The organism is Fictibacillus iocasae (genome assembly GCF_042665465.1).
In the GTDB taxonomy this organism is placed as follows: Bacteria; Bacillota; Bacilli; order Bacillales; family Fictibacillaceae; genus Fictibacillus; species Fictibacillus iocasae.
Map to the genome: position 1 here is coordinate 1 of NZ_JBHTCP010000002.1, position 115,343 is coordinate 115,343.

Sequence of the window (115,343 nt, forward strand, 5' to 3'; positions counted from 1 at the left end):
TAAAAAGCCACGTACTGGAACTGTTTGTGTCATCTTCAGTATAGTCACCGCATTCCCATTTTCATGCGGGGGTTGGGAGAGGACCGCTCATGATAGTTTTTATTTACAATAAGTCACCAATTTCCTCAATTTCTTGAACAATAAAGCGGCAAGGTATACTTTTCTTATGAATTCCCTTACAATGTGTATGGATATTGACTTTTGAGCGTTTTTTGCACTTTAAGAATAGATAACTTTTTAACAGGTTAGGGTCTCGGCGCAGTCAAGAAGTTAACGAACAAAGTATAAGTGCAACTAAGGCTGACCTAAAGGCTTGGTGTCAGCCAAGTTTTCTTTAATAGTGTAGAAAGGTGTGTTTTGTTTTGACAATGAATCAAGAGTTTTTGAAGGCGTGCCGTAAAGAGAAGAATGCGTTTGTACCCGTTTGGTACATGAGACAGGCAGGGCGTTCGCAGCCTGAATACCGTAAGATTAAGGAAAAATATTCGCTGTTCGAGATTACTCATCAGCCAGAGCTTTGTGCTCAAGTAACGAAGCTTCCAGTCGATCAGCACGGGGTTGATGCGGCCATTCTATACAAAGACATCATGTCGCCGATTCCGGCAATGGGCCTTGATGTCGAAATAAAAGCCGGAATTGGCCCGGTCATCGATAAGCCGATCCGCACGAGAGAAGATGTAGAGCGACTCGGCCAGATCACTCCTGAACAGGACGTACCGTATGTGCTGGATACGATTAAGCTTCTCCGCACTCAGCTAGATGTGCCATTGATCACGTTTGGAGGCGCTCCTTTCACACTGGCAAGCTATATGATAGAAGGCGGCCCTTCTCGCGATTATCACAACACGAAAGCGATGATGTACTCTGACCCTGAAACATGGTTCTTGTTAATGGACAAGCTAGGTGACATGACGGTCACTTATGCGAAAGCACAGATCGCTGCCGGTGCACAGGCTTTTCAAATATTTGATTCATGGGTCGGCGCATTGAACGCTGCTGACTATCGAACCTATATCAAGCCGGTCATGCACCGCATTTTCTCTGAGCTGAGAGAAGAAGGGGTGCCGCTTATTTTATATGGAACAGGAGCACGCCACTTGATCATGGAGTGGAACGACCTTCCGATCGATGTCATCGGACTTGATTGGAGAATTTCTCCTCGTGAAGCACGCCAGATGGGTGTGACAAAGGCGCTTCAAGGAAACATTGATCCATCCATCCTGCTCGCACCTTGGGACGTGATTGAGAAGCGTGCGAAAGAAATATTGGATGAAGGAATGGAAGAGCCAGGGTTTATCTTTAACGTAGGAAAGGGAATTTTCCCTCAAGTGGATATTGCTGTATTGAAAAAGCTTACGACGTTTATTCACGAGTACTCATCTAAAAAACTGGGGTGACGATGATGACAAAGAAAAAGACAGGGCTGCTTGTTATGGCGTATGGAACGCCGCGCAGCCTAGATGAAGTAGAGTCGTATTATACGCATATCCGCCGCGGCCGCAAGCCAGCACCAGAACAGCTTGCTGAGCTGACTGAACGATATGAAATGATCGGCGGCATCTCGCCGCTCGCCAAGATTACAGAACAGCAGGCGCAAAAGCTGCAGGACAGGTTGAACGAGATGTTCACAGACCGCGAGTTTAAGAGCTATCTCGGCTTGAAGCATATTGACCCGTTCATCGAGGACGCCGTGCAGCAGATGAAAGAAGACGGCATTACAGAAGCAGTGAGTATCGTGCTTGCTCCTCATTACTCGACGTTCAGCGTCAAGTCCTATAATGGACGCGCAGCTGATGAAACAGCAAAGATTGAAGGACCCTCTATCCTTTCCGTTGAAAGCTGGTATGATGAACCGGGCTATATCACCTATTGGGCGAACGGTATTCGAGATATTTTTAGTGACCTGCCGGAACCAGAAAAGAATGAAACGGTCGTTATTTTTTCTGCGCACAGCCTGCCTGAGAAAATCTTACAAAGCGGTGACCCGTATCCTCAGCAGCTGCAGGAGACAGCCGACCAGATCGCCAAGGAAGCAGGAATCACGAACTATACGATCGGCTGGCAAAGTGCCGGCAACACCCCAGAACCATGGATTGGGCCTGACGTGCAGGATCTGACACGAGATCTATATGAAGAACATGAATATAAACATTTTATTTACTGCCCTGTAGGATTTGTGGCGGATCATTTAGAAGTTCTTTACGATAACGATTATGAGTGCAAAGTGGTGACGGATGAGCTTGGAGTGGCATATCATCGTCCTCCGATGCCGAACACTGAACCGGAATTTATTGATACACTTGCGCAGGTCGTCAAGAAAGCACTAAATAAAGAAGGTAAGTGACAGTGATGGAAGACAGCAGAAAGCATGTCATCATTGCAGGCGGCGGCATAACCGGGTTGACTGCTGCCTTTTTTCTTCAAGAAGAAGCACAAAGAACAGGCAAACAGATCACCTTTACACTTATTGAAGGAAGCAGCCGGCTTGGCGGCAAGATCGAGACATACGAGAAAGACGGATTTGTCATCGAGCGAGGTCCAGATTCGTACCTTGCGCGCAAATCCATCATGACCGAGCTCATTGAAAAAGTCGGACTGAAGGATGATATTGTTCCGAACAACACAGGACAAGCCTATATCCTTCATGAGAATAAGCTTCATCCGATTCCGGAAGGGGCCGTGATGGGCATACCGACTAAGCTCATGCCATTTGTGACGACAGAGCTTTTTTCTTGGCCGGGTAAAATCCGTGCCGGAGCTGATCTTGTTATGCCAAAGCGTAAGAACGTCAACGACGATATCTCTGTCGGTCACTTTTTCAAAAGACGGCTAGGTACGGAAGCAGTCGAACGATTGATTGAACCGCTGCTCTCAGGAATTTATGCTGGTGACATTGATAAGATCAGCCTAAAGGCCACGTTTCCTCAGTTTCATGAAACAGAGAAAAAATCGCGCAGCCTGATTTTAGGGATGAAGAAGTTACAGCCATCTTCATCAAAAACGCACAAAAAAGCAGCGCAGTTCAGGACGTTAAAACATGGGTTGTCTTCGTTTATAGAGGCTTTGGCAAAGTCACTTCCACAAGAGCAGGTCTGGCTGGAGAAAAAAGTAGTGAGTCTAGAAAAAGGGGAAAACGGGAAGCTCCACGCCGAGCTCAATGATGGATCTATTGTAAGCGGTGATGCGGTAATCCTGACTACTCCTTATGCGATTACGAAGACACTCCTTCCTGATCGTGTTCTTCCTGACGCGTTCCACGAAACAACACCGACTTCCGTCGCAACGGTTGCGATGGTTTTTCCAAAGAAAAGCATCAACCTTCAGCACGAAGGGACAGGTTTTGTTGTCGCGCGCAATGAAGACTATACCATAACTGCCTGCACTTGGACGGACCGTAAATGGCCGCACACGGCACCTGAGGATAAAGTGCTCATCCGCTGTTATGTAGGCCGTGCGGATGAGCAGGATATTGTTTTTGAAGAAGACGAAGTAATTTTGAACAAGGTGCTGGCTGATTTGAAGAAATCCATGGGCATCAGTGTGAAGCCAGAGTTCTATCTTGTTTCACGGCTCGTGCAGTCCATGCCTCAGTACGATGTGGGGCATAAGGAAAAGGTAGCAGAACTAAGAGAGAGGCTTGAAAAGCAGCTTCCAGGAGTTCATGTTGCTGGTGCTCCTTATGACGGTGTCGGTCTTCCAGATTGCATTGCTTCAGCAAAAATGATGGTAAACTCCATAGTGGACAAAAGCTGACGGCAAATCTTGTGAGATTTGTCGTTTTTTTGCACGTTTTAGCGAACCATTTTGGTATACTATGTTAGATAAAATGAAAAGGAGGATTGCAAATGAGAACGTTTATTGAGCCACTTTTCGTCAACATCGCCATTATCTTTGCGTTCACTCATTTGCTGAACATGATTTCTCCTTTTCAGACGAACCAAGATTTATCGCTGAAAAATAAAGTGATGTATGGCCTGCTGAGCGGTATAGGGGCATTAGCTTGTATGATCTATCCCATTGAAACGCTGAGAGAATCCTTTTTTGATTTGCGCAACGTGCCTATTCTAATCGTTTCGTTGTATGCTGGCTGGGTGCCAGGTATTATTTGTACGGTCATGGTCATTATTGCCCGCCTGTTCATTGGTGGGGGAGTGGCATGGCTTGGGGTTGTTTTGGCACTGGTTGCCATCATTACCGCACTGTGCTATAGAAACTTTTTTACTGAGCGCAAGAGGAAGAGATGGCAGCCCGCGATCTTCATCGCCGTTGTATATTCACTCTTTTATTCCATGTTCATCTATACGTATCTGGATTTTCTTCCGATGCAATTTTATGTGGTGTATTTCTCGTGTTTTTTTATCGCTTTTTTTTCATGCATTTTTCTTATAGAGCGATTGTTCTCAATTAATATGCAGCTGAAAGAAACGGCTTACTTGGACAAGCTTTCTGTCGCAGGACAAATGGCTGCAGCTATTGCACATGAGGTGCGCAATCCGCTCACTACTGTACGGGGATTGATTCAGTTTCTCGGCAAAGAAACGGAAGATACGAAGCTTAAGGAATTCTCTCCCTTGCTGCTTGATGAACTCGACAGGACGAACAAGATCATCACCGATTATTTAACGATGGTGAAGCCAGCCGATGCCAGGCTCGAGGTGCTGGACATCAACGACATCTTGAGCGATGTTAAGTCTCTTATCTCACCGTATGGATCTATGCATGATGTGGATATAAAATTAGAGCCTATCGGCGACTTCCCGCTCATTGCGGATGCTCAGCAGCTGAAGCAGTGCTTGATCAACCTGATCAAAAACGGCATCGAAGCGATCGAAGGGGAAGGCGTTATTCATATTTACCTTTACAATTCTACAAAGCATGATTTTACGTTTGTCATTGAAGACAACGGCAAAGGGATGTCACATGAGGAACTCGACCAGATTGGTCTGCCTTTTTATACGACTAAATCAAAAGGGACAGGCCTTGGCACGATGATCACGTACCGGCTTATTCAAGAAATGTACGGCAAACTCAAGTATGAGAGCCAGCTGGGGGTAGGGACTCGAGTGCTTATTACATTGCCAGTAGCAGAACAAACGGATTGGAAAGGAGGTGCTTAACGAATGGACAGGAGACAAAGTATTTTAACAGCTGCTGAAAAATCGTTCGCTATGTTTGGCTATAAGGCGACGACAGTTGACCAAATCGCGAAGATTGCTAATGTAGGGAAAGGGACAATCTATACATTCTTTTCGAACAAGGAAGAATTGTTCTATGAAATTGTGAACGGATTGGTCGTTGAGATGAGGCATGTAGCCGAAGGAGCGTTTCGTGAAGAACATTCATTTTACGAAAATCTGCATGCAGCACTAATAGGTGTCCTGGAATTGCGAAGAACACACCAGCTGGCCGTCAAGCTTTCTCAGGAGCTTCGCGAGTTGAACACATCTCCCGTTAAAGCAGCGCTGAGAACGCTAGAAACAGCCGTATTGACATTTGTTTCAAAAGAACTTGAAAAAGCGATCGAAAAAGGCGAAGTTACACCGGTTAGAACCGATGTTGCCTCTTTCCTTATGATGAAAATGTATATTGCCCTTATTTTTGACTGGGAAGAGAACAACGAACCATTGAATGAAAAAGAGATGGCAACGATCTTGGAAACATTTGTGATGAACGGAATCGGAAAATAAGTTTGCAATCCTAACAAAATCATGTTAACTTTATTTTTGACCGAATTTGAATTCTGGTCATTAATTTTACCTAAAAATGACTAAATGACTAATATGGTCAAAATGTAAAGGAAGTGTAAATGTTATATGTGGAAAAGCATAAAAGCGCAGTTTGCGGCTGTAGGCGGCAATAAAAAGATACTGGTTCCTGTATTGGCTGTACTATTCATTCCGGTATTGTACAGCGGCATGTTTCTATGGGCATTCTGGGATCCGTACGACAAGATGGAAGATCTCCCTGTTGCCATCGTGAATGAAGATAAAGGCGCGGAGTACAATGATAAGAATCTTGAAATAGGGGATGACCTCGTTGATAAGCTGAAAGATAATCCGCAGTTTGACTGGAAATTTGTCAATGCGCAAGAAGCGGAAAAAGGAATGGAACAGAATAAATATTATATGACGATTCACATTCCTGAGCATTTTTCAGAAAAAGCAACGACGGTACTGAGCGATGATCCAGAAAAGCTGGATATCACGTATACACCGAACGCGAGTTTTAACTTCTTAGCGGCTCAAATCGGGGGAACAGCCGTCGATCGAATCAAAGAAAGTCTGGCGAATGAATTAACGAAGACCTATTCAAAATCGATGTTTGAGAACGTAGACACTCTTGGAAGCGGGCTTGAGAAAGCAGCTGAAGGTGCAGATAAGCTTCATGACGGCATCAAGCAGGCTGAAGATGGAACGGGCAAGCTGCTTAGTGGCATGAAGGAAAAATCACCTTCTCTTCAAAAGCTTGAGGACGGATCTGTTTCTTTAGCAAAAGGAACTAACGATTTAAACAGCGGTCTGAGCCAGCTGCTTGACGGCCATAACAAAATTGTAAACGGCCAGCAGCAGGCTGCAGATGGAGCAGCTCAGTTAACAGCAGGACTCAAAAAATCCGCGGCAGGTGCCGAATCGATTAACACCAACTCACAAAAGCTTGCCGACGGATCAGCGAAGCTGGCAGAAGGTGCAGGGACGTTGTCTGCCAAAACAGCAGAATGGAAAAAAGGGGCAGATACGGTTGCTCAAGGTTCAAAAGGGATCGAAAATGGCCTTAGCCAGCTGATCGCCAACAGCGATAAAATGACAGACGAACAAATGAAGCAGCAGCTTCAAAAACTTTATGGCGCGAGCCAGCAGGTGAACGGAGGGTTCAGCCAGCTTACAGACGGTGCGTCACAAATAAGCGGCGGTGCCGAGCAGATTTCAACTAACAGTCAAACAATCAGTGCTGGTCAGGCGAAGCTCGCTGAAGGTGCTGGAGCACTGTCAGCAGGGCAGCAGCAGCTCGTTCAAGGAGCTGAAAAACTGTCCAAAGCGGAGCAGCAGCTAGCAGCTGGAACACAAACATTCCATGAAAAACTTGGAGAAGCGCAGGCAGGCTCTTCAAAGTTAGCGGAAGGAATGAACGACCTTCAAGGCGGAACCGCGTCGCTAAACTCAGGCTGGACTGAAGTGACGGGCTATGTACAAAAAATTCAAGACGGCCAGGTGAAGCTGGATGAAGGCAGCCAGGAGCTTGCAGGCAAGCTTGGCGAAGCAGCTGAAAAAACGGGAGAAGTAAAAGGAAAAGAAAGCACGTATGATATGTTCGCTTCCCCTGTAGATGTTAAAACAGAAAACGAATCCGACGTTCCGAACTATGGTACTGGATTTGCGCCATATTTCCTTTCGCTCGGTCTCTTTGTTGGAGCGTTGCTTCTTTCTATCGTGTTCCCGCTGCGTGATCCCGCGGGTTCACCGAAGTCAGCGTTCAGCTGGTTCGGAAGCAAAGTGGTTTTCCTTGGGGCGGTTGGTATTGTACAGGCACTGATTGCAGATGCTATTCTGTTGTTCGGACTTGGCATTGAACCGGCGAGTACGGTAAAGTTTGTCCTCTTCAGCATTTTGACAAGCTTTACGTATCTGGCATTGATTCAGTTCTTTGTAACCGTAATGGGAGATCCAGGACGTTTTGTCGCCATCATCATCCTGATCTTGCAGCTCACAACGAGTGCCGGGACGTTCCCGCTTGAGCTGATTCCAAATGCTCTGCAGCCAATTAGTTTTGTGCTGCCAATGACCTTTACGGTTGCCGGTTTTAAAGCAGCCATCTCAAGCGGTGATTACAGCTATCTTTGGGATAACAGCTTGATCTTGATCGGATTTACAGTGATGTTCTTAATCGGAACGTATCTGTATTTCGCATGGCAGTTTAAGAAATCGAAAAACACAGAAGCAGCTGTGTAACATCATCATTTATTTGAGAATCGCCTCCCCAGAAGTTTGCTGGGGAGGCTTTTTAGCGATTTTATTAAAAATTTGTGAAGTGATTAGGACGTTCTTTTCTATGCAGCATAGGCTCGTATACATATTTATTTAAAATGAAGATGAAAATAAGACAGGATATTCCAAGTTTGCAAGCAAGCTAGCAAGGGAATGAGTAAGTATCAATCCTCCAATGTGCAGGCAAACAGCATAGGAAAATACGAATAAGGGAGGAAGAGGATATGATAACATTTAAAAATGTCGGAAAGAAATATCCCGACGGATTTGAAGCGCTCAAAGATATAAACTTTGACATAAAAGAAGGGGAACTTGTTGCCCTGATCGGCCCTTCTGGCTGCGGCAAGACAACCACGATGAGAATGATCAACCGTCTGATTGAACCGACTTCAGGAACGATACTTATAAATGGTGAGGATATTGCCGAGCAGAACCCTGTTGAGCTGCGCCGCAGCATAGGCTATGTAATTCAGCAGATCGGGTTATTGCCTCATCTGACGATCGCTGAGAATATTGCTATTGTTCCCAAACTCAAAGGATGGGAAAAGGAGCGTTATGAAACTAGAGTAGACGAACTGCTTGAACTAGTCGGTCTGGATCCGAAAACGTTTAAAGACCGGTATCCTGCAGAATTGAGCGGCGGACAGCAGCAGCGTGTAGGAGTTGTGCGGGCACTTGCAGCCGAGCCTCCGATTATCTTAATGGATGAGCCTTTCTCCGCGCTCGACCCAATCAGCCGCGAGCAGCTTCAGGACGAACTCGTAAAGCTTCAAGAATCGATTAAAAAGACCATTGTTTTCGTTACACACGATATGGATGAGGCGATAAAAATTGCCGACCGCATTGCCATCATGCAAGGTGGAGAAATCGTTCAGCTTGACACGCCTGAAAGAATTTTAAGGCATCCTGCCAACGAGTTCGTCAAAGGGTTTATTGGCGAAAATCGACTGAACGCTAACGATGCCGTGCTAGACGCAACGGATCTTATGAGGCGCAATCCCGTCACAGCCAAACCTACCAGAGGACTGGCAGAAGCGCTTAAGATGATGAAACGTTATGGCGTAGACAGCCTTCTTGTGACTGACCAGCAGAGCAGGCTTCTAGGCGTAACGACACTTGAACGCTTGGAAAGACATTATTTTGAAGAAGATAAAACGATAGCAGACTTAATGGAGACAGATATTATTACGGTTTCATCCGATACCGCCTATACCGACGTGGCGGAGATTTTCGCAACCAAGAAAGTGAACGCCATACCTGTACTTGAAAACGAAAAACTCGTCGGTTTAATCACAAGGGCGACCATGATGCGGGGTCTTGCCGGCATGAATATTGGCGCGCAAAAACCCTTAGTAGGGGGTGCTGGCATTGAATAACTTCTGGATGACTATGAAGGATACCTTCATCAACCGCTGGCCAGAAATTCTGACAGGGCTACAGCAGCATTTGTTTCTATCGCTTGTATCCATTCTCATCGCTGCATTGATCGCTGTGCCGCTTGGCATTTTTATTTCTCGCAGAAAAAGTGTGGCTGAACCTGTGATAGGTGTGACCGCTGTTTTTCAAACAATACCGAGTCTCGCTCTCTTTGGTTTTCTTCTTCCTGTATTCGGCATAGGAAATACGACTGCGATCATCGCACTGACGGTGTACGCGCTCCTTCCTATTTTAAGAAACACATATACAGGAATAACGGGCGTTGATTCATCTGCAGTAGAAGCAGGGCGAGGGATGGGTATGACCAACTCGCAAATTCTAAGAATTATTGAGCTTCCGCTTGCGTTGCCAATTATTATGGCAGGACTTAGAACGGCAACTGTTTTAACAATCGGAGTCGCGACACTTGCTGCCTTTATTGGAGCAGGAGGTCTTGGAGACTTGATTTACCGCGGGCTCTCGACAACACGCAACGAGCTCGTTCTTGCCGGTGCGATTCCTGCAGCATTGCTTGCGATCGTTTTTGACCTCATTTTGAGACAAATTGAAGTAGCAACTGAGCCAAGGGCGAAAAAAAAATCCGCTTGGAAGCTGCCGTTATTCGTGGGATTGCCTATAGTGGCAGCGGTGCTTTTCTTTACACTTAGAGGAGGCGCAGGCGATGATGCGATCGTTATTTCGGGTAAAAAGTGGACAGAGCAATATATCCTGCCTTACATCATTTCTGAGTATGTAGAAGCAAAAACTGATTACCCCGTTACCGTGAAAGAAGGGATTGGGGAGGTGCCGATCCTGACAGAAGCGATCAAAAAAGGTGATATTGACCTTTATGTCGAGTACACCGGTACGGGTTATTTAACGATATTAAAAGAAACATATGACCCTAGCATGAAGCCGGACGAAATTTACGAAAAAGTAAAAGCTGGTTATAAGAAGGAGTACAATCTAGTGTGGACGAAGCCTCTAGGTTTTGAAAACACCTACGCTCTTGCACTGAACCCAGCCGTCGGCAAGAAAATGAACGCGAAGACGATCTCTGAGCTTGCACCAAAATCAAATCAGCTGACGTTCGGCGGACCGACAGAGTTTTATGAGCGTGAAGATGGATATACGCCATTTGTGGAAAAATACAGCCTGAACTTTAAGGACAAGAAGAGCCTAGATCCTAACTTAATGTATTCGGCTGTTAAGGATGGAAAGGTTGATGCGATTCCAGCCTACACAACAGACGGACGAATTGTCCGCTTTAACCTGCAGACGCTTAAGGATGATAAGAAATTCTTCCCGCCTTATTATGCGGCTCCGATTGTAAGGGGCGATACGCTGAAAAAGTACCCGAAGCTGGAGAAGGTATTGAATGAGCTTGGCGGGAAAATTTCAGAAAAGGAAATGGCGGAAATGAACGCCAGAGTCGATCTAGATAAAGAGGATCCGCGTAAGGTTGCGCAGGATTTCCTAAAAAAGAAGGGACTTATAAAATAAATGAAGGGGTCCGGTACCAACCAAGAGAAAAGCCGCTATAGCGGGCATCTCCTCTTGAGGTACCGGACCCCTGACTTGTTTAAAGGACCTTGCTAAGAAACGATTTTGTGCGTTCGTGCTGCGGGTTGCCAAAAAGCTCCGATGGAACGTTTTCTTCAACGATGTACCCGCCGTCCATAAAGAATACGCGGTCTCCAACCTCACGCGCAAAGCCCATTTCGTGTGTAACAACCACCATAGTCATGCCTTCTTTTGCGAGCTGTTTCATAACCTCGAGCACCTCACCTACCATCTCTGGGTCAAGTGCACTCGTTGGTTCATCGAATAGCATAATTTTAGGATCCATCGCCAAGGCGCGGGCGATGGCTACCCGCTGTTTTTGGCCGCCTGACAGCTGGGAAGGGTAGCTGTCAGCCTTATCCTTCAGACCTACTTTAGCAAGAAGCGATAGCGCTTTTTCGCGTGCCGCACTCTTCTCCATGCCGCGGACTTGAGTGGGTGCGAGCGTCACGTTTTCAAGCACTGTTTTGTGCGGAAACAGGTTGAACTGCTGAAACACCATCCCTACGTCTTCACGTACTTTGTTTATGTTCACTTTAGGATCGGTTAAGTCCACGCCTTCAATAAGTACATGACCTCCGGTAATATCTTCTAATTTGTTCAGACAGCGTAGAAACGTACTTTTTCCAGAACCGGATGGACCGATCACACAGACTACCTCTTTGTGTTTAATTTCGGCATTGATATCCTTTAGAACCTCTAATTCGCCAAACGCTTTTTTTAAGTTTTTCACAGTAATCATTCCGTGGTGCTCCTTTCTTGCTCAATAAACAAGTACCTTTTTAACATAATAGAAGTTAGACGAAATCAAATAGTTTAGAAAAAAAGTATAAGGGCAACTAAGGCTGAATTAAAGCCATGGCGTCAGCCAAGTTTTCTTTTTAACTATACAACAGTTTTCGCTTTATTTTGCTGTAATTCCTTCAGTTATTCAGTTTAAATTTTCAGAAAAAAGATTTGACCAAACAGCGGGCGCTGGATTATACTCGATTTATGAAAACGATTTCATGAATTCGATTCCACAAAAAGTTTCACAGGTGAAACACGGCAGAGGAGACGTAGAATGGCGACCATTCAGGATGTGGCAAAGCTAGCCGGCTTGTCAAGAACGACCGTATCACGGGTCATCAACGATCACCCATACGTAGCAGAGGAAAAGAAAAGGCTCGTCACCAAAGCGATGGAAGAGCTGAACTATGTTCCGAATTCTTCTGCACAAAGGCTGAGGAAACAAGCGACGGAGACAATCGCAGTGTATGTTCCGCGCATCACCAACCCTTTTTTCAGCCAACTTGTCGAATCGATGGAAAATGCCGCCGCTCAAAAAGGATACCAGCTTATTTTATGCCAAACAAGGTACAAGAAAAAGCAGGAGCTCTTTTACCTTGAGCTGCTCCGCACAAAGCAAGTCGATGGCCTTGTACTCACTTCTATTGAAAACAATTGGGATGACATCAAGCCTTACCTAGCCTACGGGCCGATTGTACTCTGCAATGAATACAGTGATGAGGCTGAGGTGCCGGTCATTCATTTGGATCAAGTAGAAGGCGGATACATAGGGACGAAGCACTTAATCAGCCAAGGGTACAAAAGAATCGGCTATTGTTCGGGTAACCATAAAAGCTCTCGTGTGGCTGGCGACAGACGAATCGGATATTTAAAGGCGATGAAAGAAGCAGGTTTGCCGGTGTATCCTGAATGGTATTATGACAGCGCTTACAGCGTAAGTGACGGCATGAGGATTTTCTCAATCATTGAAAGCCAGGACAATAAGCCTGATTCCGTCTTCACTGGGAGTGATGAGGTAGCGGCAGGCATCGCGAAGGCAGCGAAAAAGGCAGGCTGGCGGGTGCCCGACGATCTGGCCATTATCGGGTTTGATAATCAGCCGCTCGCTGAACTGATGGATCTGACCACTGTTGAGCAGCCGATTGATACCATTGGCAGGCTGGCTATGGAAAAGATGATTGAAGAGATTCTAAGCAAGCGGCCGCAGCGCAGGAAGAGAACGGAATTACCGCTAAAGATCATTCAGCGCTCCTCAACGTAAAGGAAACGTATCGATAATTGAAACCGTTTACAAAAATCAGAGTAGCAGGGGGATAACCATGAAACAGTTAAAAAAGATGTCTAAAGTAATCAGTGCATCACTTGCGCTTTCTCTTGTTCTTGCGGCTTGTTCAGATGATAAAAGTGAAACAGGAGGGACAAAGGAAGGCGGAAAAGATGAAAAGGTGAAGATCGTCTACGCACGCGGTAAGGACGATACACAAGGAACAAAAGCGATGGTTGAAGCGTTCGAAAAGAAGTATCCGAACATTGATGTCGAGTTCAAGGAGATGCCTGCTGATACAGGCAAGCAGCATGCCCAGTACTTGACGTCGTTCAACGCAAACTCAACGGAAATGGACGTCATCGACCTTGATGTTATCTGGCCGGCGGAGTTTGCTCAGGCGGGCTATCTTATGCCGCTTGATCGTTTCATTGAGAAAGACGGCGTAAAGCTTGATGAATACAACCAAGGAGCCCTTTCTGCTTCGAAATTTAAAGGCAAGCAGTGGGCACTTCCGAAGTTCATTGATGCAGGGATGCTTTTCTACCGCACCGATCTAGTAGACAGCGCGAAAGTGCCGAAAACATGGGATGAACTGTTAGCGACAGCGAAAGCTTCAAAGGGGCAAGGCGGCACAGAGTTCGGCTACTTGATGCAGGCGAAGCAATATGAAGGGCTTGTGTGTAACGCAGTTGAATTTATCGCCTCTTACGGTGGTAAGATTATCGACGAGAACGGCGAAGTCAAGGTGAACTCTCCTGAATCGGTTAAAGGGATCAAAAAGATGGTGGAGATCGCGAACTCTGACGTGGTACCTGCAAACGTGACAACTTTTGCTGAGCCAGAATCTCACACAGCGTTCATTAACGGACAGTCTGCTCTTATCCGCAACTGGCCATATCAGTTCGCCCTTGCTAACGACAAATCACAGTCCAAAATTGTCGGCAAGGTAGGCGTAGCACCACTTCCTGCTGGTGATGCGGGATCGGCTGCGGCACTAGGCGGCTGGATGGCAGGAATCAACAAGAACACGAAGCACCCGGAAGAAGCTTGGACTTTCTTGAAATTCATGACAGGTGCTGAAGGGCAGAAAATTGATGCGATCAAAGGCGGACATGCGCCGACACTTTTGGCTCTTTATGAGGACGAAGAAATTCTAGAAGCAAACCCGTACTTTAAAGAAGAAGGCTTTGTAAACGCACTTGAAGCAGCGGTTTCCCGTCCGGTCGCACCGAACTATCCGGAAATCTCTGATATCATCCAGCAGCAGATTTCAAAGGCGATCGCTGGTGACATTACTGCAGAAGAAGCAGCAGAAAACATGCAAAAAGAAATTTCTTCTAAGCTTGTAAAGTAATAGAACAAACTTGATTGCTGCATAAGCCTTCATTTTTAACCGAATGAGGGCTTATGACGCTTATGCTATGGTATCGATTCCACACCTATTATGAATGCAATGGATGGATGAACACATGCGCCCATCCATCGATTGCATTCCATTAAGTAAGGAGATGAAGAAGATGGATCCGCAACTTTCAGACAAGAGAGTACAATCTGAGACGGCGAAGAAGAAAAAGAAAAAACATAGTGAAAGCCAAGCGGGTTATTTGCTCGTCACGCCTGCTCTCCTTTTAATTCTAGCGATTGCGATATGGCCGGTTCTGCAGTCATTTTATTACAGCATGTTTGACTTGAAATTAAACAATCCGCAAAAGAATGCGGCACATATCTCCTATCAAGTCGATCTGCATAAATACTTGGATAACTATCCGTTTCTCATCAACTTGCTCGATGAGGAAATAGAGGACGCGCCTGCAGACTCACAAACAAAGCTTGAAACGCTGAAAAAGGAGCTGCAAGAAGCAGATAAAGAATTGAAACAGGACGATGGCGTACGCGAAAAATATGAGCAAGTCGACAAGCTGCTCATGGTCATGAAACCGGTCGACGAGGAGCTCGCTAAAGCGGAAATTGATAAAGAAGCCGCCTTGAAGCTTGAAAAGACAATCAAAGATATAAACGTGCAGGCTAAGGAGATCAAAGGACTTAAAAACGAAGAAGATGTCCTTGGACTTGCGTCATCACTGGATGAAGCCGTCCTCAAGCCAAACTTCATCGGCCTTGATCATTACACAGACAAGCTTTCTGATAAACGGATGTGGCTCGCATTGAAGAACACGACGATTTTCAGTGTGATATCTGTATTCGTAGAGCTCGTCCTCGGTCTTTGCATCGCCCTATTGATTAACAAAGCGTTTTTCGGCAGAGGACTCGTTCGTGCAACGATTTTGATTCCATGGGCGATTCCAACCGCCGTGTCTGCCCTTATGTGGAAATACCTTTATGACGGACAGAATGGGATCGTTGCTAAGCTGTTCGAACAAGTCGGACTGATCGACAACATGACGGACCTGTTAACGAGCGGTAATTGGGCGATGTTTTCGGTCGTTTTCGCAGACGTTTGGAAGACCACACCATATATGGCGCTCCTGCTGCTCGCAGGGCTCCAGACGATCCCTTCATCACTATATGAAGCCGCATCGATTGACGGCGCGACCAAATGGAAGCAGTTTACGACGATCACGCTGCCGCTTCTGAAATCCAGCATTCTCGTTGCGCTGCTGTTCCGTACACTCGATGCGTTCCGAGTGTTTGACCTCGTATTCGTCCTTACGGGGGGCGGCCCGGCAAGCTCGACAGAAACGATCTCTTCACTAGCGTATAAAGTAATGTTCGAACAGTCCAACTTTGGAGATGGGTCCGCACTTTCCGTTATTGTCTTTATCTGTGTGGCCATGATCTCCATGATCTTTATAAAATTTTTAGGCCGTGATCTGCTTAACGACAAATAATGAGAAACGTGCAAAGGAGTGAAGCAAAATGAACAAAAAAGCCGGTCCATTCTTTTATCTATTTCTTGCGGTGTTCGTCTTTCTCGTCATGTTCCCGTTTCTTTGGATGCTCGCGAGCTCCATCAAGCCGATCGGGGAACTGTTCGGGGCACATGCATTCAACCCGTTCACGTCGAATCCGACACTTTCCAACTATGAGTCTGTTTTCACGAACTATCCTTTTGGCAAGTATTTATGGAATAGCTTTGTCGTAGCGAGCATTACGACAATCTATACAGTCTTTGTTGCCTCGTTCGCGGCATACGCGATCGCACGATTAAAGTTTAAAGGGAAAACCATCATTCTCGGTCTGGTACTTTCGGTTTCGATGTTCCCGCAGATCGCGACCATCTCGCCGATTTACATTTTCCTGAAGAATCTTGGGCTGACAAACAGCTACTTGGGGCTCATCATCCCGTATACAACGTTTACATTGCCATTGTCGATCTGGATTCTAGTTACGTTCTTCCGCAAGATTCCAAGTGACCTGGAAGAGGCGGCAAAAATGGACGGAGCGACGCTCATGCAGACATTCTGGCGTGTCATCTTTCCACTAGCCGTGCCCGGTATCTTCACAACCGCGATTCTCGTCTTTATCGCCGCATGGAACGAGTTTCTGTTCGCGCTCACGATAAACACGGATGATGCGTACAAAACCGTCCCTGTCGGAATCGCGATGTTCGAAGGCCAGTTCACGATTCCATGGGGAGAGATTACCGCAGCCACCGTTATCGTGACCGTACCGCTCGTCATCATGGTATTGCTGTTTCAGAGAAGGATTGTATCTGGACTTACAAGCGGGGCAGTGAAAGAATAGTTGATGAAAGGCTTGTCTGGCTGACTGCTAGGCAAGTTTTTTTCAATGCATAAATATTTTTTCTATTTGTCCATTTCGGGTACACTGTAACCAGAACGACTAAGGAGGCGCATTTCCTATGAAACTAACCGTCATCGGCCATTGGGGAGGCTATCCAGCAGCCGGAGAAGCAACAAGTGGCTACTTGCTGCAAAAAGACGGCTTTAACCTGCTTATCGACTGCGGCAGCGGCGTACTGTCACAGCTGCAGAAATACATTAATCCGCAAGAGCTGAATGCGGTAATCCTCTCACACTATCACGCGGATCATGTTGCCGATATCGGCGTGCTGCAGTACTGCCGCTATATTCAAAGCTTCTTAACAGAAAACATGTCAGTCCTGCCGATTTACGGACATGCAGAGGACAAGAGAGGCTTCGACAAGCTCACGTACCAGCAGAGCACGAAAGGCATCGCATATGATCCAGAAGCCGCTTTAATTGTCGGACCTTTCACCATCACGTTCCAGAAAACGAAGCATGCAGCGGTCTGCTATGCCATGCGTATCAGTGATGGGGAAACTTCGATAGTGTACACCGCAGACACCGCATACATACCAGAATTAGCTCATTTCAGCAGTGGTGCAGAACTTTTATTCGCCGAGTGCAACTTCTACAAAGGGATGGATGGAAGCGGTCCGGGACACATGAATTCCATCGATTGCGGAACGTTGGCATCAGAATCCGGTGTGCCTCATCTTCTATTGACACATCTTGCTCATTTTGGAGAAAACAAGAATCTTGTCACAGAGGCGAAAGAGGTGTATAACGGTAAAGTGGAGCTTGCACGGTCCGGCTGGACTTGGGGGCTTTGACTAGGGGAGAAAAAGGAGAAGTAACACATGCTTTTTATAGATAATGAGAACATTACCGATCCGCGGGTTAACCTCGCCATAGAGGAATTCGCGCTCAAGCATCTTGATATCAATGAAACGTACCTGCTTTTTTACATTAACGAACCTTCTATTATTATTGGCAAAAATCAAAACACAATTGAAGAAATTAATTCAGAGTATGTGCGTGAAAACGCGATTCACGTTGTACGCAGGCTTTCCGGCGGAGGCGCGGTGTACCATGATCACGGCAATCTGAACTTCAGCTTTATTACGAAAGACGACGGAAACTCGTTTCATGATTTCAAAAAGTTTACGGATCCTGTCGTAAAGGCACTAGAAAAGCTAGGCGTTAAAGCAGAACTCAGCGGCCGTAACGATATTTTAGCTGAAGGCAAGAAAATCTCCGGCAATGCACAGTTCTCTACAAAGGGGCGCATGTTCAGCCATGGAACACTGCTGTTTGATTCGGAAATTGAGAATGTCGTGAGCGCATTGAAAGTCCGCCAAGACAAGATCGAGTCCAAAGGCATTAAATCCATTCGCAGCCGTGTGACGAACATACGGGAGCATCTTTCAGAAGACTTAGAGATGGAAGAATTCAAGCAGATTCTTCTTCACTATTTGTTTGAAGAGTTTGAAGAGATTCCTCGATATGAACTGACAGAAAGCGATTGGGAGAAAATCCGCGAGATTTCAAGAGACCGCTATGCGAATTGGGACTGGAACTACGGAAAGTCACCGAAATTTAATGTGGAGCTGTCTAACCGTTTTGCAGCAGGATCAGTCGATATCCGTCTTCACATTGAAAAAGGGATTATTCGTGAATGCAAGATTTACGGCGACTTTTTCGGAGTCGGCGATGTGGCTGAAATCGAAGAAAAGCTCGTCAACACACGATACGAACGAAATGATATCGAAAAAGCACTCGAGCAAGTGGACCTGACGCAGTATTTTGGCAACGTATCGCGTGATGAGTTCCTTGATCTTCTATATTAACAGTAACAAGAATCCTTTCGGGGGTTCTTTTTTTATACTTTAGGAAAGTATAACTTTTTAACAGTGAAGTCATTCGACGCAGTCGAAAAGTTTAGGAGAAAAGTGTAAGGGCAACTAAGGCTGACTTAAAGGCATGGTGTCAGACAAGTTTTCTTAATGCTTACCTAATAGTTAAGAGGAGATTTGAACACATTGACTTTTCTATCTATTTTTTATATTCTAAAAACAATATCACAGAAATGAGGACGGTCGATAAAAATCCGTTATATTTTTTACTCCAATATGCAAGCGCTTACATAAAATGATGTCAGGAGGACTGTCATGATTTTTTCTCCAGAGATGGAATGTATGGAAGCTGAGGAAAAGGACCGGCTGCAGTTGATACGACTGCAGCAAACAGCATGGCGAGTGTACGAAAATGTCCCGTTTTATAAGGAAAAGTTCAATCAGGCGAGCATTTCGCCGAACAGCATTACATCGCTTGAATATTTAAAAAAACTGCCTTTTACGACGAAACAGGATTTGCGGAATCATTATCCGTTCGGACTGTTTGCGTCCAAAAAAGAAGAAATCGTGCGGGTTCACGCTTCATCCGGTACGAGCGGCAAGCCGACGGTCGTTGGCTACACCTCGTCAGACATCAAGAACTGGAGTGAGATGGTGGCCCGGTCGATCGCGATTGCAGGCGGAGAGCCCGGCCATATCCTTCATAACGCATACGGTTATGGCCTTTTTACAGGCGGTCTCGGACTACATTATGGCTCGGAAAAGCTTGGCATGATGACGGTGCCGGTCAGCGGCGGCAATACAGAGCGCCAGATACTTCTCATTGAGGATTTCGAGCCGCAAGTGATTTGCGGGACGCCGTCCTATGTACTGACGATTGCTGAAAAGATGGAGCAAATGGGCAAGAACCCGCGTGCGACCTCACTGAAATATGGCATTTTCGGTGCTGAACCATGGTCGGAAGAAATGCGTGCAACGCTTGAAGAAAAGCTTAACATAAAGGCAATGGACATCTACGGGCTCAGTGAGGTGATGGGTCCGGGTGTCGCGATGGAATGTCACGAAGCACAGGATGGTTTGCATATTATGGATGACCATTTCATCGCAGAAATCATCAATCCTGATACGCTGCAGCCCGTGCCTGATGGCGAGTATGGGGAGCTTGTGTTCACAAGTTTGACGAAAGAGGCGTTTCCGATCATTCGCTACCGTACTGGAGATATTGCGTCTTTAAGAAGAGAGCCGTGTCGCTGCGGAAGAACGTCAATCAGAATGTCGCGTGTAAAAGGGCGGATTGATGACATGCTGATCATCCGCGGGGTGAACGTGTTTCCTTCCGAGATTGAGAACGTCCTGCTGCAGACAGAGGGCATTGTTCCGCATTATCAAGTGCATCTTATCACGGATGGGCTGCGTGAGAAAGCAGAGCTTTCAGTAGAAGTATCGGAACCTCTTTTTCTTCAATGCGGCCAAGATATGTCTCATCCGGACATTTCATTTTTAAAAGAGAAAATCGGCCGTACGATCAAGGACAGCTGCTTGATCAGCATGCCGGTTCATATGCACCCGCCACTCTCCATACCAAGGTCGGAGGGTAAAGCGATCAGGGTGGTGAGGCATAAACGTGCAGAGATGGGTGTATAATCGATTGATTAATAGCATGACGTTAAATTATAATAACGGTAAATAAACGTAATATAAATGGAGGGGAATGCAATGGCATCGATGCTGGACTACGACCGGCTGACAGAAGATGAAAAGCATGAGCATTTTATGGAACGGATCAACCGCGGCGAAAAGATCGAGGCAGACGACTGGATGCCGGATGATTACCGCATCTCGCTCATCCGCCTTATTTCCATGCATGGCATTTCGGAAATCATGGGAGCGCTTCCAGAGAAGGAGTGGGTGCCTAAAGCACCGTCCCTTCACCGCAAGCTTGCCATCATGGCAAAGGTGCAGGATGAGATGGGGCATGGCCAGCTGCTGCTTCGTGTGGCAGAGGATCTGATGGCTCCTCTCGGCAAGAACCGTGAAGACATTATGCAGGATTTGTTTTCAGGAAAATTAAAGTTTCATAACGTCTTCCATATGTCTGCACCGACTTGGGGCGACGCGGGCATGATCGCCTGGCTAGTGGACGGGGCGGCCATCATCTCTCAGAGCATGATGCTGGATTCCTCGTACGGACCTTACGCGAGGGCGCTGAAACGAATTTGTGCGGAAGAAGTGTTCCACGCCCAGCATGGTGAGAGCATCATTCTGGCGATGGCAGAAGGGACACCAGAACAGCGTGATATGCTGCAGGAATCATTAAACCGCTGGTGGACCTCGCTTATCATGTTCTTCGGACCAAAATCAGCTAAGGAAACGGGCAACTCGAACGCAGACAAAAACATCATGTATAAAATCCGTGCCAAGACGAACGAAGAACTGCGCCAGGAGTTTTTCACCAAATATATCCCGCGGATCTGGTCACTCGGGCTTACGATTCCAGATGATACGATCCGCTTTGATGAAGAAAGCCAGATGTGGATCTATCAGGATGTCGACTGGGGCGAGTTCAAGCAGATCGTGACAGGGAACGGACCGGAGTCGCAAAACCGCCTAGATCTTCGCCGCCGTTCGTATGACAACAACGCTTGGGTACGTGACGCACTCGCTGCGAAACGTGCGATCTAGGCAGAAGGAGAAACCGTCATGAGCGAAAACAAAAGCGAATTTTACAACGTATATGAAGTGTTTTCAAAGAAAAATGACAAGTCCGCCTTTCAGCACCAGTTCAGTCTGCTCGCACCAAACGCAGACATGGCGCTGATTATGGCGAAGGAAAATTTCTTCAGACGCGAGCCCGTTGCTGATATATGGGTCGTGAAGCGTGAGAATATCCGCGGTCTGTCACAGTCCGAGCGCGAGATGCTGGGGCGCCTCGACAAAGACTACAGAGAAACGAAAGGCTACGGCTACCTGAAGAAAAAATGGCGTGAATACAATCAAGAGCAATTCACCGAGCAGCACATTCTCGGCGGAGGGGGAGATGCCCAGTGACAGCAGAACATGAAAAGGGAGCACTTATCGAGCTGCTCTATCAGCTAGCAGACGATGACTTTATCCTTGCCTACCGCGGTTCAGAATGGCTCGGCCTCGCCCCCCATATTGAAGAGGATGTTGCATTCTCTTCGATCAGCCAGGATATGATGGGGCATGCGACCATGTATTACCGCCTGCTCGAACAGCTTGGAGAGGGGAAAGCAGACGAGATCGCCCATCTCCGTGAGCCATCAAAGTTTAGAAACGCTGTCATTCTTGAAGAAGTGAACGGACCTGGAACGTACCTTGAAAAGCCCGATTATGACTGGGCTTTCGCAGTCGTTCGAAATTATTTTTACAGCGTACACAAACAAATCCGGCTCGATTCGCTGCGGCATTCCGATTTTGAACCACTGGCCGAAGCAGCACGCAAGATCATGACCGAGCAATACTACCATTTAATGCATTGGGAGCTATGGTTCAAGCAGCTTGTAACGAGCACGGATGAAGCGAAGGCCCGCATGACCACTGGCATTGAAAAGGTTTGGCAAGATTTCGGCGGGGTGCTTACGTTAGGTCCTGCCTATGCTGACATGGTAAAAGCCAATTTTATCGACGACGAAAATGTATTAAAACAGCGTTGGATGAAGCGAATGGAAGCGGTCTTTAAGGAAACGGGACTCACGTTTCCCGGCGAGCCGAAAATGGACCGCGGAAATGGCCGCAAGGGTGAACATACAGAGGATTTGACAAAGGCACTCACCACGCTGTCTGAAGTATACGCGTCCAATCCCAAAACAGGCTGGTAAGAAAGGGGAGGAAGCACGGTGTCACAACAGCAAAAGGAAGTAGAGCAGCTCGTATGGTCCGCGCTTTCGCATGTAAAGGATCCTGAAATAGCGTCAGTCAGCATTCTTGACCTTGGAATGGTCGGCAGCGTGTTGGTGGATGGCAGTATTGTAAAAATCACTGTGCTCCCGACATTCTCCGGATGCCCGGCGCTCAGTATGATTGAGCGTGATATAAAAGCCGCCGCTGAGAAAGTAGAAGGAGTCAAAGAGGCAAATGTCGAATTCGTGTTCACACCGCCATGGACGACAGACCGCATCACACCCGAGGGCAGAGAACGTCTAAAAGAGTTCGGGATCGCTCCGCCTCCTGCCAACCATGTGATGGGAGAACCATGGGCAATCGACTGCCCATACTGCGGCTCAGCCTATGTCACCATGGAAAACATATTCGGCCCAACCGCATGCCGAAGCATCCTATACTGCCGTTCTTGCAAGAATCCTTTCGAAGCCATGAAGCCAGTAGCGAATTGGTAGACTCACAGGCACTGCCGTTTGTAAGCACTGAAAGTCATCGTGAGTATCAGTAAATGTTCTTTAGCAACAAGAAAAGCAATACTGAATTTTTTTGCATCTTTGACAAGTTGATTGGAGTGTAAGGTGCCGACTCCTCGAAAAAGAAGTTCACTTTTTCTTGCGTTTGATGTCTTGCTGCATCGCCTTCCTTATCCTGCAGGATAAGTGGGACAGGTGAGACCCTTCAATGGCGCTTGGAGAGCGTTGGGGCTCACCGCCAACTCCTCTGGATAAGCGTGCACCTGAAACGGAAATCAACAGCATCTATGCACCTTCCTGTAAAACTAAAATACTATTAGGAGCTGATTATCTTGGTAAAATTAATCGCATTGTACAAAACGCCTGAGGATGTTGCGGCGTTTGATGAGCATTATTTTGGACACCATACAGACATTACGAAAAAGATTCCGGGGCTCCGTAAGATGGAAGTGACGAAGATTGTTGGTTCGCCGATGGGTAAAAGCGATTATCATGTGCTTTGCGAGATGTATTATGACGACCACGAGTCGCTGAAGGCTGCGATGAAATCAGATGAAGGTAAAGCTTCCGGCAAAGACTTGATGTCGTTTGCAGGTGAGCTTGTTACACTCATGATCGGTGAGGAAATCAATGAGTAAGTATGAGACGATTACCGTTTCTGTCACAGACGGCATCGCCCTCATCTCGTTGAACCGACCAAGAGTGTTAAACGCGATTAACCGTCCGATGGTCACTGAGCTGCTGGACGTTTTTGAAACCTATGACCGTGATGATGAGGTGAAAGCATTCGTTCTCACAGGCACCGGCCGCGCGTTTGCGGCTGGCGCTGATATTGACGAGATGAAAGACGACGATGCGATCTCGCTTGAACTGCTGAACCAGTTTAAAGAGTGGGACAGGCTCGCGACGATTCGCAAGCCAATCATCGGCTCCATCCACGGCTTCTGCTTTGGAGGCGGGTTCGAGCTCGCCCTTTGCTGCGATATCCTGTTTGCAGCTGAGAATACACAGTTTGGATTCCCAGAGATCAAGCTCGGCGTCATGCCAGGTGCTGGCGGCACGGTCAAGCTTACGAAACTGATGGGTCAGAAAAAAGCGCTCGAATGGCTATGGCTCGGTGATCCGATGACGGCTAAAGAAGCACTGGAATATGGTGTCATCAACCGTGTGCTCGCACCGGAAATCGTTTTAGACGAAGCGATTAAGTTTGCCAAAACCGTCGCTGCCAAAGCGCCGCTCTCAGTGAGGCTCATCAAAGAAACAGTCTATAAATCCATCGATTATTCCACATATGATGGCATGCAGTTTGAACGAAAAAACTTTTACCTATTATTCTCGTCACAGGACCAAAAAGAGGGCATGAAAGCTTTCGTAGAAAAACGTCCGGCGCAGTTTAAAGGCCAATAGGAGGACTAGTTATGTTTGAGACGATTAGCTATGAAACAAGAGGAAAGACAGCTTGGATTACTTTGAACCGCCCGGATAAGCTGAACGCATTCACTTCGGTTATGCATAAAGAAATGGTGTCAGCGCTTAAAGAGGCAGGCAAGGACGATAACGTCAGAGCAGTCGTTATCACCGGTGCTGGCCGCGCGTTCTGCTCAGGGCAGGATCTTTCTAGTTCTCCTCAAGGAGCGGATTACGGCGATATTCTCCGCAAAGGCTATAATCCGATGGTGCAAGCACTGGTCGGACTTGAAAAGCCTGTTATCGCAGCGGTTAATGGGGTTGCAGCCGGTGCCGGCATGAGTCTTGCGCTGGCTTGTGATTTCCGCATCGCGAGTGAGAAAGCGAGTTTTATAGAGGCGTTCATTCATGTCGGCCTCGTTCCGGACTCTGGCAACCTGTATTTCCTTCCGCGCCTTGTCGGCCATGCTAAAGCAATGGAGCTTGCGGTTTTGGGTGATAAAGTCAGTGCCGCGCAAGCAGCAGAACTCGGTCTTGTAACCAAAACAGTAAGCGAAGAAGATTTTGTCATGGAAGTAGAGACGTTTGCTGAAAAGCTTGCGAACATGCCAACGAAAGCCATCGGCCTGATCAAGAGATACATGAACAAGAGCTGGGAGAGCGACTTGAACGAGGTGCTGGAATACGAAGCACAGGCGCAGAAAATAGCAGGAGAGTCTGCCGACCATAAAGAAGGGCTGATGTCCTTTTTAGAAAAAAGAAAGCCTTCATTTACTGGAAAATAGAGATCAGCAGAAGCAGAAGGAGTGGAAAAAATGAGTTCAGCTAAAACAGAAGCAAAAGCGGTTAAGCGTGACGTATATGAAATGATAATCGGAGGCCAGCCGGTCGGGGGTTCAGAGCGTGAATACTTTGTGACCTATAATCCCGCTACGGGTGAGCCGCTGGCGAAAGTAGCAAAAGCGACTACAGCAGACGTTGATGCAGCGGTTGCAGCTGCTCGCCAAGCATTTGCAGCAGGTAAATGGAAGCGCTCTCCTGTTAACAAGCGTGCACGCACGATGAATAAGATCGCGAACATCATGCGTTCGCGTTTCAACGAGCTCGTTGAGCTGGAAGTGCTGAACAGTGGAAAATCGCTGAGCGCAGCACAAGGCCAGGTCATGCAGGCGATTGAAGATTTCGAGTTCTATGCAGGAGCGATCGTGAGCCACCGCGGTGCGGTTAATCCGATGCCAGGTCCGTTCATGAACTATACGCTCAAGGAGCCAGTCGGTGTCTGTGCGCAGATTATCCCGTGGAACTACCCGATGATGATGGCCGCATGGAAAATCGCGCCTGCGATCGCAACAGGATGCTCAGTTATCTTAAAACCGGCAAGCCTCACACCGCTTACAGCGATCGTGATGACAGAAATCTGCCACGAAGCAGGTGTTCCGGAAGGTGTCGTGAACATTATCACTGGGGACGGATCTACAGTCGGTGCGTATTTAGCCGAACATGAAGGCGTCGATAAAGTGGCGTTTACTGGAGAAACGGAAACAGGAAAAGACATCATGGCAAAAGCGTCCAAATCACTGAAGCGCGTCACACTTGAACTAGGCGGCAAGTCTCCTAATCTCGTGTTTGACGATGCCGATCTAAACGCGGCAGTAGACGGAGCTTTATTCGGCATCTTCTACAATACCGGCCAGTCTTGTGAAGCACGCTCACGCCTATACATCCAAGAAAGTTTGTACGATGCGTTCATGGAGAAGTTTGTGGAAAAAGCGAAAAAACTCGTGCTCGGCAACCCGCTTGATCAAAACACGCACGTTGGCGCCATCATCTCTGAACGCCAGCTCGAAGTAATCGACGGCTATGTGAAATCAGCGGAAGAAGAAGGAGCGACGATTTTGCTTGGCGGCGGACGCGCGAAAGTGGACGGTCATGAAAGCGGACACTGGTACTTACCGACAATCATCACGAATGTGACAGAAAGCATGAAAGCCGTAAAAGAAGAAATTTTCGGACCGGTCGTTGTTGTTTCCACGTTTAAAGATGAAAAAGATGCGGTGAAGCTCGCCAACAACACAAACTTCGGACTCGCTGCAGCCATCTGGACCAAAGATCATGCCAAAGCAACACGAGTGGCCGGTATGATCGAGGCAGGAACGATCATGATCAACTCGCCGTTCTCCGCCTTCCCAGGAACACCATTCGGGGGCTACAAGCAATCAGGCTTCGGACGCGAGCTCTGCATCGAAACACTCGACCTATACACCGAAACCAAAAGCGTCGTATCCTACACCGGATCACGCCCGCTAAACCCATTCAACCTATAAAAAAACACCAAAGCGAGCCATAGTGCTCGCTTTTTATACAAGACGAATATTAAAACAGTGATGCTGAGTACCACTTGAACTTACATGTATAGCTACTTCGAAGAAAATGGTAAGTATGTTAAAAACATCTTTGAATAGTTGATTGGAGTGGAAGGTGCTCGACTCCTCGAAAAAGAAGTTCACTTTTTCTTGCGTTTGATGTCTTGTTGCAAAGCCTTCCTTATCCTGCAGGATAAGTGGGACAGGTGAGACCCTTCAAAGGCGCTTGGCTAGCGAAGGGGCTCACCTGTCCAGCAGAAAGGGCTAGCCCCTCGAGGTCAAATGAGAAAGTGCCCAATAAGTCAAAGACCGACTTACCGGTCCCTTTCTCATTTGCTTGTCGGGGCTGGACGAGCCCTTTCTGCTTTTCGCCCACCCTGCGGAAAGCGAGAACCTGTAACGGAAATCAACCCCCTCTTCAATCTTGGTTTTTAATTACATTTTAAACACTTGTTTAAGAAAGGCAGGAGAAAACATGCTGCAACATGCCGTCATCATCGGATCTGGTGTAATGGGAAGAGGCATCGCCTACGTCTGTGCTCTTGGAGGATTCGACGTACAGCTCGTCGATGTAAAAGAAGAACAGCTAACAGGAGCTAAAAAAGAGATCGACGCTATTTTTTCAAAAGCCGTAAGCCGAGGGAAACTCACTGCAGAAGCCGCAGCCTCTGCGCAACGCAGGCTATCGTATACCGCCCAGCTGTCAGCCGCGGTAAGCGGTGCGGATATTGTCATTGAAGCCGTTCCAGAAAAGATCGACATCAAGCGTGCCGTTTTTGAAGAAATTGACCGGTCCGCACCACCGCATTGTATCTTAGCCACAAACACGTCAACGATGAGTCCGACCGAAATCGGATCTTTTACAAAACGTCCAGAAAACGTCATTGCGATGCATTTCTTCAATCCAGTGCACCGCATGCCGCTAGTCGAAATCGTACGCGGCCATGAAACGAGCGAAGAAACGGCTGAACTCGCCAAACAAGCCGCAGAGAAGATGGGCAAAGAAACCGTGACGGTGAATGAATTTCCAGGCTTCGTCACAAGCCGCATTTCGGCCATGATTGGAAACGAAGCGTTTTACATGCTGCAGGAAGGTGTTGGAACAGCAGAAGACATTGATAAGGCCATCAAGCTCGGTCTTAACTTTCCGATGGGCCCGTTTGAACTCGGTGACCTTGTCGGGCTTGATACGCGTCTGAATAACTTAAACTACCTTCACCAAACGTTAGGGGAGAAATATCGACCAGCCCCGCTTCTCGTCAAATATGTGAAAGCAGGAAGGCTCGGCCGCAAAACGGGAAAAGGTGTGTATGACTATTCACCAGAAAAAGATGGGGTGAAACAGTGATGAAAGAGGTTGTCATCATTGATGCCGTCAGAACGCCGATCGGACGATATAAAGGCGGATTGAAAACAGTCCGCCCTGATGACTTGGCAGCTGTTGTCATTCGTGCTCTTATGGAGAGAAATCCCGAAGTGCCTGGTGATAAGGTGGAAGAAGTTATTTTAGGAAATGCGAACGGGGCAGGGGAGGATAATCGCAACGTTGCCCGAATGGCGGCATTACTGGCAAATCTTCCTGTTGAAGTGGGCGGAACGACCATCAACCGTTTATGCGGTTCAGGTCTTGATGCGGTCATGTACGCTGCACGCGCCATTATGGCAGGCGAAGGAGAGATTTTCATCGCCGGAGGAACGGAGAGTATGACACGAGCGCCACTTGTAATGGCAAAGCCTGACACGGAGTTTCCGCGTGGCGACATGAAGATGTTTGATACAACGATAGGTTGGCGCTTCGTGAACCCGTTAATGCACGAAAAGCATGGCACGGACTCGATGCCTCAAACCGCAGAGAATGTTGCCTCCCGATTCGGTGTGACGCGTGAGGAGCAGGACGAGTTCGCTTTTAAAAGCCAGCAGAAAGCCCGCCGTGCAATGGATGAGAATAAATTTGATGATGAAATTGTGCCTGTCAGGCTGGTTGACCGCAAAGGAAACGAAACATGGATTCGTGCAGACGAACATCCTAGACCCGATACGACACTCGAGAAATTAGGCAAGCTGAAGCCGTTGTTTGAAGGGGGGACGATCACAGCAGGTAACGCATCAGGCGTTAATGATGGTGCTTCTGCATTACTCCTCATGAGCCGTGAAAAAGCAAATGAACTTGGTTTGAAACCCCTGGCAAAATATGTGGCAGGAGCGGTTGCGGGCCTTGAGCCTTCGGTGATGGGAGTCGGACCTGTTCCGGCTTCGCAAAAAGCGTTAAAGCGTGCAGGCATTACAGCGCAGGACCTGGATTTGATCGAACTAAATGAAGCGTTTGCGTCACAATCGATCGAATGCATGAAGCAGCTTAGCTTCAATCAAGATATAGTGAACGTAAATGGCGGAGCAATTGCATTCGGCCATCCGCTCGGTGCGAGCGGGGCGAGAATTCTAACAACGCTGCTGCATGAAATGAAGCGGCGCGGCTCGAGGTATGGCTTGGCGACAATGTGCATCGGAGTCGGGCAGGGAATCGCCGCAGTGGTGGAAAGAGATGATCGATAAGGGGAGAGAACAAACATGGCATCGATTTTGTATGAAGTGAGAAACCATATTTCTTACGTGACGATCAACCGTCCTGAAGTGTTGAATTGCTTCAATTATGAGACATTAAAAGAACTAGGAGGCATCATCGACGAAATTCACCATAACCGTGATGTCCGGGTCGTCATTTTTACCGGAGCCGGAGAGAAAGCCTTCAGTGCGGGTGCGGACTTAAAAGAACGACGCACACTGACTGAAGCAGAAGTAAAACGCAATGTACGAAAAATCCGGGATGTGTTCTCTGCAGCAGAAGCTCTGCCACAGCCGACAATCTGTGCCATGAACGGCCACGCGTTTGGCGGGGGGTTCGAGCTCGCCCTTGCCTGTGATTTGCGCGTGTCGGTGAAAGAAGCGTTCATGGGCTTGACTGAGCTTAGCTGGGCGATCATTCCTGGCGCAGGCGGAACACAGCGCCTGCCGCGTCTAATCGGCCAGGCAAAAGCGATGGAGCTGATTTTGACAGCGAAAAAACTGACGGCGGAAGAAGCGTATACGTATGGCATTCTTAATGCCGTTTCAGACCGTTCAGAGCTTATGGCTGTATGTGAGAACTACGCGAATTCCATCATGAAAAACGGGCCGATCGCTGTCCAGCAGGCAAAATATGCGATCAAGCACGGCATGGAGACCGATCTGCAGACAGGGCTAGCGATCGAGGCGAAGGCGTATGAAGTGACGATTCCGACGAGCGATCGGATGGAAGCATTGAACGCGTTCAGCGAAAAGAGAGAGCCTGTTTTTAAAGGCGAGTAGTTGTTTGAATTCTGCCAGTTTGGTATCGTAAATAACATCATGCCAAACATGGCGCACAAGAGGTTTTAAAACATGCAGAACAGTTTGAACACACGATCAATGATATTCACCCTTTACGGCGACTATATCCGCCATTATGGCAGCGAGATCTGGATCGGCAGCTTGATCCGGTTTCTCGAAGAGTTCGGGCATAACGAGCAGGCGGTCAGGGCGGCCATCTCGCGCATGAGCAAGCAAGGCTGGATCGAGTCGCGAAAGCAAGGGAACAAAAGCTACTATTTTTTGACACCGCGAGGCCAAAAGCGGATGGACGAGGCAGCGAAGCGTATTTTTAAGCTGCAGCCGGAAAAGTGGAGCGGTGACTGGACGATGTTCACGTATACCATCCCTGAAGAGCAGAGAAGCATCCGTGACGAGCTGCGGAAAGAGCTCGTATGGAGCGGCTTCGGACTTCTCACGAACAGTTTCTGGATCTCTCCTGGCAATCAGGAGAACCAGATTACAGCCGTGATTGAGAAGTATGACATCCGCAATTATGTTCATTATTTTACTGCACAATATAAAGGCCCGGATGAAAGCACACGTCTTGTCCGTGAATGCTGGAACTTAGAAGAAATTAACGAACGCTATGAGGAATTTATCAAAACATACTCACAGAAATATGTGATCGATAAAAATAAAATTGAAAAGGGCGAGATGAGTGACGGCGAATGCTTTGTGGAGCGGACGAAGCTTGTTCATGAATACCGCAAGTTTTTGTTCATCGATCCAGGACTGCCGCAGGAGCTGCTGCCGTCAGACTGGCTCGGCGACCATGCTGCCTCTCTTTTCAGCGATTATTACAAAGCCCTTGCGCTGCCGGCTAACCGCTTTTTTGAAAGCATTTACCGTGAAGGAAACGAGCTGAACAAAGCGATCAGCTATAACGTCCTAGAGCATCCACTCATGGCAAACAGCGAACCAAACAGCTAACGGACGTCCCTGAGGGACGTCCGTTGCATGCGAATCGTATGAATCGGATCGAAATAAGCAATAATCGGGTCGAATTCCAATTTTGCGGGTCAAAATCAAGAAAAACGGGTCTTTCCCGCACCTGCCGTTATTTGACCTGCTCTTTAAACTGCTGCCCTTTTTCATAATACGTATCAATGGTCAGCTGAATGAGCTCAAGATCTTTTTCGGTCAGTTCACGCACGATCTTGCCTGGTGACCCCATCACCATGACGCGCGGAGGGATTTTCTTTCCGGACGGAATGAGCGTGTTTGCACCGATAAACGCCTGCTCACCGATCTCTGCTCCGTCGAGAACCGTCGCGCCCATACCGACAAGCGCACCTTTTTTCACCGTGCAGCCGTGGAGGATTACATTGTGGCCGATAGAAACTTCGTCTTCCAATACGAGCGGATAGCCTTCATACAGATGGAGCGTGCAGTTATCCTGCACGTTCGTTTTTTTGCCAATGGTAATCGGGCCTTCGTCACCGCGAAGAACGCTGTTAAACCAAATTGTCGAGCCCTCGCCAATTGTGACATCACCAATCACATGAGCTCCAGGGGCAATATAAGCGCTTTCATGAACGTTCGGAGATTTTCCGTTAAACGTATGTTTCATCCAAGTATCCTCCTCATAAATATTAGGGGTCCGGTACCTTTCAAATTAACCGGGTGTGCCATAACAGTTTGCTAGCTTCATTATAACAAAGTAGAGAGTGGGGGCGGTAACATGAACAGAGTGTGTGAAATGCTGAAGATTACCTATCCAATTATTCAAGGCGGAATGGGCAATGTCAGCAATGCTGAGCTCGCTTCGGCCATCTCGAATGCCGGCGGTTTAGGGACGATTGGTGTCGGAACGATGAGCGTGGAAGAAATAGAAAAATTGCTGATTTCCACAAAAGGGATGACAGACAGCCGCTTTGCTGTTAATGTACCAATAACTGTTGCTTCAGACGTCAAGAAAATTTTTCAGCTCTTGATACAGCATGAAGTGAAAATCGTGTCGTTATCAGCAGGCAATCCAGCACCATTTATTCCTAAGCTGAAAGAGCATGGCATGACTGTCATATGTGTCGTCGCATCTGTCTATCATGCGAAAAAAGCGGAAGACGCAGGAGCTGATCTAATCGTCGCGGAAGGCTATGAAGCTGCCGGCCTTAACTCACCGTACGAAACGACGACGATGACCCTTATACCGCAGATTGCCTCCGCTGTTCAGATTCCTGTCATAGCAGCCGGAGGTATCGGAGACGGCAGAGGGCTTGCCGCTGCATTCGCTCTCGGTGCTGAAGGGGTTCAGATGGGAACGCGGTTCATTGCTGTGAAAGAAGCGCCTTTTCATGAAGCTTATAAATCTTCTCTTTTGCATGCAAAAGACAATGAGACGGTTATTATTGGCCGGTCTGTTGGGAAGATTAGAAGAGTGTACCGGACCCCATATGCGGAGCGGCTTTTATCATATGAAAAACAAGGCATCGAGCCAGATCGTTTTCATGAGATGACAACCGAAGAGCAGCATATAGCTGGAGCGGTAAAAGGCGACTTGGAGAACGGGTTCATTAACAGCGGACAGATTGCGGGTCTCATTGAAGACGTGCCGACTGCCGCTGAGCTGATGAAAAAAATGATGGATGAAGCAAAGAAAGCAGCCGAAATGTTAAACAAGCGTTTAACATAAAACAGCAGAATACGCGTTAGGAGGAATACGCAGCATGAAGCAGCAAGACCAATGGACGTCAAAACTAGCCTTTATATTAGCCGCAGCCGGATCTGCCATTGGACTCGGAGCCATTTGGAAGTTTCCTTATGTAGTAGGTACGAGTGGGGGCGGAGCCTTCTTTCTTTTGTTCTTATTATTTACCTTTTTAGTAGGCTTTCCGCTATTGATGGCTGAGTTTGTTATTGGCCGCGGTGCGCAAAAAGAAGCGATATCCGCTTACCGCACCATCGCACCTGGCAGCGCATGGCCATGGCTCGGTCGTATGGGAGTGGTAACGGCTTTTATATTATTATCCTTTTACAGCGTGATCGGCGGATGGATCGTCCTTTATCTCGGAAAAAGCTTTTCGCCAAACTTCTTTAATCATGACTTTGGCAAGCTTTTCGGCGAGTCCATCTCAACACCGTGGCCGGTCTTGATCTCGCAGTTTATTTTCATGATCATCACGATTTATGTAGTCAGCCGCGGAATCAAGAACGGTATTGAAAAAGCGAACCAGATCATGATGCCAGCCCTTTTCGTGTTGTTCGTCGTATTGATTGTCCGTTCGCTCACACTTGATAACGCGATGGAAGGCGTTAAGTTCTTCCTCATGCCGGACTTCTCTGAGATCGGGGCAGATGATATTCTGTTCGCGCTCGGGCAGTCGTTCTTTTCACTGAGTGTCGGAATCTCCGTCATGGTCACATACAGCTCTTATTTAAGTAAAAAAGAAAGCTTAACGAAATCAGCCACAACCATTGTATTGCTCAATATATTGATCTCGCTGCTTGCCGGACTAGCCATCTTCCCTGGCGTTTTCTCGCTGGGCCTTGAGCCGGCTGAAGGACCGGGCCTATTGTTTGTCGTCCTTCCTGCTGTGTTTGATCAAATCGTGTTTGGCCAATTCTTTTTTATCGTGTTTTTGGCTTTGTTCCTTTTCGCCACACTCACCTCAGCGTTCTCCATGCTTGAGATCATCGTGGCATCCATCACAAAAGGAAAGCTGGAAAACCGAGCCAAATGGTCATGGATTATCGGTATTCTTATCTTTATTGCCGGCGTACCATCCGCCCTGTCGATGGGGGTATTATCAGACGTCACATTAATCGGCGGAAAAACGATCTTTGATTCACTCGATTATCTCGTAAGCAATATCCTGCTGCCACTAGGAGCTTTATTCATCGCACTCTTTGTCGGCTACCGCTATCCTAAAGACATGCTGCTAGCCGAATTCAGAGCAGGATCAAGCGTCACTACAAAAGGATTCGCCGCATGGCTCATCCTCATCCGCTACATCGTACCGATCATCATCATCATCGTTTTCCTAAACATGATCGGCGTATTCAACTAAACAAACAAAAAAAGTCTACCTACAGCGGGTAGGCTTTTTTTCTTATGTTTTAAAACCTAAAAGTAAGCAGGATGTGTGTTGGGTGGTAAACATCTTTGAATAAGTTGATTGAAGTGTAAGGTGCCGACTCCTGCGGGACAAGCTGGCAGGTGAGACCTTTTAACGGCGCGTAGCGACAAAAGGGCTCACCGCCTGCCCCGCGGAAAGCGTGCACCTGAAACGGAAATCAACACTTTCATTCATCTTGAAAATACTAACAATACATCAGGCTGACACTTCCCACAACTCAGACAAAATGTTATTATTACGTTAAGAAAACGTCATATAAAAATAGTGTAACTTCTACAATAAGGGGTGGGTTTATGAAGCCAGGAATGCAGGTCGGCCAGACCGCAACCATTACAGCAACCGTCACACCAGACATGTTCGCCCAGTTCGAAGGAACCCTCGTTCATCCAGCCTATTCAACCGTATCCATGGTCTACCACATGGAGTGGGCAGCACGCCAGATCATACTTCCGTACCTTGAACACTTTGAAGAAGGAATCGGCGGCGGGATTAAGGCAAAGCACCTCGCACCAACGCCAGAAGGCATGACCCTTGAGATTACCGCGACACTCACACAGCTAAAAGGCAAAGCCGTCATCTGCGACGTCATCGTTAAAAACAATAAAGCAATCGTCGGAGAAGGAGAAGTCACACAATACATCCTCCCGCGTTCAGTCATTACAGAAAAACTTCAAGAGATGAAGATTTAATTTTTTTAATAAAATGAAAGCGCTTACACTTTAAAGCGTAAAAGCGGCAAAGAAACCAGGGGGAAAGAGTATGTTCGAAAAAATTTCGCAGCATGAGCAGGTAGTTTTCTGCAATGATCCTTCAACAGGTTTAAAGGCAATCATCGCCATCCACAACACAACACTCGGACCAGCACTCGGCGGATGCCGAATGAGGCCGTACGCTTCAACTGACGAAGCATTAGAAGATGTTCTTCGCCTGTCTAAAGGCATGACCTACAAATGCATCGGTGCGGATGTTGACTTTGGCGGAGGAAAGTCGGTTATTATTGGTGACCCGACAAAAGAGCGTACACCTGAGCTGTTTCGTGCGTTCGGACAGTTCGTTGATTCGCTGAACGGCCGTTTTTATACAGGCACCGATATGGGAACGACGCCGGACGATTTTGTGCATGCCCTTAAAGAAACGAACTGCATCGTCGGTGTACCGGAAGCATATGGCGGAAGCGGTGATTCATCGGTCCCGACAGCACAGGGGGTATTGTTCGGATTGCAGGCAACGATTCAGACTTTAGAAGGAACAGATGATTTATCAGCCAAAAAATATTCCGTTCAAGGTCTAGGAAAAGTAGGCTATAAGGTGGCCGAACAGCTTCTCGCTGCCGGTTCTCACGTTTACGTCACAGACATTAACGAGCAAGCGCTGAAACAGATTCAGCAGCGAGCGGAAACGCTTCCTGGAACGGTGGAGGTCGTACAAGGGTCCGACATATACGGAGTAGACGCAGACATTTTCATTCCATGTGCGCTTGGCGGTATCCTGCACGATGAAACGATTGAGCAGCTGAAGGTAAAGGCAGTGGTGGGAAGCGCGAATAATCAGCTTCTTGAAGACCGCCATGGCATCTATCTGCAGCAAAAAGGCATCCTTTACGGCCCGGATTATATCGTGAACGCGGGCGGCTTGATTCAAGTGGCCGATGAGCTGTACAGCCCAAATAAGGAACGTGTCTTAAAAAAGACGAAAGCGATCTATAACAGCCTGATGGAAATTTATCAGCAAAGTAAGGAAAGAGAAATATCAACCGTGGAAGCGGCAAACCGGTATTGCGAAGAAAAAATGATGGCACGAGCTCGGCGCAACAGCTTTTTTGCTCACAATAAACGGCCGAAATGGGACGTTCGAAACTAAAGGAGGCAGAAGACAATGGAAGAGAAGTATCCGAAGCTGCAAATTTTGAACGAAAACGGTGAAGTGGTCGACACGGGCTATCGTGCGGAGATGACAGAAGAACTGACAAAAGATCTGTATACCAAAATGCTGCGCGCGAGGCTGTTTGACAGAAAAGGCGTCAACATGCAGCGGCAGGGCCGCATCGGGACGTACGTTCCGTTTGAGGGCCAGGAGGCTGCGCAGATCGGAAGCGCGATGGCGATGGGGCAGGGCGACTGGATGTTTCCTTCCTACCGTGACCACGGGGCGACGATGACATTCGGACACAGCTTGAAGAATCTGTTTTTGTATTGGAAAGGACGTCAGGAAGGCTGTGTTCCGCCAGACGGGGTCCACATCTTTCCGCCAGCCGTGCCGATCGCCTCTCAGCTTCTTCATGCAACAGGGGCGGCCTGGGCAGAAAAGATGAAAGGCACTGACCGGGCTTCCATCGTTTATTTCGGAGACGGGGCGACATCGGAAGGCGACTTTCATGAAGGATTGAATTTTGCGAGCGTCTTTAACGTTCCGGTCATCTTTTTCAACCAAAATAATGGATTCGCCATTTCAGTCCCGATTGAAAAGCAGATGAAAAGCAAAACGATCGCGCAAAAAGCGCAGGCTTATGACATAGAAGGAATGCGTCTTGATGGCAACGATGTATTCTCGGTTTATTTCCATACACGTACAGCGGTTGAACGGGCGCGTGCTGGCCACGGCCCATCCTTGATCGAGGCGGTCACATGGCGTTACGGCGCGCATACGACAGCCGATGATCCAACCAAGTACCGTGACCAGAACGAATCAGCGGCACGCCGTGAAAAAACCGATCCGCTGCTGCGTCTAGAACGGTTCATGAAAAACGAGAACATGTGGAACGATGCGTGGCTAACCCAGCTTGAAGCTTCACTCAGTGAAGAAATCGAGGAAGCGGTCAAAGCGATGGAAGAAGAACCAGCCGCTCAAGTGAACGACATGTTTGACCATGTGTTCGCCGAGAACCCGTGGCCGCTCGAAGAACAAAAGCAAAACTATTCTCTCTTAAGAGGTGAAAAATCATGACGACAGCAATCCAGACGAAAAAGCTGACGATGGTTCAGGCGGTAACAGACGGTATGCGTGTGATGATGAACGAACATAAAGACGTGATCGTGATGGGGGAGGATGTCGGGAGAAATGGGGGCGTGTTCCGTGCGACAGACGGCTTGTTCGACGAGTTTGGCGGAGAGCGCGTCATCGATACGCCGCTTGCTGAGTCAGGCATCATCGGAACAGGAATCGGCCTTGCGATGAATGGATTTCGTCCGATCTGTGAAATGCAGTTCTTCGGCTTTATCTATCCAGCGTTCAATCAAATCATGACACACGCTTCAAGGATACGTGCGAGAACGCTTGGTTCATTTACTGTGCCGATGGTCATTCGTGCGCCGTTCGGAGCAGGCGTGCGCGCTCCAGAGATTCACTCTGACTCGGTCGAAGCACTATTCACGCATATGCCGGGAATAAAGGTTGTGGTACCATCAAACGCCTATGACGCGAAGGGGTTGCTGATCGCGGCGATTGAAGATCCAGATCCTGTCCTTCTCCTAGAACCGATGCGCTGTTACCGCAGCGCAAAGATGGACGTTCCAGAAGGGAAGTATACGGTCGAGCTTGGAAAAGGAACAAAGCTGAAAGAAGGGGAAGACGTAACAATTTTCACGTACGGTGCGATGGTTGATGTTGTGATGAAGGCAGCAGAGCAGGCAGCGTCCAAAGGCATTTCTGCCGAGGTGGTCGACCTTCGCAGCCTGTATCCGCTTGATAAAAAGCTAATATCTGAAAGCGTTCAGAAGACAGGTCGTGCCGTTATCGTGCATGAAGCACCAGGTACAGGCGGAATCGCTGACACGATCACGTCTCTTATTAACGACACGTCCTTCCTCTATATGAGGGCGCCGATTGAACGTGTAACCGGCTTTGACACGCCGGTGCCGATGTTCGCTCTTGAAGATCATTATTTGCCGAACCCCGAGCGGGTGCTGCATGCGATTGAAAAAACAGTCAAGTTTTAGGAGGGGTTTCCTGTGGTAGAAGTGAAGCTGCACGACATCGGAGAAGGCATGCACGAAGGGGAAATCGTTCACTTTTTCGTGAAAGTGGGCGATACGGTAAAGATTGATCAGCCGCTTTTAGAAGTGCAGACGGATAAGGTGACAGCTGAGCTGCCGTCGCCTGTAGCTGGAAAAGTGAGTGATATTAAATACAAAGAAGGCGACGTCGTCACGGTTGGAACGGTCATCCTCACACTCGATGGCGAAGGGAGAGCGTCTGTGCCTTCTCAGCCAGAAGCTGTAAAGAAAGAAGAAGCACAGCCGATGCAAGCGCACGCTGCATCCAGCATCGCTACGCTTACCAAGCGAGTGCTGGCTGCACCTTACACAAGAAAAATCGCGCGAGAGAACAATATTGATATTGAACAGGTTAAAGGAACAGGGCCAGGCAGCCGCGTGACGGATGAAGATGTTCTTTCGTTCATGAAAGATGGAGCAGCACAACAAGAAAAAACATCTACAGAAACAAAAGCGAACGTTCAGCCAGCGTCTTCTGTAAAATCAACAAACGCAAGCCCGACTAGTATTCCATTTAAAGGCCGCCGCAAGCAGATCGCAAAAAAGATGGTCCAATCTTTGAACACAATTCCCCATGTTACACATTTTGAAGAAATTGATGTAACAGCCGTCATGGATTTGAAAAAACAGCTCAAGTCGATGGATCCTGATAACAGCAAGGGCATGAACGTCTCGGTCGCCGCACTTTTTGTAAAAGCGATTCAGATTGCGCTGAAGGACTTTCCGATTTTCAACGCAAAGCTTGATGAAAAAAACGACGTTATCCTGCTTGAACAGCATGTTTCGATCGGCATTGCAACAGATGCGGATGACGGCTTGATCGTGCCTGTCGTGAAAAACGTGGAGCAGCGCAGCATCCGTGATATTGCAGTTGAGATGAAGGAGAAAATCACGAAGGCGAAGACGAACAAGCTGACAAAAGATGATATGACAGGTGGCACGTTCACGATCTCAAACGTCGGTCCGCTCGGATCGATGGGCGCGACACCAATTATCAATCACCCAGAAGTGGCACTCATGGCGTTCCACAAAACGAAAAAGACTCCAGTTGTCATCGGAAACGATATCGTCATCCGGTCGATGATGAACGTGTCCATGTCTTTTGATCACCGTGTTGCAGACGGCGCGACGGCGGTCATGTTCACAAACCGTGTGAAACAGCTGATCGAGAACCCGCATCTTATGACATTGGAGCTGATATAAATGGTTGTTGGCGATTTTGCGACAAAAAAACAGCTGATCATCATCGGCGGCGGTCCTGGCGGATATCATGCTGCCATCCGCGCCGCACAGCTCGGACTTGAAGTATTGATTATCGAAAAAGAAAAGCTTGGCGGAGTTTGCCTTCATAAAGGGTGCATTCCATCTAAATCACTGACACATGCTGCCAACAGCTACAGCCAGCTCAGCCATATGAAAGACATGGGCATACAGACAGGGGAGACCTCTTTTCATTTAGAAACATTTGCAGCCTATCAGACTAGTGTTGTGAGCGGGCTGCAAAAAGGCATAGAGGCACTGATAAAAGCCAACAAAATTGAGCTATTATCAGGTACCGCTTCTATCATGAGCGAGAACCGGATCGGGGTAGACTCGGGACACCATTTTGAGATGTATGAGTTTGAACATTTGTTGATTGCATCTGGTTCGTCACCCGTCATGCCAGCTGGTGCAAAGCTTTCAGAGCGTGTTCATACCCCGCATACACTTTGGACGCAGAGAGAACTGCCGGGGCATTTGATTGTGTATGGTCACGACTATTTCGCACTGGAAGCAGCTTCATCGTTCCGAAACCTAGGTTCAGAGGTAACTCTTATCACGCCAGAGAATGGTTTTGGCTTTGACAGTTCCTTAGAAAAAGAACTTCAAAGAGTATTGAAAAAATCAAGAATCAAGTTGTTTAAGAAGTCGGTGTGGAGCAGTGTACAAGAAGATGATGAAGCGGTCACGCTGTCACTCGATAATGGCAAGGGCGAAACACTTGCCGTGGAAGGGACACACCTTCTTATCTCAGCAGGGTATGAACCGAATCTTGAGGGCCTTGGTCTGGAAGCACTAAACATGGAACGAGACAGCCGCGGCTTCATTATCGTGAACTCTCAGAGCCAGACGAACGTGAGCAACGTGTACGCAGCAGGAGACTGCACGATTGGTCCGAAGCTTGCCAGCAAGGCGATCAAGCAAGGAAAAGTGGCAGCAGAAACGATGGCAGGCATGAAATCGGAATACAGCCTCGCGTTCGTGCCATCTATCGTGCACAGTGTTCCTCCAGTCGCGACTGTCGGACTGAGCGAAGAAGATGCGATCGCACAAGGCATTGAAGTGAATATTGGGCAATTCGCGATGGGCGGTAATGGTTATGCGAGCCTTATCGGTCAGAAGGAAGGCGTCGTAAAGGTTATTACAGACGCGTCGAACGATGTACTGCTTGGTGTTCATATGATGGGGGCAGGAGCGACAGAGATGATACAAAACGCGACGTCATCATTAGAGATGGTCGCACGTGAAGAAGACATCACTTATCCAATCTATGCTCATCCCGCTTTGAACGAAAGCTGGCTCGAAGCGGCGGAAAGTCTGACAGGCAAGGCCATTCACATCCCGCCTGCCAAAAAACGAGACATCTCAAAGGTATAGTTTGTTTAAAAAAGTGCTGATGTGAGCACTTTTTTTGTTGGCAGGAAAGAGCTGGCGCGCATGCTGGAAAAAGCGGCGCGCAACGGTAGAACCGCAATGAAAAGCTGCACGCAAGCTCATCGAAACTGCGCGGAACATATTTTATGCGGATCGCAAATCAAAATCTTGGCGCGAAAACAGCCGGATGGTCACATGTGTCTTGATGAAACCCTAGACCAAGTTACACGAAGCTTAAAAGAATGAAAACCCGCTAGCATTCCGTACAAAATGGCGTGCAATAGCTAAAAAACTTTTAAAACAGCGCGCATGTATACGTTTGAATTTTTTGTTTCACTACCCTATTCTATGACTTCAAAAATACCGCCATTTGTGCAATTGCGTGCCATATACTAAAATGTCGGTAGTATGTTTAATCATGACTGAGATAAAGCGAGGAATATATGTTGAAACGAATCGTACTGACAGGCGGAGGTTCAGCTGGGCACGTGACGCCGCATCTGGCATTGATCCCTAAATTAAAAGAACGAAACTATGACCTGCATTACATCGGCACAAAAGACGGCATTGAGCGCACACTTATCGAACCGACCGGCATGCCGTACCACCCGATCGCGAGCGGTAAGCTGCGTCGTTATTTTGATCTGAAAAATTTTAAAGACCCTTTTAAAGTGCTCGCAGGCATCGGGCAGGCCTACTTCAAGCTCGGCCGCATCAAACCGGATGTCGTTTTCTCAAAAGGCGGTTTCGTCGCTGTTCCAGTGGTGATCGCCGCTAAAATGCGTGGCATTCCAGTGTACATCCACGAATCTGATATCACGCCAGGACTCGCGAACAAAATTTCTTCCAAGTTCGCGACGAAAGTGTTTGTGACGTTTGAGGAGGCCAAAAAACACTTCCCTCCTGGACAGGCGATGGTCACAGGATCACCGATTCGGGGCGATTTGATGACAGGCGATAAAAAGCGCGGCTTAAACTGGCTTGGATTTAGTGATAACCTGCCAGTACTCACCATCATGGGAGGCAGCTTAGGTGCCCGCAAGATCAACGAGAACATTCGTGCCTCCTTAAACGAATTGACGACATCTTTTCAAATCGTCCATTTGTGCGGCAAAGGAAACATCGATCCCGCACTAGAAGGAGTAGCAGGCTATCGTCAGTTTGAATACATTCAGGATGGACTGTCAGATGTCATCGCGGCGACAGACTTTGTTATTTCGCGTGCAGGGTCGAACTCTATCTTTGAATGGCTCACTCTGCGCAAGCCGATGCTGCTCATTCCGCTCCCACTTAGTGCGAGCCGTGGCGACCAGATTCTCAATGCCCAGTCATTTGAAAAGCAAGGATTCTGCCATGTTTTGTATGAAGAGGACATGACAGAAGAAACACTGCTTGCTGCAATCGGTAAGCTGAAAAAAGAAAAACTGACGCTTAAAGACCAGATGATGCGCTATAAAGCAGGCGACAGTGTTGACTTGATTCTAAACACGATCACTGGTCAAAAATAATGAAGGCGCTCCGATGAACGGAGCGCCCTTTATGTTTGGACAACCCAAACTTGAGCAAAACCTTCTGATATCCTAAAATTAGGTACAATCAAACGTTCAGGCAAAAGGGGTGAAGTAAATGGGAGCTGTGCTAGAGGAAGAGTATCATGAGCAGCATTTATCAATGGGTGACGGTGTGAAGGCAGGGCTGGCCATCGCCATCGGCTATACACCAATCGCGTTCACCTACGGCCTGCTTGCAAAAACTGCAGGTTTGACGCTATGGGAGACCGTGGCGATGAGCATTTTTGTGTTCGCGGGCGCTTCGCAATATATCGCGCTGTCGATGCTTGCCGCTTCAACAGGTGCCATTGAAATCTTAATCACCACGTTTATCATGAACATCCGGCACCTGCTCATGAGTGCTTCGCTAAATGAACGAGCAGAGCATGATAAAAAGTGGATAAAAGCGGTCTATGCGTTTATGGTAACGGATGAAACATTTGCGGTAGCGACTACTCGGAAAGAGGACAAGCTTTCTTCCGGATTTTTGATCGGCCTTGGACTCATTGCCTACAGCAGCTGGATTATTTTTTCTGGCATTGGTTATTTGACAGGTGCCGGCCTACCTGAGGTTGTGCAGAACAGCATGGGCATCGCGCTGTATGCGATGTTTATCGGGTTGCTCGTGCCTGCAGCTAAAAAGAGCCGAAAGGTGATCCTTTTGGCAGCAACAGCTGCATTGCTCAATATCGCATTCTCGCAATATGAACCGCTCGCTGGCGGCTGGGGAATCATCCTTAGCACGCTCATTTCAGCGGTGTTTCTCGAACTGCTGATGGGGGAGGAGAAGAAGCATGCCTGATTCACTGATCTGGCTCATTCTCGGAATGGGCATCGCCACTTACTTGCCGCGTATGCTGCCACTTGTCTGGCTGCGGACAGACGGACTGAACCCAAAGCTGCAAGGCATGCTGAAAAATGTGCCGTACGCCATATTAGGTGCTTTGATTTTTCCAGGAGTCTTAACGATTAAAGAAGATAACATCCTGTTCGGTGCCGCTGGAGCGGCAGTTGCGTTCGCCGCAGCATGGCTCGGGCTGAATGTCATATTCGTTGTGGTCGTCTCTATTTTAGCTTTGGTGCTTGGTTCATTTTTCCTTTAGCAGCATATCTTGCTTCCGCTTGCCATATGGTTAGAACAGGCGTATAATCACTCCTAATAAAGGAGGAGGATAATCAATGGCGATTCATATGTTCAGGTTGATCCTCGTTGGCTTGTTTTCATTAACTGCACTATCTTTATTGTCATTTCAGCTTGTTGAAATTGTGCAGGCTGCGGCAGATATGATTTCCGGAATGCTTTCAAATTTTAAAAAGTAAAAAGACAAAAAGGAGCTGCTACATCGGCTCTTTTTTCTTTTGCAAGATGTTTAGTGAATGATATAGTGGGAACAAATAGGGGTACAATGTGAAAAAAGGAACTAAGTGATGAAGGATGATTACATGAAATTGATCGCAATTGATATGGATGGAACACTGGTAAACAAACAGCTGAAAGTGACGAAGGAGAACGCGCAGGCTATAAGAGAAGCCAAGAATAAAGGTCATCTTGTTGTGATTGCGACGGGCAGGTCTTACGACGAGGCACGTTTCGCTCTTTCAGATGCTGAACTTCATCTGCCGTTGATCTGTGTGAACGGAGCCGAAATTCGATCGGATGACTGGGAGATTTTGACGAGTGTGCCTATCCCTCATATTCAGTACGAGCAAATCGCACGAACGCTGAATAATGAAGATATCTATTACGAGCTCTATACGAATAAAGGAACCTATACGGCTAACCGTGAACGTGCGTATGAGGTTATGAAGGATATTGTGCTCACATCCAACCCAGAGGCAACAGATGATGATGTACAGAAGGCGGCATTGCGCCGTATTAAGCTCGGACTTGTGAACGTGGTCAGCAGCTACAGCGAGCTTTTGCAGGAAGAAGGAGTTGAAGTGTACAAGCTTCTTGCATTTGACGGAAATCACGATAAATTAACGCGTGCCGCCAACCATCTAACTGAAATGGACGAGCTGGCCGTCAGTTCATCCTCTAAAAACAACTTAGAAATCACGAATGCTGAAGCACAAAAAGGAGTCGCACTTGAGAAGTTTGCGCAAATGCATGATATTTGCATGAAAGACACGATGGCGATCGGCGACAACTTCAATGATGTGTCCATGTTGGAGCGCGCAGGAACACCTGTCGCGATGGGGAACGCAGAGGAAGAGGTCAAGAAAATCGCGAAGTATGTAACGAAATCAAACGAAGAGAGCGGTGTGGCTCACGCTATCCGCAACTTTTTATAAAAAAATTCTGCGTCTATCCTTTCATAGGATAGGCGCGTATTTTTTGATAATGGCCAATCGTGGTTCAAAAAGGTTTTTTGTACGTACATGGAGAATTACAATTGTAAAGTTCATCTTTACTCGATGTTTAAACGCCTGTCATGTTCTCTTCACATTCTCCTGTTATCTTGGTTAAGTAGTTTCCAAGACATTAAGAGTGAAGGAGAGATAAACGTGAACACTAAATGGAAAGCTGCCTTAGGTGCAGCAGTTATGGGGTTATCAATTATGGGGACAAGCTTAAGTGCAGGAGCTTCATCACATAATAAAGACATTACAAACGTTGCACACCGCGGTGCTTCTGGTCATGCGCCTGAGCACACGATTACTGCCTACAAAATGGGTGAGCAAATGCACGGTGATTATATTGAAATCGATCTTCAAATGACAAAAGACGGCCAGCTGATCGCGATGCACGATGAGACGCTTGACCGTACAACGAACGGAACAGGCGAAGTAAAGGATCACACACTTGCTGAAATCAAGCAGCTGGATGCAGGCTCCTGGTTCAACGAAAAGTACCCAGAGATGGCTAAGCCAGAATATGCTGGCTTGAAGGTACCGACACTTGATGAAGTCTTTCAAACGTTTGGCAAGAATGCGAACTATTACATTGAAACAAAGTCTCCAGAAGTGTACCCAGGAATGGAGCAAGCACTCTTAGATAAGATCAATCAATACGGCATCAACAAAGACACGCTTCTTGTGCAGTCGTTCAGCGCGGAAAGCCTGATTAAAATGCACGATTTGGATCCTTCTGTTAACCTTGTGCAGCTGATGTGGTATACAAGCCCTGCAGCACTCAGTGATGCAGAAATTACTGCGGTCAAACAGTACGCAATGGGCATCGGGCCAAACAGCTCCATGATTGACAAGGAATATGTTCAGAAAGCCGTGAACAGCGGATTGGAAATTCATCCGTACACAGTCAACGAAAAAGAGGAAATGCAAAAGCTCATCGACTGGGGTGTAACAGGGATCTTCACAAACTTCCCTGACCGCCTGAATGAAGTATTAAAAGGTAAATAAGGAAAAAAGGGGCTCGCAGGCTACTGCGAAGCCTCTTTTTTTACGACAAACAGCTCGCCGTCCTCTGTCAGCTGAGCGAAGTAGACGTCTTTCATGCTCGACACATCCGCTTCTTTTAAACGGCTGTTTAACCAATCCTCTGTCAGGGCGTATTCTTTCAGTGAATTTTTCAAAAGCTTTCCTTCAGACACGAGCGCTGTCGGCAAATACATGCCGGACTCTGGCTGCAGATTTAAGTCTTCTTTTGTTACCGAATCCTTCAGCGGCTTTTTCAGCACACTAAGCTGTCCGTTTGGCTCCATCACGGCGTACTCGACTTCCTGTATATCGAATACAGAAGCATTTCTAAGCAGCATGAGCAGATCATCCATCGTCATCTGCATCTTTTTCATATGCTTTTGTTCAATCTGGCCCTTCTTGATTAAAATGGTCGGTTCGCTTTTCGTTAAGAATTTAGAGAACATCGATTTCTTATTCACAAGTTCAACGAGAAACACGGCTGCCGCCCAGGCGGTGAGGGAAGCAAGGCTTTCCATAACCGTGATCTCTTTATGCACGACCATGTCCCCGATGATATTCCCCATCGCGATGCCTGTCGCGTAGTTGAAAAAGGTCAGTTCGCCAAGCTGCTTCTTGCCAAGCAGCCTCATAAGAAAAAGAAGAAACGCAAAGCCAAGTACTGTCCTGTAAACCGTAATTACGATTCCTTCCATATGCCACCCCGCATGTTCTGTCACTTTATAGGGTGCACAAATGGGAGAAAAAATATAAAGAAGGGTCCGGTACCATTTTCAACTTCGCCGCAACTTTGCTGGGAAGTTTTGAAAAGGTACCGGACCCCGTTTTGTGGTTTCTTTGCCGTTAAAAGTTTTCATTTTCTAAGATCGTGACACTGCCGCTGTCAGGATCAAGGATACTGGTCATTGTCCGCAGCCAGGTGCTTTTCCAATCTTTTTATGAATCTGATGAACTTTCAGCAACGTTTGACCTTCCTCCAAGTTCCTTCGTGTATTGCTCAACCCATTGTATAAAGTACTCTTTTTCTATTCCAAGATAAGAGGATTCAATCACAAGTTGTTTAAGTGCCTGTCGCAGCGCTTCAATTTTTTGCTCATCGGCCTTAGGAATGATCGTTTGCGAGACAAATGTCCCTTTTCCTCTAAGTGTTTCGATTATTTCCTGCCTTTCGAGCTCTTGATAGGCCTTGCTGACTGTGTTTGGGTTGATTAAAAGCACGGATGAAAGCTCCCTCACGGATGGAAGCTTTTCGCCAGGCAGAATGACTTCTTTTAAAATAAGCTCTTTCACCTGATTAACAAGCTGTTCCCATATAGGAATGTGGCTTCTGGGATCTAAATTTAACAGCATATTGTCCCACCTTAAACTGCAATGTGTGTATTATTATGTATAGTACACTATATTGTGAAAAACATGTCAACTTATTTTTGCTTCAAAACAGAGTAGTGTCATACAATGTGAAAAGAAAGGGTGATCCACGTGATGAGAGAGATGATGGAGAATGCTAAACTCCTTATTTTTGACTTAGACGGAACGTTATATGAAGACACCGATCACTTTGATTATTATTGCCGACTTATGCAGCAGAGAGTCCTTGAGAGCGAAAGGGAAGCTTTTTGGGCAACATATGAATCCATGAAAAGCGGAGAGCATCCGGTCGGCATCGGAAAAGTATATGACATCAAAAATGATACGGCGGTTACAGTAGAGCCTTTTTCCCTTCAGGTGACAAAGGTAGAGTCGTTCACAGGAGAAGAATGGCCTGCCGAAAAAGTAAGAGAGGAGTATTCAGGTGAGCTTGTGTATGACTTTGAACGGTTTGTTGCGATTGGAGACGGCTGGTGGCTGCCGTATGCGACGGCCATTCATCATGGACTGACAGGACAAGATTCATGGGACTGCTACAACGCCACGAAAGCGTACATGGTGACCAATGAGTTCACCTTAACAAAAACGCCTGGTCTGAAAAATGCATTAGAAAGGCTCAGGCAAGATAAAAAAATCGTCCTGATGACAAACAGCGATCATGATGATGTCGGACGGCTGTTAAACGAACTTGGGCTTACAGGAATGTTCCACGCTGTTCATTCGTCAAGTGAGAAACCTCTTCGGACAAAAGAGAAGTTGCAGGAAATCCTTCAGGAATTTGACGTGAAACCAGAAGAAGCGGTATCAATCGGCGATAACTTTATTAATGAGATTGCCCCAGCTCTGCTGCTAGGAATGCGGGCGGTGTACATACAGCCGAACGAATCTCCTCATAGCCATGAAAACATGGTTGTCGTGAAAACACTCGCTCAAGCATTTGAATAACACACTTTAACAAGCCGTATTCGCGGCTTTTTTGTTCTAAAGAGACAGCCTCCCGCCTACATATAAGAGGAGAGGGGGGACAAACATGAAAAAAGCAGCATGGTTTGCTGTTGGATTTGCCGTCTATTTAGGTGCGATGTGGTTTTACTTGTTTCACGGAGCAGACACGGCACTGCCTGCCCAATTAAGAGGTTCCGCTGCCGATCCGGCGATGTTCATGAATGAGCGGCAGCTTACATTGAGCTACGATTTTTCCCGAATCAAAGATTTTATCTACTTTATTTCCGTCCCGTTAGAATGGCTGATTTATTTATTGGTTCTGGGCTTTGGGCTGTCTCGCAGATTCCGTGACAGCGCAAAAGTACTTACGAAATTCCGTGTAGTGCATACAGCCGCATATGTGCTATTTCTGTCTGCTGCAAGCTGGCTTCTTACGTTTCCGCTGCGCTATTACAGCTATACCGTATCCAAATCGTACAAAGTGTCGGTGCAGCCTTTCGACGGCTGGATGAAGGACAGCCTCGTCGATTTTTGGATCGGATATGCGTTTACGTTTGTGATGGTCGGCGCCATCTACTGGCTTATGAAAAAGAGCGAAAAGAAGTGGTGGCTATATGCCTGGCTGCTGTCTGTTCCGTTCACGCTGTTCATGTACTTCATCCAGCCGGTTCTCATTGATCCGTTATACAACGATTTCTCCCCGTTGAAAGATCAGGCGCTTAAAGAGAAGATTTTACTTTTGGCAGATAAAGCAGATATTCCAGCCGATAACGTATACGAAGTGAATATGTCATCGAAAACCAACTCACTGAATGCCTATGTGAACGGGATCGGTTCGAATTTGCGCATCGTATTGTGGGACACAACTCTCAACAAGCTGTCAGACAATCAAGTGCTGTTCGTCATGGCACATGAGATGGGCCACTATGTGATGAATCATCTTTATTGGAACTTGATCTCTTCCATCGTGCTCTCGTTCCTCGGATTGTATTTCGGTAACATGCTGTACCGCAGGTGGGTGAAAAAGTACGGAGAGGCGTGGGGTGTGAAAGGAATCAGCGATATTGCGGGTTTGCCCGCACTGCTGCTCATTTTCTCGCTGCTCGGATTCGCCGTCTCACCAATCGAGAACGCCATATCGCGCAGTGCAGAGCGCGATGCTGACCAATATGCGATACAAATGACAAAGAACCCCGAAGCAGCAGTAGGAGCTTTTCAAGAGCTGACCGTATCAGGCTTAAGCGAAGTCAACCCGCCGAAGCTTGTAAAGTTCTTTCTATATGGCCATCCGACCATGCTCGAGCGTATCAGCTCCCTCGACGCACAAAGGACGAATAAATAGCAGTAATATTCAGCTTGTATAAAACATACTTTAAAGGATGCTGAAAGACTGCTAGGAAGCTTCAGTGAGGACAGACAACCACAGAATAAACAAGTCGCTTGAGCCGCTGTTAAAAAGACTTTATTGAGAAGTTGATCTTCGTCTCAGGTGCCGACTCCTCGAAAAAGAAGTTCACTTTTTCTTCGTGCAATGTCTAGTTACACCGCATTCCTTATCCTGCGAGTGTGAGTGAGAAGGTAAGACCTCTCAATGGCGCGTAGCGACGAGAGGGCTTAGCGCTCATCTCGCGGAAAGCCTACACCTGTAATGGAGATCAACTCTAACAAAGATTTTTACACTCAAAAAAGCGCCTTGAGCGCTTTTTTTGTTGTTTATTCTGTATCACTTAGGCTGTAGTTCGGCAATATCAGTACTTCTACACGGCGATTTTTGGCGCGTCCTTGAGGTGTTTTGTTGTCCGCTTTTGGCCGGAATTCACCGTATCCGCTCGCACTTAAGTATTCTGGCTTTAAATCAGGATTCAAGATTAAGATTCTCATAAAATTAATAGCACGGATGGCGCTCAGCTCCCAGTTGGATTGAAACTGTGCGGTGGAGATCGGAACGTTGTCCGTATGGCCCGCAATCACGATATTGCGAGGCGGGTTCGTGACGAGCAGCTCGGAAAGCTTTGTCCCGATTCCTTTGGAGCCTTCCTTGATGGTTGCACTTCCTGAATCAAATAAGGCATTATCCATGATCGTAATTAATAGGCCGTTCTCCGTCAGCTTCGTCTGGAGGCTGGCATTTAAGTTGTTTGCTTGAATGAACGAATTGATTCGTTTTTCAAGCTGTTCGAGTGCTTCCAGCTCTTGCTTCGCTTTTTCCATCCGTTCTTTTTCTTTTTTGCTAATCGCGTCCGGTTCGACGACAGAAGGCGGGTTAGTGTCTGGATTAGGAACGGTCATCGGCTCTTCCATGATGCCTGTGCCGCCTTTGAATTCATTTTTAAAGGCACTCGCCATCGCTTTGAACTTTTGAGCATCAATTTCACTCATCGCAAACAAAACAATGAATAGAGCGAGAAGAAGAGTAAGCATGTCGGCATAGGGAATGAGCCAGGATTCATCGACATGCTCTTCATGATGCTTCTTTTTCTTAGCCAACTGAACCACCTTCTTTTACCGACTCGCGTTCGCTTGCCGGCAAGTATGTTAATAACTTTTCCTCTAAAATCTTTGGAGATGTTCCATCCTGTATGGAAAGAAGCCCTTCAATCATCACTTCCTTCATCATGACTTCGAGCTTCGATTTGCGCTTCAGCTTGTTGGCAAACGGATGCCAAAGCACATATCCCGTAAAAATACCAAAAAGTGTAGCGATGAAGGCAGCGGAGATCGCGTTTCCAAGTGCACCGATGTCCTGCATGTTCCCAAGGGCTGCTACTAGTCCGACAACGGCTCCCAGCACTCCGAGTGTAGGCGCATAAGTGCCTGCTTGAGTAAAGATGGAGGAGTTGCTCAAGTGGCGCTCTTCCATCGTTTCAATGTCCTTCATTAAAACGTCGCGAATGAACTCAGGAGACTGTCCGTCTACAATCATTTTGATTCCTTGCTTTAAGAAAGGCTCGTCCACTTCGTCCGCCTTAGGCTCAAGGGACAGAAGGCCTTCTTTTCTGGCAATGCTGGCCCAATCGATGAATGTCGCGATGAGCTCATTCATGCTGAGCAATTTTTGTTCAGTAAACAATATCTTGAATAAGACAGGCAGCTTTTTCAGCTCTGACATTGGAAAAGCAATCAGTATAGCAGCTGCTGTACCGGCGAAAATAATAAGTATAGCCGCTGGGTTCAATAACGCTGCGGGGCTGACACCTTTCATGACCATGCCGACACCTATGGCGACAATGCCGAGAATAACTCCAATTAATGATGAGCGGTCCATATGCTGTATCCTCACTTTGCAGAAAAAATGTATTTGTTGTCATGTATAGTGCTTATATCGGCTGAACCCCTTAATTATTAATGACTTTTTCATGATCCATTATGGAATTTCCAGCGTTATCTAAATAAGTAAAGGCATTGTTAGGACAACGTGTGCCCGTAACGCTATAATAAATGTATTCAAAGTAAAAAAGGAGACCGTCATGGGTACAATATCTGATTTGGAGCTATATGAACGCATCCAGCAGGATGACCGTGAAGCTCTGGAGATCCTTTATGACCGGTATGAAAAACTGCTCTATTCTTTTTCCTACAAGATGCTGCAGCAAAAAGAACTGGCAGAAGATGCGGTGCAAGAGGTGTTTATTAAAATATGGAGAAAAAAAGGGCTTTATAGTCAAGAAAAAGGCAAGTTCTCTTCGTGGATGCTTACCGTTGCTAGAAATGCCTGCATCGATCTTCTGCGAAAGCGGAAGATTCCAGAAATGGAGCTAGATCAAGAAACATTTCAACCAGCATCAGAGGATAATGTCGAGAGGACAGTGGAATGGAAGGAAGAACGGGAACAGCTGCTTTCAGCGGTATCCTCACTTTCTGAAGAACAGAGGCATATAGTCGATCTCTTTTATTTCAAAGGAACGTCGCAGCAGAAGATATCAGATTTATGCGGAGTGCCGCTTGGAACCGTTAAGGGAAGAATACGGCTGGCGCTTCAGCATTTGAGAAAAAAATACAGTGAGGGGAGGGATAAATATGGACAAGAACCGATGTGACCAGCTTCTTGATTATTACAACGGTCATTTGGACGGCAAAGAGAAACATGAATTCGAACAGCACATGCAGGAGTGTCAAGCATGCTTGGCAGAGTGGACAGAATGGCAGATGCTCACATCCGGTCTTCCTTATTTATCTGAAGAAAAGGAACCGCCCGCAGGCATGAAGGATAGAGTGATGGCAGCTGTCTTCGCAAACGAACCTATTGTGGAAGAAAAAGAGCCAGCAATTGTGAGGAATAATTCAAGCACCCCTTCTAAGAACTGGATGACGGGTCTGTTGGCGGCAGCTCTCCTGCTGTCGGTCGCTGGCAACGCCTATCTCTATTTTGAAAAGAACAAGCAGGAAGCGGCTTTCGAAAAGGCCGCACAAACGTATAAAACCATTTCACTTGCCCCACATCAGTCAAAATCAAGCGGTGTGGCATCGATGATCAAAGAAAACGGACAGATGAAGCTTGTCGTTCATACGCATAACCTGAATCCTGTAAAAGGAAGAGAAACGTATCAAGTATGGCTGATAGAAGGCGACAAAAAATTCCGTGCCGGAACGTTCACACCAGATAAAGAAGGGAACGGCGCTGTTGTGTTCACGGTCGATTATGAAGGAGACCATAACTGGGAAGCGGTTGCGGTATCACATGAACCAACTGGAAAAAGCGAAAAGCCTAAAGGAAACGTCGTGCTCCTTTCTGAGCTGTAAGGTGGAATAGTAGCATGATTAGAAATCGAAAACCGCTGTTCATTATTTTAGGCTTTGTGCTGCTGCTCGCTCTCGCAGTCTGGGTCTCTGATAAGGAAGCGGCTTATAACAATCCAGCAAGAAACACTCAAGAGCGCGAATTTAAGCTTTCAGAAAAATCAGGGGAAGTGGGGCTCACTCCGGGTAACACCGCTCCAAATTTCACGCTGAAAAATCTGGAAGGCCAGACGGTCAGCCTGAAGGATTACCGCGGAAAAAAAGTGATCTTGAACTTTTGGGCCACGTGGTGTCCTCCTTGCCGGGAAGAAATGCCAGACATGCAGAAGTTTTACAGTGAGAATCAAGACAAAGACATGGAAATACTCGCAGTAAACTTAACGCACGCTGAAAAGGACAAAAAGGCGATCGGCGAATTTGCGGATCAATACGAAGTGAGCTTCCCCATTTTACTTGACCGTAAAGGCGAGACGGTTAACTTGTTTAAAGCGGTCTCCATCCCGACAACCTACTTCATTGACAGTGAAGGTACGGTTCAGAAGGTGCATATCGGACCTGTGACGAATCACATCCTGCAAGATATCACAGAGCGCATAAAATAGGCCGTTTGCATTAAAGCAGCGGCCTTTTTGAGTACTTAGGCATAAACAGCCAAGCAATCTTTACGGAAATAGGTCTTTTTTCCTGATTGCGAAAATGAAAAAATAGGAAATATTTAGATAGGAAATAAAGGTGGATAGTTAGAATATTTAATATATCTTAGCTTCTATTAAAAGCTTCTATTAAAAAAATTGGCTGCGCCAAGCAATAGAGAGTCAGCCATAGTTGGCACTTCTATTGTGAACGATAACGTTTTGCCAAGTAATGCTTTCCTATAGTATTAAAAAGGAGTCTATTCGCTTATGCCAGTAACAACATTAAGTGGGGAACTATTAGAGCTCAAGCGTGAAAACGAAATGCTGAGAAGAATGCTTATGCAAAACGATAAAGAACGTTTGAATCCATATTTTCACTTTTTAGAGCAAACGCCCATCCATCTTTTCCGGCTTGCTCGGGTGAAGTATGGAGAATACATTTATACATATTCTTGCGCGAAAAGAAAAAATGCTAAGGAAATCCAGCTGGGAGAATCCTTTTTAAAAAGCCTGAAATTCTTATTTCATGAAGAAAAGCTGGAAGAATGCATTACGACGCTAGAAAAGGCATTTAGCGGGAAAAAATGCACAGTTGATTTCAGTTCAAATGGAACTTTGTATACGGTCACCCTTTTGCCTTTGCCAGGCTTGAACGGCACCGTTACGGAGATAACCGGGAGTACTGTAGAATACAGCCGGAAAAATTTTTCCGAAGATCATGACAGCCGCCATTCGGGACAGTTTCAGGAGCTATTCGTTCACGCGATGGATGCGCTCGTTCTTTGCAATGAAAAGATGGAGATTATGGATGTGAACCCGGCCGGCTGCAGCCTGCTCGGACTGCAGAAGGAAGAGCTGATTTATGAGCCGGCAGAACGCTTTTTGCAGCTTCCTGATGAAGTGAGCGAAACCTTTAATTGGAACGCTTTTCTAAGTCTGCAGAAACATCATGGTGAAGTGAAAATCATTTGCGGTCAAGGCGATGTCAAGGATATCTCCTATTTCTGTAAACCGGACTTGCTTCCAGGGCTGCATTTAATTGTTCTTCAGGATGTAACCGAGCTACGTGTGACTGAGCAGAAGCTGATCAAGGCCGAGACGCTGAATGTGGTTGGCGAGCTGGCTGCAGGAATTGCCCATGAAATCCGCAATCCGTTAACTTCGCTGAAAGGATTTATTCAGCTCATCCAGATGGAAAACACAGAGCGGCCTGAATATTTCAAGATAATCTTGAATGAAGTGGATAGAATTGAATACATCATCAAGGAATTTCTTCTTCTCGCAAAGAACGATACGCACAAAATGAAGGTCCAGAACGTTTCCGCGATGCTTTGGGATACGGTGGCGCTTCTGCAGACGCAGGCCCTGCTAAAAGGGGTAGAGCTTAAAGCAAACCTGCAGGAAATGCTTCCAGATCTTTTGTGCGACATTCATCAGCTGAAGCAAGTATTTATCAACTACATTAAAAACGCAATAGAAGCTACACCTCCTGCAGGCACCGTATGTGTTCAAGCGCATAGTGAAAAAGGTATCCTTATCGTTAAAATATCGGATACTGGAGCGGGGATGGATGAGAAAACATTATCCAAGATCGGCAGCCCTTTCTTCACAACAAAGGAAGAAGGAACCGGTCTCGGTTTAATGGTCAGCCACAAGATCATTAAAAATCACCAAGGCACATTTTCAGTCATGAGCGAAAAAGGAAAAGGAACGGAATTTTGCCTTAGTTTTCCTCTGGCGAAATAAATAAGGGTATTTCTTGAAGCAGTCAAAGAGGGGCTGGATTAAAGAATTCTTCATGTCAGTTTAAACAAAGCAAAAAAGCGCAGGCTGCCTGCGCTTTTTTGCTTCCATATTATTATCCTTTGAACATTTGTACGAACATCTTGCCATATTGGCCGCCTTCAACGACTGCGATACCAACGTTCGTGTAATCAGACTTCAGGATGTTCTCACGGTGTCCTTGAGAGTTCATAAGACCTTCGTGTGCCCCTTCAACAGAAGAGTTTCCTGCAAGGTTTTCACCTGCTGTTTGATACTCGATGCCAAATTTCTTCATCATATCAAACGGAGAACCGTAAGTTGGTGAGTTGTGGTCGAAATAGTTGTTGTCAATCATGTCTTGAGCTTTCACGCGGGCTACTTTAGTAAGCTCCATGTCAGCTTTAAGTGCAGGAAGACCTGCTTTCTCGCGCTCTTGGTTTACAAGGTCAAGCATTTGCTGCTCATCCGCAGTCAATTCAGCGTTTGATTCAGACTTTGGTGCTTCTGCTCCTTTTTCAGGTGCAGGTGCAGCTGCTGGTGCAGCGTTTTGTTGTGGTGCTGGAGCTGCTGGTGCTTGTGCTTCAGCTTGCTGCTCTTTATTTAAAAAGTCCGTGATGCACGGCGCTGAATTTGAGTTTTGTGGAGTTGCTGCTTGAGATACTCCTGCAAAAGAACCGAAAAGTGTCGCTCCTAATACTGATGCTACTGCTAGTTTTTTCATGATGAAAAACCTCCTCAATATTTTGTGCTACGTAAACAGGTTTCGGGACTTTTGTAGGAGAGGTGGGGGTATGGTTAAAATTGGAATGTATCACACCCACAAACGGCGGACACACCTTGTGTTCAATTCAATTGAAAAGACATCGGGATTCGTCAGCTTCTTCCATGTATGAAAGCCAGCAGAAGAATCAAACGCTCTTATAATAAGGGCCATAAGGTTTCCGTGAGTGACGAGAACAAACGTATTCTCCTTTCGTTTCTGTAATTCTTCGATAAGCGCAAGAGCCCGTTGAGAAGCTTGAAAGGACGATTCACCTCCAGGCAGAACAGCATGTTCATCCTTAAAGGAATGTTCAAGGTGATCACGCCAGTCAGGCAAGTCTTTTCCTGCGAGAACGCGTTCAGCAAGTCGATTATCCAGTTCTACGGTTAGGTTTTGAGCTTCAGCTAAAGGGGAGATGGTTTGCTGTGCTCGCAAGAATGGGCTGGAAAGAATGGCTTCAATATCGTATTTCTCCATATAAGTAGCTAACATACGTGCTTGTTTCATGCCCTCTTCTGTTAAAGGAGCTTCTGCTTCCTGTCCTTGTGCAGAACAGTGCCGAATGCAATAGATTTTTTTCAAAAAGTGGACTCCTTTCTCTTCTGTTACTTCTTTTGTTATTCGGGTCGTTAAATGGTTTTCCTTCTCGAATGCTATAATGAGGAACAATGAAAGGAGACTACACGTGTACCCAGAATTGCAGCAGTTTAATGCCATGCAAGATATGTATAAAGAAAAGATTAAAGCAGCAGAACAGGCTTGGGGCCAATTACATAGACAAAAAGAGCAGTCTTCAGCACTTTATGAGGAGATGCTTAACCAGTATGGCAGACGAAATTCAAAAGTGACAATGGAGCGGTTAACCGAGGCTAAGGACACTTATCTGCGTGCCATGTCAAAGGAAAGGGATGCCCTTGAAATACTAGATGACCTAAAGGAAAGCCGCCAGGACAGGCTGCAGGAATATATGAAAACACTGTATATGGCTCGGGACCGCGAGATGAACAGGGCCAGTCAGCAGATGGAAACTAAGATTCAGCAGCTGGAGCGGTTGAAGGCTGAATATTTGATGATGATTCAGCAAATCCATCAAATTAATGATTACAAAAACAGCACAGAGCGCGAAACGATGAAAGCCATCCAAGAGTTCGGACAGCAATACCGCACGGCCTCCGGCGAAAATGCGATCTATCCAAAATTAAGTTCTCTTGAAATTTCGTCCCGTGACATTCAGCATGTGTTCCATCAAGGTGAACTGCCGCACCACCTGCAGCACTATATTGATGGTGAACACCCAAAACAATTAAAAAAACCATAATCCACTCAGGGATTATGGTAAAAAAACCGAACGCATGATGAAGAAATGGGGGGTAGGGAATTGCTTGACTGCCGGTGGGCCGGCAGGCGAGATATCTATCTCACACTTCTACTATATGCGTTCTTTTTCTTTGTGTATGGACAAGTGCCATGGGCATTCATGTATTTTTGCGAAAATATGCCTATTTTTCGTTGGAATGAAAAGAGGAATGCCATGTATGAAGCACGCTGATTTCTTTTTCAGGGCTGAGGCCCGCTCTCCAATCATCCGGTGCGAGGCTCCTGGATTGTGACCAACTCAGCGTGTCACGTATGGTTTGAATGATTGGCCTGTATTGTAGTCCGTGTTTTTGTGCTTTGCTGTCATCTGCACAGGCCATCCCTTTATACTGTGGGCTCGCGATCCAAAGCGGGAGCTCAACCCATTCACCGACTTCATTTTCTTTTAAAAAGTGTTCATCAGCCCAGACGAACTCGGCATCGCTCTGTGCGATAGCTTGGCATGCTGTGAACAGTTCACCTAATGTTCGTTCTGTTCCTGCGGCCTGAAACGTTCCGATTGTATTCGTTTCTGTCATGGCGACAATCCATTCTGCTAAGTCGCGAACATCGATAAACTGTGTGCGTTCTTGCGGAGACACTGGAGCAAGCACCTTGCCGCCCCGTAAAATTCTTTCTATCCAATACGTAAACCGGTCAGAATAGTCATGCGGACCGACAATAAGGCCTGGCCGTATGATGAGCGATGCATCAGAACCGTATTCGTCGATGACAGCTTGTTCGCACGCGGCCTTCAGCGGTCCATAGTGGTTCCAGTCCATTACATTCGTATCGATATGCTCCCATGAGGATACCGTACAATTCTCGTTGATCTTTTCCTGAGAAAGGTCAGCATAAACAGAGATTGAAGAGATGAACACATACATAGGGGTGACCGGATGAAGGGTGCGTGCCATCTTGCGGACATCATCAGGAAGATAGCCGCACGTATCGATCACAGCATCAAACGAACGTCCTGTTAGAAGAGCGAAGTCTGTTGTCCGGTCACCAGTTATTTTTTCACATTCAGGAAACAAGTCAGAAGCAAACTGGCCTCGGTTAAAAAGTGTCACACGATGTCCGTTCTTAAGAAGCGACTCGGTAATATGCCTTCCAAGAAACCTCGTACCGCCAATCAATAAAACCTCCATCACAACCCATCCTTTCTCATACGGTATTTTTTATTTTTTGGGGTCCGGTACGCCAATTCACAATGCCTGATACACGAAGAGGTAGGGTATTGGCGTACCGGACCCCGCTTTTCATTCTTTTACATTCGTCTTAAGGCTGGGAGCTTCCATGTGATCATGATGTTGACGATGAAGAGGAAGCAGGCGCCTGCGGCCATAATATGCTGAATTTGAAAACCGTTTGAAATAAGCAGCGAGGTGGCTGCGAATGAAACAGGAGCGAGTCCGAGGCTCGCCATCGTCAGGAGGCTCATCAGACGGCCAATCATTTTCTTGTCTACTTTCTCCTGCACCGCTGAAATGAGGGGAATGTTTGTTGCGGGAAATGTTAATCCCATCAAGAAGGCGAGAGCCATGCTGGTCCCGATGGTGCTGCTTTGGCTGAGCAGGAAAAAGAACACGTTCATCGCAAATAAAGAGCCAGTAACCATAAAGCCCTTATTCTTTTTCACGTTTAGTATAGCGATCACGACCGAACTGATGAGCATGCCAGCAGCCATGGAGCCTTCCACGTAGCTGAAGTCCAATGCGCTTCCCTCCAGAACGTTTTTAACGAAGATCGGAAGTCCCATCGTAAGCGGCCCCATTACGAACAGGTTCAAGAAAACGGTGCTTAAAAACAACGCCGTTAGAAAGGCTGAACTTCTTACTACGTGCAGCCCTTCTTTTATAGACTGCCAGATGCCAAGCTTTTCTTTTTTTCTGTCTGGTGAAGCAGGCAGGTTAAGCAAATAGGCAAGCAATGCCGAGACGAGCAGCAGTATAGCAGGCACACCGAAAGAAAGATAATATCCACCGAGGCTCACGAGTATCCCGCCAATCATCGGCCCAATAATTAAGGAGCTCTGCTGTGTCATTTGCACGACTGAATTTGCCCTTGTCAGCTGTGAAGAATCCACAACATTGGGAAGAAGAGCCCCATTTGCCGGCCATACAAAGGCATCCATGATTCCAAAGAACAGGCCGAAAAGAATGAATGAAGTCATTGATAAATGACCGGACCAGAGCATGACTAGCAGACCTGCCAAGAGGACAGAGCGAAGTATGTTCGCTGTGAACAAAATTTTCGTCCGGCTCACCCGGTCCGCCAAGACACCTCCGAGCGCCATAAATAAAAGGCGAGGTATGTTGGTCGCGATCAGCACTGCACCAAGAGCGGCTTCCTGGTTCAGTGTTTTAACTACAAACCAAGATTGTGAAAAAAGGAAAATCGAGATGGAAAAGGATGAGCATAATGTAATCGCCCATATGAACAAGAACGATCGCTGTTTAAAAAGAGAGACAGGCTGATCTGTCAGTGCAATAGCAGGCTGAGTCATGTTATTCAATCCCTTCGACAGATTCTTTTACTGGAAACGCGACCATGAACAAGTGATGCAGCTCGCCGTCAGGTGAATGATCGGCTTTGAAGCTTTTGATTAGATCGGACAGCTCTTTTGCTTTATTTTGCAGCTGTTCCTGCTGTTCTTTTGAGAGACGCACGTGGTTGTATCCGAACTTGACTTGATCAAGCTCTGTGAAAATGTGAGAATCTAGCTTCTTTAAAATCGTTTTGGTCTTATCCATAGATATCAGAATATTTTCCTTTAATGCATCAGACAATTCTTCTTTTACTTCTTCTTTTTGGTGAGGCAGAATGTTTTCCGTTGAGAAGATACGGGCGATCGGGCGGTAGAATTTCTGCACGATCCCGTTTTTTTCTTCTGTCCGTTCAATTGTCACAAGCCCGACGCGTTCCAGTTCTTTTAGATGGTAGTGGATTTTTGGGGCAGGAGCTTCTAGGAGATCCGCGATCATTTTACCTGTCTTCGCCTCATCGACGATTTCCCAGATCACCTTAAGCCTAAGGGGATCACTGATCACACGCAGCTGTTCCAGTTCTTCTAAATGATAAATATCTTTCATGTTTTACTCTCCTTTAACGTTCAACTATTCCTGAATGTATAATATGAAAAAAATGGAAAGAAGTCAAAGGATTTGATACATGGAAGATTCGATAAGGAGGCTCTATCAAAATGGGCTTTTTAAAAAATGAAACCATAGAAGCGCGAGATTATAAAAAACCATTCTACTTTCTCTAGCAAATGAATAGGTTGTAATAGAGAACGCAAAAGAAAGTGAGGGTACTTACTATGTTTATTCCGTCATTTCTATTAAAAAAACTGCCTCTTTACATCGTTTCAGCACTCATTTTTATCGTGTTGTCCACAAGCTTTATTACGTCTTTCGAAAGCAAGTACAGGCTGTCATCTTCATCGCTTCATCATTGGCTTGCAGAGTTTTCGGGAGAAGCACTCGTTTATGTATTAGGATTCGAAAACCGTTATTTTGCTCAGGTGCTTCCGGAACAAAGTAAGCCGCCATCCATGTCCGCAGTGATGCTCGAGCTTGCCACAAGCATTAAACCAGGTGACATAAGAAGTCTTCTTGGCAACGAACTGCCTGGCTTTGCACAGTTTGATTCCACCATTGTTGTCGCGGGGGAAGGTACGGATTACACGAATATCGCTCACGAATCACCGCCGCCGATCGAATTTTTAATGGACGGAAAAGAGGCCGAAGTGCAGAATGTGGAAAGGCTGGAGGATCCCGATCTAACGGAGAACCCGGGCACCCCTCCAAGTGCGCAAGGAAAGAAAGTGGCCTACATTTACCATTCACACAGCTGGGAGTCCTTCATCCCTCATTTAAAGGGGGTTAAAAACCCAGACAATGCCGTTCATTCAAAAGTGAACATCACAATGGTCGGTAAGAAGCTTGGGGCAGAGCTGGAGAAAAGAGGCATCGGAACGGTTGTCGACACCACTAATATGACGGAGCTTTTGCGTAAAAATAATACAGATTACAAAAAAAGCTATCCGATGGCAAGGACCCTTGTCCAGGAAGCGATGGCCGGAAACAGCGGGATGACGATGCTGTTCGACCTGCACCGAGACTCATTAGGCCGTGAGAAAACCACACGTGAAATAAACGGCAAGAACTATGCGAAAATTTTATTTGTTGTCGGCGCAAGCAATCCAAACTATGAGAAAAACGAACAAATGGCAAAAGAGCTTCATGCACTGCTTCAGAAAAAATATCCTGGCTTAAGCCGCGGTGTTATCAAGAAAAACAAGCAAAAAGGAAACGGCGTCTATAACCAGGACCTCTCCAGCCAAGCCATGCTCATCGAATTTGGCGGAGTCGGCAACAGCTTCGACGAATTAAACCGATCCGCAGAAGCGGTAGCAGAAGCCATCGCCGATTACTACTTCAAAGGCAGCAAACAATAAACAGGACCAGCTGGGTGTTTTCTGCACAAAGAAAGCCTTATAAAATATTTCATGATAAGGCTGACGTGGTGATAGGATTCACCGCTCCCATTTTAGCGAATAGCCCCTGCTCTGAATTCTAAATGCTTGCATGTTAATTTCCCGCCTCGCTCATACTACTATCATGCTGAGTAGTAGGAGGGTTGAAAATGTTGAAAAGAGAAGGCCTGATTCCTGTTCTGTTAGGGACTATCGTTTCACTGAGTGCGCTGCCATTCTTGAACAGTGGAAGCGGGAGGAAAAAAAGCTCTAACTCGCTAACCAGTTTAATCCTTGGCTTCGGACTTGCCCACATCGTCCTAGGTACCATTGATTTATTTGAACACGACAGTGAAGACGATCACGACAACTGGTAAGAGACGGCACAGCCGTCTCTTATTTACATACCATATTCTTTAATTCGAGCTCGTTTAGTTTATCAGCAATAAGGGAAAAAATTCTGGAAAGTAAAGAAAGGGAGCATGTTATGAAACGGGTTTATGAGTTCTTATTGTCTTTATTGTTGATCGGGTCGCTATACGCCGTGTTGTTTGCTCAGTATCCGTTTTATTTGAAGCTTTTATTTGGTTTGCTTTATACGGTGATCATCCTTCATACCATTTTTTCGCTGATCCTTGAGAACCGAACCGCGCAAAACACGCTGCTATGGATTTATGTTCTGGTCTTCCTTCCTGTAATCGGCTATATTTTTTACCTTTATTCTGGACAGCTGTATTTGAAAGGCCATCTTTTCAAATCGAAAAGAAAGAACGACCGTGAAGAATGGGTTAGAGTGACCAAAGAAAATGAAAAGCCGGATTTTACCGGCATGCCGGACCATCAACGCTGTTTCGCCTATTATGCTCATAATGTGGCGCTGACAAAAATGAACAGCTCAACGAAAACCACGATATTAAAGAACGGTTCGGAGAAATTTCCTGAACTGAAAAAAAGGCTGCTTGAAGCTCAAAAGTACATTCATATCCAATACTACATTTTTCGGTCGGACCGCCTCGGTAAAGAAATAATGGAGATCTTGATGAAGAAAGCAAGAGAAGGGGTGGAGGTGCGTTTCCTGTTTGATGGAATCGGAAGCTTGTCCCTTCAGCAAAGTGATATTGATGAAATGAAAAAAGCGGGAGTCAAGGTGCATGCCTTTTTGCCGGTCCGCTACGGTTTCTTTAACCAAAAGCTTAATTTCCGCAATCATAGAAAGATTGTCATCATTGATGGCGTCATCGGATTTACCGGCGGTTTGAACGTAGGAGTGGAGTATGAGGGGCTGGATCCGACCATCGGGTTTTGGCGTGATACGCACATGCTGATTGAAGGAGAGGCGGTTCAGACGCTGCATGCCATTTTTCTTTTAGACTGGGAGTATGTCTGCGGCGAAGATCTGTTTGAGCATGAGAATTACACCAAGCCGACAAGAATAAAAGGAGATGGCGAGGTGCATGTTGTCGCCAGCGGCCCAGATACCCAGCAGGGGATTATGAGTGATTTTTATTATACGATGATTTCTTGTGCTAAGAAGTCCATCTGGATCGCCACTCCTTATTTTGTGCCGAACGAAGCAATCAGAGCAGCACTTAAGATCGCGAACCAAAAAGGAGTAAAGGTTCGAATCATGGTGCCTGAAATCAATGATGGATTTCTGACTCAATATGCGACACGGTCCTATTTTCCTGAACTGCTGCGATGCGGTACAGAAATATACTCGTATAAAAAAGGCTTTCTGCATCAAAAGGTCATTATTGTGGACGGCGACATGGCTTCGATTGGCACGGCAAACATGGACATGAGAAGCTTTCACCTAAATTTCGAAGTGAACGCCTTTTTGTTTAACTGTTCTTCTGTAAAGGAACTGATCTCCCAGTATGAGGAGGATATGGAGGAATCGTCTAAAGTAGGAGCGGTAGAATTTTATAAACGGGGCTTAGCGGAGCGTTCAAAAGAATCGTTTGCCCGTCTGTTCTCAGGAGTATTGTAGCCTTCAGGCTCTTGTAATAAGAGAGGTCCCTTCAGAATAGTCTTTTAACAAGACAGGCTTTCTGGAGGTAATGGCTGCATGGATATACTTGAAGCATTAATTTTAGGCATGGTACAAGGTCTAACGGAATTTCTGCCAATCAGCTCAACCGGACACTTACTGATTGGCAGAAAGTTGTTTGGGCTGGAAGACGCCGGGCTGTTTCTTGACAGTATGCTTCATTTCGGCACCTTAATCGCCGTCTTGACCGTTTATTGGAGAGAAGTGCGTTCGTTAATACGGCATCCACTCAGCCGGATCAGCTTATTGATTATTGCAGGTACAATTCCTACAGCGGCCATCGGCTTGTTGTTCCAAGATTTCTTTGAAGAAATATCTAAGAGCGGTGTGACGGCAGGATGGGAGTTTGTCGCAACAGGCTGCCTTTTATGGTGGGCGGAAACGTATAAAAAGCATGGTCGAAAGTCACTTGAGGATATTACGATCGCCGATGCGGTCATGATTGGAACGTTTCAAGGGGCCGCAATATTGCCAGCGGTCTCACGGTCAGGGTTAACGATTGCAGCTGCACTGTTCCGAAAAATTAATCCTGCGGCCGCCGCCTACTTTTCCTTCTTGCTGTCGATTCCGTCCATTGCTGGAGGCATTGTGCTCCAGTCTAAAGACCTTTGGGCTGCGAGCAGCCAGCATGTATCGTTCGGTGCTCTTGCTGCTGGAACTGCCGCATCGGCCATTTTTGGGTACATGGCTGTAAAATGGATGATATCTCTTTTGCAGAAAGGGTCACTAAAAGGCTTTGCTATTTACGTATGGATCGTGGGGACAGCGGTCATTCTTGCACAGCTTGCCAATAAGTTTTAACACTTCGTAAAAACCTCTGACTAACCATTGACTTTTAGAATAGAGAGGATTACATTAAATGTAATTCAAAATCAGACTTTAATCGCTGAGTCTGCATCAAATTGATGCAGGGCGGGGGAACCACTTTTTTTATGGGGTGAGTCCTGTGCGTTCGCGCGTACGGGAGGGGATACTCCAGTCCCTAATCCGTCAGCTAACCCCGTAAGCGTAAAGTAATCAAGGAGAGGTCGCAAAGCTTTCATTGCGGACCATTTTTTGGTGGTCTTTTTTTGTTTGTCAAAAACAGCTTGTTAGGAGAGAGTAAAGCATGAATAAGCAGTATGCAGTGATTGGATTAGGTCGTTTTGGCGGCAGCATCGTACGAGAATTCTCACAGATGGGTCATGATGTGCTGGCGATCGACCGGGACATGGAAAAAGTAAATGAGTTCGCGAATATTGCTACACAAGCGGTTCAAGCCAATTCGACTGACGAAAAGGTACTGCAGTCACTCGGTATCAGAAACTTTAACCACGTGATCGTGTCGATTGGTGAGGATATTCAATCGAGCATTTTAACGACGCTGCTGTTAAAAGAAGCAGGTGTAAAAAAAGTTTGGGTGAAAGCTCAAAACGATTATCACCATAAGGTATTGGAGAAACTGGGAGCAGATCGGATTATTCATCCAGAACGTGATATGGCTTTGCGCGTGGCTCAATTGATTACCTCTGAAAAAATTATTGACTTCATTGAATTATCGCACGAGCACAGCATCGTTGAAATCGAAGTAAGCGATAAAATAATCGGCCGCACACTGACGGAAATGGACGTTCGCGCCCGATTTGGCTGCAACATTGTCGCGATAAAGCGCGGAGACGACATTCATGTTTCACCGATTGCTGATGTGACCCTGCAGCGTCATGATATACTCGTGGTCATCGGCCGGAATGAGGATCTGAACCGTTTTGAAGAAGAAGGAGTGTAAACATCTGTGCTAAAAACGACGGAAAGAAAGTCCTTTCTGTATAATCCAATAAAACTGACTCCGCCGCAGATTTTGGCAATACTTTTTGGGGTACTGATTATCTTCGGAGGATTTTTGCTAAAGCTCCCGATTGCAACTGAAAAAGGCATTTCATGGGTAGATGCTTTTTTTACCGCCATTTCTGCCGCAACGGTTACAGGTCTAGTGACACTCGATCCAGGATCTACCTATACGCTTTTTGGAGAAATCGTTATTCTTTTCCTCATTCAAGTAGGGGGACTTGGCATCATGTCCTTTGCTGTTCTTGTCGTAATTATGCTTGGAAAGCAGATTGGCATTAAGCAGCGACTAATCATGCAGGAAGCCTTGAACCAGCCTTCTATAGGAGGAGTAATCAGGCTTGTGCGGAATTTGTTTATCTTTTCTATCGTCATCGAGGCAATTGCTGTGTTTCTGCTTTCCCTTCGCTGGGTACCGGATCTCGGATTCTCTAAAGGGGTGTATTACAGCATTTTTCATACAATAGCCGCTTATAATAATGCCGGCTTCGGACTATGGCCGGATAACCTTACCCGCTATGTTGGCGATCCGGTCGTCAATCTCGTAATCACCATGCTTATTATTATGGGAGGACTTGGGTTTACGGTTATCGTGGATTTGTGGATAGCCAAAGAATGGCGCAACCTGTCCTTGCATTCGCGCGTTATGATACTTGGAACCATTATCGTGAATGTTATCGCTATCACTCTTTTCTATTTGTTTGAACAAAATAATCCAGAAACGTTAGGTGCCCTTTCAGAGTCGGACAAGCTGTGGGCCGCTTATTTTCAAGGCATCAGTCCAAGAACAGCGGGCTTTAACACGGTCAATATCGGTGCATTGGAGGATGGATCGGTTCTTCTTACCATTTTGCTCATGTTCATTGGAGCAGGAAGCACGTCGACAGGCGGGGGGATTAAGCTAACGACCTTCCTCGTTATCGTGTTTGCCGTCATCACCTTTCTAAAAGGAAAGAACGAGACGATCATGATGAAGCGGACTATACGAAACGCAATCATTTTTAGAGCGCTCGCCATTTCAACGATCAGCATTTTGTTTGTATTTTTAGGAGCTGTACTGCTGACGCTGACAGAAGACTCGCCATTTCTTCCTGTTTTATTTGAAGTCGTTTCTGCTTTTGGTACCGTTGGACTGACGATGGGACTGACGTTTGAGCTTTCCTTTTTAGGGAAGTTGATTATCATGTTTATCATGTTCTTCGGAAAGCTCGGTCCGCTGACGATGGCATTCAGTCTTGCTCGGCCAGCTAAAGAGAACATCCGATATCCAGACGGAGATGTTTTTACAGGCTGAATAATTGTATAAGAAGTAAAGGAGAGTCTTGCTGAATAATGCAAGGCTCTTTTTGCTTCTTGGATAATGTTCTCATTTTAGGAAAAGATAAAAAGGGTTGATATTGAGATGAGGTGGGAGAGAAGTGACGAAAATTAAAGAAAATTTTCTAGTGTCGCCATACCTTGTCTTTTTTCTCGTGCATTCTATTCAAGTGGGAGTCGGCGTGCTTGGCTATCAGCGGGTCATCGCAAAATACGCAGGGTATGATTCCTGGATTTCCGTGCTGATTGCCGGCATCCTCATTCACTTGCTGATTGGGATGATCTATTATGTCCTCAATACAGGGGGCGGAGATATTACTCAAATTCATCAGAATCTGTTCGGAAAATATATCGGGACATGTTTAAACATCGTGTTATTAACCTATTTCGCCGTCTGGTCAGTGACGGTGCTGCGCACGTATATCGAGGTGGTGCAGGTCTGGATGTTTCCGACTCTGGAAACGTGGAAAATTGCCGCTGTTTTCTTACTGCTAACCTATTATGTGGTGTCAGGCGGTTTCCGAATCGTGGCAGGCGTGTGTTTTCTTGGGGTGGTGCTGCCGTTTGGACTTGTGTTCCTTCTTGTGTTTCCACTTGAATATACACAGTTTACGAACCTGCTTCCTGTGTTCGATGAGTCGATGAGGGATTATTTCACTTCTACAAGAAGCATGATGCTCAGCTACCTTGGCTTTGAATCACTGCTCGTTTTTTATCCTTTTATAAAAAATGCGAAAAGCTCACAGAAATACGCTCACTTTGGAAATATGTTCACGGTATCCATGTATTTAATCGTAACCATTATTACGTTCGCATTTTTTAGCCAAGAACAGCTGGCAAGAAACGTGTGGGCAACGCTCTCCATGGTCAAGATTGTGCAAGTGTCTTTCGTGGAACGGTTTGATTATGTATTCGTCTCCATTTGGTGCCTGGTAATTTTAACGAACATTACATTGTCAATATGGGCTTCCACACGTATAGGCAAGCTTGTCTTTAAAATTAGGCAGCATCAAGTGTTACTTCTCATACTGGGTGTAGTGCTCATCTTGTGCGAACTGCTGAACACTCGATTACTGATCAATTTGCTGAACAACTACACAAACCAAGTGGGCTTTTATATGGCCGTTATCTATTTGCCGCTGCTCTTTTTAGCAGCTCTTCTGAAAAATAAAAAGCAAAATAAAAACAGCCTGGCATCAGCGGAAGCTAAATAAACAAGAGAATTGCCTTATGGACAAGTCTCTTGTTTTTCTTTTATTCGTTCAACAGCAATGTAAGCTGCTCTTTACATTTTTTCTTTTCACTCTCATCTTCTGATTGATGCCATTTTTCGAGAGCCATCTTAATCATCTCGTGCAGCATGGTTTGAGTCCAAGAAACGTAGGACAAATACGCATCGCTTTTTAGGAATGATGTAAGCATGTTCTGATCAGGGCCGAAGAAAAACTCGAGCTGATCATGAAACAGTACAAAATCATCGAGTCGGCGAGGCTGAACGACGCTGCTTAATGTAAAGGAATAGGCATTATCCGGTTTACCTTCAAACGCGATCGTGAACAATGCACCGTCATGCAGCAAGCCTTTTGCAGTCGGCAGCAAAAGATACGGAGTATGTGTGCTGTCATAGGCTGCAAAAAAATCATACGGTGATTTCTCATCTGCCAAAGGAGTACGAAGCATCGACGCCAATATAATTTCCTTCTGAACATCTAGCATTCTATCACTCTTTTCTTCATTTTATTACTAACAGGATGGACAGGCATGTTATATTCTATACACTGGTTTATCCCTTTAATTAGTCACCGCAATAAGTTGTTGAAAGGGAATTGACGGACTGAATGGAAACGCATACACTAAAAGCAGTTGATAAGTCGTTAGCAGAAAGAGAGCAGGGAAACACATGAGTCTTGCGAATGAAAAGCTGCTAGGCAAGGTGGCTATGCTCAGCTGTCTCGATGACAGCTATGTAAAACAGATTGAAAAACTTGGCTGGCGCTATTGTGTTGGAAAAGTCGGCTCGATGGAGTCTAATAAAGTCGTAGCGGCGATTGAAACGGGTGCCAAGAAAGAAGACGTCATAAAAGGCAGCATTTATCGCGAAACACATGCGCTGTATCACGCGATCATGGAAGCAATTTACGGTGTAACGCGAGGTCATGTGCAGTTAGGAACCGTGCTGCGAACGGTAGGTCTGCGTTTTGTGGTCGTACGCGGCAATCCGTATGATCAAGCTGAAGAAGGTGACTGGATCGCGGTCGCATTGTACGGAACAATCGGAGCTCCTGTAAAAGGACTGGAGCATGAGGCGGTTGGTCTGGGTATTAATCATATATAGTAGCCCATAGTCATGAGCTGTGAGGGGGCTGTGTTCAAAAGTGTTTGCTTTTGGATGCGGCCTCTTTTTGTGTTTTTTTGGTAAGAATTTATGCAAACTTCGTAGCATGTTAAGAATTCAAGAAGCGGTTGATTTGCGTTACAGGCGCACGCTTTCCGCGGGGCGGGAGGTGAGCCCTTTTGTCGCTACGCGCCATTAAAAGGTCTCACCTTCCCACTCGTCCCGCTGGAGTCGGCGCCTTTCACTCCAATCAACTTTAGCAAAGAAGAATTCAAGAGGAATGTAAAACAAATTCTCAGCAAATAATCTTTACCCATCTAAAACGAAGGGTCAAGAAGTTATGAAATGGATGGCACTACCTTCAGATTAAAGAAAAGAGGGGGAACATTTATGGTTACGTTAACTGGACAGAGTTTGTGTATGGAGCAGGTTAAGCGAATTTTATGGGAGAATGCTGCGGTTGTGGCGTGTGGTGAGGCGATGGCGCGGGTAGCGGATAGCCGCCGGGCGGTAGAGAAAATCGTGTCGTCACAAGAAATCGTATACGGCATTACGACAGGGTTTGGAAAGTTCAGTGATGTGCTGATCGCACCGGATGATGTGGAAACATTGCAGCTGAATCTGATTCGCAGCCATGCGTGCGGTATTGGAGAGCCGTTTCCTGAGGAAGTAAGCCGTCTTATGCTCATTTTCCGGGCGAACGCACTGCTAAAAGGGCTCTCTGGTGTGCGTCCGGTTGTGGTGGAGCGGCTCATCGATCTAGTGAACCATCGCATTCATCCTGTCGTTCCGCAGCAAGGCTCTCTTGGGGCAAGCGGCGATTTGGCGCCTCTTTCGCATCTTGCGCTCGTTTTATTAGGAGAAGGAGAAGCATTTTATCAAGGCGAAAAGATGAGTGGAAATGATGCACTCATGAAAGCGGGTCTTGAACCGCTCGTTCTTACTGCGAAAGAAGGGCTTGCGCTCATTAACGGAACACAGGCGATGACCGCACAGGGCGTGCTGAACTATTTGCACGCTGAGCAGCTTGGATTTGCGGCAGACGGAATCGCTGCCCTTACGATGGAAGGATTAAAAGGAATCACCGATGCGTTTGAAGAAGAAATTCATATCGCGCGCGGCTATCCTGAGCAGACAGCGGTGGCCAAACGGATTCGTGACTATTTACAGAACAGCCAGCTGACGACTAGGCAAGGAGAACTGCGTGTGCAGGACGCCTATTCTTTACGGTGCATCCCGCAGGTACATGGTGCATCATGGCAGGCGCTAGGGTATGTAAAAGAAAAACTTGAGATCGAGATGAACGCGGCAACTGATAATCCGCTAATTTTTGATGGTGGAAAAAAAGTCATTTCAGGCGGGAACTTTCATGGTCAGCCGATTGCGTTTGCGATGGATTTTCTAAAAATCGCTGTAGCCGAATGGGCGAACATTTCTGAACGGCGCATCGAACGGCTGGTCAATCCTCAGCTGAACGACCTTCCACCATTTTTAAGCAGCAATCCTGGTCTTGAATCAGGGGCGATGATCATGCAGTATGCAGCAGCATCACTCGTATCGGAGAACAAGACACTCGCACACCCGGCAAGTGTGGACTCAATTCCGTCGTCTGCGAACCAGGAAGATCATGTGAGCATGGGGACAATCGGATCGAGACACTGTGCGATGATTATCGCCAACACAACGCGTGTGCTTGCAACAGAATGGATTTGTGCGATGCAGGCTGCCGATTATCGCGGTGTGGAATTATTATCCCCGCGTACGAAAAAGGTTTACGAGCTTGGCAGGACAGCATGTGCTTCTATTTTCTCAGACCGAATTTTTCATTATGACATGGAGAGAACAGCGAGCTTAATCAGAAGCTTAGGATGGAATGATACATTTATTGGACTAGAAAAAAATACGCTGATGGAAGCGTAAGAGGAGGAAAAGAAGATGACAAATGTAAAAAGCGGGATTAAAGCAGCACGAGGCACGCAGCTTCAGGCAAAAGGCTGGGTGCAGGAGGCAGCACTGCGCATGCTGATGAACAACCTGGACAGTGAAGTAGCTGAGAATCCAGATGAATTGGTTGTGTATGGCGGAATTGGAAAAGCGGCGAGAAATTGGGAAAGCTACGAAAAAATCGTTGAAACGTTGAAGAAACTTGAAAACGACGAAACATTACTCGTGCAGTCAGGCAAGCCTGTCGCGGTGTTCAAATCACATACCGATGCGCCTCGTGTTTTACTGGCGAACTCGAACCTCGTGCCAGCATGGGCGAACTGGGAAACATTCCGTGACTTGGAAAAACGCGGGTTGATGATGTACGGCCAGATGACCGCGGGCAGCTGGATCTATATCGGTACCCAAGGTATTCTCCAAGGGACGTATGAGACGTTTGCTGAAGCAGGCCGAAAGCATTTTGGCGGCGATTTAAAAGGGACGCTGACAATTACTGCAGGACTCGGCGGAATGGGAGGTGCTCAGCCTCTGGCGGTGACAATGAACGATGGTGTTGTAATCGCGATCGAGTGTGATGAAACAAGAATTGACCGCCGCATCGAAACACGCTATTTAGATGTGAAGTGCAAAAGCATTGAAGAAGCGCTAACACTTGCTAAGAAAGCGATGAAAGAACGAAAACCGCTGTCTATCGGTCTTCTTGGCAACGCGGCTGAAATTTTACCGAAGCTTGTTGAGATGAAAGAGATTCCTCACATGGTAACAGACCAGACGAGTGCTCACGATCCGCTAAACGGCTACCTGCCGATCGGACTAACAATAGAAGAAGGAGCAGAACTTCGCCAGCGCGACCCTGAAAACTATATCGCAAAAGCGAAGCACTCGATGGCGGTACACGTGCAGGCGATGCTTGATATGCAAAAAGCAGGTGCGGTCGCGTTCGATTATGGCAACAACATCCGCCAAGTCGCGCTTGATGAAGGAGTCAAGGATGCGTTTGATTTCCCAGGCTTCGTACCGGCGTTCATTCGTCCGCTATTCTGTGAAGGAAAGGGACCTTTCCGCTGGGTCGCATTATCGGGAGATCCAGAAGACATTCGCAAGACGGATGAAGTGATATTGCGTGAGTTCAGTGAAAACGAGCACCTATGCCGCTGGATTAAGATGGCGCAGGAGAAAGTACAGTTTCAAGGCCTTCCATCACGCATCTGCTGGCTTGGTTATGGCGAGCGCGCGAAATTCGGCCGCATCATCAACGAGATGGTTGCGAACGGAGAGCTTTCCGCACCTATTGTCATCGGTCGTGACCACTTAGACTGCGGTTCTGTCGCCTCGCCGAACCGTGAGACGGAAAGCATGAAAGACGGCAGTGATGCGATCGCGGATTGGCCGATTCTTAACGCGATGATCAATGCGGTGAACGGAGCGAGCTGGGTATCGCTTCATCATGGCGGCGGAGTTGGAATGGGGTATTCACTGCACAGCGGCATGGTTATCGTCGCAGACGGAACAGAGGATGCCGCACGCCGGTTAGAGCGTGTTCTCACGTCTGATCCGGGCATGGGCATTGTCCGCCATGCGGATGCTGGTTATGACCTGGCTGTCACAACAGCTAAAGAAAAAGGCGTATCTATGCCAATGCTTGAAAACTAAGGAGGAGAAACACATGCTCGATTTATTGATTACTTCGTGTCAGGTGATTGCGCCTAAAAGTGATGGAGGCCCTCTAAAGGGTGCAGCCATGGCAGAACTTTGTGTAATTGACAAGGGTGCGGTGGGCATTAAGAATGGCAGGATTGCATTTATCGGAACAGCGGAAGAAGCCGCTGGCCTTGAAGCAAAAGAGAAAATGAATGCTTCAGGAAAGCTGCTCTCGCCTGGGCTCGTTGATCCACATACTCACCTTGTGTTCGGTGGCTCTCGTGAGCATGAGCTTTCACTTAAGCAGCAAGGTGTTCCATACTTAGAGATTCTTGCACAAGGCGGGGGCATCCTCTCTACTGTCCGGGCGACGAAACAGGCGACGGATGATGAATTGTTTGAAAAAGGGATGTTTCATTTAAACAGATGTTTAAGTTATGGTGTGACGACGATGGAAGTGAAGAGCGGGTATGGGTTGGATCGTGAGACCGAGCTGAAGCAGCTGGAAACAGCAGCAAAGCTTAACGACCAACACCCCATTGACATCGTGTCAACGTTTCTTGGCGCGCATGCCATTCCAGAAAACTACCGCGGACGGCCAGATGCGTTTTTAGAAGAAATGCTCACGCTGCTTCCCGAGATCAAGCATCGCGATCTCGCTGAATTTGTTGATATTTTTTGTGAGACTGGTGTTTTTACTGTAGAACAGTCAAAGCGTTTTTTGGAAAAAGCGAAGTCATACGGATTCGGTATAAAGATTCATGCGGATGAAATTGATCCGCTTGGCGGAACAGAGATGGCGTGTGGGATCGGTGCGATTAGTGCTGACCACTTAGTTGGAGCAAGTGAAACGGGTGTGAAGATGCTTGGTGAAAACGATACGATCGCCGTCTTACTTCCAGGCACGACGTTTTATTTGAACAAAGAGAGCTTCGCGCCAGCTCGAGCTATTATCGATAACGGCGGAGCGGTCGCACTTTCGACCGATTTTAATCCAGGAAGCTCGCCGACTGAAAACATTCAGCTGATCATGACACTTGCCGCATTGAAGCTGAAAATGAAGCCGGAGGAAATTTGGAACGCGGTGACCGTTAATGCTGCACACGCGATCGGAAGAGGTGAAACGGCAGGAGCGCTTGTCGTAGGACGCGCTGCGGATCTTGTGCTGTGGGACGCGCCGAACTATCACTATATCCCCTATCATTATGGCGTGAACCATGTGAACACGGTTTGGAAAAAGGGGAAAAAAGTGGCTGAAAGGAAAGAGACGTATGAAATCCGTTCCTTTTCTTAAACCGGCTAACCTAGCAAAATTTATAGATCGCGGCATCAAAAAATCCGGAGAATTGCTTACGCCGTGGGACGGAAGCATCGTATCAGGTATAGGGATTGTTGGCATTCCATTATCCAAAACATCGATCTCGCATTCTGGCGCACATCTTGCGCCAGAAACAATTCGGTCGATGATGCACACGCTCACAACCTATCAGATCGGCAGCGGCCATGATTTATGGGGAGAGAGCATCACAGATTTTGGCGATGTTACGATGCATGTGACGGATTTAGCAGAATGCCAGAGTAGAATAAAAGAGTCTGCAGCTTCTCTGTTAAAGCAATGCCCACATATGACACCTGTTTTTCTTGGCGGTGACCATTCCATTTCTGCCGGAACAATCGCCGCATTCTCAGAAGCTCATGGAAAAGTCGGCATCATTCAGTTTGACGCTCATCACGATCTGCGCAACTTGCAGGATGGCGGTCCTTCCAACGGAACGCCTTTTCGCCAGCTTATTGAAAATGGCTTCATCAACGGAGATCAGCTTGTCCAGATTGGCATTCGAGATTTTGCGAATGGTAAACTGTACCACGATTTTGCATCAGATAATGGTGTGACCGTTTATACAATGGACGATGTGAGAAAAACAGGCTGTATCACGATTCTAGAAGAAAGCGTTACGAGATTAAGAAGGTCGTGTGATGTGCTGTATGTATCGCTCGATATGGATGTTCTCGACCAGGCGTTCGCTCCGGGTTGTCCTGCCATCGGGCCAGGAGGCATGAATAGCGATACGCTGATTGAGGGAATGGTATGGCTCGCCAAACACGGAAATGTAAAAGGACTTGATATCGTGGAAATCGATCCTACACTTGATTTCCGTCACATGACGAGCCGTTTGGCAGCATATATATTGATGCAATTTTATGCGAATTATTCAAAAGAGAGCTGAAACGGCTCTCTTTTTTTCTTGTTCAAAAGAACTAGAGTGAATGTGGCAGCAGCACGTTTTTTAGCTTAATAGGCAAAAAAGACTATTAATGTTGGGAAAACTCTTTACATAAAGCATAGGTCATTTCAATGTGTGGATTTTTTGTATGTTTTACTAGATTGAAAGTCATGAAGTACAAAATAATGATTTTGCCTCATCACAAAGCGCTCTCGCGGAATTTAAGATGAAAGAGCATCACCAGAAAATTACAACATTCGCAGTTTCTATAATCCAAAGGAGGCATTTTAGGTGAATAAAAAGAAATGGGCAGCAACCATGTTAGCAGGAACATTATTAATGACACCATTTTCAGTAATGGCAGCAAGTCCGAACGCGGCTGCAGAAAGCGCGCTGGCGGATGTCATGATGGATACAAACCGCAACAAAATGCAGGACAATCTTGAATTGAAAATCAAGGAAATGAACGCTGACGAAAAAGTGCCAGTGATTATTCAGTTCAATGAAAGCTTTGCTGGCGGCAAAGCATATGACGTGTTATCTGAAAAACTAGGTTTTTTCAAAAAGAGCTTTGATTATAAAGTGTTCAACGGCATGGCGGCGACGATGACGGTTAAGCAGATTGAACGATTAAACGCGCTGCCGTTTATCAAGCAGGTAGAATACGATGCACCTGTTAAAATGAATCTGGCAACAGCAAACGCTTCATTCGGTACAGAAAAAGTTCGCGCCGATTACGGCTTGACGGGTGACATGGATGGAAATGAGCGCGGCTACACAAAAAACGACGCAGTAGTAGCGGTTATAGATACAGGAATTGACGCAGCACACGTTGATCTTGACGGAGGAAAAGTCATCGGGTGGAAAGACTTGGTGAACAACAGAACAACGGCATATGACGACCAAGGTCACGGAACACACTGCGCGAGCATCGTGGCGGGTGATGGCGATGCTAATCCTGCTCATAAAGGTGTAGCTCCAGGTGCCGCGCTAGTCGGCGTTAAAGTTCTTGATGCACAAGGATCGGGCAGCATGAGTACAGTTGCTGCAGGTATCGATTGGGCTGTTCAAAACAAGGATGTGTACGGAATCGAAGTACTATCGTTAAGCCTTGGCACATCTGGCAGTTCTGATGGAAAGGATGCTACCTCGGTAGCCGTTAACAATGCATCTGCAGCGGGTCTTGCTGTCGCGGTTGCAGCAGGAAACGATGGACCGACATCAAAAACAATCGGGTCGCCAGGTGCTGCAGAAAAAGCCATCACGGTCGGAGCAGGAGCCGATCTTGGCGAGAATGGCTTTAACTTAACGTATTTCTCAAGCCGCGGACCGACAGCTGACGGACGCGTGAAGCCTGATATTTTTGCGCCAGGTTTTAACATTACAGCGGCAAAAGCGAACTCCGGCAATCAGTATGTATCTTACAGCGGAACAAGTATGGCCACTCCTTTCACCGCAGGTACGATCGCGCTGATGGAAGACGCGAAGCCTGGGATTACAGAGCCTGAAATTAAAAACGTTCTTTATACAACAGCGGTGGATTTCGGCCCTTCAGGAAAGGACAGCGAATATGGATACGGCCGTCTAGACGGATATGCGGCAATTACAACAGCTGCTAATTTAAACGGAGCAGGACCGGCTGTACCGAATCATTTTTATAAAGGAGCAAGCTTGAGTTCAGGTGCAAGCCACACGTACACGTTAAATGTGAACAGCACATCTTTCCCGATATCGCTTACACTCATTACACCTGATTGGTCACCAGGATTCTTAATCTTCGGTCCGTCGCACAGCTATAAAGTATCATTGATTGACCCAACAGGAGCAACAGTTGCAAGTTCATCACAAAACGAACGCCAAGATCATACAGCGTTCAAGCCAACTAAAACAGGCGCTTATAAAGTGGTCGTATCCTCAAGCAAAGGAAGCGGCACATATTATCTTGATGTAAGTGCAGGGGCAGCTTCGCTAAATTAAAACAGAAAGTCGGGGTCCGGTACTTAAAGTACCGGACCCCGACTTTCTGTCTTTTTATTACACCTTATACACGACGCTAAAGCAAGATAGATCCGTCACATACGTTCTTGAAACAATGTCTCCGTTCGCGTTTACATCCTGGTAGGTGAAGATAGTAAGGCCGGTCGAAACGTCCTGTCTGACAAGCACGAACTCCGTTGGGAACGTCAGTCCTCCAAGATACAGCGGCTGACCGGTGCCTGTGTTAATGAGGAACAGCTTGTTGCTTGGCTGTGCCGGACCCGGACTAGGCGGAACAGGAGGAACTGGTGGCACGATGGATGTCAGCGGAATGTTTACGTTTGTTGTCTGATCAACAAAGATTTCTATTGAAACAGATGCAGGGCTAAAGCCTGCTGCTGTAACAGTAACCGTATAGCCTCCCGCTGCGAGTCCATCGGAGAAGAAGCTGCCTGCTTCGTTTGTAATTTCAGTGTCCACAAGCGCTCCGTTGGCGTTGCGAATTTCAACAAGCGCTCCTGCTACTGGACGCCCTCTATTATCGGTAACTGTACCTGACAGAGAACCAAAACCGGTAACAGGTGACAAGATAAAATCAACATCAGGCAGTATTTGACCTGGATCTAGGAAGATGTCGCGGCTCTGGTCAACAAAGTTTAAAGCCGTTACATTAACCGTCAGTGTTCCTGATGGCAGGTTATCGACAGTGTAACCTCCATTTTCATCGGTAATTGCTGTTCCTGCAAGGTTGCCGTTTTCATCAAACACACTGACAACAGCACCAGCAACCGGGTTTCCATTCGTATCGATTACATTTCCGCTAATAGCTGATGTTACCGTCTCCTGCAAGATGAGAAGGACGCCCGTCAGCACTTCACCAGGCTCAAGGGTGACATCAGTAGAAGAAGATGGAAAGCCATCTGCTGAAGCTAGCAAGGTAATGACACCTGGTGGCAGATTGTCGAACGTAAACTGGCCAAGAGAGTCGGTCGTTACAGTGGCAATGATTTGACCAGCCTGATCAACCGCTCTTACCGTGGCATTGGCAACAGGTGTTCCGGTACTCGTGACAACCTGACCGCTCACAGAGGCCGGATTTTCAATCAAAGCTAAGTTAACAATACTTTGTTCTCCTGCAAACACCGTCACATCCTCTGAATCAATGGCAAAGCTTGGTGCAGATGCTGTAACCGTAAGCAGTCCTTCTGGAAGACCCTCAAACGTAAAGTTGCCATTAAGATCTGTAAATCCAGAAATTAGCGGGGTGAATCCTAGAAATACTTCAACGAAAGCTCCAGCAATCGGCAGTCCGGTTAATGCATTGACGACAGAACCGGTAATGGAACCTGGATTTGCCTGAAGTGCAATGTTCAATGTTACTGTTTCTCCAGAAGCTAAGGTAATGTCTGTGACAAAACCTTGATAATCTGGATTAATGACGACAACTGTATAGCTTCCAGCAGCAAGACCAGGACTGGTGAAAGCCCCGCTGGCATCTGTAATCAGTTCTGCTAAAATGTTACCTGCTTCATCCAATATTCTAACTGTCGTACCTCCGAGTGGAAGTCCTGTTGCGGCATCTGTTACGGTTCCAGTAATAAATCCTGGATTTGAAGTGAGCAGCGCGTTCAAGATGGTTACTTGCCCTTCTTCAATGAATGCTGTGCCAACAAAAGTTGAGAAATTTACTGCCGTAAACGTTACAGTAACGGTACCAGGATCAAGACCTGTTATAGTATAGGTGCCATCAGGACCTGTCGTGGCTGTTGCCACAACAAATCCGTTCTCATCTCTAACTGTGACTAATGTGTCAACGATTGGCGTTCCTGTGGCATTCGTTACTTGACCGGAAAGTGTGCCTGGAGCTCCGATTGCAGCAAGAGCAAAGTCAACGTCTGTTAAATCCTGACCAACAGCTAACGTGATTCCAAGACTTTCATTTTGAAATCCGACAGCAGACACAAACACGGTAAAAGAACCTGCCGGTAGATTAGGAATCGTATAATCTCCATTGCTGTCTGAAGTGGCCGTGCCAATTAAGTTGCCATCCTCATCAAGAATTTGAATGGTTGCACCTGATATTGGAACACCTGCTTCATTCGTCACTGTACCGCTTACAGAAGCTGGTAGGCCAGACGGGAAAGCAAGGTCAACATCGAGCAAGTTTTGACCTCTGGCAAGTGTTACTTCTGTTGAAGCATTAGCGAAGCCTTGTGCAGAAGCAATTACGGTAATATTACCAGATGGAAGATTAGGAATCGTATAATCTCCGTTTTGATCTGTCGCGGCTGTTCCAATTAAATTGCCGATTGAGTCAAATGCTTGAACCGTGGCACCGACAACAGCAACGCCTGCTGCATCTGTAACCGTTCCGCTGATGGATCCTGGTGATGAGAGCAAGGAAAAGTTCTGTGTAATGATTTCGCCTGAAATAACATTGATTGTGAACGTTTCCGTTGCATAACCTGGTGCGTTGGCACGAATAGTTACAAGCCCTTCAGGTAAGCCGCCAATTATATAATCTGCCAAATTGTTAACCGCAGCAGAGGCGATTACAACAAGGTTAGACAGTACCTCAATGGTGGCACCAGGAATAATTTCACCCGTTTCGGCATCCACAACATTTCCAATAACAGTTCCTGGAGCTGGCAGCAGGGCAAAGTTAATGATTTCTGTTTCACCCGGTGTGAGGGAGAATGCTTCAATAGCAACTTGAAATGCTGGATTGACGGCAACTGCTCGATAATCTCCCGGGCTCAAATTAGTGACCGTGTAGTTTCCATTTTCATCTGTTGCCGTTTCAGCTACCGTGGTACCAGCAGAGTCAGCAATTCGAATAGAGGTACCTGCAATCGGCGTTCCTGTTACTGCGTTTGTCACTTGGCCTGTAACCGTACCTGGGTTAACAGAAAGAGTGATAACAACGTTTGATGTTCCACCTGCTGAGACGGAAGTGCTTACTGTGTTCGTGCCAAAATTATCAGCTGAAGCAACGACCGTATAAGAACCAGCAGCAAGACCAGACACGGTAAAGGCTCCGTTTGCGTCGGTATTCGCGGTACCGATGACTACATTACTTTGATCACGAATAACAATGGCGGCACCAGGAATCGGAATACCTGAAGGATCTTGAACCAATCCCGTAATCGTGCCAGGTGAAGCAATGGACGTGAGACGTACGATAACATCCGATAAATCCTGCCCCGCTGCAAGTGTAATTCCTGTAAAGCCAGGCGCGAAGCCTGCAGCACTTGCTCTAACAGTAAATGAACCCGATGGCAGGTTGGATACGCTAAAGTTACCAAACGCATCGGCAACCGTTGTACCAATAACGTTGTTTAAAGAATCAAGAATTTGCACAGTCGCATTGGCAACGGTCTGACCGTTTTCATCCAATACAGCGCCACTGACTGAAGCCGGTGCAACAGCTCCCTGCAGAACAAAGTCAAATCCAGTAACATTTTGCCCTGCGCTAATCGAAAGTGAACGGGACTCATTCGGAAAGCCTTCAGCAGAAGCGAGCACGTTAAACGTTCCAACAGGCAGGTTAGTGATGGAATAGGTGCCGTTTAATGCTGTAGTGGCGTTGGCGATGACGTTCCCAAGCTGATCGAGTACCCTTACAGAAGCTCCAGAAACAGGACCGCCAGTGGATGAAGTCACCGTCCCGCTGACCGATCCAGGATTAGGCGCGAGTGCAAAGTTTTGGACGCTCTCTTCGTTTGCTTCTATTGTCACCTGTTGTGTGGCCGTCGTAAAATTAGCCGCTGTAGCCGTAGCTGTGTACGAGCCTGGTGCAACTCCTTCAAATGAGTATCCTCCTAAACTATTTGTAATGGTAGTTAAGAGAGGAATCGTCCCTTGCAGCAGTTCAACAACAGCTCCAGCTATCGGGACACCTGCTGTTGTTGTCACGGTTCCTGTCAAACTTCCTGGATTCGGCTGCAATATAAAATTTACGGTTACCGTTTCTCCTGCAGATGCGGTAAAGGTACTAACCTGGCTTTGGAAAACAGGTGGATTTGAAGCAACTAGGTTATAGGTACCCGGATCAAAGTCAGGAATGGTGTACACGCCTAATCGATCTGTCTGAGTTTCAACAAGAACGGCGCCTGTTACACTGTCTACTAATCTGACAACAGAGTTTACGAGCGGTGTTCCATCCGATCCGACAACCTGCCCTGTCACAGTGGCGGGATTAGGTGTCAATGAGAAAGCGAGAGAGATGGTTTCTCCGGATACAGCTGTAAACGTTTGAGATTGTATGCCAAAATTCGTGCCGTTTACGATGGCGCTGTATTGCGTGTTCGGCTGCAATCCATGAACAAAAAACTCACCTTCAGGATCTGTAAGTGTTGTCGCAAAAATTGGCCCGGAAGGACTGAGAAGCCTGATTTGCACAGATGCACCAGCAATCGGCAGTCCGGTGACAGAGCTTGTGACAATACCTTGAACCGCTCCAGGAGGGACGGTGCTTAATGTGATATTCAGTGTTGTTGCCGTATTAGAGACTACCTGAGCCCCCTCTACAACCGTTTGGAAGCCTTCCGCATTAACATTCACCTGATAGCTGCCTGCCGACAGTCCAGGAACAAGGTATAAACCGCTCGAGTCACTCAGAACAGTAGCGACAAAAGCCCCTGTCGAGTCAAGTACCCTAACCGTTGCCCCTGCAACAGGAGTGCCTGCAGCGTCTCGAATAATTCCTGTAATGCTGCCAGGGTTGGGCAGGAGACTGAGCTGGGTGAATTCCGTTTCTCCAGGAGTTAACGTAACTGACCGAGAGTCCGTGCCGAATCCAGAGGCATTCGCTGTTACGTTGAATGTGCCTGCCGGCAAATTCTGAATGACGAATCCTCCATTATTGTCCGTTGTTCCTGAGGAGATGAAAACACCATTCTGATCTGTTACGGTAACGGAAGCTCCTGAAATTGGATTTCCGGTCGTTGGATCAGCGACCAGCCCTGTTAAGGTTGCAGGAAGAGAAGCGAGAGCGACGATTACGTTCGTCGTTTGATTCTCAACTACAGTAACGGTAACGTTGCCAGTAGCAAAATTTGTAGCGGTAACGTTTAAGATATATGTTCCTGGAAGCAGATTGTTAATGATGAAATTGCCGTTATTATCCGCTGCAACTGTCTGCTGAACAATACCGCTTTCATTGATGACTTGAATGATGGTACCAGACCCTGTAATTGGATTACCATCTGTATCAATGACCGATCCCGAAAGCGTTCCTGTAAGTGTAGAGAGGGTTATGTTCGCTGTGGTCGTCTGCCCGCTGTTTACGACCGCACCCGTATTGTTTGTAGCAAAACCATCTCTGCTTGCCTGAACAATGTAAGAACCAGGAGCAATGGTGCCTGAACTATAGAACCCATCGGAATCAGTAGCAGTTGAACCGATAAGTGTATTGTTTTGGAAGAAAGAAACGTTCGCTCCAGCAATCGGTAATCCTGTCTCGGCTACCGTTACCCTCCCTACAATCGTCCCGGAATTTCTTTCTAAAGTAAAATTGATACCGCTCACAACAAGCCCCGGTGTTAACGTTACTCCTATAGAACTGTTGCTAAAATCTGTTGCATTTGCAACGATCGTAAAGCTGCCTTGAGGCAGGTTGGAAATGGCGTAAGTACCGTCAGCTCCTGTTATTCCCGTCGCAACGACAACACCATTTGAATCAATCACACGTATGGAGGCATTGGTTAGCGGTGTTCCTTCAGGTGTAAAAACGGTACCGGAAATACTTGAAGGAAATGGGTTTAGTGACAAATCTGCCGTTGTTGTTTGATCCGAAAAGATAGTAGCTCCGACTGTAGATGTTCCGTAATTGTTAGCTGTAGCTGTAATCGTGTATGAACCTGGAGTAAGTCCGTTTGTTTGATATTGACCAAATCCATCGGTAATTGGACGAGCAACAAGTGTCGAGCTTTGTGCGAAATAAATATTGACTGTTGCTCCGCTAAGCGGCGTTCCAGTCGTATTGTCAGTGATTACACCGGTTAAAAAGCCCGCATTAGGCTGCAGCGCAAAATTGACTGTCGCCACATCATCTCTTCCTACCGTAAATCCGAGGGTTTCCCGTTGATACGTGGAGTTGATAGCGGTCAATGTATACGTACCAGGATTTAGAGCGTCTATTAAATATTGACCGTTCGCATCTGTCTGGATCGCTCTGACCAACACACCATTGCTGTCAACAAGACGCATGAGAGTATCAGGCAGCGGACTTCCGGTCACAGCATCGATAACGGTACCTCTAACGGTTGACGGAAGGCTTTCAAGGAAAAGATTTACAACTTCCTGCTCACCGGGCGTGATAACAAACGATGCAGCATCCGATGTAAATCCTTGCGCTGTAGCTGTCACTGCATAAGATTCAGCCGTCACATTGGTAAATAAATAATTTCCTAATGCATTGGTAATTTGTGTAGCGATAATGACACCAGTCGGACTAAATTGCCGCAAACGGACGGTCGCACCCTCAATTGGCTGATTGGTGTCATTGTCGATTACCTGACCAGACACAGTACCAGGATTAGAGCGCAAAGCAAAGCTAAGCACGACCGTTGTGTCTGCAGGAACGTCGACAGATGATAGTTCGTCTCCATAATTTAATGCCGACACATTGACAATGTACCGCCCTGGTGCAAGATTCGGCACCGTATATTCTCCACGATTATCAGTTACAGCTGTACCCACAACAGCAGCTGTACTATCCGTTACGACAACATTTGCACCTTGAATAGGAAGACCGCTAAACAAATCTGTAATAAATCCATGAAGTGTACCAGGGTTTGGTGTAAGTGCTAGGAAGGTTGTAGCTGTGCCTCCTTGTGTGACTGTCACCTGTCGCGAATCAGTTCCAAAAGATGGAGCAATCCCTGTCACTTCGAGTGTACCCGCTGGAAGGTTAGTAAACTCAAACGTACCATCCTGACCGGATACGGTGGTTGCAAGAACCACACCATTAAAGTTTTGAACAGTTACGGTAGCTCCAGCAATAGGATCACCTGTTTGTGAGTTTGACACCGAGCCTGTTAAAGTAGCAGGCAGCCCTGATAATGGGACTGTAATCGCCGTAGTTACATTGGCATTGACGATTGCCGCAACTGTATTGGCTGCAAACGTCGGTGCATTGGCATTCACGGTATAATTTCCCGGAGCGAGGTCGGTAAATACAAACGTACCATCAGGTTCGGCTAGTAACGTCTGAATAAGCACATCTTGATCGTTATATAACTTAACTTGAATGTTGCTGCCCGTTATTGGTGTGCCTGCGTTGGTCGTAACTGTTCCTGAAATCCTTCCTACAGACGGTACAAGCGCAACATTGGCTGCGGTTTGCGTATTGCTCTGCACAGTCGCTCCAATAACCTGAGTTGCAAAATTATCCTGGCTTACCGTCAAATTGTAGGACCCAGGTGCCAGCCCTTCAATCACATAGTTTCCGAATGGTCCTGATGGAAGAGAAGCAACGAACACACCAGTGGTCGTACGTACGACGATGGTTGCACCAACAATAGGTGAACCAGTCGTGCTGTTTGTTATCTGTCCTGCAATAGATCCAGAGTCAGGTGTCAAATTGAAATTAATGTTCGTTAAGTTTTCACCGGGAGAAACAGCGATCCCAGTGAAGGAGCTCGAAAAATCTGGTGCCGTCACAATAACTGTGAAACTACCAGGGGGAAGTCCTTCCACAATATAATTTCCGTTTACATCAGTTCCCGCAGTGCCGATAATGACTTCGTTGCTATCAAGCACACGAATGGTGGCGTTGCCGATCGGCACACCATTCAGATCGGTAACTGTACCTGAAACACTGGCAGGGTTTGGCTGAAGAGTTAAATTAACAGTTGTGACTTGATTAGACTGAACGAAAGCTCCGGCACGTTCTGTTGAAAAATTCGCTGCAGATGCGACAACGTTATAAGAACCAGGAGCTAAATTATTAAAAATATAATTTCCTGTTTCGTCTGTTACTACAGAATCCACAAATAGATTATCTGCTGTAAACAGCTCAACAACCGTCCCTGATACACCTGGCGTGATGGTTCCTTGTATGCTGCCAGGATTCGGCTGCAATCCCAAACTTCTAGGTGTCGTCGCTCCTGCAAATACAATGACACCTGTAAAGTTATTTTGGAAATTTTCTGCGATAGCGCCAAGCGTGTAAGAGCCAGGCGGAAGACCGTCAACCGTAAAATTACCCACGCTGTCTGTAACCGTTGTGGCAATCAGTGTGCTGTTAATATCCGTAATATTGACGATGGCACCAGGAATTGGCTGATTATTGGTTGCATTAAAAATTAATCCTTGTATTCTGCCTGGGTTTGGAGTGAGCCCGATATTCGCTATACCTTGACCGCCAGGAGGAATATTGACAGTAGCAAAGTTTGTCTGAAAATCATTGGCACTGATAACAATTGTATAAACACCAGGAGCAAGGTTATTAACAAGATAAACACCATTGGAATCCGTAAGCGTAGTGGCAATCGTATTGCCGTTCGCGTCATTGATCCTGACTTGAACATTAGCGCCGGATATAGGTGTTCCTGTTTGGGTGTTCGTGACAGTTCCTGTAATAGAGATGGGATTTGGAGCGAGCTGGAAGTTACTTGTCGTCAAGGCTCCTTCATTAATGACAACACCGTTTTGAGCGGCTTGGTAATTATCTGCTGTAGCGATCGCAATATAGCTGCCGGCGAGTAAATTGGTGATTGTATAGCTGCCGTTATTATCCGTTAAGCCACGGCCGACAAGAACGCCAGAATTGTTCGTCACGAGAACAGATGCACCCGAGATCGGTACACCGCCTGTATCCGTTACCGTTCCAGTCAGCGTCCCTGGATTATCTTGAAGCTGAAAGTTCAACACAGTGGTCAGCTGGTCATTAATCGTGGCACCGAGCTGCTGTGTGACAAAGGTAGGAGCCGATGCGTTAACAATATACACACCAGGAGCAAGATTGTTAATTTGATAAAAACCAGACGCATTAGTGGTGGTCGTGGCGACAATATTATTATTTTGAAACACTTGAATCGAAGCATTTGCTAAAGGTGTGCCTCCCGTGTTCGTTACGGTTCCTTGCAGTCTTCCAGCTTCTTTTCGGAGCTGTGCGTTCACCTGTGTTGTTTGATTTGAGGTAATGATGGCACCAATTGTTTGTGAAGCATAGCCTTCCTGGCCGAACGTGACGGCGTACGAACCCGGCGGCAGGGAAGAGATGCTGTAGGTTCCGCCTGCACCAGTCGTAGCGGTCGCTATCGTGAAGCCCGAGTTATCGACTACACGCACACTGGCTCCGACTAATGGTGCACCTGTTTCTTGATCGGTCACTGTTCCGGATAGGCTTCCTGGATTCGGTGTCAATTGAGCGGTGACGGTAGTTGTCTGGCCGGCAGAGACTTGAGCACCGATCTGTACCGTATTAAAGTTCGCAGCACTGATTCTTACTTGATACGTGCCAGGCGCAAGGTTGGCAACGCTGTACTGGCCGCTGCCATTTGTGGTGGTCGACGTGACGACCTGACCGTTTAAGTTTAAAATTTCAACTAAAGCGCCAGAGATAGGAGCACCTGTCGTGCTTGTGACGGTACCGTTAATCGTACCAGGGCTGGGCTGCAGGACAAAATTGGCGGTTTCGGTTTCGGCATTATCCAAAATAATGGATCGTGAAGCCGACTGAAAGGTGTTGGCGGTCACGTTTAGTGTATACGTTCCTGGTGTTACGTTTACGAATGAATAGAAACCTCCAGCATTCGTTGTGGCTGTCGCGATAGTAACACCAAATGTATCCACAAGCCGGACGGTAGCGCCTGAAATGGCTCCTCCGCCAGCAGCTGTCACTGATCCATTAATGTTACCAGGAACAGGAGCAAGCGCTACGTTCGTTGTAGTCGTCTGGTTGGAGACAATCGTCGTGCTCACCGTTGCGGTCTGGAATGTTGGTGAAGAAACCACAAGATTATAAGTGCCAGGTGAAATGTTGGAGAAGCCGTAAAAACCGGTACCGTTCGCCGTTGTTTGCGCGACTAGAGCCCCGCCGGTTGTTCTAAGCTGAACAGTCGCACCTGGAATCGGCTGTCCGTTGGCAGAATTGGTAATTTGTCCAGCAACGCCTCCGGATGCAGTAACGGTAATATTAACAGTCGCCTGCTTTTGAGGCAGCACAGTACCGGTAAAGCTATCCGTACCTGTTACGGTGACCGTGTCGAGAGGTCGCGTACCGGCTGTTGTGTAAATACCGCTCGCTGTAAACGCCAAAATGGCATTTTGGTTAGCCGGAATGTTGCCGATGTTCCAGCTCAGTACATTCGTGTTTGGATCAAAGACCGCGGTACCGCGGCTTACACTTGTTGTTGAATAAGTAGAAAGCTGGTCAAATCCGAATACATCCGTTGCGAACACATTGATAGCTTGGTTTTTCCCAGTATTTGTGACCGTGATCGTACCTGAATAAGTGTTCAGCTGACCGGTGAAGGCCGAAGTTGGTCCTCCTGTCTGCTGTTTAACCACGGTGAGATTGGCTTTAACATTTACGTCGTTCGGCGTTACGGGATTGGTGAATGCACTTGCAAACTGAAAGCCTTCATTAGCTCGTAAGGAATCCTTATTGAAGTTATTATCATTGGCTGATGAAAAGATAACGAATCGCAATGAACTATTAGCATTAATACCGAGCAGTGTGAATAGATCAGCAGCTGGTACAAAGAAATCAATGAAAAAATCAGGATTTCCGCTGAAATTTGAACCATCTGTCACAGAGGACACACGAGCCACATCAAAGTTAACGATAGGATACGTCTTGTTTGGTGTGCCACCGCCAGTGCCTTCAGCTGGATCGTTCCAATTGTTTACTAGCTGAGTTGTATTTCGGATAATATTGACTCTGTTTGAATTTCCTGACACCGAAATTAACCATTGATACGTCCCGGCTACACCGTTCGTGTTGATTAGTACACCCCATGCAAAATTTCGGAAGCCTGTTTGTGCTGAATTTCGAGGATCTTCATTGACTCGAATTCTAAAATAAACATTCGTTTCGTCGTAGGCGACATACGCTGCGGGAAATTGAGCAGCTGTTCCGACAAGGTCGGTACTGCCGGGTGATTCATCGCCTGCACTGTCATAGATAAAACCTGTTCCAAACAAAATAGGCGAAAATTGCAGCCCTGGTGGAAATGGCATCTCTTTAGCACCTCGCTTTATTCAGTCATCTTTTTATATGTATGATTTTACAAATCATAAATGCTTATAAAAATAGTCAGGAGTCAGGGGGTCCGGTACCAAAGTACCGGACCCCCTGACTCCTGACTATTTTTTTCTATCAATTATGCTCGGAACACAACAGAGAAGCAGGAGAGATCGGTGACATAATTTCGTGTAATAATATCTCCGCTCGCATTGACATCTTGATAACTGAAGATCGAGCACCCGCTTGCTGGATCTTCCCTGACAAGAACGAACTCAGTAGGGAAGGTAAGTCCTCCTAAATAAAGCGGCTGACCTGTTCCCTGGTTGATGAGGAAGAGTTTATTGCTTGGCTGTGCAGGTCCTGGCGTCGGCGGAACAGGTGGAATCGGCGGAACAACCGGAGACAGCGTCACGTTGACCGTTGTCGTCTGATCAGCCACAACGGTTGCAGCAGCTGTTGCGGTTTGGAACCCTGCTGCAATGACCGTTATCGTATATGTTCCAGCCGGGAGGCCATCAACGAAGAAGTTGCCTGCTTCGTTCGTCACTTCTGTATCGACAAGAACACCATTGGCATCACGAATTTCAACGAGCGCCCCAGCTACTGGACGGCCCCGGTTATCGGTGATGGTCCCTTGAACCGATCCGAAACCACTTACAGGAACAAGCACAAAGTCTGTTCCAGGCAGCGTTTGACCTGGCTGCAGGAATACATCTCTTTCTTGTGAGACGAACCCTAGCGCCGTGACATCAATTGTCAGCGTACCAGATGGAAGGTTAGTAATGCTAAAGTTGCCGTTCTCATCTGTGATTCCCGTTCCAACGAGGTTGCCGTTTTCATCGAAGATATTAATAACAGCGCCGGGAACAGGATTGCCGTTTACATCCGTGATCGTACCGCTGATTGTCCCGACAGGCTCTTGGCTAAGAACGAGGGTTACCCCTTCCAGCACTTCACCCTGAGCGAGTGTGACATCAACAGACGCAGACGGGAAGCCTTCTGCAAAGGCGATAATCGTCAATGTTCCAGGAGGCAGATTGGTCAATGTGAACCGGCCAAGGCTATCGGTCGTTGCAGTCTGAACGATTTCTCCTGCTTCATTTATCGCACGAACAGAAGCGTTGGCAACTGGAGCACCTGTATCTGTTATGACAAACCCGGATACAGTGGCCGGATTTGGCAGCAATGCGAGACTAACCGTGCTTTGCTGACCGGCAAATACCGCAACATCCTCTGTATCAATCGCAAACCCTGGAGCTGTTGCAGTGACCGTCAATATCGCTTCAGGCAATCCGCTGACCTCAAATTCGCCAAACGCGTCTGTAAACACAGTGGTGATGAGATTCTGACCGAGGAAGATCTCCACAAGTGCTCCAGCGATTGGTTCTCCTGTTTCACTGTTTACGACGGTTCCAAAAAGTGATCCTGGATTTGGTTCAAGCGCGATGTTCACGGTTTCTGTCTGACCGGATACGACCGTAACAGAAACTACTTCACCTAAAAAGTCTGGGTTGATTACAACTACTGTATAAGAACCGGCAGCGAGTCCTGGACTTGTAAAGTTGCCGTTTGCATCAGTAATCAACTCAGCAATCACATTTCCATTGGCATCAACAATTCTAACAAGCGTTTCAGGCAGAGGAGCTCCAGTGTCGGCGTTTGTGATGGTTCCTGTGATAAAACCAGGATCCGACTCCAGCACAGGGTTTAATAGGGTTGTTTCACCAGACACGATGGAAACAACAGCTGCAAACGCTCCAAATCCATCTGCTGTTACGGTTACCGAATACGTGCCTGCGGATAAGGCTTCAAACGTAAAGTTGCCGTTACTATCTGCAACTTCTACACCGACGACAAATCCGTTTTGATCACGCAGGATGATCTCTGCTCCTGGAATGACGGCACCCGTATCGCTAGTAACCTGGCCTGTAAGAATACCAGGGGCTCCTGCAGATACAAGGGCGAAATTCACATCTGTTAAATCCTGCCCAGGGACGAGGACAATGCCGGTATTTTGACTTTGGAAACCAGTAGCTGAAACAACGACTCTGAACGATCCAGCTGGCAGGTTTTCAACGATATAATCACCGTTTTCATCTGTTAACGCCGTGCCAATCAAATTGTTTAAGCTGTCAAAAACTTGAACGAGCGCATTTGGAATCGGAACACCGTTCACATCTGTTACCGTACCGCTTACAGATGCAGGATCTTCATCAGGGAAAACGAGGTTAATGTTTGTTAAATTTTGCCCCCGCTGCAACGTGACCTCGCGAGATACGTTGGCAAAACCAGCAGCAACTGCAATGAGTGTAATATTCCCTGCGGGCAGACCGTTTAGCGTATAGGCCCCATTCTCCTGCACGATGGCCGTTCCGAGAAGACCGCCTGCTTCGTTAAAGGCTTGAACTGCAGCGCCTGGTACAGGCGAGCCATCTGCTGCTGTAACAAATCCAGATATTGATCCAGGAGTAGCAAGAAGCGCGAAGTTCTGAACAACGATCTGACCGCCAATAATTTGAACTAAGAAAGTCGCGGTTTCGAATCCAGGTGCTGTAGCACGGATGGAAACAAACCCTTCCGCAAGCCCCCCGATCGAATAGACGGCTGAAACATTCGTTGCCTGTGACGCAACAACCACTAGATTTGAAAGAATATCAATGACCGCACCGGTGATCAGCTCTCCTGTTTCTGCATTAATAACCGTTCCAGTTACGGCACCTGGCGCAGGCAGCAACGCAAAGTTAATTGTTTCAGTTTCTCCTGCAGCCAATCCTAAGAATTCAATCGCAATCTGGAACGCCGGATTTCTGGCCGTCACAAGGTAATCGCCTGGAGCGAGATTTTGCACAGAATACAACCCGTTAGCATCTGTCGCAGCCTCTGTAACAATAAGACCAGTACCTACTTCAGAAATAATGATGGACGTATTCGGAATCGGTCCCCCGGTTTCCGCGTTGACCACTTGACCGTTCACGTTGCCTAGTGCTGTTAAGAGCGTAATCGTGACGTTTGTTGTAGCGCCTTCGGTAACGAGCGCTCCTGTAAATCCTGTTCCAAATCCATCTGCTTGGGCGGTAACAGAATACGATCCAGGTGCCAAATTCGTGACATTGAAGAACCCTGATGCGTCGGTGTTTGCTGTCTGTACGATCGTTCCTGACTGATTGCGGACGGCGATCTGAGCTCCGGCAATCGGTCCGCCTAGCGCGTTAATGACATTACCTGTGATGGCCCCTGGAACTGGAATTCTTGTCACAACAACCACGACATTGTTCAAAGTTTGCCCTTGCGCAAGAGTAATACCTGTAAATCCATCAACGAAGCCGGCGGCTGATCCTCTAACGCTAAATGTTCCTGCTGGCAGGTTCAGCACGGTAAAGTTACCAAAAGCATCTGTTATGGCTGTACCGACCGTTAGACCAGATGCATCCAGAACCTGAATGGAACCGTTGGCAACCGGTGTTCCTGTCTCATCTAACAGTGCTCCATTGACCGTGCTTGGCGGAACAGCCTGCAAGACGAAGTTAACGCCTGTTCTGTCCTCATTAATCGTTAGTGTTAATCGAATGGTTGAACTCGGGAATCCGGACGATTCTGCTCTTACATCAAACGTTCCGGCTGGCAGATTGGTTAGTGTATAGCTGCCGTCGCTTCCTGTCGTAACGTTAGCGATGGTGTTACCGTTCAGATCTAATACCCTTACGGATGCTCCAGCGAGCGGGCCGCCAGCACTTGATGATACCGTTCCGCTAATAGATGAAGGCTCAGGCGAGAGCGCAAAATTCTGGGTTGCTGTTTGATTAGAAACGATCGTGACAGGTTGCGTCGCTGATGTGAAGTTTACAGCACTTGCGCTGGCAGAATAATTTCCTGGCGCTAATCCGTTAAAGCTGTAGTTACCAGAGCTGTCAGTTACGGTGTTCGCAACAGGAACGGTGCCTAAGAATAACTCCACAACCGCGCCGGTAAGCGGTGTTCCGGTTAAGTCAGTCACTTGACCAGTCAGTGCACCTGGATTTTGCTGCAAGATAAAGTTTAGTGTGACAGTTTCTCCAGCAGCCGCTGTAAACTCCTGGACCTGGCTTTGGAATAAATCGTTTCTTACAGCCAAATCGTAGGTGCCTGGCGCAAATCCTTGAATGGAATACAATCCAAGTGCATTTGTCTGCGTTTCTGCTAAAACAGCTCCTGTTACCGTATCGGTTAGACGCACGAGTGTATTAACTAGAGGTGCACCGGTCGAGCTGACAACCTGACCCTGTACGTTAGCTGGATTAGGCGTTAATGCAAAAGCTAGAGAAACGGTTTGATCGGATGCAGCAGAGAACGATTGTGTTTCAGTTCCGAACCCTGTTCCGCTCACAATCACGGTGTACTGCGTATCAGGCTGAAGGTTACCGACAAAAAACTGTCCAGCAGCATCTGTAATAGTGGTTGCAAAAATTGGACCTGACGGACTGAGAACACGCAACTGTACAGAAGCACCCGCAATCGGCGCGCCAGATAAAGCATTCGTCACAATACCCTGCACGGCCCCTGGAGGAACGGCAGACAGTGACACGTTCACGGTTGTTACGGTATCAGATGTTACGATTGCACCAACGACCGTGCTAACAAATCCTTCTGCACTTACATTTAACTGATAGTTTCCTGGCGAAAGATTTTGTATTAAAAACTGTCCGTTTGAATCGGTTAAAACAGTTGTAATAAGAGCTCCTGTCGCATCGGTAACACGAATGGCTGCACCAGCAATAGGAACGCCACCCGCCGGATCGCTGACAATCCCCGTAATGCTTCCAGGGTTAGCGGTCAGTGTGAGAGAAACAAACTCGGTCTCAAACGGCTCGAGAGTAACGGCTTGAGACGCCGATCCAAATCCGGTTGCAGTCGCTGCAACAGTAAAGCTTCCTGTAGGCAGATCTTGCAGCACAAAGTTTCCTAGATTGTTTGTTAACACCGTACGGATGACAATCTGGTTAATATCTGTAACAGTTACCGTCGCGTTTCCTATTGGATTTCCGGCAGGATCGGCGACAATTCCGCTCAAGTTCGCAATAATTTCTTGCAACACAATAATGACGTTCGTAGTGGTGTTATCCACGATGGTTACACTAGTTGTGGCTGTCGCAAAACCAGGCGAACTTGTGTTCAGCGTATACGTTCCAGGCAAGATATTAACAAGGCTGAACGTGCCGTTCGCATCAGCGGCAACCGTCTGTACGACAATTCCGCTTTGATTCAGAATTTGAATGACCGTGTTTGGTCCTGTGACTGGATTGCCATCTGTATCAATAACAGAACCTGTCAAGCTGCCGGTAATCGGTGATAAAGCAATATTCGCTTGAACGGTCTGATCGCTGACGACTACAGCTCCGACACTGTTGGTTCCGTATTGATTTAAACTGCCCTGCACAACGTAAGAACCAGGTGCGAGACTAGGAGAATTATAGTTTCCGTTCACATCGGTCACGGTAGAACCGATCAGGTTGTTATCTAAGAAAAAGGATACGTTAGCTCCACCGAGCGTGGCGCCGGTAAACGCATCTGTCACAACACCTGTGATTAACCCTGGATTGCGCAAAAGTGTAAAGTCAACGCCAGTCACGTTTAATCCGGGCGTTAGAATGACACCAGCCTGCGCACTCTGGAAACCAATTGCGGTTGCAACGACCGTAAAGTTTCCTTGCGGCAGGTTGCCGATGGAGTACGTCCCGTCTGCAGCAGACACACCAGAGCCGATAACAATATTATTTTGATCAATGACGCGTACCGAGGCATTCAACAGAGGTACACCTTCTGGAGTAAAGATGGTGCCGCTCACGGATGCTGGGAACGGATCAAGTGTCAAATCGGCAAACGTTGTTTGATCTGAGATGACAGTCGCACCGACAGTTGAGGTTCCATAATTCGTTGCAGTAGACGTAACGGTATAAACACCTGGTACAAGACCTCTAGTCTGGTAAGACCCAAATGAGTCCGTAAGCGCTCTGGCTGCCAATGTTGTCGTATTGGCAAAATAAATGTCAACCGTTGCTCCGACTATTGGGCTTCCAGTCTCACTGTCAGTTACCGTTCCTGCGATAAATCCGGCGTTTGGATCGAGAGCAAAGTTTACGATGGCGGTTTCTCCAGGTCCAACCGTAAATCCGAATGTCTGCCGCTGGAACGAGGTGAGTATAGCCGTAATATCATACGTTCCGGACGCGATATCATTAATTTGGTATTGACCGTTAGCATCAGTTTGAATGGCACGCAGCAGTACGCCATTCACGTCAACCAAACGGACGGCAGCATTAATGAGCGGTGAGCCGGTCTGGGCATCTGTCACAGTACCACGAACACTTGCTGGCTGCTGGTCAAGAAATAAGTTCACCACTTCTTGCTCACCAGGCGTGATGACCACAGTAGCTGCCGCGGTAACATAGCCGTCAGCTGAAGCTTGCACCGCATACGTTTCCGCTGAAACGGTAGTAAACTGATAGTTTCCTTGAGCATCCGTCAGCTGAACGGCGATAACATTTCCGACAGGGCTGAACTGGCGAAGTCTTACTGTCGCACCTTGTATTGGAAGGTTGGTGACCGCATCAACGACTTGCCCAGAAATGGTCCCAGGATTGGATCGCAGTGCAAAGCTAAGTACAACAACTTGATCAGAGAAGATATCCGCACTCGCTGCGTCAGCTCCATAGTTCAGCGCTTCAACACGAACTGTATATCGCTGCGGTGCGAGATTGTTAACCGTATAAAATCCTCGGTTATCGGAGACAGCTGTTGCTACAACAGCGAACGTATTATCCAGCAGCGTTAAATTAGCGCCTTCAATCGGAAGTCCGGTAAACAGGTCTGTAATAAATCCTTCCAGACTACCAGGGTTTGGTTCCAGAACTAAGAAAGTAGAGAACGTTCCACCCGGTGTTGTCGCAACCTGTCTGGAATCCGATCCGAAATTCGGTGCAGTCGCAGAAATTTCAAGCACACCAGCAGGCAGGTTAGTAAAGATAAAGTCACCGTTCTGATCGGTTACCGAAGTGGATAGGACGATACCGTTATTTCCAGATGCTGTAACGGTTGCGCCAGCAATCGGAAGGCCGGTCAAGCTGTTCGTGACAGAGCCGGTAACCGTTGCAGGAAGTGGAGTTAAAGGAACATTTACGGTGGTGGTTTGATTGGCGTTTACGATAGCTCCAACCGTATTAGCAGCAAAATCAGGCGCGCTGGCATTAATAGAATAGTTGCCTGCCGCAAGATCTGGGAAAATAAAGCTGCCGTCCGTGTTTGCGAGTATGGTGATAAGCGTGTTGCCTTGCGCGTCTAACAATTTGACAAGAATGGACGGCCCTGTGATAGGATTGCCGCTCGTATCCGTCACTTGACCAGATATGATACCTACTGTCGGCACAAGAGCAATATTAGCAGCAGTGGAGGTATTGCTCAGTACATTGGCACCGACAAAACCAGTTGCAAAATTAGGTTGACTGGCAATGACGCTATAAGATCCTGGAGCAAGCCCTGTGAAAATATAGTCTCCAAATGGATCGGTGACCGTTGTAGCAATATTTAAGCCGTTTTCGGTCCTTAGTTCTACATTCGCTCCTGCTAATGCTTCGCCCGTCGTACTGTTCGTCACCTGACCTGTAATGCTTCCCGGATCAGGCGTGAGGACAAAATCAACGCCAGTAATAATTTCGCCCGGTGCAGGAGAGATTCCCGTAAAGTCATTTGAGAAATTAGTTGCAGATGCGATAACTGTTAAATTTCCTTGAGGAAGCTGCCCGATTGAGTAATTTCCGTTAACGTCTGTCTGCGCACTTCCTAGCAGCACCTCACTTTGATCAAACACACGAACCGTTGCGTTAGGAATCGGAGTTCCTGTATTATCCACCACTTGCCCTAAAATGGTGGCAGGATTTGGTGTGAGCGTTAGGTTTACCGTTGTCAGCTGATCGGACTGTACAAAAGCACCAGCGCGTTCAGTAGAGAAATTTGGTGCAGAGGCAATCACATTGTAATTGCCAACCGCCAGATTATCAAAACGGTAATTTCCTGTATTATCGGTCACAATGGAAGCTACAAAAATATTATCGTTCGTGTACAGTTCCACGAGTGTTCCAGAAATGCCAGGTGTTATTGTTCCGCCGATACTTCCAGGATTAGGCTGCAGCCCAATACTTGCTGCAGTTGTGGCGCCAGCAAATACGTTCGCCCCAGTAAAACCGTTTTGGTAGCTGGCGGCAATCGCGACTACAATATAAAACCCCGGTGGCAATCCATCTGCTGTATAGTTACCAAAACTATCGGTAACGGTTGTCGTCACTAAGAAACCGTTATTGTCTGTCACACTGACAGAGGCTCCAGGAATTGGCTGGTTGTTGGTCGCATCAAAAATTAATCCTTGGATGCGTCCAGGATTTGGCTCAAGCGCTAAGTCAACGACACCTTGCTGCCCAGCGGCAACGGTAACCGAACCGGAACTGGTCTGAAAATCGACAGCTGAAGCTACAACCGTATACGTGCCAGGCGGCAGCTGATCAACAAGATACACTCCGCTCGGATTGGATGACGCTGTCGCGATAACAACACCGTTAATGTCGAGCACTCTTACTTGAACGTTTGCTCCCGATATAGGTGTCCCTGTCTGAGCATTGGTAATCGTCCCAGTAATGGAGACAGGACTCGGGCTTAATGTAAAATCGCTTACGGTTGTGCCGCCCTGTGTAATAATCGCCCCATTGATTCCCGTCTGGAAGCTGCTTAACGATGCAGTTACCACGTAGTTTCCGGCAAGAAGACCACCAATTGTGTAAGAACCGAACGAATCGGTTACGGCATTCGCTACAATCTGTCCGAGGTTGTTTGTTACCGTAATCGCTGTACCTGGAAGAAGTGCACCTCCTGAAGAGCGCACTGTTCCTGTGAGAGTGCCGGGGCTTCCTTCAAGCTGGAAATTAAGGACGGTTGTCTGTAAATCGTTAATGGTCGCACCAAGCTGCTGCGTTACAAAAGTAGCTGCAGAGGCATCAACAATGTACACGCCAGGAGCCAGATTATTAATCTCATAAAATCCTGATGAATTGGTTGTTGTAGCGGCAATGAGCGTATTATTTTGAAAGACTTGGACGTTAGCATTGGGTATAGCCGTTCCTGTAACCGTCGTGACCGTGCCGTTTAAGATACCGGCTTCTCTTCTTAGTGCGGCGTTAACAGTAGTTGTGACACCTGATGTAATAATCGCTCCAATTGTTTGAGAGGCATAGCCGTCTTGGCCAAAAATGACGGTATATGATCCTGGCTGAAGAGAGGCTACGAAATAAGTACCCGAAGCGTTCGTTACTCGTGTAGCGACTGTAGTACCTTGGCTATCTACTACTCTAACAGACGCGCCTACTAAAACAGCGCCAGTCTGGGAATCCGTAACCGTACCGCTTAAACTTCCAGGGTTTGGCGGGAGCTGGGCGTTTACGGTTGTTGTCGCGCCTGCGGTAACTGTGGCACCGATAATAACTGTGCCAAAGTTGGTTGCACTGAACCTGACCCTGTACGTACCAGGTGCCAGGCTGTTAATGGTATACGTTCCTCCAGCACTGGCTGTGGCCGTTGCGACTACCTGATCGTTTACGTTGAGAACCTCAACAAAAGCACCGGGAATAGGAGCCCCTGTTGTGCTCGTTACGGTACCAGAGATCGTCCCTGGAGTAGGAGAGAGGACAAAATTAACGGTTTCTGTTTCTGCATTATCAAGAATGACAGACTGCGAGCCGCTTTGGAATCCGGAGGCACTAACGTTTACGGAGTAGGTTCCTGGCGTGACACTGGCAAAGGAATAGGCTCCTGAAGCGTTAGTAGAGGCTGTTGCCACAACGGCACCAAACGTATCAATCAGTCGTACGACAGCTCCTGAAATAGCGCCTCCTCCAGTTGACGTGACTGTACCATTAATAGTTCCCGGTACAGGCGCAAGTGCGACGTTCGTTGTGGTCGTTTGGCCAGAAACGATGGATGTTCCAACTGTACCGGTAACAAAGGTAGCGGCCGAAACGACGACGTTGTACGTACCTGGGGCAATATTGGCGAATCCGTAGTTTCCGTTAACATCAGAATTCGTTTGCGAAACGAGGACACCACCCGTCGTACGAAGCTGTACAAGAGCGCCCGAAATGGGTTGACCGTTTGATGAATTCGTGACCTGTCCTGCTACACCGCCAGAAGCCGTAACGTTAATATTGACCGTTGCCTGCTGCTGAGGCAGCGTTGTACCTGTGAATGAATCAGTTCCAGTAACCGTCACCGTATCAAGCGGTCGTGTACCTGACACCGTAAAGATTCCTGTCGCCGTAAATGTCAGTATACCCGTTTGATTAGCGGGAATGGTTCCGATCGTCCACGAAATGACACCAGTTGAAGCGTTGTAAACAGCCGTGCCTCGGCTAGTGCTTGTTATGGTGACAGATGAAATGGAATTTAATCCAAACACGTCAGTCGCAAACACGTTTATGGCCTGATTTTTTCCGCTGTTTGTTACAGTGATCGTACCCGAATACGTATTAACCTGGCCTGTGAAAACGGAGGTTGGTCCGCCTGTTTGGACTTTCGTTACTTCAAGCTTGGCTTTGACATTCGCTTGATCAAGTGTGATAGGATTCGTAAACGCATTGGTAAATTGAAACCCTTCGTTTGTGCGCAGAGAGTCTTTGTTGTAATTGTTATCATTTGTAGATGTGTAGACTACAAAGCGAAGAGGACTGCTTGCATTCACACCTAATAAGCTGAAAAAATCTGTAGCTGGAACAAAAAAATCAATGAAAAAGTCAGGATTTCCGCTGAAATTTGAGCCATCTGTTACAGAAGAAACACGAGCGACGTCAAAATTGACAATAGGATAGGTTTTATTTGGAGTACCGCCGCCGGTTCCTTCGGCGGTATCGGTCCAGCTATTTACTTGCTGAACCGTATTTTGAATAATGTTTATTCGATTCCTTACACCAGAAACCCCAATTAAATACTGATAGGTTCCGGCTACTCCATTCGTGTTAACAAGCACACCCCAGTTAAAGTTCTGAAACGCAGTTTGCGCTGAATTTCTCGGATCTCTGTTAACACGCATTCGAAAGTAAACATTTGTCTCATCATAAGCGATATAGGCTACCGGAAACTGTGTAGCGGTCCCGACAAGATCCGTTCCAGCAGGGGACTGGTCTCCCGCTGAATCATAAAGAAATCCACTTCCAAGCAGCAGCGGCGTAAATTGCAGCCCTGGAGGAAAAGGCATAGCTGTACCACCTCTCTTTTTTCATCATCCACATATATGTATGCCTAAAATTTAGGAAAAGTGCCTAACAATGTAGATGGAACCTTGGTTTGGGGTACGGTACTGAAAGAAAAATTGACACAAAAAAAGCCCGGTACTCCAGCATCTTTATTACTTTAAAGATGAGTGTGTACCGGACCCCGGTTAGTTTAGCATTTTTTTGAGCTTGCTCCAGCGCAGCTCGATCAGCGGCTGTGCGATGGCAATAACGGGCTTGCTTGCAAGAAACAGCGTGACCATCATCGCAAGCAGGACGAGTATGATGTACCAGCCATTCTGCTCGATGGACTTAAAGAGCTCTGTCGTGAAGAGCCATTTTACAACAAATCCGTGCAGCAGATAAATGTACAATGTCCGCTCTCCAAGCTCGGTAAAGAACATCCTTCGTCTAGGAATAATCGCAAGAATACTGAACGTCGCTAAAAACATGACCGCATACATGCCGAGCCGGATAAAGCCACCCGCCCAGCTGTAGATTCCAAGTATTTCTGCATAAGATGAAGACGAAAGCAGCCATTCCTTCGTGCCGTTTGGAAAAACAAAGTGGTAGGTGACGAAGAGTACGATCAAGAATGCTGCGGCAGCCGCTTTTCGAGAAGGCTGCAAAATTCTCTTGAAATCTCTTTTCTCCAGCAAATGGCCGAGTAAAAAGACAGGAAAGAAGACAAACGTGCGCAGCAAGCTTAAAAACGTGCCGATATCATGAATGTAGCCAGCCAGCACACCAATGACAATAGCAATCGCTAGCGGGTACTTAAATTTGACGAACAGCTTAAGCAGGATGTTCCAGAACACGAGGCTTAACAAAAACCAAAGCGTCCAATGGGGATCAAAAAAATCCAGCTTGACTTCGTCCTTGCTGTACAGATCAAAATAAAAGAACGTATAGATGATTTGAAAGACGATGTAAGGGACGAGCACTTTGCGGAAAATTTTTGGTAAATATCCTTCCTTATTCACGCTTTTCGTAAAAAAACCGGCAATCAGGATGAAAGCGGGCATATGAAAGGTATAAATAAAATTATAGATGGTATAAAGCCATTCGTTTTGATTTTTAATAGGAGAGATAAAGTGGCCGAAAACAACTAGGAAAATAAGGATGAATTTAGCGTTATCGAAATAATAATCTCTTTCTTTCTGTGCATCTGCTGCTTGACTCATGACCATTCCTCCAACTGCAATATCGCATCCATACATTTCGAAGAGTGATGCCAATTTGCTTCCTCTCTCTATTATTCCCATTCCGAAATTGTTGAAAACTAGCCAGTAACAAAAAAAACAGCTCCCAATAAGGAGAGCGGCAGTTTAAAAGTCTATTTTTATTTTCAAGAACCCTGCACTTCTTAAAGCTTCGTATACAATGACACAGGCGGGTCCGACGATCAAACCGATGAATCCGAGCAGCTGGAAACCGATGTACAGAGAGGCGAGGGCGGCAAGTGCTGAGATGCCGAGGCTTGAGCCGAGTATCTTTGGTTCAATGATGCGGCGAATCACAGTGATGACTCCGAACAAGATAAGCAAGCCGATCGCCAAGTGGTCGTTGTTCGAGACGAAGAAGTTATACAGCGCCCAAGGAACGAGAAACGATCCCGTTCCCAAAATAGGGAGTATATCAACAATCACAATAAGCAATGACAGAATGACGGCATATTTAACATCCAATATAACAAGGCCGATAAAGGCCAGCACATACGTGATAAAGCTGAGAATAATCTGTGCACGGAAGAATCCGACGGTTGCTTTTGAAAGCTGAGAGAAAACGATCTCGACTTTCTCGCGCGCAGATGTTGTGAATAAATTCAAAAATTCTGCGTAAAGCCTTGGCAGGTCAAGGGAGAACAGAAACACGGCAACAAGATAGATCACGATATAGATTAACAGTTCAGGTATGTAGGTGACTACCCCGATAATGGCATTCGTCAGTTTTGTTGCGGAGTTGACTCCGTAATTTTGCAGCCCGTCGAGTCCGCTTTCAATTGTTCTCACAATTTCAGGAGGCAGCGTGCTGTAAAAATTTTCCCACTCGTAAAACGTGTTTTCTGCGATGTTGAAGATGTGTACGGAATACGATGGGATAATCTGCGAGAACTCAATGATTTGAACAACCAGGTTAGTTGTCAGCCACCAGGAAAGTATGCCGAAACCGGCAAGAAACAAGATAAATACGACAGATACAGATAACAGCCGTTTCATTTTGAAGCGTTTCATGAGGACTTGTACAACATTTTCGAGCATAATGGCAGTCACAAGCGCCAGCAATAATGGGATGCTGTAGAACACGAAAATAAAGATGCCGGCAAGCAGAAGAACAATCAGAATTAAGTTTTTTAACGTCATAGGTAAGTTCCCAACCCCTTACATTTCTTGCAGCCTTAAGATCCTGATAAATCGTCCGTCCAAAGGTTATATCCTCATCATTATACGCATCAAAAGAAAAGTCAATCATTCTGTGTAAATGTTATGAAAATTGTTGTTTCTATGGTGATCTCGTCTTCATCGTCAGGATGGCGTTCAGCTGCCCGCCTGTAATTAGGATCATGGCAGATAAATAGAACCAGATCATCAGTGTCAGCAGGGCACCTAGGTTGCCGTAAATTTGGCTATAGTCAAAATACGTCACATATTGAGAAAAAATATAAGAGATTCCATGCCAGCCGAGTGCAGAATAAAGTGCACCCGGCCAGACGTTCATTAAAGAGAGCTTGCGGTATGGAGCAAATTTATAAAGTGCAGCAAACATCGTGAACAGGACGAAGAAACTGATAAAATAGCGTGCCGCCTGCCATGCGTCCCATAATGGATGGGACCAGCCTGTCCGGTTGAAGACATATTCGCTCAATATCCGTCCGAACACGGGCAGCAGAAGGGCAGTGAATACAGCAAACACAAGGCCAAGCGTTAATAGGACGCCAAGTGCAAGCTCCTTTATGAACGGACGGCTCTCCTCGATTTGATAGGCATGATTAAAGACCCGGATAATTGCATGAATGCCGATAGATGAAAGCCAAATCATGATCAGGAGAGAAAGCGACAACACATCGCCGCGCTGTTCATTTAACAGCCGGACTAAACTGAATTCTAACAGCCGGTATGCTTCTTCAGGTGCGACCGATTGAAAAAGAGTGAGAGCGTAGTGTGTGGAGATGGGCAAATAGCCGAGCAATGTAAAGACAAGAAAGCTAAAAGGAAACAATGAAACTAAAAAGTAGTAAGCGAGCTGAGCGGACAAATCAAACACGTTATCTTCTAAAATGCGTTTTCCCCATTCTCGAAACAAATTCATGCTTTTTTCTCCCGTCAGCAGTCTTATCAAAAGTATAGACAGCTTTCAAAAAAAAGAGACTTAAGTGTGAAACTTAAGTTCTTTTTCATCGTATAGTAGATGTCAGCTGTTAATAGTACTCGTCCCAATCATCGCAGCAGGAACTTTTTTTTCGGCAGTTTCCTTTTCTGGCACCGCACCCGCACGAGCACAACACCACAAACGGTGAGGCAGCAGTAGGCGGGACAGCGGTCGGACAGCAGCAAGGGCTTACCGGAGAGCAGAGAATCGGCACGGTTCCGCACAACACACAAGATGAGCATGATAGCGCCTGAGAAACACATTGATTGCAATTACACATAAAAATGCACCTCCTTTCTTCTACTATATGAAGAAGGTGGATAAGCTGTAAGGGCAGCTTGACGCCTTTTTATTGCGTATATCATAAGGCTGTTTGAAAACGGCGGTATAAACAGTATCTATCACTGCGAAAAATAGGGTATAATACAAAACAGCATCTTTTGAGGAGGAAATAAAAAAAATGGAAGTATTTTCGGCAGAATTTTTTTCAGCACTTTTAGCAATTGTTGTCATTGACCTCGTACTGGCTGGGGACAATGCCATCGTCATCGGCCTGGCAGCGCGAAACCTGCCTAAGGACCAGCAAAAAAAGGTTATTATTTGGGGAACGGTAGGAGCAATCGCAATTCGTGCAGTGGCTACACTGGCAGTCGTCTGGCTGCTTGAGATCCCTGGCTTGCTGCTCGCAGGAGGAGTCGTTCTAGTATACATCGCATACAAACTGTTAGTAGAAGAGAAAGAGCATGACATTGAAGCAAAGGATAGCTTGTTTGCAGCCATCCGTACCATCATTATCGCTGACGCAGCAATGGGTCTTGATAATGTAATCGCAGTCGGTGGAGCGGCACACGGCAACTTCCTGCTTGTTGTAATCGGCCTTTTAATCTCTGTTCCAATCGTAGTTTGGGGAAGCACCCTTTTCTTAAAGCTAATGGATAAATACCCTTGGATCATCACAGTCGGTTCTGCTATTCTTGCTTGGACAGCAGCTAAAATGATCGTTGATGATCAATTTACAAAAGGTTACTTTGAAAATGCGGTGATTAAATATGGTTTTGAAATTTTAGTTATCATCGCTGTTCTTGCTGCTGGACAACTTAAGAAAAACAGCATGAAAAATAAAAAACAAACTAGTGAGCAATAAAAAGAATTATAGCCATACTCCATATTGAATGGAGTGTGGCTTTTTTCTTTGTGATGAATGGCGTTTCTATAAAATGGAATTATGGCCGCGATCGATGTTTAGCGAGCGCAATTTATCAAATTACGCCTGCAAATGTGAAGAACGCAGCCGCGGATGACCGAAACGCGCCCGCAGTTGCGTAGAACACGCCCGCGCCGCAAATTCTGAAACTCCAAAACGACCAGTTTTCGCCAAGCTGTCTGAAACTTTCTAATTATAAGCTAACTATAAGCTCGAAAGTCAGTACAATCTATTAAAAAAAGCCGATTTAGGTTGTCACAACACAACCTAAATCGGCTTTTTCACTTATTTTTAGTAAACATCACGCTTTGTGAATACGACGAACGAGATGACTAAAGCAGCAGCGGTCCAAACAGCGAGTACCGCCATCGAGAAGCCGAGTGACATGCCTTCGATTGGAAGCGCCATGCCACTGACATAATTGGTGAGCTGCAGGTTCACCATGAAAAAGTATTTCGCGCTTTCCCAGCTAGAAACCATGTTTACGAGAATGGCACCTGCAATCAAGGCAGCAAGCATGATTCCCATAACGGCAGCTGTACTGCGGAGAAGCACTGAGAGCATAAAGGTAAGTGTGCCGACTGCGACACAGACGAACCAGACGAGGCCAAATTCCATCAATATATATTGCCATTGCGGCACCATGTGGACATTTGTTGTCATTAATTCATCGCCTTGTACGCTGAATCCTGTCAGAAGCGGCAGGTTCCAGCCACCGTAGCCGAAGACGACACCAGAAATGACATAAGACAGAACTCCGACCATCAACACGATAAACGAAACGCTGAGCAGGAGGGCAAGATACTTGCTCAGCAAGATCCGCCACCTCTGGACCGGTCGGGTGAGCAGCAGCTTGATCGTTCCGCCGCTCGCCTCGGATGATACGAGGTCAGCTGCGACAACCATCACAAGCAAGGGAAGAAGCAGGTCGATCGAGTTTTCTGCAAATATCCGCATGAAGGTTGGAGCGCCAGGTGCTTGCGGATTGATATCGTTGTCCAGGTAATATTGCTGCTGAGTGAGGCGGACTTTTAAGAACTTGCGCCACTCGTCCTGCAGTCGGCTCGAACTCAGCCGATTCTGCGTATCAACGATTTCCTGCTGCAGCCTTGTGCGCCAGTCATCCGTACCGAGCTTTTCGGCAGCCGTCTGCACTTGCTTGAACTGAGCGTATGTAAACAGCGGGACGAGAAAAGCGATAATCAGGATGATAACGTACAGGCGCTTTTTTCGGAGCAGCTTCAGCATTTCGTTGTGCACGAGACTAGTCAATGGTTTCCCCTCCTGTCAGTTCAAGGAACAGATCTTCAAGAGAAGGCAGCTGAGTTTTCATCTCAGACACCAAGACTCCCGCTTCGATCAGTTTTTTGTTCCAAAGCGGAACCTTTTCTTCATCATAAAAGGTAATCAATGTATGATCGAGACCTTCTTTCACATCCGTTTCCTCACTTAGCAGGCGGGCAGCCACGTCTTTCGGTTCAGCACGCCAAATCACGCGCTCTTGTTCGGCAAGCAGCTTCTCAACCGTATCTGTGCGGATGACGCTGCCTTTTGAAATGATGGCAACACGGTCACACAGCAGCTGGATCTCGCTTAAAAGGTGAGAAGAGACGAGCACGCTCAAACCTTCATCACGGGCGAGGCGGCGGATGAATTCGCGCATCTCACGGATACCGGCAGGATCGAGTCCATTAGTCGGTTCGTCCAAAATAAGCACTTTCGGCCGGCCGAGCAATGCCTGCGCGATGCCGAGACGCTGGCGCATGCCGAGGGAATAGGTGCTCACCTTATCATGGATGCGGCGATCCATACCGACGAGATCAATGACTTCATTCAATCTCGATTTCGGAATCGACTTATCCATGCGGGCGAAATGCTCGAGGTTTTCCCAGCCTGTCAAATACGGGTACAATTCAGGATTCTCTACGATACAGCCGAGGTGGCGCATCGCTTCTGTAAACTGTGAAGTTACACTTTTGCCGCCAATCGTAATCGTGCCTGATGTAGGTTTGATCAGTCCGACTAGCATCCTGATCGTCGTTGTTTTGCCCGCGCCGTTCGGGCCGAGAAAACCGAACACTTCACCAGGGAAGAGGGAGAAGGAGATGCCTTTAATGATTTCCTTGCGTTTGATCGTTTTGCGCAAGTCTTTTACTTCAAGTGCCGGAATCGCTGTCATTTGGTTTGGCCCTCCTCTTGTAAGGTAATTAGTGAAGCGACACGTTCGGCGATCAGCTTGTAGCCCTCTGCGTTCGGATGGAACTGATCGCTGTATAAATAATTCTCTGCACGAAGCTGAAACAGATCAAACGTAGGGACGTAAACGATTTTCTCAAATTTTGCGGCTGTATCTGCAGCGGCGAAATTCCAGTCACGTACGGCACCTGTCGTTAAGTCTGCATCTTGCATGTTAATGAAAGGGTTGTACAAGCCGACATGGAAAATCTCTGCCTGAGGATTTTGTTTGCGAATCGCTGTGTAGATCGCCTCAAGGTTCTTAATATATTGAACTTTGTTTTCCTCTAGTCCGCCGGTTTCGAGATTTTCCAGCGCTTCACCGCCGCGGAACAGATCGTTCCCTCCGATGGTCATGACGATTACGTCAGCGTTTGCGATCTGGCGCTGAATTTGTGGCTGCTTAAGCTGCTCCAATAGTCCATCCGAGCGTTCGCCTTTAATCGCTGAATTAGCAATGGAAATATCTTTGTCGGATTTTTTCTTTAACTGTTCAATTAAGTATCCGACATAGCCTTTTCCGTTATCGTCACCGGTCCCTCGTGTGAGGGAATCACCGAGTGCAGCCACCTTGATCTTGCTTTTGTCTTTCTTTTGAGTCTTTGTTTCCGGACGGGAGGACGTATTTTGTGCAGACGGCTGAAGTTCTGTATGGCTGTCAAAGAGCTGGTCCTTCATCGCCCAGCCGAGACCAAAAAGAAAAAGAAGAGCGGAAAAACCAGATATAGCGATGACGATTGGCAGTGTTCGTTTTTTCAAAGCTTAGTGCACACCCTTTCAAAATACTTGCGTTATTCATTCAATATAACAAACATTTACGTTTTTTCTAACTTTTTTGCACTATTAAGGTAAAATAAACCAAGAAGCAGCATTTCCTGTATGATTAAATGCAAGTAAATAAAAACGAGGTGTCTAAAAGTGGAGGTAAATCCGGTTGGAGAAAAGGAGAGGATCAGGGTTCTAGATGTGATGAGAGGCAGTGCTCTCTTAGGGATCCTGCTCGTGAACATGAAATCATTTTCCGGTCCTGATTCGTATATCATGTTTTTAAGCTATGAGTATTGGAACGAGTCATATAATGTGGCAGCAAACGTGTTCCTTGATTTCTTTGTACAAGGCAATTTTATAACCATGTTCAGCTTTTTGTTTGGTTTTGGGATGATTATTATGAAGGAGCGCGTTTCATTAAAAAAATCGAAGTTCTTGCCTTTTTTTATAAAACGGCAGTTCGTGCTGTTATTGTTTGGAGCAATTCATGTCATATTTTTCTGGCATGGAGATATTCTGATCAACTATGCGGTGATTGGACTGGCTGCCCTTCTGTTTATACGGCTCAGTCCGAAAACACTATTTGTGACAGGCTTGGTGATTTTGACGCTGTATGCAGCACTGATGACCTCCGCTACGGCGCTTTATCATGCGACAGGCGAGCCATTAAAGGTGCAGCAGAAAGAAGATGAAAAAAATGCGACGATCATTCAAGAGCAAATTATAGTGTACAGCGCGGGCAGTTTCGCTGAGGTTATGAAGGAAAGGCTGAGCGAATGGAAAGATCTCAATGCGTTTATTTTCATGTCTGTTATTTCACTGATTCCCATGTTTCTTTTCGGCATGCATGCGGCCAAAAAACGGGAGGGATATACAAGGAGTAAGCTTTGGCAGATTTGGTGGATTGCGCTGTTTCTAGGTGCGGGAAGCAAGGCATTGCCCGTCCTGTTTTATAGCGAAAAAGGGGAGAGCGGTGCGTATGACATCTCCTGGATATGGGGGTATAGTTTTGGCGGTGCGTGGATGAGCATTTTTTACTTGGCATGTATTGCGTTGCTTTATCAAACAGATAAAGGGAAAAGATGGCTGGGTGTTTTTGAAGCTCCCGGCAGGATGGCCTTTACGATTTATTTAATGCAGTCCGTCATTTGCACCGCTATTTTTTACAGCTATGGTCTTGGTCTATATGGTTCGACCGGTCCGCTATTCGGTGCGTTTCTGGCCATGCTTATTTACAGTGCACAGCTTCTTTTCGCCAGATGGTGGCTCTTACGGTTCACGATGGGACCGCTCGAATGGATATGGAGAACATTGACCTACGGTAAAAAGATCAAATTGAAAAGGGAAATGACCATCACTCCTTAAATAACTCGCCATGCGGATGCATGGCTTTTTTCTTTGTTAAGCTTTAAAATGTGCATAGAACGGAAACCCCCATAGGGTATAGAAAGGAAAAGGCGTAATGACAGAACATCTATTATCCATCATGAAAGAAATGCCCGAAACAGCCATTATCCTTAGTTTATTGTTAAGTGTTGTCGTCGCTGTTTTGGGCATGGTGCCGAGTGTTTTTATTACGGCGGCCAATATTTTATATTTTGGATTCTGGGAAGGAACGGCGTTATCGTTTGCCGGAGAGGCGATTGGGGCTGCAGTCTCATTCTGGCTCTACCGAAAAGGCTTCAAACAGTCCTTCAATCAAAAAGTGGAGAAGTATCCTAAGCTTAAACGATTGATCGAAACGGACGGTATGGAAGCTGTTACCTTGATCATCTCACTGAGGCTGCTTCCGTTCGTTCCTTCAGGCATCGTGACCTTCGCCGCTGCAATGGGCAGGGTATCTACAGGTTTGTTTATCGTGGCATCTACAATCGGGAAAGCACCTGCACTTCTGCTGGAGGCGTACTCAGTAAACGCGGTAACAGTGTGGGGAACTGAAGGTAAAGTGGTTCTTGCCGTTGTTGGGTTCGTAGGCATCTGTGCATTTTTTACAAAATCAAGAAGATGACAGTTGCATACTATAGGGGGGTATAGTATATTATAGTCATAAGCGCTACAACATCTCTAAAGGAAGTGACTACATGGATAAATCGACTCACCGCTGCGGAGAGGATAAAGAACTGCTGATCAAAAGGCTGAAGAGAATTGAAGGCCAGGTTCGCGGTATACAGAAAATGATTGAAGACGACCGGTATTGTGTCGACATTCTTGTTCAAATATCCGCCATTAATGCAGCGATGAAAAAGGTGGGTTTCGAGCTTCTTGAAGACCATACCCAGCATTGTGTGGCAGATGCCATTACCTCTGGAAAGGGCGATGAATCGATCGCTGAACTGATGAAAGTATTTCAGCAGTTTTCTAAATCTTAAAAGAAGGTGATTGCCATGAGTCAAAAAGAAGCGACTATCGGTATTACGGGAATGACCTGTTCTGCTTGTGCCATCCGCATCGAAAAAGTGCTTAACAAAATGGACGGAGTAGAAGCGAATGTTAACTTGGCGATGGAAAAGGCATCGATAAAATATGACCCAGATAAAGCTGGGCTGGATACCATTGAACAAAAAATTGAAAAGCTGGGATACGGTACTTTGAAGGAAAAAGTAGAGCTCGATATTCAAGGCATGACATGCTCGGCGTGTGCGATCAGAATTGAAAAAGGGCTCTCTAAAATGGACGGAGTTTCTCGTGCAGCAGTCAATCTTGCAGGAGAAACAGGAAGTGTTGAATATAACCCCGCTCACGTATCTGTTGAAGATATGATTCGAAAAATTAAAAAGCTCGGCTATGAAGGAAGCGTGAAACAAGAACGTGAGCAAAAGCAGACGTTAAAAGAAGAGGAACTCAAACACAAAAAAATGAAGCTTTTTCTTTCGATCATCCTATCCCTTCCACTGCTTTACACGATGATCGGGCATATGCCGTATGATTTTGGTATTCCTGTACCGCAGTTTCTTATGAATCCGTGGTTCCAGCTATTGTTTGCAACACCTGTACAATTCTATATTGGCGGGCCATTTTACGTCGGTGCTTTCCGGGCGCTCCGTAATAAAAGCGCAAACATGGATGTTCTCGTAGCACTTGGAACGTCAGCTGCTTACTTTTACAGCTTGGCTGAAGCGTTTAAAACGCTTGGGGCAGACCATTATCATCCGCAGCTTTATTTTGAAACGAGTGCCGTGCTGATCACACTTATACTAGTCGGTAAATACTTTGAAGCACTTGCGAAAGGGCGCACGACAGAAGCAATCTCGAAACTTCTCAGCCTGCAGGCGAAAGAAGCGACCGTTATCCGAAACGATGAAGAGGTTAAAGTTCCTCTAGATCAAGTTAAGGTATCCGACTTACTTCTTGTGAAGCCTGGAGAAAAAATACCGGTAGACGGTATCGTGATCACTGGTCTTTCATCAGTGGATGAAAGCATGATCACTGGTGAATCCTTGCCTGTCGAGAAAAAAACAGGGGACCGTGTGATCGGTGCTACCATCAACAAAAATGGTGTGTTAAAAATGGAAGCGCAGAAAATCGGGAAAGAAACAGCGCTCGCAGGAATCATTAAGATCGTAGAGGAAGCTCAAGGGTCAAAGGCACCGATACAGCGAATGGCAGACATCATTTCCGGTATTTTTGTTCCGATAGTTGTTGGAAGTGCACTCATCGCGTTTGCTGTCTGGTATTTTCTTGTTGACCCAGGCAATCTTCCGCAGGCGCTTGAAGTGGCCATAGCGATTCTCGTTATCGCTTGTCCGTGTGCGCTCGGCCTCGCCACACCTACTTCCATCATGGTTGGAACAGGTAAAGGAGCCGAACAAGGAATTTTGTTTAAAGGCGGAGAGTACTTGGAGGGCGCCCACAAGATCAACGCTGTGCTATTAGATAAAACAGGTACAGTGACGAAAGGGAAGCCGGAAGTGACCGATGTGATCGAGCTGAGTGAAGGGTTTCTGCCGTATATTATCGCGGCAGAACGCGCCTCTGAACATCCACTCGCTGAAGCGATCGTGAATTATGGAAAAGGTGAGGAAAAGCTTGAGGTGCAAGAGTTTTCAGCTGTACCGGGTCACGGAATTACCGCGGTAATTGAGGGCAAGAACTTTCTAGTGGGAACACGAAAGCTGATGAACGAGCGATCTGTTGACTATGAAGGATATGAGGAAGAACTGCTTAGGTTCGAGGAAAAAGGGAAAACAGCAATGCTGTCTGCAGTTGATGGTAAGCTCGTCGCCATTATCGCTGTCGCGGATACGGTAAAAGAAACGTCCAAAAATGCGGTTGCCGCGATGAAAGAAATGGGTATAGACGTGTATATGATCACGGGTGATAACGAACGCACAGCAAAGGCGATTGCTGCTGAAGTCGGCATTGATCACGTTTTCGGCCAAGTACTGCCAGAAGAAAAAGCAAAAAAAGTGAAAGAACTTCAAGAAAGAGGATTAAAAGTTGCGATGGTCGGCGACGGCATCAATGATGCTCCTGCTCTTGCAACAGCTGACATCGGAATGGCCATCGGCTCAGGAACTGATGTGGCGATTGAAGCCGCGGATGTCACGCTTGTTGGCGGCGATTTAAATCACATTCCAAAAACGATTCTGCTCAGCCGCAAAACGATGCGAAACATCAAGCAGAACTTGTTTTGGGCGCTGTTTTACAACGCAGCCGGCATTCCGATTGCCGCTCTAGGTCTGCTTGAACCATGGGTGGCCGGTGCGGCAATGGCATTCAGTTCGGTTTCAGTCGTAACCAATGCACTTCGATTAAAGAGTACAACAGTTTAAACAAAGGCTCTTTTAGTAGAGATTGTTGCTTTAGAACTGTCTGCTTGTGCAAACTTATTGCTGCCGGATTGACTCTGTGGATTGCTTGTACGTCATCTCACAAATTCTTTTATCATAATCATCTTTGAATTCTTCATTGAGAAGTTTAAAATCCTAAACAAAAGAGAGGAAGAATAAAAATGGAAAAGAAAACACTAATAGTAGAAGGTATGACATGCAATCATTGCAAAATGGCGGTAACAAAAGCACTGGAAGAGATCGGTGTGGAGAAAGTCAATGTCAGTCTAGAAGAAAAAACAGTTATGGCAGAATACAGCAACAGTGCGATTACGGCAGACACACTAAAAGAAGCCATTGAAGATCAAGGCTATGACGTGAAGAACGTACAATAACAAACAAAAGCCGCGGCAAGCAGATGTCAGTTGACAGGCTGCATGCCGCGGCTTTTTCAATACAGGATTTATAATTTCCCTTTTAATGCTGAGGAAACTTTAGCCACGCGCGCACCAAGACGAGAGGCCATTTTCAGTTCTGCGTCCTGCGGCTGCAAGCTTCCGTCACTGCCCGCGATGGTGGATGCAGAGTAAGGTGATCCGCCGATTGAATCTGATGTGTTCATCTCCTGATTCTCTCCATAAGGAAGACCGACAAATATCATGCCAAAATGCATAAGCGGCACAAATGTGGTAATGGCTGTAGATTCCTGGCCGCCGTGGATGGTCGCGGTACTCGAGAAAACAGCCGTTGCTTTCCCTTCTAGTGCACCCTTCGCCCAAAGTCCGCCTGCAGAATCAAGGAACTGCTTCATTTGCGCAGGCATCATGCCATATCGAGTCGGTATGCCCCAAATGATCCCGTCTGCCCATTCTAAGTCTTCTGTAGTAGCTTCTGGGATATCCTCCTGCTGCTCCTGAGCTTTTACATAAGCCTCCTGCTGGCTCATGAACTGCTTTGTCACCTCAAACTCAGGTATTTTGACGACTTTCACTTCGCATCCGTCCACACTTTTTGCCCCTTCAGCCACTGCTAGAGCCATCTTATAAATGTGGCCGTATGAGCTGTAATAAGGCACAAGAATTTTAGCCATGTTTGTTTTCCTCCTTTATTCGGTCATCTTCCATTATTCCCCGACATAAAAGAAGAAAACATAATGATAGTCGGCGCATGAAAAAAAGCCTGAGGAAATCAGGCTTTTTGCCATCAATAGTAGGGATACGGATACGGATAGGGATAGGGTGGATACGGATATGGCGGATAATATGGAAACAGTGACAGAGCGGTCAATGCTGCGAGCGGATAAATCCTAGGATACCAACGGCGGTATCGCGGTCCCCAATAAGGGCGGCCCTCACGAGTAGACTGCCCCTGAGACTGTGTGTCCTGCGGCTCCATATCTTGAGGAATCATCATGGTCACATTCTGTCTGTCGACGTTCGTGATAATGCCTTCTACTTGCTGTCCGTCTTTTGTTTTAGCCAGTACATGATAAGACACGCACTGCTTGCACAGCGAATGCATTTGCCCTGCGCGATCTAGCTCTTCTTGATCTGTATGTTCCTGTTCCAGGTTTTCTGACAAAATTGATCAACTCCTTCCCACATTCATTTTATTGCCGTTGTGCAAGCAATATGTCTGTTTAAAGAAAGTTGTTGGATCTCCGCCAAAGGTCCTTGAAACATTGGCTTAGCAATTTGCTTGTGTGAATATGGAAGCTTTTGCGTTGGGAACTATAATCTTGGCATCTATAACGGAAGCGGCACACAAGTCGCAAAAGTGTAGAACAGCAACGGTACATGGCCTGCTTCGTATGAATACAGCAGTAATTTCTCGCTAACGACCGACAGCACAGGTCACGCAGAAAAAGTGCTCAACGTCCAGATTGCAAGCGGAACCACCGGGTCTGCCAGCATGAGGCTTCGCCAGAGTACAACACCTAAACATACAGAAAGCATAACCATCGGCAGTGTGCCTGCAGAACCGCTTACACAATAATAAACAAATTGCCTATCAGATAGCCCTTTATCTGATGGGTATTCTTATGAAAAAAATTTTTTGTGAAAAACTTCACATAAAACTATTGCAATTTGAAACTGAGGTTCATATAATGGAATTAAGAAGTATGTGAAATATTTCACATAACTAACACTCAAGCGTACCTACAGGAGGAATTACTCATGAAAGTAGCCGTTATTGGATGTACACATGCCGGGACAGCGGCAGTTATGAATATCATCAAACAGTATGAAGAAGCTGAAGTGACCGTCTACGAAAAGAACGACAACATATCGTTTTTATCATGCGGCATCGCGTTGTATGTAGGCGGTACGGTAGAAAAGGCGGAAGAATTGTTCTATTCGTCACCCGAGCAGCTATCTCAAATCGGTGTGAAGATGAACATGCGTCATGAAGTGCTGGAGATCAACACATCAGAAAAAAAACTGATTGCCAAGAACATGGAGACCAGTCAAATCATTGAAGATACCTATGATAAATTGATTCTCACAACTGGCTCATGGCCGATTGTGCCGCGATTAGAAGGCATTCATCTAAAGAACGTAGAACTTTGCAAGAACTATGAGCATGCCAAAAGCATTATTGAAAAAGCAGAAAGTGCACAGAACATTTCGGTTATCGGTGCAGGTTATATCGGCATCGAACTCGTAGAGGCGTTCAGTGAAGCGGGGAAAAAGGTGACACTTGTTGACAGTTCTGACCGCATTCTAAATAAATATTTAGACGAGGAGTTTACGGAAGTCATCGAGAATCAGCTTCACCTTAAAGGTGTAACTCTTGCATTGGACGAAATGGTTTCCGGCTTTAGTGGAAAGAATGGAGTGGTTTCGGCCGTCCGGACGTCAAAAGGTGAACATCCAGCAGACCTCGTTATCCTTTGTGTCGGCATCCGTCCCAACACCAATCTTGTAAAGGGGCAGGTGGATATGCTCCCTAACGGCGCGATCAAAGTGAACGAATTCATGGAGACAAGCGTGAAGGATGTGTTCGCTGCGGGTGACAGCTGTGCTGTGATATATAATCCGACACACACGCATGAATATATTCCGCTCGCGACTAACGCTGTGCGGATGGGAACATTGGCTGCAAAGAACTTAAAAGGAAGAAGAGTGAAATACAGGGGAACACAAGGAACATCCGGATTAAAGCTTTACGATATGAACATCTCCTCAACAGGGCTGACAGAAACGAGTGCACTTGCTATGAATTTGAATGTGAAAAGTATCACAATCAATGACGACTATAGACCAGGCTTTATGCCGGAAAATGAAACGGTCCATTTAAAAGTCGTCTATGAGGAAGAATCAGGACGAATAGTCGGGGCGCAGATCTTGTCCAAGGCTGACCTTACACAAAGCATGAACACACTCTCTGTCTGCAT

Annotated in this window: 90 protein-coding genes and 1 riboswitch (1 of these 91 running past the window's edge); of the genes, 68 read left to right on the forward strand and 22 right to left on the reverse strand. The window is 46.7% G+C overall.

Annotated elements, in window-relative coordinates:
* Window positions 1-368 precede the first annotated feature (368 nt).
* The 8 genes from hemE to ACFQPF_RS00045 all read left to right on the forward strand — a co-directional run bounded on the left by hemE (window position 369) and on the right by ACFQPF_RS00045 (window position 10,901).
* Window positions 369-1,397, forward strand: coding sequence for a uroporphyrinogen decarboxylase (hemE, locus tag ACFQPF_RS00010; protein ID WP_379745458.1), 1,029 nt, complete (start codon window positions 369-371; stop codon window positions 1,395-1,397).
* 5 nt (window positions 1,398-1,402) lie between these two features.
* Window positions 1,403-2,344, forward strand: coding sequence for a ferrochelatase (gene hemH, locus ACFQPF_RS00015; RefSeq protein WP_379745461.1), 942 nt, complete (start codon window positions 1,403-1,405; stop codon window positions 2,342-2,344).
* 5 nt (window positions 2,345-2,349) lie between these two features.
* The gene (gene hemY, locus ACFQPF_RS00020) at window positions 2,350-3,753 is read left to right on the forward strand and encodes a protoporphyrinogen oxidase (protein WP_379744609.1); all 1,404 of its coding nucleotides are present in this window, start codon (window positions 2,350-2,352) and stop codon (window positions 3,751-3,753) included.
* Between the two features lie 92 nt (window positions 3,754-3,845).
* Window positions 3,846-5,117, forward strand: coding sequence for an ATP-binding protein (locus ACFQPF_RS00025; RefSeq protein ID WP_379744612.1), 1,272 nt, complete (start codon window positions 3,846-3,848; stop codon window positions 5,115-5,117).
* A gap of 3 nt (window positions 5,118-5,120) precedes the next feature.
* The gene (locus tag ACFQPF_RS00030) at window positions 5,121-5,687 is read left to right on the forward strand and encodes a TetR/AcrR family transcriptional regulator (protein WP_379744616.1); all 567 of its coding nucleotides are present in this window, start codon (window positions 5,121-5,123) and stop codon (window positions 5,685-5,687) included.
* Window positions 5,688-5,813: 126 nt separating this feature from the next.
* Entirely contained in the window at window positions 5,814-7,946 is a 2,133-nt protein-coding gene (locus ACFQPF_RS00035; RefSeq protein ID WP_379744619.1) for a YhgE/Pip family protein, read from the forward strand.
* 260 nt (window positions 7,947-8,206) lie between these two features.
* On the forward strand, window positions 8,207-9,358 hold the full coding sequence (locus ACFQPF_RS00040) for an ABC transporter ATP-binding protein (protein ID WP_379744622.1): 1,152 nt from the start codon (window positions 8,207-8,209) through the stop codon (window positions 9,356-9,358).
* Complete coding sequence (locus ACFQPF_RS00045) at window positions 9,342-10,901, forward strand: glycine betaine ABC transporter substrate-binding protein (protein WP_379744625.1); 1,560 nt, start codon at window positions 9,342-9,344, stop codon at window positions 10,899-10,901. Before ACFQPF_RS00040 ends, ACFQPF_RS00045 begins: the two co-directional genes overlap by 17 nt.
* Window positions 10,902-10,980: 79 nt before the next feature.
* Here ACFQPF_RS00045 and ACFQPF_RS00050 read toward each other — a convergent pair whose 3' ends face one another.
* On the reverse strand, window positions 10,981-11,703 hold the full coding sequence (locus ACFQPF_RS00050) for an amino acid ABC transporter ATP-binding protein (RefSeq protein WP_379744628.1): 723 nt from the start codon (window positions 11,701-11,703) through the stop codon (window positions 10,981-10,983).
* Between the two features lie 321 nt (window positions 11,704-12,024).
* Between ACFQPF_RS00050 and ACFQPF_RS00055 the strand changes: the two genes are divergently transcribed.
* From ACFQPF_RS00055 to paaX, 19 genes are all read left to right on the forward strand, one after another.
* Window positions 12,025-13,011: a LacI family DNA-binding transcriptional regulator gene (locus ACFQPF_RS00055; protein ID WP_379744631.1), complete on the forward strand. Its 987-nt coding sequence runs from the start codon at window positions 12,025-12,027 to the stop codon at window positions 13,009-13,011.
* A 58-nt stretch (window positions 13,012-13,069) separates the two neighbouring features.
* Entirely contained in the window at window positions 13,070-14,371 is a 1,302-nt protein-coding gene (locus ACFQPF_RS00060; protein ID WP_379744634.1) for an ABC transporter substrate-binding protein, read from the forward strand.
* A gap of 163 nt (window positions 14,372-14,534) precedes the next feature.
* Window positions 14,535-15,866 carry a carbohydrate ABC transporter permease gene (locus ACFQPF_RS00065; protein ID WP_379744637.1) on the forward strand — a complete coding sequence of 444 codons (1,332 nt, stop codon included), beginning with the start codon at window positions 14,535-14,537 and terminating at the stop codon, window positions 15,864-15,866.
* Between the two features lie 28 nt (window positions 15,867-15,894).
* Window positions 15,895-16,722: a carbohydrate ABC transporter permease gene (locus ACFQPF_RS00070; protein WP_379744640.1), complete on the forward strand. Its 828-nt coding sequence runs from the start codon at window positions 15,895-15,897 to the stop codon at window positions 16,720-16,722.
* 118 nt (window positions 16,723-16,840) lie between these two features.
* Window positions 16,841-17,575 carry an MBL fold metallo-hydrolase gene (locus ACFQPF_RS00075; RefSeq protein ID WP_379744643.1) on the forward strand — a complete coding sequence of 245 codons (735 nt, stop codon included), beginning with the start codon at window positions 16,841-16,843 and terminating at the stop codon, window positions 17,573-17,575.
* 27 nt (window positions 17,576-17,602) lie between these two features.
* Window positions 17,603-18,592 (forward strand): lipoate--protein ligase, encoded by a 990-nt coding sequence (gene lplA, locus ACFQPF_RS00080; protein ID WP_379744646.1) that lies wholly within the window; start codon window positions 17,603-17,605, stop codon window positions 18,590-18,592.
* Window positions 18,593-18,916: 324 nt separating this feature from the next.
* Window positions 18,917-20,242, forward strand: a complete 1,326-nt coding sequence (locus ACFQPF_RS00085) for a phenylacetate--CoA ligase family protein (protein WP_379745464.1) — start codon at window positions 18,917-18,919, stop codon at window positions 20,240-20,242.
* 72 nt (window positions 20,243-20,314) lie between these two features.
* Window positions 20,315-21,280 carry a 1,2-phenylacetyl-CoA epoxidase subunit PaaA gene (gene paaA, locus ACFQPF_RS00090; protein WP_379744649.1) on the forward strand — a complete coding sequence of 322 codons (966 nt, stop codon included), beginning with the start codon at window positions 20,315-20,317 and terminating at the stop codon, window positions 21,278-21,280.
* 18 nt (window positions 21,281-21,298) lie between these two features.
* Complete coding sequence (paaB, locus tag ACFQPF_RS00095) at window positions 21,299-21,646, forward strand: 1,2-phenylacetyl-CoA epoxidase subunit PaaB (protein ID WP_379744652.1); 348 nt, start codon at window positions 21,299-21,301, stop codon at window positions 21,644-21,646.
* Entirely contained in the window at window positions 21,643-22,437 is a 795-nt protein-coding gene (paaC, locus tag ACFQPF_RS00100) for a 1,2-phenylacetyl-CoA epoxidase subunit PaaC (protein WP_379744655.1), read from the forward strand. Before paaB ends, paaC begins: the two co-directional genes overlap by 4 nt.
* Window positions 22,438-22,455: 18 nt before the next feature.
* Window positions 22,456-22,953, forward strand: a complete 498-nt coding sequence (gene paaD / locus ACFQPF_RS00105) for a 1,2-phenylacetyl-CoA epoxidase subunit PaaD (protein WP_379744658.1) — start codon at window positions 22,456-22,458, stop codon at window positions 22,951-22,953.
* A gap of 350 nt (window positions 22,954-23,303) precedes the next feature.
* Window positions 23,304-23,609, forward strand: coding sequence for an EthD family reductase (locus ACFQPF_RS00110; RefSeq protein WP_379744661.1), 306 nt, complete (start codon window positions 23,304-23,306; stop codon window positions 23,607-23,609).
* Window positions 23,602-24,378, forward strand: a complete 777-nt coding sequence (locus ACFQPF_RS00115; protein WP_379744664.1) for an enoyl-CoA hydratase/isomerase family protein — start codon at window positions 23,602-23,604, stop codon at window positions 24,376-24,378. The genes ACFQPF_RS00110 and ACFQPF_RS00115 overlap by 8 nt, the downstream gene beginning before the upstream one ends.
* An 11-nt stretch (window positions 24,379-24,389) precedes the next feature.
* The gene (locus tag ACFQPF_RS00120; RefSeq protein WP_379744667.1) at window positions 24,390-25,163 is read left to right on the forward strand and encodes an enoyl-CoA hydratase-related protein; all 774 of its coding nucleotides are present in this window, start codon (window positions 24,390-24,392) and stop codon (window positions 25,161-25,163) included.
* A gap of 30 nt (window positions 25,164-25,193) precedes the next feature.
* Window positions 25,194-26,702: an aldehyde dehydrogenase family protein gene (locus ACFQPF_RS00125; protein ID WP_379744670.1), complete on the forward strand. Its 1,509-nt coding sequence runs from the start codon at window positions 25,194-25,196 to the stop codon at window positions 26,700-26,702.
* 514 nt (window positions 26,703-27,216) lie between these two features.
* On the forward strand, window positions 27,217-28,089 hold the full coding sequence (locus ACFQPF_RS00130; RefSeq protein ID WP_379744673.1) for a 3-hydroxyacyl-CoA dehydrogenase: 873 nt from the start codon (window positions 27,217-27,219) through the stop codon (window positions 28,087-28,089).
* Complete coding sequence (locus tag ACFQPF_RS00135; protein ID WP_379744676.1) at window positions 28,089-29,294, forward strand: acetyl-CoA C-acyltransferase; 1,206 nt, start codon at window positions 28,089-28,091, stop codon at window positions 29,292-29,294. The genes ACFQPF_RS00130 and ACFQPF_RS00135 overlap by 1 nt, the downstream gene beginning before the upstream one ends.
* Window positions 29,295-29,309: 15 nt before the next feature.
* A complete protein-coding gene (locus ACFQPF_RS00140) occupies window positions 29,310-30,086 on the forward strand; it encodes an enoyl-CoA hydratase-related protein (RefSeq protein WP_379744679.1) in 777 nt (258 codons plus the stop codon).
* Between the two features lie 72 nt (window positions 30,087-30,158).
* Window positions 30,159-31,058 (forward strand): phenylacetic acid degradation operon negative regulatory protein PaaX, encoded by a 900-nt coding sequence (paaX, locus tag ACFQPF_RS00145; RefSeq protein WP_379744682.1) that lies wholly within the window; start codon window positions 30,159-30,161, stop codon window positions 31,056-31,058.
* A 127-nt stretch (window positions 31,059-31,185) separates the two neighbouring features.
* Here the strand turns inward: paaX and ACFQPF_RS00150 are convergent, their stop codons facing one another.
* Window positions 31,186-31,698, reverse strand: coding sequence for a gamma carbonic anhydrase family protein (locus tag ACFQPF_RS00150; protein ID WP_379744685.1), 513 nt, complete (start codon window positions 31,696-31,698; stop codon window positions 31,186-31,188).
* A gap of 111 nt (window positions 31,699-31,809) precedes the next feature.
* Between ACFQPF_RS00150 and ACFQPF_RS00155 the strand changes: the two genes are divergently transcribed.
* The 14 genes from ACFQPF_RS00155 to ACFQPF_RS00220 all read left to right on the forward strand — a co-directional run bounded on the left by ACFQPF_RS00155 (window position 31,810) and on the right by ACFQPF_RS00220 (window position 45,743).
* Window positions 31,810-32,760 (forward strand): NAD(P)H-dependent flavin oxidoreductase, encoded by a 951-nt coding sequence (locus ACFQPF_RS00155; RefSeq protein ID WP_379744688.1) that lies wholly within the window; start codon window positions 31,810-31,812, stop codon window positions 32,758-32,760.
* A gap of 34 nt (window positions 32,761-32,794) precedes the next feature.
* Entirely contained in the window at window positions 32,795-34,135 is a 1,341-nt protein-coding gene (locus ACFQPF_RS00160) for a sodium-dependent transporter (RefSeq protein WP_379744691.1), read from the forward strand.
* A 362-nt stretch (window positions 34,136-34,497) separates the two neighbouring features.
* Window positions 34,498-34,893, forward strand: coding sequence for a thioesterase family protein (locus tag ACFQPF_RS00165; RefSeq protein WP_379744694.1), 396 nt, complete (start codon window positions 34,498-34,500; stop codon window positions 34,891-34,893).
* Between the two features lie 70 nt (window positions 34,894-34,963).
* The gene (locus ACFQPF_RS00170; protein WP_379744697.1) at window positions 34,964-36,064 is read left to right on the forward strand and encodes a Leu/Phe/Val dehydrogenase; all 1,101 of its coding nucleotides are present in this window, start codon (window positions 34,964-34,966) and stop codon (window positions 36,062-36,064) included.
* A gap of 15 nt (window positions 36,065-36,079) precedes the next feature.
* Window positions 36,080-37,147, forward strand: a complete 1,068-nt coding sequence (gene pdhA / locus ACFQPF_RS00175) for a pyruvate dehydrogenase (acetyl-transferring) E1 component subunit alpha (RefSeq protein WP_379744700.1) — start codon at window positions 36,080-36,082, stop codon at window positions 37,145-37,147.
* Window positions 37,144-38,139 carry an alpha-ketoacid dehydrogenase subunit beta gene (locus tag ACFQPF_RS00180; protein ID WP_379744703.1) on the forward strand — a complete coding sequence of 332 codons (996 nt, stop codon included), beginning with the start codon at window positions 37,144-37,146 and terminating at the stop codon, window positions 38,137-38,139. The genes pdhA and ACFQPF_RS00180 overlap by 4 nt, the downstream gene beginning before the upstream one ends.
* 12 nt (window positions 38,140-38,151) lie before the next feature.
* A complete protein-coding gene (locus tag ACFQPF_RS00185) occupies window positions 38,152-39,399 on the forward strand; it encodes a dihydrolipoamide acetyltransferase family protein (RefSeq protein WP_379744707.1) in 1,248 nt (415 codons plus the stop codon).
* Window positions 39,400-40,833, forward strand: a complete 1,434-nt coding sequence (lpdA, locus tag ACFQPF_RS00190; protein ID WP_379744710.1) for a dihydrolipoyl dehydrogenase — start codon at window positions 39,400-39,402, stop codon at window positions 40,831-40,833.
* 443 nt (window positions 40,834-41,276) lie between these two features.
* A complete protein-coding gene (locus tag ACFQPF_RS00195; protein ID WP_379745467.1) occupies window positions 41,277-42,338 on the forward strand; it encodes an undecaprenyldiphospho-muramoylpentapeptide beta-N-acetylglucosaminyltransferase in 1,062 nt (353 codons plus the stop codon).
* Between the two features lie 118 nt (window positions 42,339-42,456).
* Window positions 42,457-43,182, forward strand: a complete 726-nt coding sequence (locus ACFQPF_RS00200; RefSeq protein ID WP_379744713.1) for an AzlC family ABC transporter permease — start codon at window positions 42,457-42,459, stop codon at window positions 43,180-43,182.
* The gene (locus ACFQPF_RS00205) at window positions 43,175-43,483 is read left to right on the forward strand and encodes an AzlD domain-containing protein (RefSeq protein WP_379744716.1); all 309 of its coding nucleotides are present in this window, start codon (window positions 43,175-43,177) and stop codon (window positions 43,481-43,483) included. Before ACFQPF_RS00200 ends, ACFQPF_RS00205 begins: the two co-directional genes overlap by 8 nt.
* Window positions 43,484-43,559: 76 nt before the next feature.
* The gene (locus ACFQPF_RS00210) at window positions 43,560-43,700 is read left to right on the forward strand and encodes a hypothetical protein (RefSeq protein ID WP_379744719.1); all 141 of its coding nucleotides are present in this window, start codon (window positions 43,560-43,562) and stop codon (window positions 43,698-43,700) included.
* 123 nt (window positions 43,701-43,823) lie between these two features.
* Entirely contained in the window at window positions 43,824-44,675 is an 852-nt protein-coding gene (locus tag ACFQPF_RS00215; RefSeq protein ID WP_379744722.1) for a Cof-type HAD-IIB family hydrolase, read from the forward strand.
* A 252-nt stretch (window positions 44,676-44,927) separates the two neighbouring features.
* Entirely contained in the window at window positions 44,928-45,743 is an 816-nt protein-coding gene (locus ACFQPF_RS00220) for a glycerophosphodiester phosphodiesterase (RefSeq protein ID WP_379745470.1), read from the forward strand.
* Window positions 45,744-45,763: 20 nt separating this feature from the next.
* On the opposite strand, the gene ACFQPF_RS00225 is transcribed toward ACFQPF_RS00220, so the two are convergent.
* Together ACFQPF_RS00225 and ACFQPF_RS00230 are read right to left on the reverse strand one after the other, a co-directional pair.
* A complete protein-coding gene (locus tag ACFQPF_RS00225) occupies window positions 45,764-46,456 on the reverse strand; it encodes a YetF domain-containing protein (protein ID WP_379744725.1) in 693 nt (230 codons plus the stop codon).
* Between the two features lie 241 nt (window positions 46,457-46,697).
* Window positions 46,698-47,111, reverse strand: coding sequence for a GntR family transcriptional regulator (locus tag ACFQPF_RS00230; RefSeq protein ID WP_379744728.1), 414 nt, complete (start codon window positions 47,109-47,111; stop codon window positions 46,698-46,700).
* Between the two features lie 132 nt (window positions 47,112-47,243).
* On the opposite strand from ACFQPF_RS00230, the gene ACFQPF_RS00235 reads away from it, so the two are divergent.
* A complete protein-coding gene (locus tag ACFQPF_RS00235; protein WP_379744731.1) occupies window positions 47,244-48,074 on the forward strand; it encodes an HAD family hydrolase in 831 nt (276 codons plus the stop codon).
* 85 nt (window positions 48,075-48,159) lie between these two features.
* On the forward strand, window positions 48,160-49,416 hold the full coding sequence (locus ACFQPF_RS00240) for a M48 family metallopeptidase (protein ID WP_379744734.1): 1,257 nt from the start codon (window positions 48,160-48,162) through the stop codon (window positions 49,414-49,416).
* A gap of 371 nt (window positions 49,417-49,787) precedes the next feature.
* On the opposite strand, the gene motB is transcribed toward ACFQPF_RS00240, so the two are convergent.
* Together motB and motA are read right to left on the reverse strand one after the other, a co-directional pair.
* Complete coding sequence (gene motB / locus ACFQPF_RS00245; RefSeq protein ID WP_379744737.1) at window positions 49,788-50,561, reverse strand: flagellar motor protein MotB; 774 nt, start codon at window positions 50,559-50,561, stop codon at window positions 49,788-49,790.
* Window positions 50,554-51,339 carry a flagellar motor stator protein MotA gene (motA, locus tag ACFQPF_RS00250; protein ID WP_379744740.1) on the reverse strand — a complete coding sequence of 262 codons (786 nt, stop codon included), beginning with the start codon at window positions 51,337-51,339 and terminating at the stop codon, window positions 50,554-50,556. The genes motB and motA overlap by 8 nt, the downstream gene beginning before the upstream one ends.
* A 202-nt stretch (window positions 51,340-51,541) precedes the next feature.
* Here motA and ACFQPF_RS00255 point away from each other — a divergent pair, with 202 nt between their 5' ends.
* The 4 genes from ACFQPF_RS00255 (at window position 51,542) to ACFQPF_RS00270 (ending at window position 55,192) form a co-directional block, all read left to right on the forward strand.
* Window positions 51,542-52,111: an RNA polymerase sigma factor gene (locus ACFQPF_RS00255; RefSeq protein ID WP_379744743.1), complete on the forward strand. Its 570-nt coding sequence runs from the start codon at window positions 51,542-51,544 to the stop codon at window positions 52,109-52,111.
* Complete coding sequence (locus ACFQPF_RS00260; RefSeq protein ID WP_379744746.1) at window positions 52,092-52,814, forward strand: anti-sigma factor; 723 nt, start codon at window positions 52,092-52,094, stop codon at window positions 52,812-52,814. Before ACFQPF_RS00255 ends, ACFQPF_RS00260 begins: the two co-directional genes overlap by 20 nt.
* A 14-nt stretch (window positions 52,815-52,828) precedes the next feature.
* Window positions 52,829-53,413 carry a peroxiredoxin family protein gene (locus tag ACFQPF_RS00265; RefSeq protein WP_379744750.1) on the forward strand — a complete coding sequence of 195 codons (585 nt, stop codon included), beginning with the start codon at window positions 52,829-52,831 and terminating at the stop codon, window positions 53,411-53,413.
* 300 nt (window positions 53,414-53,713) lie between these two features.
* Window positions 53,714-55,192, forward strand: coding sequence for an ATP-binding protein (locus ACFQPF_RS00270; RefSeq protein ID WP_379744753.1), 1,479 nt, complete (start codon window positions 53,714-53,716; stop codon window positions 55,190-55,192).
* Window positions 55,193-55,304: 112 nt separating this feature from the next.
* On the opposite strand, the gene ACFQPF_RS00275 is transcribed toward ACFQPF_RS00270, so the two are convergent.
* On the reverse strand, window positions 55,305-55,934 hold the full coding sequence (locus tag ACFQPF_RS00275; RefSeq protein ID WP_379745473.1) for a CAP domain-containing protein: 630 nt from the start codon (window positions 55,932-55,934) through the stop codon (window positions 55,305-55,307).
* Window positions 55,935-56,021: 87 nt separating this feature from the next.
* On the reverse strand, window positions 56,022-56,555 hold the full coding sequence (locus tag ACFQPF_RS00280; protein WP_379744756.1) for a histidine phosphatase family protein: 534 nt from the start codon (window positions 56,553-56,555) through the stop codon (window positions 56,022-56,024).
* A gap of 103 nt (window positions 56,556-56,658) precedes the next feature.
* Here ACFQPF_RS00280 and ACFQPF_RS00285 point away from each other — a divergent pair, with 103 nt between their 5' ends.
* Window positions 56,659-57,291: a hypothetical protein gene (locus tag ACFQPF_RS00285; protein ID WP_379744759.1), complete on the forward strand. Its 633-nt coding sequence runs from the start codon at window positions 56,659-56,661 to the stop codon at window positions 57,289-57,291.
* Between the two features lie 181 nt (window positions 57,292-57,472).
* Here the strand turns inward: ACFQPF_RS00285 and ACFQPF_RS00290 are convergent, their stop codons facing one another.
* From ACFQPF_RS00290 to ACFQPF_RS00300, 3 genes are all read right to left on the reverse strand, one after another.
* On the reverse strand, window positions 57,473-58,480 hold the full coding sequence (locus tag ACFQPF_RS00290; protein WP_379744762.1) for an NAD-dependent epimerase/dehydratase family protein: 1,008 nt from the start codon (window positions 58,478-58,480) through the stop codon (window positions 57,473-57,475).
* A 119-nt stretch (window positions 58,481-58,599) separates the two neighbouring features.
* Entirely contained in the window at window positions 58,600-59,838 is a 1,239-nt protein-coding gene (locus ACFQPF_RS00295) for an MFS transporter (RefSeq protein WP_379744765.1), read from the reverse strand.
* A 1-nt stretch (window position 59,839) separates the two neighbouring features.
* Entirely contained in the window at window positions 59,840-60,424 is a 585-nt protein-coding gene (locus ACFQPF_RS00300) for an ArsR/SmtB family transcription factor (RefSeq protein WP_379744769.1), read from the reverse strand.
* A gap of 227 nt (window positions 60,425-60,651) precedes the next feature.
* On the opposite strand from ACFQPF_RS00300, the gene spoIIP reads away from it, so the two are divergent.
* The 7 genes from spoIIP to ACFQPF_RS00335 all read left to right on the forward strand — a co-directional run bounded on the left by spoIIP (window position 60,652) and on the right by ACFQPF_RS00335 (window position 68,214).
* On the forward strand, window positions 60,652-61,791 hold the full coding sequence (gene spoIIP / locus ACFQPF_RS00305) for a stage II sporulation protein P (protein ID WP_379744772.1): 1,140 nt from the start codon (window positions 60,652-60,654) through the stop codon (window positions 61,789-61,791).
* A 188-nt stretch (window positions 61,792-61,979) separates the two neighbouring features.
* Window positions 61,980-62,186, forward strand: coding sequence for an asparagine synthase (locus tag ACFQPF_RS00310; RefSeq protein WP_379744775.1), 207 nt, complete (start codon window positions 61,980-61,982; stop codon window positions 62,184-62,186).
* Window positions 62,187-62,296: 110 nt separating this feature from the next.
* Window positions 62,297-63,799: a cardiolipin synthase gene (gene cls / locus ACFQPF_RS00315; RefSeq protein ID WP_379744778.1), complete on the forward strand. Its 1,503-nt coding sequence runs from the start codon at window positions 62,297-62,299 to the stop codon at window positions 63,797-63,799.
* Window positions 63,800-63,877: 78 nt separating this feature from the next.
* Window positions 63,878-64,660 (forward strand): undecaprenyl-diphosphate phosphatase, encoded by a 783-nt coding sequence (locus ACFQPF_RS00320; protein WP_379744781.1) that lies wholly within the window; start codon window positions 63,878-63,880, stop codon window positions 64,658-64,660.
* Window positions 64,661-64,733: 73 nt separating this feature from the next.
* Window positions 64,734-64,883, forward strand: a riboswitch (cyclic di-AMP (ydaO/yuaA leader).
* 84 nt (window positions 64,884-64,967) lie between these two features.
* On the forward strand, window positions 64,968-65,624 hold the full coding sequence (locus tag ACFQPF_RS00325) for a potassium channel family protein (protein ID WP_379744784.1): 657 nt from the start codon (window positions 64,968-64,970) through the stop codon (window positions 65,622-65,624).
* A gap of 6 nt (window positions 65,625-65,630) precedes the next feature.
* Window positions 65,631-66,977 (forward strand): TrkH family potassium uptake protein, encoded by a 1,347-nt coding sequence (locus tag ACFQPF_RS00330; RefSeq protein ID WP_379744787.1) that lies wholly within the window; start codon window positions 65,631-65,633, stop codon window positions 66,975-66,977.
* A gap of 124 nt (window positions 66,978-67,101) precedes the next feature.
* A complete protein-coding gene (locus ACFQPF_RS00335) occupies window positions 67,102-68,214 on the forward strand; it encodes a GerAB/ArcD/ProY family transporter (protein ID WP_379744790.1) in 1,113 nt (370 codons plus the stop codon).
* Window positions 68,215-68,254: 40 nt separating this feature from the next.
* On the opposite strand, the gene ACFQPF_RS00340 is transcribed toward ACFQPF_RS00335, so the two are convergent.
* Window positions 68,255-68,716, reverse strand: coding sequence for a hypothetical protein (locus ACFQPF_RS00340; RefSeq protein WP_379744793.1), 462 nt, complete (start codon window positions 68,714-68,716; stop codon window positions 68,255-68,257).
* Between the two features lie 184 nt (window positions 68,717-68,900).
* Between ACFQPF_RS00340 and hutP the strand changes: the two genes are divergently transcribed.
* The 6 genes from hutP (at window position 68,901) to ACFQPF_RS00370 (ending at window position 77,122) form a co-directional block, all read left to right on the forward strand.
* Window positions 68,901-69,335 (forward strand): histidine utilization transcription antiterminator HutP, encoded by a 435-nt coding sequence (gene hutP, locus ACFQPF_RS00345; RefSeq protein ID WP_379744797.1) that lies wholly within the window; start codon window positions 68,901-68,903, stop codon window positions 69,333-69,335.
* 390 nt (window positions 69,336-69,725) lie between these two features.
* On the forward strand, window positions 69,726-71,255 hold the full coding sequence (gene hutH, locus ACFQPF_RS00350) for a histidine ammonia-lyase (RefSeq protein WP_379744800.1): 1,530 nt from the start codon (window positions 69,726-69,728) through the stop codon (window positions 71,253-71,255).
* A gap of 15 nt (window positions 71,256-71,270) precedes the next feature.
* Window positions 71,271-72,932: a urocanate hydratase gene (gene hutU, locus ACFQPF_RS00355; protein WP_379744803.1), complete on the forward strand. Its 1,662-nt coding sequence runs from the start codon at window positions 71,271-71,273 to the stop codon at window positions 72,930-72,932.
* Window positions 72,933-72,945: 13 nt separating this feature from the next.
* Window positions 72,946-74,214, forward strand: coding sequence for an imidazolonepropionase (gene hutI, locus ACFQPF_RS00360; RefSeq protein WP_379744806.1), 1,269 nt, complete (start codon window positions 72,946-72,948; stop codon window positions 74,212-74,214).
* A complete protein-coding gene (gene hutG / locus ACFQPF_RS00365; RefSeq protein WP_379744809.1) occupies window positions 74,192-75,148 on the forward strand; it encodes a formimidoylglutamase in 957 nt (318 codons plus the stop codon). The genes hutI and hutG overlap by 23 nt, the downstream gene beginning before the upstream one ends.
* A gap of 288 nt (window positions 75,149-75,436) precedes the next feature.
* A complete protein-coding gene (locus ACFQPF_RS00370) occupies window positions 75,437-77,122 on the forward strand; it encodes a S8 family peptidase (RefSeq protein WP_379744812.1) in 1,686 nt (561 codons plus the stop codon).
* Between the two features lie 57 nt (window positions 77,123-77,179).
* Here the strand turns inward: ACFQPF_RS00370 and ACFQPF_RS00375 are convergent, their stop codons facing one another.
* The 5 genes from ACFQPF_RS00375 to ACFQPF_RS00395 all read right to left on the reverse strand — a co-directional run bounded on the left by ACFQPF_RS00375 (window position 77,180) and on the right by ACFQPF_RS00395 (window position 102,910).
* Window positions 77,180-88,312, reverse strand: a complete 11,133-nt coding sequence (locus ACFQPF_RS00375) for a carboxypeptidase regulatory-like domain-containing protein (RefSeq protein ID WP_379744814.1) — start codon at window positions 88,310-88,312, stop codon at window positions 77,180-77,182.
* Between the two features lie 143 nt (window positions 88,313-88,455).
* On the reverse strand, window positions 88,456-99,585 hold the full coding sequence (locus tag ACFQPF_RS00380; RefSeq protein ID WP_379744816.1) for a beta strand repeat-containing protein: 11,130 nt from the start codon (window positions 99,583-99,585) through the stop codon (window positions 88,456-88,458).
* A gap of 183 nt (window positions 99,586-99,768) precedes the next feature.
* On the reverse strand, window positions 99,769-100,785 hold the full coding sequence (locus ACFQPF_RS00385; protein WP_379744819.1) for an acyltransferase family protein: 1,017 nt from the start codon (window positions 100,783-100,785) through the stop codon (window positions 99,769-99,771).
* Window positions 100,786-100,929: 144 nt separating this feature from the next.
* Window positions 100,930-101,964: a sporulation integral membrane protein YtvI gene (ytvI, locus tag ACFQPF_RS00390; RefSeq protein ID WP_379744822.1), complete on the reverse strand. Its 1,035-nt coding sequence runs from the start codon at window positions 101,962-101,964 to the stop codon at window positions 100,930-100,932.
* A gap of 139 nt (window positions 101,965-102,103) precedes the next feature.
* Entirely contained in the window at window positions 102,104-102,910 is an 807-nt protein-coding gene (locus tag ACFQPF_RS00395; protein ID WP_379744825.1) for a YihY/virulence factor BrkB family protein, read from the reverse strand.
* Window positions 102,911-103,430: 520 nt separating this feature from the next.
* Here ACFQPF_RS00395 and ACFQPF_RS00400 point away from each other — a divergent pair.
* Window positions 103,431-104,114: a TerC family protein gene (locus ACFQPF_RS00400; RefSeq protein ID WP_379744828.1), complete on the forward strand. Its 684-nt coding sequence runs from the start codon at window positions 103,431-103,433 to the stop codon at window positions 104,112-104,114.
* Between the two features lie 351 nt (window positions 104,115-104,465).
* Here the strand turns inward: ACFQPF_RS00400 and ACFQPF_RS00405 are convergent, their stop codons facing one another.
* The 3 genes from ACFQPF_RS00405 to ACFQPF_RS00415 are packed head-to-tail and all read right to left on the reverse strand — an operon-like array spanning window position 104,466 to window position 107,168.
* Window positions 104,466-105,446 carry an ABC transporter permease subunit gene (locus ACFQPF_RS00405; RefSeq protein WP_379744831.1) on the reverse strand — a complete coding sequence of 327 codons (981 nt, stop codon included), beginning with the start codon at window positions 105,444-105,446 and terminating at the stop codon, window positions 104,466-104,468.
* Window positions 105,439-106,353 carry an ABC transporter ATP-binding protein gene (locus tag ACFQPF_RS00410; RefSeq protein WP_379744834.1) on the reverse strand — a complete coding sequence of 305 codons (915 nt, stop codon included), beginning with the start codon at window positions 106,351-106,353 and terminating at the stop codon, window positions 105,439-105,441. Before ACFQPF_RS00410 ends, ACFQPF_RS00405 begins: the two co-directional genes overlap by 8 nt.
* Window positions 106,350-107,168 (reverse strand): SGNH/GDSL hydrolase family protein, encoded by an 819-nt coding sequence (locus ACFQPF_RS00415; RefSeq protein ID WP_379744837.1) that lies wholly within the window; start codon window positions 107,166-107,168, stop codon window positions 106,350-106,352. The genes ACFQPF_RS00410 and ACFQPF_RS00415 overlap by 4 nt, the downstream gene beginning before the upstream one ends.
* Window positions 107,169-107,327: 159 nt before the next feature.
* Here ACFQPF_RS00415 and ACFQPF_RS00420 point away from each other — a divergent pair, with 159 nt between their 5' ends.
* From ACFQPF_RS00420 to ACFQPF_RS00440, 5 genes are all read left to right on the forward strand, one after another.
* The gene (locus tag ACFQPF_RS00420) at window positions 107,328-108,542 is read left to right on the forward strand and encodes a DUF418 domain-containing protein (RefSeq protein WP_379744840.1); all 1,215 of its coding nucleotides are present in this window, start codon (window positions 107,328-107,330) and stop codon (window positions 108,540-108,542) included.
* A gap of 97 nt (window positions 108,543-108,639) precedes the next feature.
* Entirely contained in the window at window positions 108,640-109,185 is a 546-nt protein-coding gene (locus tag ACFQPF_RS00425) for a TVP38/TMEM64 family protein (RefSeq protein WP_379744843.1), read from the forward strand.
* 73 nt (window positions 109,186-109,258) lie between these two features.
* Entirely contained in the window at window positions 109,259-109,546 is a 288-nt protein-coding gene (locus ACFQPF_RS00430) for a metal-sensing transcriptional repressor (RefSeq protein WP_379744846.1), read from the forward strand.
* A gap of 15 nt (window positions 109,547-109,561) precedes the next feature.
* The gene (locus ACFQPF_RS00435) at window positions 109,562-111,949 is read left to right on the forward strand and encodes a heavy metal translocating P-type ATPase (RefSeq protein ID WP_379744849.1); all 2,388 of its coding nucleotides are present in this window, start codon (window positions 109,562-109,564) and stop codon (window positions 111,947-111,949) included.
* Between the two features lie 179 nt (window positions 111,950-112,128).
* Window positions 112,129-112,341 carry a copper ion binding protein gene (locus tag ACFQPF_RS00440; RefSeq protein WP_379744852.1) on the forward strand — a complete coding sequence of 71 codons (213 nt, stop codon included), beginning with the start codon at window positions 112,129-112,131 and terminating at the stop codon, window positions 112,339-112,341.
* Window positions 112,342-112,409: 68 nt separating this feature from the next.
* Here the strand turns inward: ACFQPF_RS00440 and wrbA are convergent, their stop codons facing one another.
* Both wrbA and ACFQPF_RS00450 read right to left on the reverse strand, forming a co-directional pair.
* Window positions 112,410-113,036 carry an NAD(P)H:quinone oxidoreductase gene (gene wrbA, locus ACFQPF_RS00445; protein ID WP_379744855.1) on the reverse strand — a complete coding sequence of 209 codons (627 nt, stop codon included), beginning with the start codon at window positions 113,034-113,036 and terminating at the stop codon, window positions 112,410-112,412.
* Window positions 113,037-113,149: 113 nt separating this feature from the next.
* A complete protein-coding gene (locus ACFQPF_RS00450) occupies window positions 113,150-113,527 on the reverse strand; it encodes a hypothetical protein (RefSeq protein ID WP_379744858.1) in 378 nt (125 codons plus the stop codon).
* Window positions 113,528-114,123: 596 nt separating this feature from the next.
* Between ACFQPF_RS00450 and ACFQPF_RS00455 the strand changes: the two genes are divergently transcribed.
* Window positions 114,124-115,343, forward strand: the 5' portion of a protein-coding gene (locus tag ACFQPF_RS00455) for an FAD-dependent oxidoreductase (protein ID WP_379744861.1). 112 nt of this gene lie beyond the right edge of the window; 1,220 of the gene's 1,332 nt are visible here — the first part of the coding sequence; it begins with the start codon at window positions 114,124-114,126; the stop codon falls past the right edge of the window.

What these genes read in the sequence shown, in the direction of transcription:
- paaX (WP_379744682.1), top strand. Translation starts at nt 30,159, where the DNA reads ATGCAGAACAGTTTGAACACACGATCAATGATATTCACCCTTTACGGC.
- spoIIP (WP_379744772.1), top strand. Translation starts at nt 60,652, where the DNA reads ATGTTTATTCCGTCATTTCTATTAAAAAAACTGCCTCTTTACATCGTT.
- ACFQPF_RS00270 (WP_379744753.1), top strand. Translation starts at nt 53,714, where the DNA reads ATGCCAGTAACAACATTAAGTGGGGAACTATTAGAGCTCAAGCGTGAA.
- ACFQPF_RS00240 (WP_379744734.1), top strand. Translation starts at nt 48,160, where the DNA reads ATGAAAAAAGCAGCATGGTTTGCTGTTGGATTTGCCGTCTATTTAGGT.
- ACFQPF_RS00260 (WP_379744746.1), top strand. Translation starts at nt 52,092, where the DNA reads ATGGACAAGAACCGATGTGACCAGCTTCTTGATTATTACAACGGTCAT.
- ACFQPF_RS00235 (WP_379744731.1), top strand. Translation starts at nt 47,244, where the DNA reads ATGAGAGAGATGATGGAGAATGCTAAACTCCTTATTTTTGACTTAGAC.
- ACFQPF_RS00025 (WP_379744612.1), top strand. Translation starts at nt 3,846, where the DNA reads ATGAGAACGTTTATTGAGCCACTTTTCGTCAACATCGCCATTATCTTT.
- ACFQPF_RS00165 (WP_379744694.1), top strand. Translation starts at nt 34,498, where the DNA reads ATGAAGCCAGGAATGCAGGTCGGCCAGACCGCAACCATTACAGCAACC.
- ACFQPF_RS00435 (WP_379744849.1), top strand. Translation starts at nt 109,562, where the DNA reads ATGAGTCAAAAAGAAGCGACTATCGGTATTACGGGAATGACCTGTTCT.
- wrbA (WP_379744855.1), bottom strand. Translation starts at nt 113,036, where the DNA reads ATGGCTAAAATTCTTGTGCCTTATTACAGCTCATACGGCCACATTTAT.
- ACFQPF_RS00205 (WP_379744716.1), top strand. Translation starts at nt 43,175, where the DNA reads ATGCCTGATTCACTGATCTGGCTCATTCTCGGAATGGGCATCGCCACT.
- ACFQPF_RS00050 (WP_379744628.1), bottom strand. Translation starts at nt 11,703, where the DNA reads ATGATTACTGTGAAAAACTTAAAAAAAGCGTTTGGCGAATTAGAGGTT.
- ACFQPF_RS00155 (WP_379744688.1), top strand. Translation starts at nt 31,810, where the DNA reads ATGAACAGAGTGTGTGAAATGCTGAAGATTACCTATCCAATTATTCAA.
- ACFQPF_RS00065 (WP_379744637.1), top strand. Translation starts at nt 14,535, where the DNA reads ATGGATCCGCAACTTTCAGACAAGAGAGTACAATCTGAGACGGCGAAG.
- ACFQPF_RS00265 (WP_379744750.1), top strand. Translation starts at nt 52,829, where the DNA reads ATGATTAGAAATCGAAAACCGCTGTTCATTATTTTAGGCTTTGTGCTG.
- lpdA (WP_379744710.1), top strand. Translation starts at nt 39,400, where the DNA reads ATGGTTGTTGGCGATTTTGCGACAAAAAAACAGCTGATCATCATCGGC.
- ACFQPF_RS00125 (WP_379744670.1), top strand. Translation starts at nt 25,194, where the DNA reads ATGAGTTCAGCTAAAACAGAAGCAAAAGCGGTTAAGCGTGACGTATAT.
- cls (WP_379744778.1), top strand. Translation starts at nt 62,297, where the DNA reads ATGAAACGGGTTTATGAGTTCTTATTGTCTTTATTGTTGATCGGGTCG.
- ACFQPF_RS00425 (WP_379744843.1), top strand. Translation starts at nt 108,640, where the DNA reads ATGACAGAACATCTATTATCCATCATGAAAGAAATGCCCGAAACAGCC.
- ACFQPF_RS00120 (WP_379744667.1), top strand. Translation starts at nt 24,390, where the DNA reads ATGTTTGAGACGATTAGCTATGAAACAAGAGGAAAGACAGCTTGGATT.
- ACFQPF_RS00430 (WP_379744846.1), top strand. Translation starts at nt 109,259, where the DNA reads ATGGATAAATCGACTCACCGCTGCGGAGAGGATAAAGAACTGCTGATC.
- ACFQPF_RS00200 (WP_379744713.1), top strand. Translation starts at nt 42,457, where the DNA reads ATGGGAGCTGTGCTAGAGGAAGAGTATCATGAGCAGCATTTATCAATG.
- ACFQPF_RS00150 (WP_379744685.1), bottom strand. Translation starts at nt 31,698, where the DNA reads ATGAAACATACGTTTAACGGAAAATCTCCGAACGTTCATGAAAGCGCT.
- ACFQPF_RS00310 (WP_379744775.1), top strand. Translation starts at nt 61,980, where the DNA reads ATGTTGAAAAGAGAAGGCCTGATTCCTGTTCTGTTAGGGACTATCGTT.
- hutH (WP_379744800.1), top strand. Translation starts at nt 69,726, where the DNA reads ATGGTTACGTTAACTGGACAGAGTTTGTGTATGGAGCAGGTTAAGCGA.
- ACFQPF_RS00340 (WP_379744793.1), bottom strand. Translation starts at nt 68,716, where the DNA reads ATGCTAGATGTTCAGAAGGAAATTATATTGGCGTCGATGCTTCGTACT.
- ACFQPF_RS00295 (WP_379744765.1), bottom strand. Translation starts at nt 59,838, where the DNA reads ATGACTCAGCCTGCTATTGCACTGACAGATCAGCCTGTCTCTCTTTTT.
- ACFQPF_RS00375 (WP_379744814.1), bottom strand. Translation starts at nt 88,312, where the DNA reads ATGCCATTTCCACCAGGGCTGCAATTTTCGCCTATTTTGTTTGGAACA.
- ACFQPF_RS00160 (WP_379744691.1), top strand. Translation starts at nt 32,795, where the DNA reads ATGAAGCAGCAAGACCAATGGACGTCAAAACTAGCCTTTATATTAGCC.
- ytvI (WP_379744822.1), bottom strand. Translation starts at nt 101,964, where the DNA reads ATGACGTTAAAAAACTTAATTCTGATTGTTCTTCTGCTTGCCGGCATC.
- ACFQPF_RS00040 (WP_379744622.1), top strand. Translation starts at nt 8,207, where the DNA reads ATGATAACATTTAAAAATGTCGGAAAGAAATATCCCGACGGATTTGAA.
- ACFQPF_RS00325 (WP_379744784.1), top strand. Translation starts at nt 64,968, where the DNA reads ATGAATAAGCAGTATGCAGTGATTGGATTAGGTCGTTTTGGCGGCAGC.
- ACFQPF_RS00075 (WP_379744643.1), top strand. Translation starts at nt 16,841, where the DNA reads ATGAAACTAACCGTCATCGGCCATTGGGGAGGCTATCCAGCAGCCGGA.
- hemE (WP_379745458.1), top strand. Translation starts at nt 369, where the DNA reads ATGAATCAAGAGTTTTTGAAGGCGTGCCGTAAAGAGAAGAATGCGTTT.
- ACFQPF_RS00395 (WP_379744825.1), bottom strand. Translation starts at nt 102,910, where the DNA reads ATGAATTTGTTTCGAGAATGGGGAAAACGCATTTTAGAAGATAACGTG.
- paaA (WP_379744649.1), top strand. Translation starts at nt 20,315, where the DNA reads ATGGCATCGATGCTGGACTACGACCGGCTGACAGAAGATGAAAAGCAT.
- hemY (WP_379744609.1), top strand. Translation starts at nt 2,350, where the DNA reads ATGGAAGACAGCAGAAAGCATGTCATCATTGCAGGCGGCGGCATAACC.
- motA (WP_379744740.1), bottom strand. Translation starts at nt 51,339, where the DNA reads ATGGACCGCTCATCATTAATTGGAGTTATTCTCGGCATTGTCGCCATA.
- hutP (WP_379744797.1), top strand. Translation starts at nt 68,901, where the DNA reads ATGAGTCTTGCGAATGAAAAGCTGCTAGGCAAGGTGGCTATGCTCAGC.
- ACFQPF_RS00410 (WP_379744834.1), bottom strand. Translation starts at nt 106,353, where the DNA reads ATGACAGCGATTCCGGCACTTGAAGTAAAAGACTTGCGCAAAACGATC.
- ACFQPF_RS00135 (WP_379744676.1), top strand. Translation starts at nt 28,089, where the DNA reads ATGAAAGAGGTTGTCATCATTGATGCCGTCAGAACGCCGATCGGACGA.
- ACFQPF_RS00230 (WP_379744728.1), bottom strand. Translation starts at nt 47,111, where the DNA reads ATGCTGTTAAATTTAGATCCCAGAAGCCACATTCCTATATGGGAACAG.
- lplA (WP_379744646.1), top strand. Translation starts at nt 17,603, where the DNA reads ATGCTTTTTATAGATAATGAGAACATTACCGATCCGCGGGTTAACCTC.
- ACFQPF_RS00290 (WP_379744762.1), bottom strand. Translation starts at nt 58,480, where the DNA reads ATGGAGGTTTTATTGATTGGCGGTACGAGGTTTCTTGGAAGGCATATT.
- ACFQPF_RS00180 (WP_379744703.1), top strand. Translation starts at nt 37,144, where the DNA reads ATGACGACAGCAATCCAGACGAAAAAGCTGACGATGGTTCAGGCGGTA.
- hutI (WP_379744806.1), top strand. Translation starts at nt 72,946, where the DNA reads ATGCTCGATTTATTGATTACTTCGTGTCAGGTGATTGCGCCTAAAAGT.
- ACFQPF_RS00030 (WP_379744616.1), top strand. Translation starts at nt 5,121, where the DNA reads ATGGACAGGAGACAAAGTATTTTAACAGCTGCTGAAAAATCGTTCGCT.
- ACFQPF_RS00115 (WP_379744664.1), top strand. Translation starts at nt 23,602, where the DNA reads ATGAGTAAGTATGAGACGATTACCGTTTCTGTCACAGACGGCATCGCC.
- ACFQPF_RS00400 (WP_379744828.1), top strand. Translation starts at nt 103,431, where the DNA reads ATGGAAGTATTTTCGGCAGAATTTTTTTCAGCACTTTTAGCAATTGTT.
- ACFQPF_RS00225 (WP_379744725.1), bottom strand. Translation starts at nt 46,456, where the DNA reads ATGGAAGGAATCGTAATTACGGTTTACAGGACAGTACTTGGCTTTGCG.
- ACFQPF_RS00055 (WP_379744631.1), top strand. Translation starts at nt 12,025, where the DNA reads ATGGCGACCATTCAGGATGTGGCAAAGCTAGCCGGCTTGTCAAGAACG.
- ACFQPF_RS00070 (WP_379744640.1), top strand. Translation starts at nt 15,895, where the DNA reads ATGAACAAAAAAGCCGGTCCATTCTTTTATCTATTTCTTGCGGTGTTC.
- ACFQPF_RS00060 (WP_379744634.1), top strand. Translation starts at nt 13,070, where the DNA reads ATGAAACAGTTAAAAAAGATGTCTAAAGTAATCAGTGCATCACTTGCG.
- paaB (WP_379744652.1), top strand. Translation starts at nt 21,299, where the DNA reads ATGAGCGAAAACAAAAGCGAATTTTACAACGTATATGAAGTGTTTTCA.
- ACFQPF_RS00035 (WP_379744619.1), top strand. Translation starts at nt 5,814, where the DNA reads ATGTGGAAAAGCATAAAAGCGCAGTTTGCGGCTGTAGGCGGCAATAAA.
- ACFQPF_RS00320 (WP_379744781.1), top strand. Translation starts at nt 63,878, where the DNA reads ATGGATATACTTGAAGCATTAATTTTAGGCATGGTACAAGGTCTAACG.
- ACFQPF_RS00440 (WP_379744852.1), top strand. Translation starts at nt 112,129, where the DNA reads ATGGAAAAGAAAACACTAATAGTAGAAGGTATGACATGCAATCATTGC.
- ACFQPF_RS00380 (WP_379744816.1), bottom strand. Translation starts at nt 99,585, where the DNA reads ATGCCTTTTCCTCCAGGGCTGCAATTTACGCCGCTGCTGCTTGGAAGT.
- ACFQPF_RS00255 (WP_379744743.1), top strand. Translation starts at nt 51,542, where the DNA reads ATGGGTACAATATCTGATTTGGAGCTATATGAACGCATCCAGCAGGAT.
- ACFQPF_RS00140 (WP_379744679.1), top strand. Translation starts at nt 29,310, where the DNA reads ATGGCATCGATTTTGTATGAAGTGAGAAACCATATTTCTTACGTGACG.
- ACFQPF_RS00130 (WP_379744673.1), top strand. Translation starts at nt 27,217, where the DNA reads ATGCTGCAACATGCCGTCATCATCGGATCTGGTGTAATGGGAAGAGGC.
- hutU (WP_379744803.1), top strand. Translation starts at nt 71,271, where the DNA reads ATGACAAATGTAAAAAGCGGGATTAAAGCAGCACGAGGCACGCAGCTT.
- hemH (WP_379745461.1), top strand. Translation starts at nt 1,403, where the DNA reads ATGACAAAGAAAAAGACAGGGCTGCTTGTTATGGCGTATGGAACGCCG.
- ACFQPF_RS00385 (WP_379744819.1), bottom strand. Translation starts at nt 100,785, where the DNA reads ATGAGTCAAGCAGCAGATGCACAGAAAGAAAGAGATTATTATTTCGAT.
- ACFQPF_RS00300 (WP_379744769.1), bottom strand. Translation starts at nt 60,424, where the DNA reads ATGAAAGATATTTATCATTTAGAAGAACTGGAACAGCTGCGTGTGATC.
- ACFQPF_RS00220 (WP_379745470.1), top strand. Translation starts at nt 44,928, where the DNA reads ATGGGGTTATCAATTATGGGGACAAGCTTAAGTGCAGGAGCTTCATCA.
- ACFQPF_RS00210 (WP_379744719.1), top strand. Translation starts at nt 43,560, where the DNA reads ATGGCGATTCATATGTTCAGGTTGATCCTCGTTGGCTTGTTTTCATTA.
- ACFQPF_RS00215 (WP_379744722.1), top strand. Translation starts at nt 43,824, where the DNA reads ATGAAATTGATCGCAATTGATATGGATGGAACACTGGTAAACAAACAG.
- hutG (WP_379744809.1), top strand. Translation starts at nt 74,192, where the DNA reads ATGAAATCCGTTCCTTTTCTTAAACCGGCTAACCTAGCAAAATTTATA.
- pdhA (WP_379744700.1), top strand. Translation starts at nt 36,080, where the DNA reads ATGGAAGAGAAGTATCCGAAGCTGCAAATTTTGAACGAAAACGGTGAA.
- ACFQPF_RS00170 (WP_379744697.1), top strand. Translation starts at nt 34,964, where the DNA reads ATGTTCGAAAAAATTTCGCAGCATGAGCAGGTAGTTTTCTGCAATGAT.